Genomic DNA, 89073 nt, shown 5'->3' with positions numbered 1-89073 from the left:
CGAGCGCAGATCCCCTCGTGCCGTACGCATGACCAAAACCCACTACCCCATCAAGAAAAATGCCGCTCAGTCTTAACCGAGCGGCATTGCCGCTGATGCGGCCGTTTTTCATTGCCTTGCCAGTAGTGCATCGCATGCAGCGATGACGGCCTCAATGCTGATGGCTTCAATGCAGAGCGCTTGTGCGCAGCCCGAAGGTGGCAAACCGGGGCGCCTGGCGCACCGACGAACCCAGTCGGCTTCGCGCTTGAACAGCGTGCGCTGATTCCGGCATGCGATGTCGACGCTGAGCGCCGTGAACGGCGTGTGGGTGAAAAACGGGCTGCTGCCGAAGAGTTCGACCGCTCCCTGTCCGAATATGCCTGCCGTTGGCGTGCCCACGATGCGGCCCAGATGCATGACGCCGGTATCGGGGCAGATCAGCAGGCGGGCGCCACGCAAGGCGTGGGCGAGTTGCAGCAGATCGACCTTGCCTGCCAGGCTGGGCCAGCGCTGATGCGGATCTGCGGCCTCGACGAGCGCGGTTTCGCGTGCGCCGGCACTCCAGACAGGCGTCATGCCGCGCGCTTCAAGCGCTTCAGCCAGTGCATGCCAGCGTTCTGCGGGCCAGTTGCGGAGCGGGTTGCTGGCGCCCAGGTGCAGGATGGCATAAGAGGCGGCGGGCAGTGCTGCCGGTGCGGTGGGAGCAAGGGGCCATTGTTCCGGCTGATAGGCGGCGGGCGGTTTGCCGCCCGCAAGCAGCGCGAAGAGTTCGGGCAGCGCCGTGAGTTGCCGCGGAAACGGGACTTGTTCGGTGACAGGCCAGTACTTCCAGCCCGGCCGGTCTCCTGACAGTGCGCGGATGCGGCGTGCGCCCAGTGCGAGGGCCAGCCAGGAGAGTCTGGCATCGGCTGGCAGCACGGCGAGATCGAAGCCGCGACGTCGCCACCAGGCGATCAGGCTGCGGCTGTCACGCGGATCGTAGGCGAACGCCGACACGCCCCATGGGCGCGCAGCAAACAGCGGCAGGAAAGCCGGAGGGCAGGTCAGCAGGATTTCTGCATCCGGATGATTCTCGCGCAGCCTGGCAAAGAGTGCCGCCAGCATCAGGGTGTCGCCGAGCAGCAGATGGTGGGCAATCAGGATCCGGCGCGGGCTATCCGCCGGGCAGCGCCGGAACAAGCGGGTGACACAGCCTGCCAGGACCATGGGCCACAGCAGGAGTCGGGACGTGCTCCGGCTCAAGCCCGCTTATCCGGCAACGCGCTGGAAAGCGGCTTCCATGCGGGTGATCATGCGCTCGATACCGCAGTTGTCGAGCGCAAAGGCGCGGGCGCCTTCGCCGAGACGTGCTGCCTCCTGCGGGCTGTCGACGAGCTTGCGGATCGCCTGCGCCAGTGCCTTGCTGTCCTTCGGCGGCACCAGCATGCCGGTGAGGCCAGCCTTGATGACGTCTGCGGAGCTGCCGATCGGCGTCGTGATGACGGGCAGGCCGACCGCCATCGCCTGCATCACGGCCTGCGAGACGCCTTCATTGGCGTAGGAAGGCAGGGCGAACACGTCGAGGGCCTGCAGCCAGGGCACGACATCGCGCTGCTGACCGGCAAAGCGCACGGTGCGGGTGAGACCCAGTTCCACGGTCAGGCGATTGAGCTTGTCCCGCTGCGGGCCGTCACCGACGATGACCAGACGGATGCGCGGATCGTCCAGTTCGGCAATCGCCTTGAGCAGGTACTTGTGACCTTTCCAGGAGCGCAGCGTCGCGATGATGCCGATCCAGACGGCATTCACGTCGAGCCCCAGCTTCTGGCGGGCTTCGATCTTGCTGCCCGGCATGAAGCGTTTGGTATTGATGCCGGTGAAGATGGACTGGACCTTTTCAGGAGGCAGACCCAGGCCGTCGATGAGTTCGTGACGCAGCCCTTCACCGGTGGTGACGATACGCTGGGCGGCCGAGTTGTAGAGCCAGCGGTTGGCGAAGGTGTTCTTGACCGGCGCGGAAATGTGGCGCGTGCGCAGGACGGGCACGGCCTTCTTGCCCAGCGAGAGATTGGCCAGTGCAACCAGCCAGGAGTCGGTCGAGCTGTGCGTGTTGACGAGATCGATGTCTTCGCGGTTTTCGAGGATCCAGGCCCGCATGGCCTTGAAGTCGGGCCAGCGCTTTTCGCGGATCGGCAGCGCCACGGCCTTCACGCCCCAGTCGCGGGCTCGCGCGAAGAGGGTGGATTCAACCGGGCACAGGACGGTCACGCGATGGCCGCGTTCCATCATTCCGCGCGACTCCTCGAGGATGCGGATTTCCTGACCGCCCCAGCCACAGGACGATTCGGTGTGCACGATGTGCAGACAGCGCTGCGAGAGCAGGGTGTTGTATTGCGCCATGATGCGTGGAATTCCGTACAGATCGGTGGGGAATTATAGCGGTGATACCCGGGCCATCAGCTGCCGGTAGAGCGCCACAAGTTGCACGGCCATCGCTTCCTTGCTCATTTCTGCCACGCTTTTGCGCGCGGCGATCCGGATGGCGACGCTTTTTTCCGGATCCTGCATGGCGGCCAGCATTTTTGCCGCTTTTCCGACGATGGCGGCGATGTCCAGTGCGTCGACACATTCGCCGTTTACGCCCGGCGTAATCAGCTCTGCCGCCCCCGAGCTCGTCGAGCTCAGTACCGGCAGACCGCTAGCGAGCGCTTCCATCGCGGCATTGGGCATCGGGTCGTAGAGCGTGGGCAGCACGAAGGCGTCGGCTGCACCGAGCCAGGGCGTTACATCCTGTTGCGGCCCGCAGAAGCGGATCCGGCCAGCGACGCCCAGTCGCGCGGCGCGCGCGCGCAGGCGGCTTTCCTGGCGATCGCGGCCCACGATCCACAGCTCGGCCGCGGCCAGCTCGGGATGGGCCATGGCCTCGATCAGCGCCGGGACGCCCTTGCGCTCGAAGCCGGAGCCGACATGGAGCAGGACCGGCCGCGACTCGGGCACGCCAAGCGAGGCTCGCAGCGTGGCCCGGTGCTGTTCGCGCAAGCCGGGATGGAAGCGCTCGAGGTCCGTGCCGTTGTGGATCACATGCAGTCGATCCGCGAGGCGGGGATGGCGGCGTGCGATATCGTCGCGCACCATGCGTGAATTGCAGATGACCGCGCGCAGCGCCGGGTCTTCGAACATCTGTCGCTCCTGCGACAGGATGAAGCGGTGCCAGGGAGACAGGCGCTGGCCGAGCCGTGCGAGCGGCCCCAGCGTGCGGGCACGCAGATCCAGCCAGGTGGCATGGACACCGTCACCGGCGCGGAAGATGTCGCAGCCCGGGATGCGTTCATGGCTTTGCACCAGATCGAAGGCCTGCTCCTTCACGCAGGCCTGCACCGCGCGGGCAAAGCTCCAGTCCCGCAGCAGGCGGCCGGCCTTGACTGCGCGCAGCTGCAGCACATGGAGGCCCGGCTGTGCTTCGCCCTGCCACTTGCGTGTCAGCAGCGTGACTTCGAGTGCTTCCTTGCCCAGGGCGGCGAGCGCACGTTCGACGAATCGTTCGGCGCCGCCGAAGGGGTTGTAGGCCTGGCGCACGATGGCCAGCCGCAGCGGTCGGGCGTCCTGCGCCGTCACGATGCGAGCGTCCGCCGGATGGCATCCATGACCTGGTCGGCCTGGATGCTGACGAGACATTCCGAAAGCTTGCCGTTGCCACAGCCATCCATGCCGCAGGGGCGGCAGCTGTGCTGACTGGTCACGACTTCGCCGCGCACCATCCAGGGCCCCCACTCGCGGTCGCCCGAGGGGCCGAAGAGCGCTACGCAGGGCGTGTCGACCGCTGCGGCGATATGCATCGGCGCGGAGTCCACCCCGACGAAGAGCCGGGCGCGGGCGGTCAGGGCGGCGAGTTCGCGCAGCTTGAGCTGGCCGGCCAGATTCACCACCGGGACGTCTGCGTCACGGATGATCGCGTCAATCATGGCCTGCTCACGCGGGTCAGGGGCGGCCGTCATCACGACCTGCTCGCCAGCTTCGACGAGTTGGCGCAGCAGGGCTGCATTGCGTTCAACCGGCCAGCATTTGAAGAACCAGCGCGAGGCCGGATGGAACTGGACGAATCGGCCGGCTTCCACCCCATGGCTGGCCAGCAGCGCATCGACGCGTTCGCGGGCTTCGGGGCCGGGCTCCATGCGCAGACGCCGCGCCGTCTCCGGCACCGGCAGACCGAGGCGGCGCAGGGCATCGAGATGGGTTTCCACCGTGTGGCGACGTCCGCCCCCGACCGGCTTGTAGAGATGGGTGAAGCTCTTCTTCCACCATTTGCCGCCCTTGCTGCGCTGTGCCGCAACCGCCCAGCGCGGCCCGAGCAGGCGGCTCAGCCAGGCGCCGCGCGGGTGATCGGTCAGATGGATGACGAGATCATAGTTGCGTGCGCGCAGCGTGCGGATCAGCGCCCACTCATGGCCCAGCTGGGTCAGCGGGCCGAGTTTCTTCCAGTCGCGCCCGATCCGGTGCAGAACAGCGAGATCGGGGTGGCCTTCCAGCATGGGTGCGGTGTCCGCGAAGACCAGGGCGTCCACTTCGCAGTGCGGCGCGGCGGCCTTCAGGGCAGACAGGACCGGGCTGGTCAGCAGCACATCACCGTGGTGACGCAGCTTGATGACCAGCGCACGGCGCAACAGACCGGGATCGATGGCATCCGGGAGATAGCTTGAGGCGGCGGGATTCGGCATGGCGGCATTGTAGCGGAGCGGGCCTGCCGGGCAGGCATGTTGCGGAGCAGGACGACGCCCGGAACGGAAGCTGATACGCTGTGGTCACAGACAGGTAATCGCGATCAATACCTGCTATCGAGGAGACATGAATGACAACGATTGAATGGCAGCAGGGCCAGCACGCGCTGGCTGCCGGTCCGATGGACGAGGCCCATCAGGAGTTCGTGATGCTGACTAACCTGCTGGCCGCCGCAGATGATGACGACGAAGCGCGCTGCCTGCAGCAACTCATTGCTCACTGCGAAGCCCATTTCGCGCAGGAAGAGCTCTGGATGCGCGAGTTCCGCATGCCCATGGCCGAAAATCACACACGGGATCACGAAGGCGTGATCAGCCTCCTGCAGAGTGCGTTGAGTGACGTACGCCGCGGTCAGGCCGGTGCCGGGCGCGAACTGGTCGAGTCGCTCGGTGAATGGTTCCACCGCCATGGTGAAACCATGGATGCCGCGCTGGCCTTCCAGATGCAGATCCGGTCGCGCGGCACGCCTGCCAACGGGATCAGCTCGGTCGGTTGATGTCTGACGCCGGTCGCGGCAGGCTTTGCAGCTCGCCGTGACCGAACACGTGGCACATCCAGTCAGCATCGGGCCAGTTGCGCAGGTAGCCCACCATCGCCCGCAGCGGGCCGCCGTGGCTCACGATCACGAGCGGGCCGCTGCATCGCATCAGCCAAGCCTGCAAGGCCGCGCGGGTCCGCGCCGCCATGGCGGCCACGCTTTCGCCGCCGGGCGGGGTGAAGCCGAGCGGATCCAGCGCCCAGGCATCGATGGCTTCGCGCCCGATATCGTCAAAGCGCTGCAGCTCCCAGGTTCCGAAATCGATTTCCATGAAGTCCGGTTCCAGCAAGGGCTCGCCGAGGGTTCTTGCGAGCGCCAGGCAGCGCGAGAGCGGGCTCGAGATCAGCGTGAATCGTTCGGGCAAGCGGCTGCGCAGCGCCGCGCCCAGCGCCTCGGGCGCCTCGCTCAGGGCAACATCGCTGCGGCCATAGCAGGTGCCAGCCGGCACGCAGACCGGCGGGTGACGGATCAGGTGAATCATGCAGGGTCAGGTGATTGATGAGCAGAGGATCAGATAGGCCGTCAGCTCGCAGACCTGCTGCGCGGCGCCGAGCGCATCGCCGGTATAGCCTCCGATCCGCTGGCGAAAATAGCGCGCGCAGAGCAGACCGGCCAGGGCCAGCCCTGCAAGCAGGGCAAGACAGCACAGCGGCGTGAAGCCGCCCAGCGCGCAGCCGGCGAGCAGCGGCGCCAGCCCGAGCAGGCTGCCGGTGAGCCATTCGGCAATCCGCAAGCCTTCGGCGACCGGCTTGGCGCGGGTGTTGTCGTCCTCGCGCACATAAGTCATGAAGGCCATGATCAGGAGTGGCGGCACCCGCGAGGCCGCATGCACCACCGGCAAGGCGAGCAGGGCCGCCGAGCCGAGCGCCTGCAGCGCAGCGAACTTCAGCATCAGCGCGGTAAGCAGTGCGCTGGCGCCATAGGTGCCGATGCGCGAATCCTTCATGATCGCCAGCACTTTCGCCTTCTCCCAGCCACCGCCAAAGCCGTCGGCCGAATCGGCCAGCCCGTCTTCATGGAAGGCGCCGGTCAGCAGCAGGCTGACGAGCATGGAAAGCAGTACCGCGATGGCGGGTGACCAGAACTGCAGCGCGGCCCACAGCACCGCCGCGCTGACGCTGCCGACGACGAGGCCCACCAGCGGGAAATAGCGGGTGGCGCGGTTCAGCTCACTGGACGACCAGCCCACCCAGGCCGGAATCGGCAGGCGGGTGAAGTAGCCCAGAGCGATCAGGAAGCGGCGGAGTTCTTTCACGGGGAGTCGGGAGTCGTGAGTCGGGAGTGGGAATGCGGGCCGATGTTGCGACTCACGACTCCCCACTCACGACTCCCGCAGAAGCTTCGCTTACGCCCGCATCCTCAAACCCCGCCATTTCGTTCATGCAGGCCAGCGCGGCGCGGATCAGCGGGAAGGCGCTGGCCGCCCCCGTGCCTTCGCCCAGGCGCATGCCCAGTTGCAGCAGCGGCTCGGCGCCAAGGTGCCTGAGCTGGGCGACATGGCCCGGCTCGGCGCTGCCGTGGGCGAACACGCAGTAGTCCAGCACCGCCGGGTTGATCGCGTGGGCGACCAGCAATGCGCTGGTGACGATGAATCCGTCGACCACGATCAGCATGCGCGCTTCGGCCGCCGCCAGACAGGCGCCAACCATGGTGGCAACTTCGAAGCCGCCGAACTCGGCCAGCGCTTCCAGCGCATCGAGCTGGCGGCCGGCGACGCGCGCTGCGGCCCGGGCGAGCAAGCCGCGCTTGCGCGCGAGGCCGGCGTCGTCCAGCCCGGCGCCGCGGCCAATGACATCGTCAAGTGCTGCACCGGTGATGAAATGGGTCAGCAGGCTGGCCGTGGAGGTGTTGCCGATACCCATCTCGCCGAAGCCGATGGCATTGCAGCCCGCCGCCTGCCAGCCGCGTACCAGCTCAGCTCCGCGGGCGATCGCGGCGTCGCGTTGCGCCGGCGTCATGGCTGCCTGCTCCAGGTAGTTGGCCGTGCCGTAGCCCTGCTTGGCGATGACATATTCCACGCCCGGCCCGCTTGTGTCGGGAACATCGCTTGCGACGCCGCAGTCGATCACCGACACCGCCAGCTGTGCCTGGCGCGAGAGCACATTGATCGCAGCACCACCAGCGAGGAAGTTCATCACCATCTGCGCGGTCACCTCCTGCGGATAGGCACCGACGCCGGCCTTCGCGGCACCGTGGTCACCGGCGAACACGGCGATGCGTGCTGCGCTGATCTGCGGTGTCAGCGTCTGCTGGATCAGGCCGGCCTGCAGTGCGATGGCTTCGAGGCGGCCAAGGCTGCCGAGCGGCTTGGTGCGCGTGTCGAGGCGATGCTGCAGGGCGGGGGCGAGGTCGCGCGAGAGGGGCGCAATGTGGAATGAGAGCGTCATGGTCGTTCAGGCGGGGTTTGAATCGGGTGAAAGATCCGGCAGCTGATCGTGCAGCCGGAAGATGTCGGGTGCGGCGCGAAGGGCGGAGGTCACCACTGCCAGCGGGCGGGCGTGGATCTGCGGAAAATCCGTTTCCTGCGGATCCTGAAGTTTGAACGCAAGGCGTTCGCGAGGCGGGTCGAACTCGGCTTCGACGCCGGGCTTGTTGCCGCGCGCATCGATCCGGTACCAGCCGAAGCCGGGCAGCAGCACCGCGTTCAGGCCGTGCAGGCAGTAGGGCGCGCCGGTGTCGCCCACCGAGAGCCGCTGGTAGCACAGTCCGGCAGGAATGCCATTGGCACGCAGGAGCGCTGCGAGCAGATGGCTTTTGGCATAGCAGTAGCCATAGCCGGTTTCGAGGACTTCGGAGGCCCTCAGCGTCACCGGCCCCTGGCGAGCATCCCAGCTGTGGGCAATGCGGTCGCGCACGAATTCGAAGCTGGCCTGAATGAGCTCCAGGACATCAGCATGCGCAGCACGGAGTGCTGCGGCCTTGTGCTGAATGGCGGGATGCTCGAAGTCGATGACTTCGCAAGGCGCGAGATAGGCGTCGGGTGCGTCGGTCACCTGCAGTGCAAGCGGCGCCTTCCAGGCTGGATTGCACAGCCCATTGAGCACCACATCGGTCCATTCGCCGTCGAGCCGGATGTACTGGCGCGCAAAGCCTTCTCGCTCGAATCCCAATCGGGCAAGCACGCCGGCGCTGGCAGCATTGTCGGGGCGGTAGTTGGCCTCGATCCGGTGCAGGTTCAGATGCTCGAAGGCATGGCGAATCGCGGCTGAGGCGGCTTCAGTCATCAGCCCGCGACCGGTGTGATCCAGGTCGAGCCCGTAGCCCAGCATGCCGGCGTGACGTACCTCGCGCTGGATCGAGGTGATCGCGACATGGCCGATGATCTGCCCCGGCTCATCCTTCAGCCGGATGAGCCAGCGGTAGCCGGAGCCTGCCCGGGCCGCGCGCAGCTGGGCCTCGATCCTGCGGAAGCAGGCGTCCTCGGTGAAGTCGGCGTCCGCGCGCTGCGGCCCGTGCGCAGCATGAGTGATCCGGTTGCGCAGCTCATAGGCCAGCAGCTGTGCCATGTCCCCGATCTGGACGAGTGAGAGCCGCAGCCGTGCGGTATGCAGTTCCTGCTTCAAACGCCGCCTCCCTTGAGACGCAGCGGCAGGCCGGCCGCGACCAGCGTGACCTCGTCGCACAGCGCTGCGACGCGCTGATTCAGCCGCCCTTGCTCGTCGCGGAAAAGGCGGGCGAGCTTGTTCTCCGGCACGATGCTCCAGCCCACTTCGTTGGAGACGAGCAGTAACTGGCCTTGCGCTGCCTGGATGGCCGTGCCCAGCGCCTGCACACGCTGCTCCAGTGTGTCCGGCTGCGTGCACAGGATGTTGGAGAGCCACAGGGTCAGGCAGTCCACCAGCACGCAGGCGCCGGGTTGGGCGAGGCGGGCGACGGCTGCGGGCAGATCGAGCGGCGCCTCGGTGACGTGCCAGTGCGCCGGGCGTTCGGCCTGATGCTTGGCGACGCGTTCGCGCATTTCCTTGTCAAGAATTTCGGCCGTGACGATCAGCTCGATGTCACCGGCATGCGCTTCGGCGATGCCCTGCGCGAAGCGGCTCTTGCCGGAGCGGGCGCCGCCGAGGATCAGGTGGGCGCTCATGCGGGGAGCCTTTCGTAGGGTGGGTTAGCCGCAGGCGTAACCCGCCGGTTGTGGGTATGCGGCCGCTTTGCGGCCGGAAATTGATTGATCGGCGGGTTACGCGGCAAGCCGCTAACCCGCCCTACGCCTCCGGCCCTCATGGTTTCCTCCGCGCGTCGTCCAGCGCATGGCACGCCGCCTGCGCGCCATCGAGGATGCGCGGGCCGTGGCGGCTGATGAGGTCGCCGGGGATCAGCCACAGCTGGCGGTTCTTCACCGCGCTGAGCGAGCCGAACTTCAGCCAGTCCGCGAGGCTGGGCTCGTCCATCGCGCGCAGCGCGTCTTCGCCACCACCGCCCATCTTCGCGGTGAGGATGACATCCGGATTGGCGGCGACCACGCTTTCGGTGGAGAGATGCGGCACCAATGCCGGCTCCTTGCCGAACACGTTCACGCCACCGCAGAGGCGAATCACGTCCGAGATGATCTGCTGGTCGTTGATCGTGAGCAGCGGCTTCTGTGCGATCTGGTAGAACACGCGCAGCGGCGCGCGGCCGGCGTATTCGCGCTGCAAGGCCGTGTGGCGGGCGCGAAAGCGCGTGGCGGCGGCACTCGCGGTGGCGTCAGTGCCGAGCAGGCGACCAATGCGCTCCAGCGCGCCGGGGATGTCGGCGATGCCGTGCGGTTCCAGATAGAACATCGGGATTTTCAGGGCGCGCAGACGTTCCACTTCGCGCTGCGCGTTGCCGTGATACCACACCAGCACCAGATCGGGGCGGAGCTGCGCGATGCGCTCCAGATCCAGTTTCTGGTTGCTGCCGATGCGCGGCAGCTTCTGCGCAGCGGGCGGGAAATCACTGTATTCGACGGCACCCACCAGGCGCTCTCCACCACCGGCTTCATAGACCATCTCGGTGAGACTGGGGGCGAGCACGATCACGCGCTGCGCCGGGGCTTTCAAGGTGAGCGTCTGGCCGGCGTCGTCCTTCACCGTGATGGGAGCGGCGTGGGCGAGACTCGCACACAGCGTGAAAAGAATGACCGCAGGGTGGGTTAGGCCGAGGGCCGTAACCCGCCGATCCATCAGTTTCCGGCCGCGTTGCGGCCGCAAGCCTACAACCGGTGGGTTACGCAAAAAGCCGCTCACCCTCCCTGCGAAAACCATCACCCGCTTCAAGATATTCATACGGAATTCTCCAGGTCGACGCGGAACCATCTCGCGTCATGCTCTTCGCGCAGGCTCACCGGCACGCCGTAGGCCGCTGACAATGTGTCGGCCCGCAGCACCGCCTCACGCGGGCCGTGCACTGCACCGCCCTTGCCATCGAGCAGCAGTGCGTGGGTGGCGAGCGTCCAGGCGAGATTCAGGTCATGTACGGCGACCAGTACCGTACCGCCCTTTGCTGCCCAGGCCTTGAGCCGCGCCTGCAGCAGGGCCTGATGCGACCAGTCCAGATGTGAGCTGGGCTCATCCAGCAACAAGAGCGGCGCACCTTGCGCACAGGCGGTGGCCAGCGCCACGCGCTGACGCTCGCCACCGGAGAGCTGGCGCACATCGGTGTCTGCCAGATGGCCGACGTCGAAATCGGCCAGCGCTGTGCGTGCCTGGGCTTCGATCTCGGCCGCAGCCAATTCGGGGTGCAGCGCCAGCAGCGCGCAGGCCACTGTTTCCCAGGCACTGACGGGAAACGGATCAAGCCAGAACTGCGGGCACCAGGCGCGCTGGCGGGCGAGCGCCGCAGCGCTCCAGGCCGCGAGCGGCTTGTTGTCGAGCAGAATGCCGCCGGCATTGGGTGGCAGCAGTCCGGCGAGCGCAAGGATCAGGGTCGACTTGCCCGCGCCATTCGGCCCCAGCAGCACCCAGCGCTCGCCTGCCTGCATGTTCAGCGAGAGCTCGCCGATCAGCAGCCGTCCCCCGGGCTGGCCGCCGGCGTTCAGGCAGAGCTTGTTCAGGGTCAGCGTGGTCATGCCCGCCTCCGCAATAGCAGCATCAGGAACAGCGGCACGCCCACGGCCGCCGAGATCACGCCGACCGGCAGCTGGGCGGGGGCGATCGCGGTGCGCGCCACCGTGTCGGCCAGCACCAGAAACACGCCGCCGAATACGGCCGAGAAAGGCAATAGCACGCGTGCTGCGCGCAGGCCGGTGAGGCGCACGATGTGCGGCGCGACGAGGCCCACGAAACCGATGCTGCCGGCGGTGGCGACGGCCGCGCCGGTGGCGAGGCAGGCCGCGAAGATGGCGAGGCGGCGGCGCTTGGCGACCGGCACGCCCAGCGTCCACGCCCAGGCATCGCCACGCGCGATCCAGTCCAGCTCCTGCGCGCGTGGCCAGGCCAGCAGCAGGGCGAGACTCGTAGCAGCCCACACCGGCCACCAGAGTGCTGCGCCATTCAGGTCGCCAAGCAGCCAGAACACGATGTTGCGCAGCTGCTGATCATTGGCCATCGCCAGCATGAAAGACACCGCCGCGCCGCAGGCCGCACCGATCATCACCCCCACCAGCAGCACGATCACCGTGCCGGGCGAGGCGCTGGGGGCGAGGCCGCGACCCATGCTGCGCCAGGCCAGCGCGAAGACCAATGTCATGGCAGCCAGTGCGCCGAGAACGGCGCCCAGCTCGGGCGCGAGCAGCAGGCCGGCTGGCGCCAGCATCAGCATCAGCAGGGCGCCGACCGAGGCACCGCTGGTGACGCCCAGCACATGCGGGTCGCCGAGCGGGTTGCGGGTGACCAGCTGGATCAGCGCGCCGGCCAGGGCCAGCGCGGCACCGGTGCCGAAGGCCGCGAGCACGCGCGGCAGGCGGATCAGCCAGAAAATTTCCTCGCTCGGCCAGCCCCAGCCTGCCGAGCCCGAGAGCAGGCCCAGCGCGAACGCGGCCGGCACCGCGAGGGCGGTGAGCAGCAGGGCGAGGGTGAGGGGGGGCGGTTTGAGGGTCATGCGAGCGAGGCGTGAGGGGTGAGGAGTGGGGCGTAGGGCGCACTGAGCGAAGCGAACTGCGCCGGTCGTAAATCAGCATGCAGCCGCAGCGCGGCTGGAAACTCATGGACCGGCGGGTTACGCGGCAAGCCGCTAACCCACCCTACGAAAACCGTCGCTGCCATCACGCTCGGCCCTCCAGAATCGCCCTCAGCTTGTCTGTATCCATGAACGCTTCGACGGTGTCGGCCAGCCGTTCGATGCTCGCTTCACGCAGCGCGGTAATGTCCGGCGATTTCGCTTCCGCGAGGCCGGCCCAGGCGAGCAGCGCGTCGCAGGCGGCGGGTGAGTCGAAGAGGCCGTGCAGGTAGGTGCCGAGGATCTGGTTGTCCGCCGAGATCGCACCATCCGGAATGTAGCCCGGATGCAGCGTAGCGGAATCCGGGGGGGCTCCGGCGCCCGCTCCCGGATTCCGGCCCTCGGCCTCCATCCGGGCTACGCGGCAGGCTGGGTGTTCGAGGGCCGGGCCGGTCGTGATTCCCGCATGGATTTCGTAACCGCGTACCGGCGCATTACCCAGGCTCAACGAGCCCTGCACATTGCGCAATTGCTTCTGCGGCGCAAGCGTGGTCTGCATGTCCAGCCAGCCCAGCCCGTCTGCCACGCCCGGTGCGCCTTCAAGTCCTTCAGGGTCGGCGATGGCTTTGCCCAGCATCTGGAAGCCGCCGCAGATGCCGATCACTTTGCCGCCGTAGCGCAGGTGTTTGGCAATCGCGGCGTCCCAGCCTTGCTGGCGCAGAAAGGCGAGGTCGGCGCGCACGGCTTTGGAGCCGGGCAGGATGATCAGGTCGGCACTCGGGATATGTGAGCCCCCGGTGTGTCCGCAAGCGACCACCCCCCCCCCCGAGGGGGTAGCGTCAGGCTTGGGGCGGCCCGAAGCCTGACTTGCTTCGTCCGGCCCGATGAAACGGAAATCGACTTGCGGATGCATTCTCAATGCATCGAAATCTGTGTGGTTCGAAATGCGCGGCGTCACCGGCAGCACGACGCGCAATCGCTGGCCTTCGCTCGTGGGCGAAACGACATCGCGGGCATCCGGAAAAGTCGCCGGGCCGCCCCAAGACTTTTCCGGCCCCCTCGGGGGGCGCTCCGGCGTTTCTTGCCGGAGCGGGGGTGGTGAAATTGCGTCCTCCGCTTCCAGCTGCAGGCCGTGCAGATAGGGCAGCACGCCCAGCACCGGCTTGCCGGTGCGCGCTTCCAGCCAGTCCAGTCCGCTCTGCAGCAAGGCGATATCGCCACGGAAGCGGTTGATCACGAAGCCTTTCACACGTGCCTGCTCAGACTCAGAGAGCAGTTCAAGCGTGCCGACCAGATGCGCGAAAACACCGCCACGATCGATGTCGGCGACGAGGATCACCGGGCAATCCACGGCTTCGGCGAAGCCCATGTTGGCGATGTCATTCGCACGCAGATTGATCTCGGCCGGCGAGCCGGCGCCTTCCACGATTACGGCCTCGTACTGCTTGCACAGGCGGCTAAAGGAATCGAGCACGGCGGCTTTCGCGGTGGCCTTGTAGGCGTGGTAATCGAGCGCATCCATGTTGCCAATGGCATGGCCCTGGATGATCACCTGCGCGCCGACGTCGGTATTGGGTTTCAGCAGCACCGGGTTCATGTCGGTGGAAGGCTGAATGCGGCAGGCCATGGCCTGCGCGGCTTGCGCCCGGCCGATCTCGCCGCCGTCAGCCGTGACGGCGGAATTCAGCGCCATGTTCTGCGGCTTGAAGGGCGCGACGCGCACGCCCCGGCGCACCAGCCAGCGGCAGATCGCCGCAACCACGGTGCTCTTGCCGGCATCTGAAGTGCAGCCTTGAACCATGAGGGTGCGGGCGCTCATGCGCGGCCCCCCGTGGAGATTTGCGTAGGGTGGGTTAGCGGCTTGCCGCGTAACCCACCGGTTGTGAGCACGCGGCCGCTTTGCGACCGGAAATCTTTTGATCGGCGGGTTACGGCCTGCGGCCTGACCCACCCTACGAAAACCGTTCGGCTCATCGCATGACCTCTGCGAGCACAGCTTCGAATTTCGCCCATTCTTCCTCCGCGCCCGGCAGGCCGATGCGCAGGCCGCCGTCATGTTCGCGCGTGAGCACGGCGCGCTGGGCGAAGGCGGTGAAGAGTTCGTGGGCCAGCGGCGTGGGCACCCAGCGGAAGAGTGCGCAGCCTGAGGGCGAGGGCAGACCGTGGGTGGCGAGCAGGGCGGCGAGGCGTTCGCTTGCAGCCAGCAGGGCGGGCGCCGTGGTTTCGCGCCAGGCGCGGTCGGCCAGCGCGCGCTGCGCCACCCAGCGCGCCGGGCCGGACACGGTCCAGGGGCCGAGGCGTTCGGCGAGTTGATCGAGGATGGCATTCTCGGCGGCTACAAAGCCGCAGCGGATGCCGGCCAGCCCCCAGAACTTGCCCAGTGATCTCAATACGATCAGGCCCGGCTCGCTGGCCGCCCTGAGCACGCTTGCTTCCGGCGTGGCGTCGATGAAGGCTTCGTCTACGACCAGCAGACCGCCGCGTGCGGCCAGCCGCGCATGCCAGTCCAGCAGGGGGGCGGGCGGCAGAAGCCGGCCGGTGGGATTGTTCGGGTTGGCGAGCAGCAGCACATCGACGCGCTCCACGGCTTGCTCCGCGTCGGCATCGTCGATCAGCTCGACTTCATGCCCGGCGCCATGCCAGGCCTTGAAGTGCTCGGCGTAGCAGGGCGAGAGGATGCCTACCCGGCGCGGTGTGAAGAGCTGCGGCAGGATCTGGATCGCGGCCTGGCTGCCGGCCAATGGCAGCACGCGCTGGCCGCCGAAATAGGCAAGGCTGGCCATGGCGAGGCCGTCGTCGTCCTCGGGCAGGCGGCGCCATACTTCGGCGGGTAGTGCCGGTACTGGCCAGCCCTGCGGGTTGATGCCGGTGGAAAGATCCAGCCAATGCTGCAGCGGAATTCGGAATTCATGCGCGGCCGCGCGCAGGCGGCCGCCATGGGCGAGATCAGTAGAGGGTGACAAGTGCATCTCCGAAGCCTATCACCAGCAGCCAGAGCCACAGGCTGCGAGCGATCAGGCATAACGCGCGCGGAATGTCGGCACTGTTGGCCGGCCGACCGCTGCCCAGCGTCGGACGCGCTTCGCGCACGCCCTCATAGATCGCCGCACCGCCAAGCTGCAGGCCGAGGCTGCCGGCGCCGGCGGCCATCACCGGGCCGGCGTTGGGGCTGCTCCAGCTGCCGGCCTGCGCGCGCCAGCTGGCCAGCGCCGTGTGCGTGTGGCCGAGCAGCGCGTAGCTGAGTGCGCAGAGGCGGGCGGGGATCAGGTTGAGCAGATCGTCGATGCGTGCCGCGACTTTGCCGAAGCGCTCGAAACGCGCATTGCGGTAGCCCCACATCGCGTCCAGCGTGTTCGCGAGCCGGTACAGGATCACTCCCGGCGCGCCGGCCAGGGCACACCAGAAGAGCGCTCCGAAGATCGCGTCGTTGCCGTTTTCGAGCAGCGATTCCACCGTCGCGCGCGCGACTTGCTCCTCATCCATCTGGGTGGTTTCGCGACTGACCAGATAGCCCACGCGGCGGCGCGCTTCCTCCATGTCGCCATGCTGCAAGGCCATGCTCACATCCTGGCCGTGTTCGGAGAGCGCACGGGCGCCCAGCGCGAAGTACAGCGCGATGCCATCGACGATCCAGCCCGCAGGCAGGCGCGAGGCGAGCGCCGCCAGCAGGACGGGCGGCAGCACCAGCAGCGCCCAGCCCAGCGCGCCGCGCAGGATGCTGTCCGTGTTCAGGCGCTTTTCCAGCCAGCCGGCACAGCGCCCGAAGCCCACCAGCGGATGCCAGCGCGGCACTTCGCCGAAGAGGCGATCGAGCAGCACGCCGAGCAGGATGGAGAGCGTGAGGCTCATGCCCGGCGCTCCGCCCAGTTGCGGATGATTGCGGCGAGCTGGCGCAGGCCGTCGGTGAGTGCGGCGGGGCCGGGCTGCAGGATGTCGCAGGACTTGATCTCGTACAGCTCGCCGTCGCGCACGGCAGCTACGGTGGCCCAGCCCGCGCGGGCGAGCACCTGCTCGGGCTGGAATTTCTTGCCGCACCAGGAGGCGATCAGGATGTCTGGTGCGCGGCGCACCACTTCCAGCGGGTCGGCGATGATGCGTTGCTTCGCCGATTTATGCTGTTTGAGTTCCGGGAAGCTCTCTTCGCCGCCGGCCAGCACGATCAGCTCGGCGACCCAGCGGATGCCGGAGATCAGCGGCTCGTTCCATTCCTCGAAATACACGCGCGGGTGGCGCGGCAGGGTGGCGGCTTCGGCGGCGACGCGATCGATGCCGGCACGCAACTCGGCGACCAGTGCGGCGGCTTTCTCGGGTACGCCGGCCAGTGCGCCGATGGTGAACACCGTTTGCAGGATTTCCTCGACGCTGCGCTGATTGGTGATCAGCACATTGATGCCGCTGCGGATCAGTTGCGAGGCAATGTCGGCTTGCAGATCGGAGAAGCCGATCACCAGATCCGGTTCGAGTTCAAGGATCCGGTCGATCTTCGCACTGGTGAAGGCCGAGACCCTGGGCTTCTCCTTGCGGGCCCGCTCGGGTCGCACGGTGTAGCCGGAAATGCCGACGATGCGCGCCTCTTCGCCGAGCAGGTAGAGCGTCTCGGTGGTTTCTTCCGTCAGGCAGACGATGCGTTGCGCGCCGCTCATGCCGAGAACAGCGCGGCGACCGCGTCCGGGTTGGAGGGGAAGTAGAAGTGGATGTAGCTCGCGGTGATGCGGCCCGCGCGATAGACCGCTTCGGCCGCTCCGCCGCCATTGGGATTCGTGCCTCGGGCGATGGGCGAGAGCGGTGTTTCGGCGCGGGAGTAGTGAAAGCTGTGGCCGCGCAGCTCGCCTTCCGGCAGGGTGACAGCCTGCAGGCCGAGCGCGGCGAGCTTGCCTTGCATCAGCGCGCTGCCCTCGAGCAGGCCGAAGCCGTTGTGCATGGCGCCGTCTGCCGTCACCAGCGTCTCGAAGAGCGCCATCATGCCGCCGCATTCAGCGAGCAGCGGCTTGCCGGCCGAGGCATGAGCGAGCAATGCCAACTGCATGGATTCGTTTCCGGCGATGCGCGCGGCATGCAGTTCCGGATAGCCGCCCGGCAGCCAGAGGGCGTCACACTCCGGCAGGCCACCATCATGGAGCGGTGAGAAAAAACACAGCTCGGCGCCCAGTGCGCGCAGGGTGTCGAGGTTGGCGGGATAGGTGAAGCAGAAGGCGGCGTCCCGCGCGATGGCGATGCGTCGGCCTTTCAATGGGGAGTGGGGAGTGGGGAGTGGGGAATTGGAAACTCCTTCCCATTCCAGCAGCAGCGAGGGGTCGAAGCGCAACGCGCTGGCAGCCTTGTCCAGCTTGCTTTCCAGGTCGGCCAGCTCGGCGGCAGGCAGCAGGCCGAGATGGCGTTCCGGCAGAGTGATCGCGCCCTCGCGTGGCAGCCAGCCGAGGCCGGGAATGTGCGCCGGCAGGGATTCAAACAGCATATTGGCATGACGCTCGCTGCCGACGCGGTTGGCGATCACGCCGGCAAATTCCAGCCCCTGCTGGAAGCTTGCGAGGCCATGCGCCAGGGCTCCGAAGGTCTGGGCCATGGCGCTGCCATCGATGACGGCCAGCACCGGCAGTTCGAAGGCACGTGCCAGGTCCGCGCTGGACGGTTTGCCGTCGAAGAGCCCCATCACGCCTTCGACCAGGATCAGGTCCGCTTCCTGCGCCGCCTGCGCGAGCAGGGCGCGGCAGTGCTCCAGCCCGCCCATGAAGAGGTCCAGCTGGTAGCAGGGCGCGCCGCTGGCGGCCTCGTGAATCATGGGGTCAAGAAAGTCCGGCCCGGTCTTGAACACACGGACCCGTTCGCCGCGCGCACGCGCCTGGCGGGCCAGCGCGGCGGTGACGGTGGTCTTGCCCTGGCCCGAGGCCGGTGCGGCAATCAGAAAGGCGCGGCAACTCATCGGGCGCTCACCATTCGATGCCGGGCATGGCTTTCACTCCGGCGTGATAAGCGTGTTTCGTGAGTTCCATGCTCGTCACCGTATCGGCGATCTCGATCAGGCCTTCGGGCGCGGCGCGGCCGGTGATGATCACATGCTGCATGGCCGGGCGGCCGTCGAGTTCATGCGTCACCTCGTCCAGCGGCAGCCAGCGGTATTTGAGCGTGTAGGTGAATTCGTCGAGGATCAGCAGGTCGATCGCCGGATCCTTCAGATAGACCATCGCCTGCTCCCAGGCGACGCGCGCGGTGGCGGTGTCTTGGGCGTTGTCCTGGGTGTCCCAGGTAAAGCCGTCACCCATCACATGCCATTTCACGCGGGGATGGTCGCGGAAGAAGGCTTCCTCGCCGGTGTCCGAGCGATTCTTGATGAACTGCACGACGGCGCAGTTCAAGCCGTGGCCAAGTGCCCGGGCCAGCACGCCGAAGGCTGCGCTGCTCTTGCCCTTGCCGTTGCCGGTGTTGATCAGCAGCAGGCCGCGTTCTTCGTCGGCCGCGGCAATATGAGCGTCGATCACGGCTTTCTTGCGGGCCATGCGCGCCTTGTGGCGGGTTTCGCGTTCGCTGTCGCTCATCAGTCTCTCCGTATGCGGGGGCAGCCGGCAGGTGGCCGGCTGCGGTCGGTGCAGCTTACTTCGGCTGGTAGCGCAGGGTGACGAATGCGCCCACACCCGGCTGGTTATAGGTGCTGACCGTCTGGTAGCGCTTGTCGAAAACGTTCTCGACACGCGTCTGGATGCGCCACTCGGGGTTGAAGCGGTATTCCACGCGCAGGTCTGCGGTGGCGTAGCCGCCCATCTTCACCGTGTTGTTGGCGGCGTCATAGCGCTTGCCCGTGCCGTTGAGCGAGGCTCCGACGCTCCACTGGCCGATCAGCTGGTCGACGTCGATGCGGCCGCTCTGGCGCGAACGGCGCGCCAGAAGGTTGCCTTCGGTCGCGCCACCCGAGTGATCCTTGGGATTGAGCAGCGTGGCGCTGGCACCGACCGTCGTGTTGCCGAATTTCTGGCTCGCCGAGAGTTCCAGACCGGTGATGTGCGCGCGGGAGACATTCCCCGGCACGTAGTTGCCGGAAGCATCCGGCGCCCAGGCGATCAGGTTGTTGATGCGCGTCTTGAAGACACTGGCATCCCAGCTGAACTGCCCCAGCTTGCCACCGGCGCCTGCCTCGATCGTGCGCGAGGTTTCGGGCTGCAGGTTCGGGTTGCCCGACGAGGGGTAGTAGAGGTCATTGAAGCTGGGGGCCTTGAAGGCCGTGCCGTAACTGCTGCGGACGCGCAGGGCCTGCGAGAAGCTGTAGCCCGCAGCGATGCTGCCGGTGTTGTGGTGGCCGTACTGCTCGTTGCTGTCATGACGTGCGGAGAGCTGGAGGTCTGCCTGACCGAATTCGCCCAGATACTCCGCGAAGGCTGCGCGATTGCTGCGCTTGGTGCGGCTGAAGGCGCTGTTGCTCAGGACTTCGTCATAGACATAGTCCAGCCCGCCGACCAGCTGCTGGCCTTCCGCCAGCGAAAAATCGTTCTGCCAACTGGCCTGACTGCGACGGGTGTCGATGCGGGAGGAGAAGTTGTCCTCCTTCAGGTTGGTCGAGGCGTCAAGATTTTGCGCCAGCCGCAGGGAGGTGTTGTAGCGGGCGTTTGCCGTGTATTGCAGGTTGCCGGTGTAGAGATCCTGCTTCACATCGGTGACGTTCGGATTGCCGTCGTACTTGTTGCGCGCTTCGGTGTGCAGGGTCTGCAGATCCCAGTTCAGCGACTGGCCGATACGGCCGCCGCCGCGCACGTTCATGCTGCTGCGGGTGTAGCCATCCTTGTCCGGCTCGTTGGCGGTTTCGCGCACGTTGATGCCGTGTGTTGCAAAGCCCGAAGCGCCGACGTTGAGCCACAGGTCCTGCGAGCCGAAGCCGCCCGTTGCCGAGCCCTGATAGGTCTGACGCGAGCCGCCGCCCAGGCTGAATGCCGCCGGTTGCGGACCCTTGCGGGTGAAAATCTGGATCACGCCGCCGATGGCTTCCGAACCATACAGGCTGGCGCGCGGGCCGCGCACGAGCTCGATGCGTTCGATCTGCTCGACCGGCAGATCCTGCAGGCCGGCGCTGCCCAGCGTGGCCGATCCGACGCGGACGCCGTCGATCAGCACCAGCGTGTGACCGTCATTCGTGCCGCGCAGAAAGAGCGAGGTGTTCTTGCCGATGCCGCCGTTGTTGGTGAACTGGACACCGGGCAGGCCACTGAGCAGCTCGGGCACGGTGGCCGCCTGTTTCTGCTCGATGTCCTTGCGGGTGATGACGCTGACGGAGGTCAGTGTGTCTTCAGCGGTCCGGGCAACGCGGTTGGCAGTCACCACCACGTCGTCCAGAACGGTTTCCGTGTCTGCTGCCAGAACGGAATGGGAGAAAGCCAGCAGGATGGCTGCCGGCAGGGCTTTGCTGCGTGGGAAGTTCAAGATCGTGCTCCTTCCGTGCCGCCCGCACGGGATATACAAGAGGGGCGGGGCGCCGGAAAGGAAGTCGCGGAACGGGAGAGCAGGGTTCCGGTCATCGCCCTCCGCAATGCGCCTCGATGCGCTCCGGGCCGGTCTCCGGACTCGCGAGCGGAGGTGTCATCCTCCTGATGCAGCGCCTTCCCGTAACCGCGTTACAGTGGCCGTCTGCTGCATCGTGACTCGCTTACCGTTGCGGGGGCAGTGCCGGCATTGCAGGCGTCGCAAGACACCACTCACCGGCTTCCCGTTTAATCTGCACGAAGGGTTCCGTGCAGACACCTGAAGCTGGCGCGGATTCTATCGGAAAGCCGCCGGACGTGCGTTGACCGCCTTCGCTGCGCCGCACTACCATCGCCCGATGGATGCCGAACTCACCAGCCTCGAATCGCGCCTGAACGCACTGCTTGCCGAATACAAGGGCCTGCATCTCGAAAACCGCGAGCTGACCACGCGTGTTGCGACGCTTCAGGCCGACAACCGGCGCCTGACGGAAAAACTCGCCGTGGTGACCGAGCGCGTGGAAGGGCTGCTGGCCCGTTTGCCCCAGGGAGATGGCGCATGAGTGACACCATGCAGATTCAGATCATGGGGCGGGCTTACCAGGTGTCGGTGAAGCCGGGCGAGCGGGCGTCGCTGGAAGCTGCCGTTGAAATGGTGAACGACAAGTTGCAGCAGCTCATCGGCAAGCAATCGTCGGGCAGCGAGTCAACCGCAGTGATGTGCGCGCTGATGATTGCGCATGAAGCCGTGGTGGCGCAACGCACGGCAGGCTTGGACATGCCTGCGTACCAGCGTAGAATTGAAGCCATGGTCGAGCAGATCGACAAAGTGGCCGGCAAACAGGAAAACCTTTTCTGAGCCGTTCGTGAAGTCGGGAAATATCCTCACGGAAATTTTCGCTGCAAAGGTCCATAAAGAATTCAGGGCGACATCGCGATGCGGTGTTTCCCCGGCAGTTTTCCCCTGCGGTGTTGGTTGGAGCCACATACTCCTTGAACCAATGTCTTCGTGACATGGTTGCCGGCTCAGCACCCCGCTGTTGTGAGCGCCCCTTATGCCGGGCGCACCTGATGCGGTTGAGTGGCAACCCCCTGAACCCCAGGTTCAGGATGACGGCTCGACGGCACTTGCGGGGGATCCCTTCCAGAGCGTGAGGCAGGTTTGCCTCACGCTCTTTTCACATGAGGCCTCCATGCGCTACTGGCTCATGAAAAGCGAGCCCGCCGACTGCAGCATCGACGACCTGGCGGCCAGGCCTGACCAAAGCGTCCCGTGGTATGGCGTTCGCAACTACCAGGCACGCAACTTCATGCGCGACACCATGCGTCCGGGCGATCTGGCATTCTTCTATCACTCATCCTGTGCGCATCCCGGTATTGCAGGCATCGCCCGTATTGCCAGCCTCGCCTACCCCGACGCCACCCAGTTCGACCCGGCCAGTCCGTATCACGATCCGAAATCAACACCCGAGTCGCCTCGCTGGTTCAACGTGGACGTGCGTTTCGAACGCAAACTCTCATTGATCCCTTTGGCGCGTCTCAAAAGTGTCCCCGAACTCTCCGGCATGAGGGTCCTGCAGCCCGGCAACCGTCTTTCCATTACGCCGGTGACACCAGAAGAGTGGGCCTTCATCACCGGGAGGCTGGCGGGGCAGTGAGTTTTCAGAGTCTGTGAAGCGCGGAGTTCGACAGAACCGCACCCTCCAAGGCTCTGCGCGCAAGGTTTTCCGGGAAACACTTTGATTGCCCGCAAAAAAGACTAAGGGTTTTCCCTTATCTTGTTGATTTGAAAGGTGTTGCGCTCGCGACACGATAAAAAAGTTTTGGGGCAAAAAGTTCAATTGATGTATTCATAAGAGGCGGTGATGTGTAAGAATTCTTCTCACCACGGAGTCAGCTCCGCACCGCAAGGCGCCAGGGCACACCATGGGGAGTGAGGAGACTGGCGTTCCTTGAGAGAACGCTTACAACGGGGCGCACCACAGGTCGCAGCTCCATACGGCAACCGGGCCCGGGTTCAGGGCCCGGTTAGCCGGCAAGTTGAAGGCACGGAATTTTTGCAGGCAGCCAGTGCTGTCGGCGGCGGTGAAGCACCGCACGAAGGGGGAGGGAAATCCGGTTAGCGGATTTCCTCTATTTGGGACGGGAAGCCACAGTGTGACTTCCCGTTTTTTTGTGCCCGTTGAGTGACGACAGGCGTTCAGGCCGGAATTCGCTCTGATGACCACTGCAAGGGTGTTTCCGGTTGCGGAGAGTGCTTAACAGCAAACCCTGATCACAAAATCCGGCGGCAGGGCATAGGATGAATTCGAGGGTGCCGTGCCCGAGAATGCGTCAGGAGGTATGCCATGGGAAGCGTCGGATTTTCTCCAAAAAGTCTTGTTGTTCACGAGCCGTTTCATGCTGACTCGGAAAAGGAGGCAGAAGGCTTCGTTCAGGAGTTGGTTGCGGACCGGCTCCAGACACTGTCTCTCGACGAACGCTACATCAGCGATCACGATCGGGTCGAGGCTTACGGCATGAGAATGCTGCTACGCAGCCTGTGACCTCTCCAGCGGCCCGTGCCGCTGTCGCCTTGACGAAGCCAGGCTGCTTGCCTGGCTTCTTTCATTTTCGCTGCTGAATCAGTTCCCGGCTCGGGCAGAAGCGCGTTCCATGCACCTTGGCGAGTCGATTGGCAGGATGTTGCCTAGCGCCGAGCTGGTGACCTCCACGCCTAGTCGTCGAAGGTGCTTGGTGCAGCCGGGGTTGGCAGCAACGACAAATGGACCAGAAACGAAAAAGCCAAACCCGGTGGTTTGGCTTTTTTTCATGCTCAATCACTTGCGCGTGATTGATGTGGAGCGGGCGATGGGAATCGAACCCACGGCTCTAGCTTGGGAAGCTAGGGTATTACCATTATACGACGCCCGCTCTGCGCTTCCGGCAGGAAGAGGGGCGATTGTAGCCATCCGGCCGCGTCGCCTGCAAGTCATTGCTGCATGCCAGCCCGGGGCTGATCGCCCCTGCATGGTAAAATCGGGGCCGGATTTTTCCCGTAACAGCCGCCGTCCCATGCTCGCGCTCAAGATCAATGGCGAAACCCGCCAGGTGTCCGCCCCGTGTTCCGTTCTGTCTCTGCTCGAGGACATGTCGCTCGTAGGCAAGCGTGTCGCCGTCGAGCGCAACGGCGAGATCGTACCCAAGGGCCTGCATGCCACCACGCAGCTCGCCGAGGGTGACGTGCTCGAAATCGTTGTGGCCGTAGGCGGCGGCTGAACCAGACTCAGGAACCAGACATGACTGATGTGTTGAAGATCGGCGATCGCGAGTTTTCGTCCCGCCTGCTGGTCGGCACCGGCAAGTACAAGGATTTCACCGAAACGCGCGAGGCCATTGTTGCCTCCGGCGCGCAGATCGTTACCGTCGCCGTGCGGCGCGTGAACATCGGCCAGAACGCCAACGAGCCCAGCCTGCTCGACGCGCTGCCGATGAAGGAATTCACCTATCTGCCGAACACCGCCGGCTGCTATTCGGCCGACGACGCGGTGCGCACGCTCCGCCTGGCGCGCGAGCTGCTCGACGGGCACGACCTCGTCAAGCTCGAAGTGCTGGGTGACCAGACCTCACTCTTCCCGAACATGCCGGAAACGCTGAAGGCCGCGGCAACGCTGGTCAAGGACGGTTTCAAGGTGATGGTGTACTGCTCGGATGACCCCATCCAGGCGAAGATGCTGGAAGACATCGGCTGCGTGGCGGTGATGCCGCTGGCGTCCTTGATCGGCTCCGGCATGGGCATTCTCAATCCGTGGAACCTGCAGCTCATCATCGATCAGCTCAAGGTGCCGGTGATCGTCGATGCCGGCGTGGGCACCGCCTCGGATGCCGCCATTGCCATGGAGCTGGGCTGCGACGGCGTGCTGATGAACACCGCGATCGCCAAGGCGCAGAACCCGGTGCTGATGGCCGGCGCGATGAAGAAGGCCGTGGAAGCCGGGCGCGAAGCCTATCTGGCTGGCCGCATGCCGAAGAAGTTCTACTCGGCCAGCCCCAGCTCGCCCACCACGGGCCTGATCGGTAGCTGATCGGCGCGGGGCGGGGCGATGCGCTATCAGGGTCGCCTGAGCCAGTGGGACGACGCGCGCGGCTTCGGCTTCATCACCCCGAATGGCGGCGGCGAGCGCGTGTTCCTGCACATTCGCGCCCTGCCGCGCAGCAGCGCCCGGCCTGTTGAAGGCATGCTGTTCACCTATCAGCTGGGGCGTGACGCACAGGGCCGGCCGCGCGCCATCGAGGCGCGTCGCGTGGGCGAAGCGGCGGCTCCCGCTCCCGCGGGGGAAGGGCGTGTGGCGCCGGTGTTCGCCTGCCTGTTCTGCGTCGCCGTGTTCGCGCTCACGCTTGCGGGCCGCCTGCCCTGGCAGCTCGCGGCGGGCTATGCCGGGCTGAGTCTGGCAAGCTTCATCGCCTACGCGCTGGACAAGCAGTCCGCGCAGCGCGGCGGCTGGCGCACACGCGAATCCACCCTGCACCTGCTCGCCCTCGCCGGCGGCTGGCCCGGCGCCCTCGCTGCCCAGCGCCTGGTGCGTCACAAGAACGCCAAGCCCGAGTTCCAGGCCGTGTTCTGGCTCACCGTGCTGCTCAACTGCGCGGGGCTGCTATGGTTGTTGATGCCACCCGGGCAAGCTTTCCTGCGTTCGCTCGGGGTTTGAAACGGTTTCTGAAGAGTTCTGAAGAATGACTGACGAGAAAGACGAAAACAACGCGGCCCCCCAGGGCGAACCCACGGGCCGCTTCTCCCGCCAGCCCATCCGCAGCTTCGTGCTGCGCCAGGGGCGCATGTCCGACGCGCAGAAGCGCTACATGGACGAGCTCTTGCCGCGCGTCCAGATTCCCTACGCGGAAGGCTTCATCGACTACGCCGCGGTGTTCGGCCGCCAGGCGCCGGTGGTGCTGGAAATCGGCTGCGGCATGGGCGACACCACGGCGAAAATCGCCGCCACGCTGCCCGACACCAACTTCATCGGCATCGAAGTGCACGGCCCCGGCGTCGGCAATCTGGCCAAGCTGATCGACGAGCAGGGGCTGACCAATCTGCGCGTGATGCAGCACGACGCCACCGAAGTGGTGCGCGACATGCTCGCCCCCGATTCGCTTGCCGGCATCCACGTCTACTTCCCCGACCCCTGGCCGAAAAAGCGCCACCACAAGCGCCGCATCCTGCAGCCGGCCTTCGTCGCCCAGCTCGCCTCGCGCCTAGCGCCCGGCGGCTATCTGCACTGCGCGACGGACTGGGAGGAATACGCCCAGTTCATGCTCGAAACCCTCTCCGCCGAGCCGCTGCTGCAGAACACGGTGGCCGACTACGCCGAAAAACCCGCCTACCGCCCCCTCACCAAGTTCGAGGCGCGTGGTTTGCGCCTGGGGCACGGCGTGTGGGATCTGGTGTTCCGGCGCAAGCAGGATTGAGCTGCGGGGCCGCCGGAGGATTGCCTCTCGCCAAGGCTTTGTGCGGGGTTCGGTGGTTCGGCAGGGGAATGCGCGAGCTCTGATCGCTTGGCCCCAAGCCGTCCGCACTTCGATACCTCAGTGCGAACGGCTTTGGGTGGCGCCGGCGTGAAGCAAGCATGCTTGTGGCTGGGCTCTCGGCGCTAGCTGTTTTGGGAGGCTGATGGTTGCGGACCGTTAAGCCCGTCGCTGCGAGTTCTTCCCGAATGGCGTGTTGGCGCTACGTGGAGGCTGTCGTTCAATTCCGTTCGTGCTGAGGTATCGAAGCATGAACAGGCGCCGGGGGAATCGCATGGCCTTTTACGTCTACGTCCTGAAATGCGCGGACGGCAGCTACTACACCGGACATACGGACGATCTCGAAGTTCGTATGCAGCAGCACATGAGCGGCGCGATCTTGCTGCACGGCGCGTCGTTTGCCGCTCGAGCTGGTATTTCAGGAAGCGTTTGTGACGAGGGAAGAAGCGCTGGCGGCAGAGCTGCAGATAAAAGGCTGGAACCGAGCGAAGAAGGAAGCCATGGTCCGCGGCGACTGGAATGAGGTTTCGCGTTTGGCGCGGCGCTGAAATGCCTTCTGCTTCATCTTCTGGCCAGCGCTGATTTTCGCCAGCCAGGGCTCGGCAGAATCCTTAATGCACGGAGTTTGTTCGCCCGGCCCATGGCCGTTCACACTTCGATACCTCAGTGCGAACGGCTTTGTGCGTGGCCGGCGTGGAGTCGCGTTGTTGTGTTTCGGGGGGGGGGGGGGGGCGCCTGAATGCTTCCGCCAGTTCCATCCAAACCACAACCCCGCTCGTGCTGAGGTATCGAAGCATGAGCGGGCGCCGGGGCAAAATTTTTCCAAGTGCTTCGTGTGTGATTTCATGAAAATCGGGAGTTGGTTTCGCTGGATCTGATCGAACCCGTTGTAGGAGCCAGCGTGGCTGGCGATACTGCGGGTTCCCCATCCTGAGCGGGCCTGCCGCTGATTCCGAATTCATGACTTCGCTCCGCCTTCCTCCCACACGCATCCTCGGCATTGACCCCGGCCTGCGCATCACCGGTTTCGGGGTGATCGAGCGGATTGGCAGCGCGCTGCAGTATGTGGCCAGCGGCTGCATCAAGTCGCCCGATGGCTCGCTGCCCGAGCGCCTGAAGGTGATCCTTTCAGGCGTGCAGGAGGTGGTGGATACCTACCAGCCCGCCGAGGCCGCGGTGGAAATCGTGTTTGTGAACGTGAATCCGCAATCCACGCTGCTGCTGGGCCAGGCGCGCGGGGCGGCGATCTGCGGGCTGGTGAGCCGCAATCTGCCGGTGTCGGAATACACCGCGCTGCAGGTGAAGCAGGCGGTAGTGGGTTACGGCAAGGCGAACAAGGAGCAGGTGCAGCACATGGTCAAGCGCCTGCTGCAGCTGCCGGGGGACCCGCAGGCCGACGCGGCGGACGCGCTCGCGGTAGCGATTTCCCATGCCCACGGCGGCGCGGCGGCAGGCGGCCTGCTGGCCATGGCGAAGAGCACCCGCAAGCGCGGCGGGAGACTTGTGAGCCTGCCCGAGTCCAAGCGCTGAGAGACACTTCCGCAAGCGCTGCGGAACCAGGATTTTGCCCGACTCCCGACTCCCGACTCCCGACTCCCGACTCCCGACTCCCGTGTTCTCAGCGCCCCAGTTCTGCCGCGAGCTGGCTGGCCATGCGCTCCGCCTGACGCAGGTAGCCGCCACCGAAAAGATTCAGGTGGTTCAGCACGTGATAGAGGTTGTAGAGCATCTTGCGTTGCTCATAGCCCTCTGCCAGCGGCCAGGCTGAACGATAGGCAACATAGAAATCCATCGGCAGTCCGCCGAACAGCTCGGTCATCGCGAGATCGGTGTCGCGGTCGCCGTAATAGCAGGCGGGGTCGAACAACACGGGCGTGCCATCCGGCAGGGCGCCGAGGTTGCCGCTCCAGAGGTCGCCATGCAGCAGGCTGGGTTGCGGTGCGTACTCGAGGAACAGTGCCGGTGCGCGGTTGCACAGTCGTTCGCCGTCGCGCTGCAGGTCGCCGCCGAATCCCTTCCTGGCGGCCCGTTCGAGTTGCGGCAGCAGGCGCTGCTGGACGAAGAAGCGGGACCAGTTGTCGCTGGCGGGGTTGGTCTGTGGCGTGTTGCCGAGAAAATTGTCGTGATGCCAGCCGAAATGCTCGCCGGTGCAGCGGTGCAGTGTGCTCAGTGCCTCGCCCGCCCGGCGCGCAGTCTCAGGGCTGCGGATCGGCTGGATGTCCAGCCACTCAAGTAGCAGGAAGGTCTGGTCTTCGATGCTGCCGTGGGCCAGGACCTCGGGGGTACGGATTGCGCTGCAGGTGCGCAAGGCGGCCAGGCTCGCCGCTTCGGCGGCAAACATCGCTTCGCCATCCGCTCCGCGCAGTTTGACGAACGCCGCTGCGCCGGGGCCGATCAGCTTCAGTGCGGTGTTGATGTCTCCACCCCGGACAGGCTCGACGGACTGGATCCGGAAATCCGAACCGAGCGCTTCCCGGGCATGCTGTTCGAGTGCGGCGCGCAGGGCAGGTGAGACCATCGGCTCAGCCTTCCTGCTTGTAGGCGTAGGAGAAGTTGATCGGCGGTGAGGTGACCGAGAGGTAGACGAAGTCGGCTTCGCTGTCGTTGATGAAGCCGTGCACCTCGCCATCGGCGAAGCGTGCTACATCACCCGCTGTGATCGGCTGCGTCTGCTCATCGGCCAGCAGCAAGCTGCCGCAGCCTTCGAGGGCGATCCAGATCTGTTCGGAAGATGAATGCGTGTGGCGCTTCTGTACTGCGCCCGGGGCGACCACTACCCGCGTCAGGGTGACGCGCTCGGAGAGGGAGTTGTGCGGCGAGAGCAGCTGCGTGGACACCACGCCGGGGTTGCTCAGAACCTTGAACTGCTCGGCACTCAGGAACTCCATCTCGACCTCTCTGCGTGAAACAGGCGGGACGGGCCCGCCTTGTCGTGTGGCTCAGCTTGCCAGCCGCGCTCTCGCCCGGGCGATGGCTGCGCGCACCTGCTCCGGCGCAGTGCCGCCGATGTGGTTGCGCGAAGCCAGTGAGCCTTCGACGGTGAGCACGCCGAAGATGTCGTCAGCCAGTTTCTCCGGCGCGCCCGGCACATGGGCCATGCAGGCCTGCAGTTCGGCGAGCGACATGTCCGGCAGATCGCAGCCCTTGGTTTCGGCGGCACGCACGGCCAGCGCCACGGCTTCGTGGGCGTCGCGGAAGGGCAGGCCTTTCTTCACCAGATAGTCAGCCAGGTCGGTGGCGGTGGCAAAACCCAGCTTCAGGGCTTCGCGCATGTTGGCGGCCTTCACCTTGATGCCGGTGATCATGTCCGAGTAGATGCGCAGGGTGTCGATCATCGTGTCGGCGGCGTCAAACAAGGGTTCCTTGTCTTCCTGATTGTCCTTGTTGTAGGCCAGCGGCTGGCCCTTCATCAGCGTGAGCAGCGCGATCAGGTGGCCATTGACGCGACCGGTCTTGCCGCGCACGAGTTCGGGCACGTCCGGGTTCTTCTTCTGCGGCATGATCGAGGAGCCGGTGGTGAAGCGGTCGGCCAGATCAATGAAACCGAAGCGCGGGCTCATCCACAGGATCAGCTCTTCGGAGAGGCGCGACAGGTGCATCATGGCCATCGCCACGGCAGCACAGAATTCGATCGCGAAGTCGCGGTCCGACACGGCGTCCAGCGAGTTTTCGCAGACCTCGTCGAAGCCCAGTTCGCGCGCGACGAATTCGCGGTCGATCGGATAGGTGGTGCCGGCCAGGGCGGCCGAGCCCAGCGGCAGGCGATTGACGCGGCGGCGCACATCGGCAAAGCGCTCGGCATCGCGGCGCAGCATCTCGCTGTAGGCCATCAGGTGGTGGCCGAAGGTGACCGGCTGGGCAACCTGCAGGTGAGTGTGGCCTGGAAGCGGCGTTTCGGCATGCTTTTCAGCCAGATCCAGCAGGTTGCGCTGGAATTCGGCGATCAGGCCAAGGATGCTGTCGATCGTGTCGCGCAGCCAGAGGCGGATGTCGGTAGCGACCTGATCATTTCGCGAGCGTCCGGTATGAAGTCTTTTGCCCGCCATGCCGATAAGGAGGGTGAGGCGCTGTTCGATGTTCATGTGAACGTCTTCGGCGTCCAGACTCCACTGGAACTCGCCACGCTCGATCTCACCGGCAATCTGGGCCATGCCGCGTTCGATGTCGGCCAGATCCTGCGTGCTGATGATGCCCTGTTTGGCCAGCATCTTTGCGTGGGCGAGCGAACCCCGGATGTCCTGGGCAGCCATGCGGCAGTCGAAAAATACCGACGCCGTATAGCGCTTGACCAGATCGGAGACGGGTTCCGAGAAACGGCCGGACCAGGTGCCGGTAGATTTGTCTGTCATAATGATTTTCTTGATCTGCAGGATATCTGAAGCAAAAAGGAGCTGGTTGGCGCGTCATGGCAGACACACCGGAAACAGGGGGTACAAGTATAAAGCAAGCGTCCGATCGCTCCGCGATTCCGGAGCGGCTGCGCGTCATGGTGCCGGATTTCCGCAATCTGGGCGCCTTGCTGCGGGTGCTGGCGCTGGGCCACGCGCTGCTGCTGGCCACCGTCCTGATCCGTACCCCCACGCTGCACGACTCTCCCCAGATGCTGATCTACATGATCGGTCGCATCGAGCTGCCGCTGCTGCTCTTCGCCATCACGCTGTATGTGTTCGGCGACTGGCTTCATCACCTCTCCTGGCGGGATCTCACGCTGACCGTCGCCAGTATCGCGCTGGGGCTGACCATCGTCTGCCAGACCTGGATCCTGCCTTCGACCAGTTCGGATGGCTATCTGCGCGGCATGCTCTGGGCGCTTGTCTGTTCGCTTGTCACGGTGGCCTATTTCCGCTGGCGACAGATCGCTCAGATGCCTGCGCTTGGCGAGGCACGGATTCTGGCCCTGACCGCCCGGATCCGTCCGCATTTCTTCTTCAACAGCATCAACGGCGTGCTGGGCGTGATCCGCTCCGACCCGAAACGTGCCGAGCAGTCGCTCGAAGCGATGGCCGAACTTTTCCGCGAACTGATGCGGGACAGTCGGGAACTCGTGCCCTTGTGCGATGAAATCGAGCTCTGCAACCGCTACCTTGAGCTGGAGCGCTTGCGTCTCGGGGATCGCCTTTCGGTGAAGTGGGAACTCAAGCACGCACCGCTTAACGCACTGGTTCCGCCGTTCATGCTTCAGCCCCTTCTCGAGAATGCCGTATATCACGGTATAGAGCCTAATCCGGAGCCGGGGCACATCCTCCTGCGCATCGTCAGGCGCGGCAGCATGCTGGACATGCGGATCAGCAATCCTGCCTGCAAGGAGGAGCGGAAGTCCGCCGGCAACAAGATGGCCATGAACAACATACGTGAGCGCCTGGCGCTGTTTTTTGACCTGGAAGCAACGCTGACGACGGAAGAGACCGAAGGGGAATTCCGTGTCAGGGTGAGGCTGCCACTACGCAGGGAGGAAAAATGATGGATCCGGCACCTTTGGCCGTTCTGATTGTGGATGACGAAGCACCGGCAAGGGAGCGGCTGCGGGATCTTCTGGGTGACATCGCGGCAGACCAGCCCACGCGCGTGGTCGGCATGGCCGGCAACGGTCTCGAAGCATTGCGCATGCTCGAGAACACCAACGTCGATGTCATCCTGGTCGATATCCGCATGCCCGCAATGGGCGGCATCGAGTTTGCCCAGCATGCGAGCAAGCTGAAGGTGCCGCCCCGCATCATTTTCGTGACGGCTTACGACGAGCATGCTGTCCAGGCTTTCGAACTCAACGCGATTGACTACCTGCTCAAGCCGGTGCGCTCCGAACGCCTGGCCGCCGCGCTGGGCAAGGCCCGCACGGCCGCCCCGGTCACCCGCGAGGAGCTGGATCCGATCGCCGAACCGCGTCGCCACCTGACTTGCAGCGAGCGCGGCAAGATTCATCTGATTCCGATCGCGGATGTGCTCTACCTCAAGGCCGAGCTGAAATACGTGACGGCCCGCACGGTGGCTCGCGAGTTCCTGCTCGAGGAGTCCCTCGTGCAGCTGGAGCAGGAGTTTCCGGAGCGTTTCGTGCGGATTCACCGCAACTGTCTCGTGTCGCGCGAGGCGGTGGTCGGTTTCGAGCGCTCTGTCGGTGAGGATGGTGGCGAAGGCTACTGGAGCGTTCGCCTGAACACGCTGGGCGAGCTGCTGCCGATCAGTCGCCGGCAGTGGGCAAACGTCCGCGCTGTGCTCGGCGACTGAAAACCGCACATAAGCCTGCTGGGCGGGCCGATCTCGAAGCTCCGGTGCTCAGGCTGCTCACGTAGCCATTCGCTCCTTGCTTAGAGCCCCGCCCGCTCGCTACGGCTTCTGCGCGATTTTTGGAGCGTGTCTGCAATGCAAAGGCCGGCTGGATGCCGGCCTTTTTGCTTTCGGGGCTCAACTGTCGCCCCGCATGAAGGGCTGCGGAATCCGGGGCGTTTTTTCGTCAGGCCTTGCTGACTTCGACGAGGCAGTCGTAGAAGGTGGCGCCGCCGCCCATGTCGGTCAGCGCTTGCGAGGTGACGGCGTTGGCATTGTTGCCGTCGCCCGAGAGCTTCTGCCACCAGATCGATGGCGCAGACACCACGCCTTCGCGCACGCCGGGCTGTGCGGTATCGACGCGCAACCAGGCATGGAACGCGCCGCGCCGGTTGAAGATGCGCACGCGTTGCCCGTCCGAGAGGCCGCGCGCAGCGGCGTCAGCAGGGTGCATGTCCAGCCAGGGCTTGCCCTCTGCATCGCGGAAGCGGGGCAGATTGGCAAAGCTCGAGTTCAGGAAGTTGCGCGAGGGCGGGCTGACAAAGGCCAGCGGAAACTCGCGCGCCAGCTCCGGATTGCTGCGCGGCCCCTCGTGCGGCGGCACATAGTGCGGCAGGGGATCCATGCCGTTTCTTGCCAGCATGTCGGAGTAGAACTCGCATTTGCCTGACGGCGTGGGGAAGCCCCCTTCGGCAAAGGGCGCGTAGGGGGTCGGAACGTCGAGGCGTTGCCAGCCCTCCGCAGCCAGCGTGGCAGGGTCGATACGGGCGCTGCGCGCATGATCCTTGCGGAAGGCGCCTGCGCTGATCTCCTCGTCGCTTTCCTGGAAGCAGGCTTCGGTGAAACCCATGCGGCTGGCCAGTTCGCGGAATACCCAGGTGTTGGGCCGCGCTTCGCCGAGCGGGGCGATCGCCGGCGTGTTGAGCATCACGTTGAGGTGGCCGTAGGACTTGTGGATGTCGTGCTGCTCCAGCTGGCTGGTGGCGGGCAGCAGGATATCGGCGTAGTCGGCGGTGTCGGTCTGGAAGAGTTCGTGCACGACGACGAACAGATCTTCGCGGGCAAAGCCGGCGCGTACCCTGGCGGACTCCGGCGCCACAGCAACCGGGTTCGAGTTGTAGACCATGACCGCGCGGATGGGAGGATCGGTCTCCTCCAGCAGCGCGTTGCCGATGGCGCTCATGTTCACATGCCGCGGCGGAAAGCGAGGATCGGCCGGGTAGAGGTCCGGGCGTTCAAGCGCGGCGTCATTGACGCCATAGCTGCCGGAGGTCGAGAGCAGGATGCCGCCATGAGGCGAGCGCCAGTGCCCAGTCAGCGCGGGCAGGCAGGCAATGGCGCGCATGGCCGAGCCGCCGCCGGCACAGCGGTTGAGGCCGTAGTTGGCCCGGATCACCGCAGGTCGGCCTTCCTGGCCATATTCCCGTGCCAGTTGTTCGATGTCGGCGGCAGCGAGCCCGGTTTCCGCGGCAGCGCGCTCCGGCGTCCATTCGGCGACCCGCCGCTTCAGTGCGGCATAGCCGGTGGTGTAGCGGGCGATATAGTCTTCGTCGCAGAGCTCGTCACGGATCAGCACATGCATGAGCGCGAGTGCCAGGGCGCCGTCGGTGCCGGGCAGGGGAGCGAGGTGCCAGTCGGATTTCTCAGCCGTCAGGCTGCGGACCGGGTCGATGCAGACGACCCGTGCGCCCTTGCGGCGTGCCTCCACGATGCGCGACCAGAGATGCAGATTGGAGATGACCGGATTGGAGCCCCAGATGACGATGTACTGTGCGTCGGCAAAGGCTTCCGGGTCGGTGCCCAGGCTCGCGCCGATCGTGGCCTTGTAGCCCTGGGCGCCGGCTTCGGCGCAGATCGTCCGGTCAAGAAAGCTCGCGCCCAGGCGATGAAAGAAACGCCGGTCCATTGAGCTGCCCTGCACCAGCCCCATCGTGCCGGCGTAGCTGTAGGGCAGGATGGCGCGCGGATCGGTTGCCGCGATGTTGCGGAAGCGCTCTGCGATTTCGTTGAGCGCTTCGTCCCAGCTGATGCGCACGAAGCGGCCTTCGCCCTTCGCGCCCACGCGTTTCATCGGGTACTGCAGGCGCTGCTCCGAATAGGTGCGCTCAAGGTAGTGGGCGACCTTGCTGCACAGCGTGCCGCGCGTGAACGACGGGGATTCGGCGCCGCGCAGCTTGATTGCACGGCCGTTCTCGACCGTGACTTCCATCGCGCAGGTATCAGGGCAGTCGTGCGGGCACACGGCTTTCACCTTTGTGGCCTGCGAGGGGGGTGTCGACATGAAGCGCTCCGGTGTCGGTCAGTTGCCGGACTGGCCGCTCAGCTCGATGTAACGCTTGCGGTCAGTGTCGAAGCGATTGCGCATCTGGTCCATTTCACGTTGCTTGGCAGCAATCACGGAGCGGATCGATTCGAGCTCGGCCTGGGTGGTCGCGATGTTTTCGGCCAGCGCCTTCGGTACCCTGCCCTTGTCGGGAATCTGTTTTTCGAGCTTGAGGCCCTGGGCCATCAGGTCGGCCTCCCGCGCTCTGGATGCGCGGATTTCGCCTTCCAGGTTGCCCAGGTCCCGGTCTCGGCGTCGGTCGAGTTCGCTGACGGTGGCGTAGGATTCCAGCAGGACCTGGTCGCGCCGGCGGGCTTCGGCTTCCCGCGCGAGCTTGTCACGCTGGGCACGCAACTCGGCGTCCTTCTTCGCACGCTGTTCGGGCGTCATCGGGGCGTCGACGGTCCGCACGATGCGACCGCCAACGATCTCGAAGTAGGTCTTGTCGTAGCAGACCTGGGGCAGGGTGTCGCCGCAGGCACGGTGGCCGGCGGCATCATTGCAGCACAGCGAGCGCGACTGAGCCTGGGCCGGCACGGCCAGCGGCAGCAGGAACAGCGGCAGGATCAGGGCGCGCAGCAGCATCAGCTGACTCCGTAGGTCTTGCGGTAAGCCTGGACGGCAGGAAGAAACTCGGCGAGGCGGGCATCGCCCGAGATGAAGCTCATCAGGTCGTCGAGATTGGCAACCGCGATGACCGGCACGCCGAACGCATCACGCACTTCCTGGGCGGCGCTCTTCTCGCCGGTGCCGCGCTCCATGCGGTCGATCGCGATCAGTACGCCGGCCAGTTCGGCGCCAGACGCGCGGATGATCTCGACCGATTCGCGCACCGAGGTGCCGGCGGAGATCACGTCGTCGATGACGATGACGCGCCCCTTGAGCGGTGCGCCAACGATGATGCCGCCTTCGCCGTGATCCTTGGCTTCCTTGCGGTTGAAGCAGAATGGCGCGTTGCGGCCGCCTGCCGCAAGCTGCATGGCGGTGCCGGCGGCGAGCGGGATTCCCTTGTAGGCCGGGCCGAACAGCATGTCGAACGCGATGCCCGAAGCGCGGATCGCCTGCGCGTAGAAGTGGCAGAGCTGACCGAAGGACTCGCCGTCATCGAAGAGCGCCGTATTGAAGAAGTAGGGCGACAGGCGACCGGCCTTGGTCTTGAACTCTCCGAAGCGCAACACCCCCTTGCGTTCCGCGAGGGCCAGGAAATCACGGCTAAAATCCACGGTATTCATTCTTTTCGGGTAAATGCCGCCATGGTACGCATCATCACTGCCAACCTCAACGGGATCCGGTCCGCTGCCAGCAAGGGTTTCTTCGAGTGGCTGGCCACGCAGGATGCGGATGTTGTCTGCCTCCAGGAGCTGAAAGCGCAGGAAGCGGACCTGAGCGCTGAAATGCGGGCGCCAGGCGGCATGCACGGCTTCTTTCACTGCGCGGAAAAGCGTGGTTACAGCGGTGTCGGCATCTACAGCCGTCTGTCGCCGGCCAGTGTGACAAGCGGCATCGGCGTCGAGGAGTTCGATCTTGAGGGGCGCTACCTGCAGGCGGATTTCGATCTGCCGTCCGGCCCGCTTTCGGTGGTTTCGCTCTACCTGCCTTCGGGATCCAGCTCAGAAGAGCGCCAGCAGGCCAAGTTCCGCTTCATGGAAGCCTTTGCGCCAAAGATGAAGCGCCTGATCGAGAGTGGTCGCCATGTCGTGCTGTGCGCCGACTGGAACATCGCACAGCGCGAAATCGATCTGAAGAACTGGAAGAGCAACCAGAAGAACTCGGGCTTCTTGCCCGAAGAGCGCGCCTGGATCGCGGCCCGCCTGGCGGAAGGCTGGGGAGACGCCTACCGCCTGCTTCATCCGGATGCCACGGACGAGTGCTACACATGGTGGAGCAATCGGGGGCAGGCCTGGGCAAAGAACGTGGGCTGGCGACTGGATTACCAGCTGGTGACACCCTCGATGGTCACGTCGGTGCGCTCGGCCACCGTGTTCAAGGCCCAGCGTTTTTCCGACCATTCGCCACTGATTGTCGATTACGCACTCTGAATGCGGGCTGATCGCTATGTGGCAGGCCGTGACTGGATTAAAATCCCGGGATTAATGAAACGGGCTTCGCTATGGATACGCTCCAATTGCTGCACGAATTCCTCAAGCGGCGGGTAACCAATCCCCCCGAGACCCTCTCGGTCGAGATGCGGCTTGAAGAGATCGGTGTGGATTCGCTGACGCTGCTGGACCTGATGTTCGACATGGAAGACAAGTTCGGCGTGCGCATGCCCGACGACCTTCCGCGCCCCGAAACCGTGGGTGAGCTGATCGACATTTTCGAGAAACTCAAGCCCGCAGCGACCCCGAATGAGTAAATCCATGCGTCGCCGCGTGGCGGTGACGGGAGTCGGGCTGGTCAATCCCTTTGGTGGTCTGGACGCGCAGGACTTCTTCTCCCGCTTGATGCGGGGGGAGTCCGCCGTGCGCGCCTACACCCATCCCGCCTCGCCTTCTCCCCTGATTCAGCCTGCCGGCGTGTGCGCCGGTTTTGACCCCGAAACGATGCTGGGGCGCCCGCTCGCGGCCGTGACCGATCGCTACAGCCAGCTTGGCGTGGCCGCCGGTTTTGCGGCTTGGGACGACGCCGGCCTGCCCCGCGAGGGTGGGGGCTCCGACGAGGCAGGCGTGTCCTGGGCCACCGGCGTCGGCGGCACGCTGACCTTCGAGAAGGGCTACACCGACTTCTATGTGCACGGCAAGGACCGGGCACATCCGCTTTCGGTCGTGCTGGCCATGAACAATGCCGCCGCCTCGCACCTGGCCATCACGCTGGGTCTGGGCAGTGCCTGCCTGACCTATTCGGTGGCCTGTGCTTCCTCCGCGGTTTCGATCGGCGAAGGCATGCGCCGCATCCTGGCAGGCGAATCCGATCTGGTGCTGGCGGGCGGCTCCGAAGCGCCGCTGTCCTTCTCGGTCATGCGTGCCTGGGAAGCGATGCGCGTGGTGGCGCAGGGCGATGAAACAAGCGCCTACCGAGCCTGTCGTCCGTTCCAGAAAGGGCGTACCGGGCTGGTGCTGGGCGAAGGGGCTGCGGCGCTGGTGCTCGAAGACTGGGATCGTGCCGAGGCACGCGGCGCACGCATCTATTGCGAGCTCGCCGGTTACGGGCAGAGCTGCGACCATACCCATCTCGTCAAGCCGGACGCCTCCGGCCAGACACGTGCAATCCGGCTGGCGCTGCGCGAAGCCGGGCTGGCGCCGGACGAGATCGATTATGTCAATGCACATGGCACGGCCACCCGCGAAGGCGATCCGGCCGAGATCGAAGCCTTGCGCCAGGTTTTCGGCGAGCACGCGAGCCGGCTGATGGTCAGCGCCACCAAATCCATGCATGGACATCTGCTCGGCGCGACCGGCGCCATCGAGGCGCTGATTGCCGTGCTGGCCGTGCATCGCGGCGAGGTGCCTCCCACCGCGCATCTTGATGAGGTGGCGGACGATTGTCTGGGCGTGCGTCATGTGATGGGCGAAGGCCTGCGTGACGTGCCGGTGCGTGCCGCCCTGTCCAACTCCTTCGCTTTCGGCGGCAGTAATGCCGTGCTGGCATTCAGGGCCGTCGCATGAGTCGTTTGCTGGATCTGCGGAAGACGCCGGGCGCTGGCCGCTTGCCGGGCGCGCTGGGCTGTGTGGCTTACGGACACGGTGTGCAGCTTGCCGGAGCGGACGTCAGTGTCGGCCTGAAAGTGTTCGGCGCCGAGGCGGAGGCTCATGCATGGCTGGCCGAGGGGCCCTTCACCGAAGGGACGCTGGACGGCCTGCATTACCGCCACAACAAAGATTTCCTCTTCGGCTGGATCAGCCTCGGCGAGCAGGCCTGCCGGCCCGGAGCCGACATGAGTCCGCTCGAGACGGTCAGTCGTCAGGCCTATGACGCGGTTTTCGCGGTGCAGGCGCAGACCGGCTTTACCCATCTGCTGCGCTGCTGGAATTACCTGCCCGGCATCAACATCGACGGCGGCGGCCTGGAGCGCTACCGCCAGTTCAACATCGGTCGCCAGGACGCCTTCATCGCGGCGCGCCAGGCCTGGCTCGATGGCTCGCCCTCGGCCTGCGCGCTGGGTTCGGCCGAAGGCGAGCTGGTGGTCTACTTCCTCGCCGGCCGGCATTCGGCGCTGCCGATCGAGAATCCGCGCCAGACCAGCGCCTACCGCTATCCGGCGCAGTACGGCCCGCGTGCGCCGACCTTCTCGCGCGCCAGCCTGCTGCGGCTGGAGAGCGAGGAAGTTCTCTTCATTTCCGGCACGGCCAGCATCGTTGGCCATGAAAGCCTGCATCTGGGAAACGTGCGCGAGCAGACCCGCGAGACGCTGCGCAACCTGGATGCGGTGGTGGCCGAAGCCAACCGGCATGCCTTCTTTGGCCGCTTCGAGACGCGCAAGCTGTTTCTCAAGGTTTATCTGCGTCATGCCGAAGATCTGCCTGTGATTCGCGAGACCCTGCAGCACGCGCTGGGCGAGGGGCTGAACGTCTCCTTCCTGCTGGCGGATGTCTGCCGGGCCGAGCTGCTGGTCGAGATCGAAGCCTTCGGTTTTCTTGATGCGGAGCCCGCATGCTGAAACGCAGCCTGTTGTCCTGTGCCTTGCTGGCGACACTGCCTGCCCAGGCGACCGAAGTGCCGCGCTGGGAACTCGGAGCCGGCCTGGGCGGTGTGCGCCTGCCCGATTACCGGGGCTCGGATGAATCCCGCAACTATCTGCTGCCTTTCCCTTACTTCGCGTATCGCCTCGACTGGCTCAAGGCTGATCGCAACGGCGTCCGCGCCAGGCTCTTCGATCTGGATCGCACCGAGCTGAATTTCAGCGTCGGGGCCACGCCGCCGGTGCGCAGCAGCAAGAACCGCGCACGCGAGGGCATGCCGGATCTCAAGCCGATGCTGGAGTTCGGCCCTTCGCTGGATGTGAATCTCTGGCGCAGCGCCGGCGACAGCTACCGGCTCGACCTGCGCATGCCGCTGCGGGGCGCCATCGAGGCGCGCTCGAATCCGCGGGCAGCAGGCTGGACCTTCTCGCCGCGGGTGAATCTCGACATCGCCGGCCTCGGCCATGCTGACGGCTCGAAGGACGGCTGGCGCCTGGGCCTGCTGGCCGGCCCGCTGTTTGCCGACAGCCGTCAGAACCGCTATTTCTACAGCGTGAGCGAATCGCAGGCGCGCGCTGACCGGCCCGCCTACCGCGCCAGTGGCGGCTATTCCGGCATGCAGTTTCTGGCCTCGGTCTCGCGCCAGTTCGGCGATGTCTGGTTCGGCGCCTATGCGCGCTGGGATTCGCTGCACGGCGCCGTGTTCGAAGACAGTCCGCTGGTCCGGCGGACCAGTTACCTCACCGCCGGCTTCGGGCTGACCTGGACCTTCGCCCGTTCGAGCGAGATGGTCACGATCGATGATGATTGAGGCGCATGAATCCTTCGCACCTGCCTCGTTTCCTGCGTCATCTCTATGAACGCTTTGCACTGCTGCTCGGCCTCGGCGGCCTCGGTATCGGCTGCCTGATCTGGACGGCCTTCGCCTTGCCGCTCGGCTTCGTGCTGCGCGGGCGGCGCGGCGTGCTGATCGGCCGCGGCGTGGCCGAATACGGTTTCCGCTTCTACCTCTGGTGCCTGCACTGGATCGGCGTAGCCCGCTTCGATCTGAGCGCGCTTGATCGCCTGCGCGACGAAGGCGCGATGATCATTGCTCCCAACCATCCGGGGCTGCTGGACGCGCTGATGGTGATTTCGCGCCTGCCCGACGTGGCCTGCGTGCTCAAGGCCAGCCTGCTCGACAATCCGCTGTGGGGCGCGGGCTCGCGGCTGGCGGGTTATATCCGCAACGATTGGTTCGTCGGCTCGATCAACCTGGCGGTCGAGGAGCTGCGCAGCGGCGGCCAGCTGCTGCTCTTTCCCGAAGGCACCCGCACCGAGGCGCCACCGCGGCTCAACGCGTTTCGTGCCGGGGTGGCCTATGTCGCGCACCGTGCCGGCGTGCCGATCCAGACCGTGATCATCGAGGCCGACACGGCCTTTCTCGGCAAGGGCTGGCCCATCCTGCGCCGGCCGGACATGCCGATGCACTTCCGCATCCGGCTCGGGCAGCGCTTCGAGGCACCGGCCGATCCGGTCGCCGCCACGCGCGAGCTGGAAGCCTACTTCGCGACGCAGCTGCCGCATTCTCCGGGCAAGGCATGAACGCATCCCTGACTCATCTCGTCCTGATTCCGAGCTACAACGCCGGCGCGAAACTCGCTGAAACGGTGCGGGCAGCGCGTGCGCAGTGGAACCCGGTATGGGTCGTGATCGATGGCTCCACCGATGGCAGTGCGGCAGCGGTGGAGGCCATGGCGGATTCCGACGCCGGCCTGCGCGTGCTGGTGCTGCCGGAGAACCGCGGCAAGGGGGCCGCCGTGCTGCACGGGCTGGACGAAGCCGCGCGCGCGGGCTTCACCCATGTGCTGACCATGGATTCCGACGGTCAGCATCCGGCCGACCTGATCCCCGCCTTCATGCAGGCCTCGCGCCAGCGTCCGGCCGCGATGGTGCTGGGCGTGCCGGTGTTTGACGCGAGTGCGCCGGCGCTGCGCGTGAAGGGACGCCGCATCTCCAACTGGTGGGCGAATCTCGAAACGCTCTGGGCAGGCATCGGCGACTCGCTGTATGGTTTCCGCATCTATCCGGTCGAGCCGCTGCGCCGCGTGATGCACGGCCAGCGCTGGATGCGGCGCTTCGATTTCGACCCGGAAGCCGTCGTTCGTCTGGCCTGGGCGGGCGTACCCGCCCTCAATCTGCCGGCGCCGGTAAAGTATCTGAGTGCAGCCGAGGGCGGGGTCTCCCATTTCAATTACTGGCGTGACAACCGCCTGCTGAGCTGGATGCACTTCCGCCTGATGTGCGGCTTTTTCCTGCGCCTGCCGATGCTGCTGGCGCGCCGACTGTTTTCCTCCCGATAGCGAGGTCGAGATGTCCGCTCCGGCACGCGATACGGTTCATGCGCCGCATGCGCCGCTGACTGACTACTACGCCAGCGAAAGCGAGCGGGCCGGCTTCGTGCGCGGCATGTTCGACAGCACGGCGGTCGATTACGACCGCATGGAGCGCATCCTCGGGCTCGGCTCGGGCCCCTGGTATCGCGGCAAGGCGCTCGAGCGCGCCGGACTGCGCGCCGGCATGCGGATCTGCGACGTCGGCACCGGCACCGGGCTGGTGGCACGCGCGGCGGTACGCATCACCGGTGACGCGAAGCTGGTGGTCGGTGTCGATCCCAGTCCGGGCATGATGGCGCAGGCCCGTCTGCCGGAGGGTGTGCAGCTCGTTGAGGGCAGGGCCGAGGCGATTCCGTTTCCGGATGCGAGTTTCGATTTCCTCTCGATGGGCTACGCCTTGCGCCACATCGGTGACCTCTCGGTCGCTTTCCGCGAATTCCACCGTGTCATGAAGCCGGGGGCGAAGCTCTGCCTGCTGGAGATCACCAAGCCGGAAACCCGCTTCGCGAGCTTTCTGCTCAAGCTCTACATGAAACTCTGCGTGCCCTTGCTGGCCTTTGTCGTCGGTCGCGAGAAGCGGGGCACCAGCAGACTCTGGCGTTACTACTGGGACACCATCGAAGCCTGCGTGCCGCCGGCCGAGGTCGTCCGCACCCTCGAAGAAGCCGGCTTCGTGATGGCGCGTCGCCACATCGATGTCCGTGGCATGTCCATCCTGGCCGAGTACCAGGCGACCAGGCCCGCCTGAGGTCTTGCCACTGTCATGCAGATCGGGCAGATCCGGAATCATCTTGCAGAGCTGGGGGCCAAGCCCGAGCATGTGCGCCGCGTGCTGCGCGCCTGGCTGCATGCGCAGCCGCTGACCGCCGGACGCAAACGGGCCGAGGACGTATTGCCGCTCGCGGTGCGTCGGGCGCTGCCGGCACTGGAACTGGAGCTCGCCGCACTGGCGGCGCTGCGCTCCGAGCATCCGGGCGAGGACGGCTCCGCGCGCCTGCTGGTCGGCCTGGTGGATGGCCAGACGGTGGAAAGCGTGCTGCTGCCGCGTGACGGGCTCTGCGTCTCCACCCAGGTCGGCTGCGCGGTCGGCTGCGTGTTCTGCATGACCGGGCAGGACGGGCTTCTGCGTCAGGTCGGCAGTGCCGAGATCGCGGCCCAGGTGGTGCTGGCGCGCTCGCGGCGGCCGGTGAAGAAAGTGGTGTTCATGGGCATGGGCGAGCCCTCTCACAATCTTGACAATGTCATGGAGGCGATCGAGCTGCTCGGCACGGTCGGGGACATCGGTCACAAGAATCTCGTCTTCTCCACCGTGGGTGACGCACGCGTTTTCGAGCGTCTGCCACAAGGCCCGGTGAAGCCGGCGCTGGCGGTGTCGCTGCACACCACCGACGCGAAACTGCGCGAGGAGCTCTTGCCGCGTGCGCCGCGTCTCGATCCCGCCTGGCTCGTCGAGCAGGCCGAGGCCTATGCGCGGGCGACCGGTTACCCGATTCAGTATCAATGGACGCTGCTCGAAGGCATCAATGATTCCGAGGCCGAGCTGGACGGCATCGTGCGGCTGCTGGCGGGCAAGTATGGTCTCCTCAACATGATTCCCTACAACGCCAATGAAGGCCTGCCTTATCGCCGCCCGTCCTGGGACAAGGCGCGCGAGATCGCGCGGCGTCTCACGCAGGCCGGCGTGCTGACCAAGTTGCGTGACTCTGCCGGACAGGATGTGGATGGTGGCTGCGGGCAGTTGCGCGCCCGCGAGAAGGCCAGCTTCCAGGCCTCTGATGCGCGCGAGCAGCGCGTGCGCTGGCTGCGTCGCGAGGACTGAGCCCGCCACACGCACGGCGCGGCGGTGGCCTGCGCAAAAAACGGGCAAATCTGTGTCGGTGCGTCACATGCCGCGTGAATACTGCGGTCGGGCCTTGCGGCGGCACAGTCCGTGACAGTGTGCGGGCGCCCGTCTTCCTAGAATCCGTCTCGAAACACTTGCCCGCCTGCTTCCGCAGGCTCCCATCGAGACCGCATTCAAAGGAATGAACATGACCCGCAAGACGACACTCTCCCTCGTGGCTGCCGCACTGCTTTCCACGCTTCTGACCGCGTGTGGCGGTGGCGGAGGCAGCGGTGACAACAACTCGCTGGATGATATCGGCCACACGCTCGACAAGGCCGTGACGACCGTGAATATCGAGAAGGGATCGCTGAGCTGCGACGGCAATGGTGCCAAGGTCGATACCACGGATGGCTTCGGCATCTGTGTCGCACCGGCAGGAACCACCGATCTGACGCTGAAGACGATCGCAGTGGTCACGAATGTGGATGCCGATGATCTGAAGTGGGAGTGGAAGCCGCAGGACGCAAGCATTACGGCGCAGGCCCCCACCTTCGACAAACTTACTTCGTCCGTGCAGCTCAGCCTGCCGAAGAATCTTGCTGCGGGTGACTACAAGATTGACGTTCATGTGGAAGGCAAGAACGGCAAGTCGGGCGATACCACCTATACGATCAAGCTCAAGTAAGCGGATCCAGTTCGATCTGTTTGCTGAAGAAAAGAGCTTGCTTCGGCAACACATGCAGTTCAGCCTAGAAAAAACGCCGTTTGCCCTGAGCTTGCCGAAGGGTAAGACGGCGTTTTTTCCGAGCTGCGAAGCCGTTCATGGTTCGACAAGCTCACCACGAACGGCCCAAGTGAAATGCATTATCGCCGCGGCGAGGCCTTTTTCATGCAGCGCGGGCTTCAGCGGGCGCCCGGTCCGTAGTTGTTGTATTCCCACAGACGGTTGAGCGCGGGGTCGTCCAGATTGCGGTCCGGCGCGATGTTGCCCTTGTGCGGCCGGTTGGTGGTGGCGGCCTGGTCCCAGGGCGTGGCGGCCTTGATGCTGGAGTCGATGTAGCTGTCGCGGATCACGATCTGGCCGTTGGGCGACTGGCCGACGAGGTAGCCGGTGCCGCCCGCGCCCTGATCCCAGGAGCGGCCGAGATAGACCTTGCCGCTGCCCTCGAAGCCCTTGTCGCCGGTGATGCGGCTGTTGATCACCAGGAAGCCGAGCGAGGACGCCGGTACGGTGTCGGGCGCGAAGATCACCGCGCGATCATTCTTGCGGGTGGACACCGCGCGGAACTCGCAGCCGTCGAACACCGCGTTGGCCCGGCCGAACACGAAGTCGATGTCGCCTTCCACATAGCTGTTGCGCACATAGGCGCGGGCGATCCGGTCGGTCGGATAGGTGCCGAGCTTGTTGGCGGCCGTGGGCGCTTCGCCGACGTTGATCAGGAAAGTGTCCTGCCGGCTGATCAGACGCACGTTTTCGAGCTGGCTGCGGTCACCATCAATGCGCAGCGCCACCGCCTGGTGGGTTTCGGCGTCCACCGTATCGAGCAGGGTGTTGATGACCGACAGGTTGGCGAGCTGGAAGTCGACTGACTGCGACCACATCACCGCAGCGCAGGGCGTGTCGATCACCTTGTCGGCCGGCAGCGTGGCGCAGGTGTTGTACATCGTCCAGGCCGGGTCCCCCGCCTTGAACTGGCCAGCCGGATTCACCGCAGCGACATAGACCGCCGGCTTCGTGCGCGCGTCCAGGGTGAGCTGGATCTTCACCGCCTCGGCCTGGCCGCTGCCATAGAGCGTGATCGGCGGCGCGTCGATCGGCACATAGACCGCGCCGTTGTAGGTGCCGGGCGCCACATGGATGTACTGGCGCGTGGTCTTGCCGCTGGCGATGGCAGCATTCACCGCCTGCTGCACGCTGGCGAACTGCGCGCCGCTGCCTACGGTGAAGTCAGGCTTCACGCCGTCGAGCCGCAGCGGCTTGGGATTCCAGGGATCGCGCACCGGTGCGGAGAGGCTGCCGCGATGCGCGAAATAGGTTTCAGGGGTGAAGCGGGCGGCTTCTGCCGCACTGAGGACGGGGCGGCTGACCGTACCGGGGGCCATCTGCGGCGAGTCGGGTTTCTGGCGGGTCATGCTGCATCCGGAGAGCGCCAGCACCAGCAGGGATGCGGCAGTCAAAAGCGCGAGGGGTTTCATCATCAGGAGGGCGGTCGGCTTGCACCGCAAGGGTTGATAACGATAACACGGTAAGCGCGGACTGCCTGTGACCCTATCAGGGCGAACCCCGATCCGGCGGATTCGCCTGATTCAGATCATGCCGCCATTGATCGAGATGACCTGAGCGGTGATGTAGGCTGCCGCATCGGAGGCGAGAAAGCCGACCAACTCCGCGACTTCCTCCGGCGTGCCGGCGCGTTTCATCGGCACGATCTGCTTGATCGCGGCCTCGTCGAACACGTCCTTCGTCATGTCGGACTGGATGATGCCCGGCGCGACGGCGTTGACCGTGATGCCGCGGCTGGCGAGTTCCAGGGCGAGCGATTTGCTGGCCGAATGCAGTGCGCCCTTGGCGGCCGAGTAATTCACCTGACCACGGTTGCCGGTGAGACCTGCGACCGAGGAGATGTTGATGATGCGGCCCCAGCGCGTACGGATCATCGGCATCGTCAGCGGTTGCGTCACATTGAAGAAGCCATTGAGCGAGACATCGATCACGCGATGCCATTGCGTACTGCTCATGCCGGGGAAGACCGCGTCGTCATGAATGCCGGCGTTGTTCACCAGCACCTGGATCGGGCCGGCTTCGAGCAGACTGTCGAGCGCGGCGCGGGTGGCGGCTTCATCGGCCACGTCGAAGCGGCAGGCTTCGGCGGAAAAACCTTGGGCAAGCAGTTCGGCCGCCAGCGCTTCGGCGCCGGCCAGATTGCCATTGGCATGAATGATCACATGCAGGCCGCTGGCGGCAAGGCGACGGGCAATGGCGGCACCGATGGCGCCGCTGCCGCCGGTGATGAGGGCGCGTTTCATGCGGGATTCCTTTCAGGATCAGGCGGCGGGAGCGCCCGGCGCCTGCAGTTCGGAGTCTGCGTCAAGCATCACGCTGGCTCGCCCGGTGATCAGCGGCGTGCCGGCCGCTTCGACGCGGAAGGCATACATCAGGTGATTGCCGTCGCCGTTGAGGCATTCGGCATGCAGATCGAGATCGGCTTCGCCATCGAGCGAAGCAGCGAGGAATTCCACCTCACGCACGCTGGTCAGAAAACCCGCGCGGGGCGCGGCGTCCGAACCCGCACGCAAGGCGCCGTGCACGGCCATGGCCTGTGCCGCGTACTCGATGCCGTTCGCAATGCCGAGCCGGCCCGCCGCACGCAGCGGGTTGCCCGCTTCGCGATGGCTGCTGGCGCGGCAGTGGATCGCATCCTGCGACCAGCTCACCACACCGTCGAGCAGACACATGCTGCCGGCATGCGGGATGCGCGCGGCGATCCAGGCCCGATCGTGGATCACGCGCCTACCTCGATTGAAAGCGCCAAGCGCTCAAGGTAGTCGATCACGACGCGCCCCGGTTCGCCGCTCGCAATCCGCGCCAGCAGCGGCAGGGCGCGTGCAGTGGGCACCTGCTGGCGAAGCTGCTCGAGCGCCGGCTCGGTCATCGTGTCGGCCGCATCGGCGCAGAGCGAGAGCGAGAGGCTGGCGAGTGTCTTCTCGCCGGCGTGCGGGCTCAGCAGCAGGGCAATGCCGACGGCATGGGGGATGGGGCGCAGCGAATAGAGCGGCTCCGGGTAGGCGGTGTCGTAGGCGAGCAGCAGGCAGGGCTTGCCGGTCGTCACGACCTGGCTGGCTGCGTTGAGCAGGCCGGCCGAGAAGGTGGCGTCATAGGCGCAGAGGCTGGTCGAGGGCGCCATGCTCTGGGTCGCGATGCTCCAGTAGCCGGCCGGGGCGTTGTGCACCGAATTGTGGAAGCGGGTCGGCGATACCGAGCGGTCGTCAGAGGCCAGCACTTCGAGAATGGCGTGGCAGTTGTCGCAGTCGCCGCCGGTGGAGGAAAACACGCTGGCGAGCGCGCGGGCGTCAGCACCCGCATGGCGCACGGCCTCGAAGCCGATGGCCATCGAGAGTTTCACCGGCAGGCCGACCCGGCGGCGCTCGGCCGGCGGCAGGGCTTCGGCCGGGGGCAGCACCAGCGGGGTCAGATGGAAGGCTTCACGGCCGGCAAGCACCGCACGCGAGGTCTCCCAGCCGGGCAGCCCCGGGCCGAGCAGGCCGATGCCGTCGAGATGGACGCGCATGTTCATGATCAGCCCTCCGCTTTCGAGAGCACGAGGCTGGCATTGCTGCCGCCGAAGCCGAAGGAATTGCTCAGCACATGGCGCAACGGCAGGTTCAGGTTTTCAAGCAGGTAATTCACCGGAATGCTTTCATCGACATGCGTGGTGCCGGCGCCGGCGGGCGCGAAACCGTGTTCGAGCGCCAGCGCGCAGACGATGGCTTCCACACCGCCCGCCGCGCCGAGCGTGTGGCCAGTGTGGCCCTTGGTCGAGCTGCAGGGCGTCTGGCCGCCGAAGAGTCCGGCCACGCCCTTGCCTTCGGCCGCGTCATTGCTGGGCGTGGCCGTGCCGTGGAGGTTGATGTAGCCGATGTCGGCCGGCGTGAGGCCCGCCATGTCGAGCGCGGCCTGCATCGCGTTACGTGCGCCCAGCCCTTCCGGATGGGGGGAGGACATGTGGTGGGCGTCGCTCGATTCGCCGACGCCGGTCATGAGGATGTCGCCGGGCTGTGCCAGCTCACCGCGTTCGACCAGGATGAAGGCGCCGGCCTCGCCGATCGAGATGCCATCCCGCGCGGCGTCATAGGGCCGGCAGGCCTGGCCGGACACCAGCTGGAGCGAGTTGAAGCCATACAGCGTTGTCAGGCACAGGGTGTCGACCCCGCCGACGATGGCCGCATCGATCAGGCCGCAGGCCATCATGCGCTGCGCGTCGGCAAAGACCTTGGCCGAGGACGAGCAGGCAGTGGAGGCGACCCAGGCCGGCCCCTCCAGACCGAAGTAGCTGCGCACGAAGTCGCCCACCGAATAGGTGTTGTGGGTGCGCCGGTAGTCGTGGGTGGCCCAGACGCCGGTGTCGTGCGCGCGATGCGGTTCGCGGAAGGCGATTTCGCTCGACAGGATGCCCGAGGTGCTGGTACCGAGGAACACGCCCACGCGTGAGGCGCCATGGCGGGCGATGGCCGCGCGCACCGCCTCGGCAAAGCCGTCGGATTCGAGCGCCATCTGCGCGAGGCGGTTATTGCGGCAGTCGAAGGCGGCAAGGTCTTCGCGCAGCACGAAATCATCCAGCCCTTCGACTTCACCGATGCAGGTGTCGAGGGTGACGGTTTCCCAGGTCTTGCGGACCAGGCCGCTGCGGGTGTGGCGCAGCGCGTCCAGCGTGGCGGAGCAGCCGCGGCCAAGCGCGCTGACAACAGTGTAGGCAGAGAGTCTGAGGGCGAGCACTTCGTTCCCGGTGTCGAAGATTGAGCGGCGGGGAAGCCGCGGAGGCAACCGTGGATTCTAACCGAGGCAGGCCCTCAGGCCGGCACCCGGGCGACCAGCATCACGTTGGCGAAGAGTGTTCCGTGGCTCATCGGCGACGCACTGACGCAGAAACCGCGCTTGCCGAGCTGCGCCTGCCAGTCTTCCAGCGGGCGGCACCAGGTGGGCGGATGACGGTGCCCCTGCACGCCGGCCATGCAGCGATCCACCAGCTGACTGAAACGGAAGCGCCAGCCGGCCGCGGCATTGCCGACCCGGGTAATGAACACGCCACCGGGGGGCAGCGCAGCGCGGATGCGATCGAGCAGCGCTTCCTGCGCGGCGTAATCCACGTAATGCAGCACGTCCAGGATGGCGACCGCATCCACGTCTTCCAACGGGACCTGGCACATGTCGCCGCCCGCGAATTCGACGCGGCCGGGAAAGTGCGGCTGCAGCGCGCGGTTGCCGACCTCGGCTTCGCGCCCCATCAGCTCGAAACCCCGGAAGCGCAGCTTGCGCGGCGGCGGTGGCAGATGGCCGGGCCACTGTCCGGCCTCCGCCAGCTGCTCGGCGGCGAGCAGCCAGGCGGCCAGCAGGCCGCGGCCGCAGCCCAGATCCAGCACCCGGGCGTGATCGTGGAATACGCCATGCTCGATCAGCGCGGGGAAGATCGCGTCCTGCCCCAGCTTGCCGCGCGCCCAGCGGTAGTTGAAAGGGCCGGTCTGGCGGTAGGCGCGGGTGGCGTGGTCCCGCAGCGTGCGGCGGAAGTCAGGATTCATGGCAGGCGTCGCGCAGGGTGACCGGTCGGAGTCCGTGTCGGGCAAGGAGGGTCAGCAGTTCGGGCAGCACGGCGAGGATGACCGGCTCGCCGCCGGCATCGCGGGCCGCATGGCCGTCATGCAGCAGCAGGATGTTTCCGGCGGCGAGATCCCGGCTCAGCCGCGCCAGCACATCGCTCGCGCTGGCGTTGCGGGTGTCGAAGCCGCGCCGCGTCCAGCTGGCCAGGCGCAGGCCCAGCGACTGCAGCACCGGGTCGAGAAAGGGATTGCGAATGCCGGCAAGCGCCCGGTAGAAGCGTGGCGGTGAGCCTGCGAGCGCGGTGAGCGTGTGCTGGGCGTCGGCCAGCTCGCGCCGCCAGCCCGCGAAGCCCGAGAAGGCCAGCGCGTTGCGATGCCGCTGGCCGTGGTTTTCCACCGCGTGGCCGGCCGCGACGATGGCCTGCACGAGTTCGGGATGCGCGGCCGCCCGCTCGCCGATGCAGAAGAAGCTGGCCTTCGCGCCATGTGCTGCAAGGATCCTGAGCACTTGTGGCGTCACGACCGGATCGGGTCCGTCGTCGATGGTGATGGCGACTTCGCCCCGCGCCGCGGCGGCAGCGGGCAGGCGCACCAGGTTCTCGCCCAGCAGGCGGCTGCGCGGCCACAGGCCAGCCAGCGCGATCACCAGATGATCGAGCAGGAAGATCGCCAGCAGCAGCGGCCAGCTCGCCGGCTGCAGCAGCCAGGCGAGCAGGAGCGCCAGGTGCAGCGCGAGCGAGCATTTCAGGAAGGGCGTGGGTTGCCAGTTCTTCAAGCGAGTGTCCGCAGCCCGGCCAGCGGGCCATGATCCAGCCAGTGTTGCCAGAGTACCTGCCAGACCGGCCAGTCATGGCCACCCGGCGTCAGGTAGACCGCATCGGCCGGCAGGAGTTGCGCCAGCATCATCTGCTTGCGGATGAAGCGGTCCTCGCTGCCGCTGCCGAACCAGACCGGCAGCGCATTGTCGGGCGCGCGGGTGGCGAGCCAGCGCCAGAACACCCGCTCATGGCCGGCTTCCGACGCCGGCGTGGCGGCCCAGGCCATCGGCCCGCCGGCCGCGCTGATTTCGGCGAGGATGTCGCCGGTGCCGGGGTAGGGCGCCATCAGGCACAGGCCGGCAAGTTGAGCCTCGCGCGAGGCCGCGCAGAGCAGCGCGTTGAACGCACCCAGCGAGATGCCGGCCAGCCAGATTTCGCGGTAGCCCGCGACCTGCGCCGGGCCGAGCACATGGCGGTCGAGCTGCTCGACGACTTCGCCGGCCATCACATGGGAGTGATCCAGCGCCGGAATCCAGATGTCCGCAGCGATGCCGCGCTCGCGCACGGCGGCGACGAATCCCTGGTCGAGATAGTCCTGCGGCGTGGTCTGCGCGGGCGGCAGCAGCACCACGAGCCGCGAGGGGCGCGGTGCAAGGTGATCAGTGAGTGTCAGCATCGTGCTTGCGCGAGAGGATGGCGGCGGCGATGAAGGCCAGCAGGGCGCCGGGGCCGACTGTGCAGCCCAGATAGGCGAGCACCGGCACCTTCGAGAAGGCGAGCGCGCCGAAACTGCCGACCGCGGTGAGGTTGGCGACCACGATGGAAACCTGCACCTGCTCGCGCTGGCGGGCGGTGCCGGTGTGGCTGCCGGCATCGAAGAAGAGGGTGTAGTTGCGCCCGATCGCTACCACCAGCAGCAGGCCGATCAGATGCAGGATGGTCAGGCTGGTGCCGCTGGCGAGCAGGCCGGCGGTGACCAGCACCACCGCACAGGCCAGCGGGGCCACGGCGCGCAGGGCGCGGGGCAGCGAGCGCAGCGCCACGACCAGCAGCAGGAAGATCACCAGCATGCCGCCGCCCACCAGCAGGCGCGCCTCGTTGAGGTAGCCGGAAAAGAGCCGGGTGGATTCGTCCAGGATGTCCAGCACCGCCACATTTTTCAGGCCGGCAGCGGCGAGGCCGGCTTCCAGTGCGCGGGTGTCGAGTTCTTCCTGGCCGGCCGGCGCGCGCAGCGGCATCAGTACCAGCACGTCATGCGCGCGCTGCACCAGCAGCGAGTCGACCGCCAGCGCGCTGGCACTGCCGGTCAGATCGCTGCGCTTGAGCGCAGGCTGCTGACGGGCGCGGGCCACGTCGGCGATGAAGCCTTCCAGACGCTCGGGTCGCAAGGGCTGATCCGCCAGCGCCTCGGCCAGGCGCGCGCGCAGCGTGGCTTCGTCCGGCAGTGCGGCCTGGCGTGTCTGCTGGGTGCGCAGGCTGGGCAGGATGGCTGCCGGCGAGGTGAAGCTGCCGAGCCGGCCGGCGCGGACTTCCTGCTGCAACACCTTGCCCACCGCTTCGGCGGCCTGCAGGGCCTGCTCGCTGTCTGGCGCGGTCAGCGCGGCGATGTAGCGCATGTCGGGCGCGCCGAGGTCGCCGCGCATGCTCGCATCGAGCGCCTGCTCGGCCTGGGTGACGGTGCTGAGCGCATTGAGCTTGCGGTTCCACAGCGCGTCGCCATGCCAGGCCACCCAGGCAGCGGCTGCGATGACCAGCGCGATCAGCGCGGGCCGCAGCCGGCGCGCCGCGTCGATCAGCCGGTCGAGCCGCGTGGCGAGGCCGGAGAGGTCCGCCAGACGCAGCGTTTCGGGGGTCAGTGCCGGCAGCACATGGCGGCCGGTGAGCGCGGCGGCGACCAGCCCGGCCATCGAATACACGCCCAGCTGCGCCAGCCCGGGAAAGCCGGAGCAGAGCAGCACGGTGAAACCGGCCAGCGAGCTGGCGACGCCCAGCCACATCGTGCGCCAGAAGCTTCGGGCGTCGATGCCGGCGGCGCGCTGGATGAAGAAGTAGATTGCGTAATCCACCGCTTCGCCGATCAGCGTGCTGCCGAAGGCCAGGGTGAGGCCGTGGATGTTGCCGAAGACGAGGCTCACCGTCGCGATGCCGGCCACGATGCCCGAGAGCACCGGCAAGAGGCCGGTGAGGAGCAGGCGCAGCGAGCGATAGACCGAGAGCAGCAGCAGGACCACCAGCAGCGTGCTGATCGCCGCGAGGCGGTGGATGTCACCCTGGATGCGTTCGCGCGAGGCGACTGAGAACACCGCCGTGCCGCTCATCACGAGCCGGCTGTCCGCACTCTGGCCGGGCAGTGCGGCGAAGCGGCTGCGGATCGTGTCGAGCAGTGCTGCCTGGGCGTCGGTGTCGGAGCCGTCTGCCCGGGTCTGGACCAGCAGCAGGGCGCGGCTGCCGTCGCGCGAGGCCCACACGCCTTCCACCTCATGCGGCTGGCTGCTGCCGGCGAACTGCTCGATCAGCGCGAGACTTTCACCGGTCGGGTCGCGCGGCAGCACCTTGCGCAGCAGGATGCCGGCATTGCCGGAGAGATTCTCGATCGAGCGGCCGATGGCTTCGTGCAGGCCCTGGCTGCTGAAGTGCCCGGGCGTGACGGCCGGGCTCAGCAGGTAGCGGTTGTCGAAATACCAGGCGCGGTCGAGTGCTTCGATCTGCGCTTCACCGTTCTGCACGCCCAGGAAGGCCGGGTCCGCGCGCAGCTGTGCGGCGAGCCCGCGCGAGAGGGCCGCGCGGCTGGCCGCGTCGCCGCCCTCGATGCCGACCATCACCAGGCGGGCGATGATGCCGTCGCGCAGTTGCTCGATCAGCATCTGCTGGCGGGCGTCCGGCGTGCGCGGCATGAAGGCGGAGAGATCGGCGACGAAGCGGGTATGGACGATCACCAGCACGCAGCCGGCGAGCGCGGCAAGCCAGATCAGGAGCGGCCGCAGCCGGGCAAATCGCGGGCTCACGGCTTGCTGCGGCTGATGAGCATTTCGCTGCGGTCGCCGTCAGGCAGCTCGAAAGCCACCTTCTGCACCTCGGCCTGGCTGCCGCTGATCTCGACGCGGCTGATCACGTCGCTCATGCGCGAATAGCGTGGCGAGAGGATCAGCTTCCATTGCGCCGCGCTGCCGTTGAGGGCGAGGCGGAAGTTGTCTTCCAGTGCCTTGCGGTCCCCGGCGAGCGTGGCGCGGATGCTGTCGACGAAGGCGGCGACTTCGGGATAGCTGCCCAGCGCGATGCTCATCGGCGCCTTGCCGGCCTGCTCGATGTAGAGCTGGTTGCCGTCGAGCTTCATCAGTTCGGGCTTGGGCTTGAGTGTGCGTTTCTCCAGCTTGTCGGGCGCGGTGAAGGAGAGCGTGCCGGAGGATTCCGCCGGCTTGTCGAGCAGCGCGATGTATTTCTTCTCGACGAAGGTGCCCTGTGCGGATTTCTGCTTCGCAAGCTGCTCGAGCAGCACGGCGGGCGTCCATTCGGCCGCCTGCGCGAGCAGGCCGGCACTGCAGAGCAGGGCGCCGGCAACGAGGCGCAGCCCGTCACGAACGGGGCGAAGAGGACGGGTTTTCACGGGCAGACTCCCAGAAATCGAAGAAATTGAACCAGTTGTACGGATGCGCGCGGCACAGGCGCTCCAGCACGGCGGCATAGCGGGTGATGGCGTCACGCACGGCGGTGTCACGACGCGCCGGGCCGACCTCGCTGAAGTCGGCCAGCGGCTCGAACACGATGTCATAACGCCCGCCGCCGAGATAGAGACCGGCCATGAATTGCACTGGCTGGCGCAGCAGGGCGGCCATGCGGAAGGGGCCGGTCGGGAAGTCGGCCGGGCTGCCGAGGAAGTCGACGCGCTGCATGGTGTCGTCGCCGCTGGCGCGGTCGGCCAGCAAACCTACCGTGGCGCCATCCTGCAGGCGCTGGTGGGCGATCAGCATCGAATCGAGCCGGCCCAGCGGGATCATGTCGGCGAAGGCGTCCGGATTGAGCTTGAGCAGGGCGGCGTTGAGCTGCTGCGAGTTGTCCGGATACATCGCCATGCAGACCCGCATCGCCGGGAAGCGGTGCGATAGGCAACGGATCGCCTCAAAGCTGCCCAGATGCGCGCCGGCGAGGATCATGCCGCCCAGCCGGGCCTGCTCCGCATGCATGGCTTCCACGCCCTGGCTGCGGATGTCGAAGGCGCCGAAGCGGCCGGCGACGAGGAAGGTGCGGTCGTGAATGATGGTCGAGAAGCTCAGCACCTGTCGGTAGAGGTCCAGCCAGTTGGCGGGGCGCCCCAGCACGCGCGGCAGGTAGGCGCGCATCGCGCGGCGGGGCGCGCGGGCGGCAAGCAGGAAGTAGAGCGCGATGAACCAGACGATGGGCCGCGAGAGACGCCGCCCGATCAGCAGTGAGAGCTGCTGCATGAAGCGCAGCCAGAACAGGCTGCCGCGCTCCTCGCGCTGCATCCAGGCGGGCGCGCGGGGCTGGTCGCGCTCGTTCATGCGGCGATGCGGCCGAGCCGGAAGCGGCCGCTGGCGACCAGACGTTCGCCGGCGCGGATCTCGAAGCGCACGGTTTCGTCCGTCGGCGTGAAGTCGAGCGTCAGCGCGTCTGCCGGCGTGGCGGGGCTGCTGAACTTGGCCATCGCCAGGCCGCAGCAGGGCTGCCCGCAATGCGCTTCGATGAGCAGCTGGGCCTGGTCCAGCAGCAGCACGCCAGGCACGACCGGACGGCCGGGGAAATGTCCGGCCAGTGCAGGGTGGTTTGCCGCGATCGGGAGTTCAAGCCTTGGCATCGTGATCGCTGGCGGGAATGTGGCGGGCAATCAGCGCCTGCATGTCGGCCGCCATGATCTTGCCGGTGGCGTTGCGCGGCAGGCGGTCGAGGAAAACGATGGGGCGCGGCAGGAAGGCGGCGTCCACATGAGGGCGCAGGGCGGCGGTGATCTCCGCCGCGCGCAGGCCGGGCGCCACGACGAAGGCCGCCAGGCGTGCGGCTTCACCTTCGCGGGGCAGGCAGAAGGCGCCGTCGCGCACGCCCTCGATGGCCAGCAGGATGTGGTTCAGGAAGGCGATGGAGGAGCGCTTGCCGGCGATGTTGATCATGTCGGCATGGCGGCCGACCAGACGGAAGCGGCGCTCGTCGAGCTTCTCGACGATGTCGCCCAGTGTTTGCGGCTGCTCGACATGGCCGCCCTCGACCTGCGAGAGATCTTCCGCGCCCTGATGCAGGCGGATGCCTTCATGCAGGGTCCAGGCGTCACCCCCGGTGGGGCGGCGGGTGGCGATCTGGCCGGTTTCGGTCGAGCCGTAGATCTCCATCAGCGGCGCACCGAGGCTCGATTCTGCCTGCCGGGCGAGTTCGACCGCCAGCGGCGCGGTGGCCGACATCACGCAGGCCAGCGGGGCGACCGGCGTGCCGGATTCGAGCAGGTTGCGCAGGTGATACGGCGTTGTGACCAGCACGCGCGGCACCGGCAAGCGGGCCAGGGTGTCGGCGACATCGCCGGGGAAAAAGGGCTTGGCGGCGGCCAGCACGCCACCGCCGAAGAGCGGCAACAGTACGGTGGATTCGAGGCCGTACATGTGCTGGAAAGGCACCGTGCCCAGCACCGAGAAGCCGGGGCCGGTGAGGGCACGCAGGCAGTCGGCCTGCGAGTGCACGTTGCGCACGAGTTTGCCGAAGCGCTTGAGGTGGGCCTGCGGCTGGCCAGTGGAGCCGGAAGTGAAGACGCAGGCGACCAGACGGTCATCGGGAATCAGCGGCATTTCCGGCGTCGGTCCGCCCGGGTCACGCGCCGGCACATGCAGCCCCGGCAGGTCGAAGGGCATGCTGCCCTGGTCACTCAGGCAGAGCAGGTCGGGGTGACGCTCGCGCAGCGCAGCGATATTGCCTTCGGCCAGCGAGTTGGGCAGCAGGCTCAGGTTGCCCCGGCAGATCCCGGCCAGCAGGCCCAGGGCGAACTGGTAGCGGCTGCTGCAGAGGTTCAGCAAGGGGCGGCCTTCCGGCAGGCGTGCGGCGAGCGCAAGCACTTCACGCATCAGGCGTGCTCGGCTGACGGGCTCGTCACCGAGCATGGCGGCAAGGCTGTCGGCTGCCGCTTCGGGAAGCAGCGGAAGGCTGCGCTGGGCCGTTTCAGGGGCGACGCTGGGAGTACTCACGGTAGGCACGGATGGTCTGGGCGATGCTGGCATGCCGGTCTCGCGGCAGCACGCGCAGGCGGATCGCGAACTCGATGACGAAGATCGCACCGATGATGAAGGGGGTCAGCAGGTTGGCGTACACCGACCAGATCTCGAGCGGTGCCAGCCAGAACAGCAGGATCGACAGCAGGGTGGTGAGGGCGAAATAGACCGTCCAGGCCACGGTGACGCGCCAGGTGTAGAGGTAATAGGCCTCGTCGAGCTGCTCGCGCCCGAAGACCACTTGCGACACCTTCGAGCAGAGCGCGTCGGCATGTGCGCCACCCAGCGTGCGACCGAACATCAGCCCGAGCAGCGCATGCATGCCGGCATGCTGGACGAAATACACCCAGGGCGCATTGGCCCGCAGGAAGCCCAGATGCGTGAAGATCAGCGCCAGGCTGCCGACGCACAGCCCCAGCAGCCAGACCGAGCGGGCCTGCAGGGCGAGTACGAAGGCGCTGAAGGCCAGCGGTGCGAGCCCGATCAGCAGGGAGGCCAGGGAGGGATCACTGGAGGTAGACGCCTGATGGCCTAGCCACAGGTAGGCCAGCCCGAAGGGGGCCAGCAGGGCCAGGCGCAGGAACTGCTTGCCACTCATGGATTTACTTCGTGCGGTGGGCGGCGATGTGGGCGGCGAGACTGCGCAGCGAGGAGAAGATGCGGAAGTTGTCGTCGCTGTCGGCCTTCAGCTGGAAGCCGTAGCGCTTTGAAATCACCAGGGCGACTTCCAGGATGTCGATCGAGTCCAGCCCCAGGCCTTCATCCCCGAACAGTGGCGCTTCGGCTTCGATCGAGCTGGCGGCCACGTCCAGGTTGAGTGCTTCGACGATCATTGCCGCGACTTCCTGTTCGAGTGCGGGGTCAGCGGCGGCTGGTGACTGGGTCATGATGTAAAACCACGTGAAGTTCAATCGCGGGATTATAGCCAATAGCATCGGGCGCCCTGAGCCAGATCAGCAGCAAACCCGAACATCTGGCTAGAATCGCGGTTTTTGGGGGTTTCGGGATGGACAAGCGCAAGGAGAACCTGGCAGACGCCAGACAGGCCATGGCCGAGGCAGACTGCCTCGTGAACAACGATCAGGTGGAGGCCGCACTCGATACCATGGCTGCCGCGATCACCGCGAAGCTGGCCGAGAGCGATCCGCTGGTGTTCACGGTCATGAACGGCGGACTGGTGCTGGCTGGCCGCCTGCTGCCCAAGCTGAATTTCCCGCTCGAAGTGGCCTACCTCCATGCCTCGCGCTACGGTCACGCACTCAATGGCACGCTGCTCGACTGGCGGGTGCGCCCGACTCAGGACCTGCGCGGCCGCACGGTGCTGGTGCTCGACGACATCCTGGACGAGGGCTGGACGCTCCAGGCCATTCTCGAGCACATGAAGAACGAGGGCGCGACCGAAGTCTTTTCCGCCGTGCTGGTCCACAAGGATCACGAGCGCAAGGCTTTCCCCGGCATGCGGGCTGACTTCAGCGGGCTCGACGTGGCCGACCGCTTCCTCTTCGGTTGCGGCATGGACTACAAGGGCTACTGGCGCAATGCGCCCGGCATCTACGCCCTCAAGGGCCACTGAGCGCTGCCGTTACTGCTTTCTGACGCCGGCCTGCGCCGGCGTTTTTCATGGGGCTGCGGCGAAAGTCCGTCGTGCAGCATGCAGAAAGCATGATCGGCGTCAGCTTTACGGACAATGACGCATGGATAAACTGTCGGCCCGGACCGCCGGGAGCCGGTCCGCTCGCAGTTTCCCTCAACCAGACCAGAATAATTGGAGCACGCATGTCGTATTGTTCGGGAGCAGTCCTGTCCCTCGCCCTGCTCGGGCTTGCGGGCGGCGCGTTTGCCGCGGAAGGCGTCAAGGGCGCCAACAACCAGATCAGCCTGAGCGTCGGCAAGGAGAAAATCTCCTACACCGAAACCGCTGACGGCAACTGGTTCAATTCCGAGAACGGCCGGATCAACCAGGCCCGCATCGTCTACACCCTGCAGGGGGACTTTGCCGGCGTGCGTGAGGTCTACTTCCAGGGCGTCTTCGGCTACGGCAAGGGCCGCACGAATTATGACGGCGCGCTGATGTATGCCGATGGCAGCACCACTCCCTATCAGGCACGGACGCGTGTCACCAACAGCGATGTCGGCATTCGTCTGGGCAAGGCTTTCGGCCTCGGCAGCCGCGTGCAGCTGACGCCGTTTGCTGCCTACGACTATCACCAGTGGGAGCGCGATCTCGCCGGCGAAGACGATGCGGGCTACAAGGAGGTCTATGACCACCATGCCTTGTCCGTGGGGCTGCTGGGCCAGCTGGCGCTGACCGACCGTCTGGTGGCGTCCGCCTGGGCGAGCCGCGGCAAGATGATCCGCGCACGGATGGAGTACGAACATGACACGACCTTCAGGCTCAAGTCCAAGCCGGTCACTTCCTGGGGCATCGGGCTGGATTACCGGGTGAATGAGCAGTTCCGCGTCAATGCGGGCTATCAGGAAAACCGCTTCAGCTACGGACAGTCGCCGGTGGAAAGCGGCATGTACGAGCCGGATTCGGAAACCCGTCTCAAGTCCTGGTACATGGGCGCCGGCTACGCGTTCTGACGCAGGCCCGGGCACGATGCAGAAACGCCGGCTTCTGCCGGCGTTTCTGTTTGTCAGGGCGGGAGATGCACACCTATAGTCGGCGACAGTCGCGCAGCAGCACCCGCTCCTTCGCGGCGTCGTCCGCCGCCATGAAGGCCAGCCAGGCTTCCTTGCCCTTCGTGTAGAAACGCAGACCGCGCTGCTCGTCGACGTCCACATAGCGCACGCCCGAGCCCGACTTCGCGCGATACATCAGCACCGGCTCGCCCTGCCAGCTGATCGAAGCGAAGCTCTCCCCCGCGGTCTGATTCAGGAAGGCCGCCTCCAGTGTCCTGCCGTCTGCACAGGCATAGCTCGCCTTGCCGGATTCCCACTGAACGGTGTCGGGCGTGCGGGCCTGAACGGTCTGGAGGGCCAGCAGGCCGCCCAGCATCAGACCCGGGAAAAGCATGGGTTTCATCCGCATCTCCTTGTCGTCGCACAGCTTGCGGGTCGCGACTCGGACATGCGGCGCGCAGGCTCAGCGCCAGAGTCCCAGTGCGACCAGTTGTCTGGTGGCCGCTTCGGACCAGCCACGATTGGCTGCCGGGCTGGCCGGGCTTGGATGCAGCACGCGGCCGAATTTCAGCGGCATGCCGGCACAGGCTTCACGCGCGCGGACTTCCGACCAGGCGCCGATACCGATGACCCATTCTGCACCGGTCGTTTCCACCAGACTGCGAAGGTGTGTGTCGCAGGCCGCCAGCAGCGGAGCCTGTTCGGCGGCCGGCAGCTTGTCGGGCGTGACATTGCGCTTGCCCTCGAAAAAGGCCAGCGGGCAGTAGTTGGCGACCAGATGCTCGGCGAAAAACGCGTCAGCCGTGCCGAAGCGCTCGGCAAACAGGCCCCACAGCCGCCGTCCCGACACCTCAGAGCGCGCACAGTCCCAGCCCTCGATCGGCCGCGCAGCGGTTTCGCTGGCTGGCTTCTCTACCGGCGCGGACAGCCCCATCCAGTCCCGCGCGGCGGCGATCTCGCCGAAGGGCACGCCGATCTGCACCATGCCGAAAGGCCCGGGATTCATGCCGACGAAAATCACCTTTTTCCGGCCTTCTCCGAATCTGCGCAGGTATTCCTCATGCGGCGCCCAGGCGTAGTCCAGCGGGTTGTACACGTGAGTGATCGGTGCGCCAAAGCGCATCGGCGCCACCGCGGCAGAAAGCGCGCGGGCCGCGGTGATGAGGGCAGTGGAACTCATGAGGGATCCTTGATTGCAGAGGGTTCGTTCCACGGCGCCACCTTGAAGAGCAGCAGCATGCCCGGAATGGCGAGGAAGAAGCAGAGCCAGAAGAAGTTGAACCAGCCGAAGTAGCCCACCAGCCAGCCGGCCGAGGCATTGATGAAGGTGCGCGGAATGGCCATCAGGCTGGTGAAGAGGGCGAGCTGGGTGGCGGTGTAGGCCGGGTGGGTGGTGCGCGCCATCCAGGCGACGAACGCAGTGGTGCCCAGCCCCATGCCGAGCGCTTCAGCGCCGATCACGCCGGCGAGGACGGCCAGCCGGGTGGCGTCCGACTCGGCCGTGCCCAGCCAGGCGAGGCCCACGAATCCGAGAATGGTGACCCACTGCACGACACCGAAGGCCCACAGCGCGCGGTTGATGCCAAGCTTCACCATCCAGATGCCGCCGAGGATGCCGCCAATGACGCCCGGCCACAGGCCGGCGTTCTTGGCGATCACGCCGATCTCGCTCTTACTGAAGCCCATGTCGAGGTAGAAGGGCGTGGCCAGCGCGGTGCACAGCGAATCGCCCAGCTTGTAGGCGAGGATGAAGACGAGGATCAGCAGCGCGCCGCGTACGCCCTGACGCGTGAAAAACTCATGGAAGGGCTCGACAACCGCCTGGCGCAGGGTGCGCGGGGCAGCGCCGGAGGCTTTCGGCTCGCCCACCATCAGGCTCATCGCCGCGCCCGGCAGCATGAACATCGCGGTGATGAGGAAAACCTGCGTCCAGGGCAGGTGGTCGGCCAGGATCAGCGAGAGTGAGCCCGGGATCAGCCCGGCCACGCGGTAGGCATTCACATGGATCGCGTTGCCCAGGCCCAGCTCGATCTCGGGCAGCAGCTCGCGGCGGAAGGCGTCCAGCACGATGTCCTGGGTGGCCGACAGAAACGCGACGCCCGCGGTGAGTGCGACGATCAGCCCGACCTGCTCCCTGGGCGAGAGTTGCCCAAGCGCCGCGATGGCTGCCACCAGCAGCAACTGGGTGAGCAGCATCCAGCCGCGGCGGCGTCCCAGCAGCGGCAAGGCATAGCGGTCCAGCAGGGGCGACCAGAGGAATTTCCAGGTGTAGGGGAACTGGATCAGCGCAAAGGCGCCGATCAGTTTCAGGCTCAGACCCTCGGTCTTGAGCCAGGCCGGCAGCAGGTTCAGCAGCAGGTAGAGCGGCAGGCCCGAGGAAAAACCGGTCACGATGCAGATCAGCATCCTGCGGTTGAGCAGGACTTCGAGCCAGGCAGGGCGGGAAGAGGTCACGGGCGGTGTCCGGAAAGGCGTGGTGCGATTATCGCCCATGGCGGGCCGCTCATGCGCCGGCGAGGCCGCAGATCTCGCGTCGCAGCGTAAAGGCATCGCCGAACAGGCCCGCGCACTCCCGGATCAGGCTTGCCGGCGGCTCGGAGGCCGCAGCGAGCGCCGGGTTGTCGACGCCCTCACGGCGGAAGGTTTGCAGCACGAAGTGCCGGGCGCCGAGGTGGTGCGCAAAATGGGCGGCGAGACGGGCCGAGTCTTCGTTCAGGGCCTCGTGATGCCAGGTCAGGCGGAACTCGTGCGTCACGCCGCTGGCGACGACGAGCCGGGCGCTGCGGGTCGCGCGGGCGGCACTGCCCGGCGTGGCAGTCACCGCTTCGTAGCCCTCATAGTCGGCTTTCAGATCGAATCCGATCCAGTCGAGCAGGGGCAGGACGCGCTCAAGGCGCTCGGGATAGGCGCCCGAGGTGTGCAGTCCGACCGGAAAACCCATCGCCCGCACGGCTGCCAGTGCTTCCGGCAGCGCCGCGTCTGCGGTGGGCTCGCCGCCTGAAAACACCACGCCGCTGATTTCGCCGCGCAGGCTTTCCAGTTCGCGGCTGATCTGTCCCCAGTCCGGGCCGCCGCTCTGGCGACGACGTGTCTGCAGCCGCGGGTTGTGGCAATAAACGCAGCGCCAGGGGCAGCCGAGCAGATAGATCGTTGCACAGCGCCGGCCCGGCCAGTCGTGGCAGGCATCGGGATCGAAAGAGGCGGTGAGCAGGCGCGCCTGCCAGGCGGCATGCGCTTCGTCGTGAGTCGGCATGGGGCGCGATTGTAAGGTGCTGCGCGGCCGGAGGACTTGATCTGAAACGTGCCGGGGCTGCTGCACTGGGGCGCCAGACGAGGTGAACAAAAAAAGCCCGCCCTCCGTCAGGAGAGCGGGCTTGGCCTGTGAGCGCCTGGCGTGTTCGAGCTCAAGGGGTGGTGATGCTCACTCCGTTGAACACGCTGGTGTCGGTGATCCCCGTGTTGCCCGAGACGCCGACCAGGCCCACGTACACCGTCGAGCCCAGCTGGGTGGCGCCTGTTGCGGTGGAGAAGTCCTGTGTCTTCTCGGCGCTGAAAGTCACGCCGCTGTCGACGGAGTAGCTGACGTAGATAGCCTGGTTTACACGGCGCAGCTTCATCATGATGGGCGTGCTCAGCGGCAGCGTAATCGTGGTGTTGGTGACCGTGGAGGAGGACACGGCACCACCATCTGCAAGACGCTGCTCCCAGTAGACCTTGCCTGAACCGCGCATCAGCTCGCCGTAGAAGCGGCTGTTGTCGGTCAGGTCGTTGCGGACCATCACGCCTGCGCGAATCGTGGAAGTATTGGTCAGCGCAGCCGGCATTTCCAGCGAGGTCAGGCTGGCGATCAGGGTGAAGTCCCCGGTCACCTGCTTGTACGCGAACTGCATGCTGTCGCTCAGCACGACGTTGGTACCCATGAGACCCGCCGAAACGAGCGTATAGGTGCCATTGACGCTGTCATAGCTGGTGCTGACCGGAACGCTCAGCGCGCCGGATGCGTAGGCGGTGGTCAGTGTGCCGGAGCCGGCAATCGTCGTGTTGGTGCCGGGGGCAGACGATGCCGCGGCGGAGGACGAAGCGCCTGCCGACGAGCTGGCGGCGCTGCTGGATGCGGCGGCGCTGGAGCTGCTCGACGCTGCGGCAGAGGAGGCGGCAGCACTGCTGGCGGCGCTGCTGCTGGTGCTGGAGCTGGCCTTCGCGGCTTCGTCCCAGTTGCCGTATTCAGCCAGGTAGGCTTCGCTGCTCGTGCCATACACCGTGGCCGCACTGTTCACCGTGGTGGCGTTCCACGGGCCGCTGGTGGTGGCAATGTGCTTGCCGATGATCGAGTCGCGCACGATCATCTTGCCGACGGTGCTGCTGTCGGTATCCCACTGGCGGGCCAGGAAGACGCTGTTGTCGGTGGTGGCGGCATCTGCACTGAACACGCAGCGGCTGAAGATGAAGCCGTAGGCCTGTGCTGTCGGTGTGGAAGGTGCTGCGTTGTAGCCGCCGCTGGGCTTGCGGGTGCCGGTGTAGCGGATGTTTGCGCCTTCGAAGACGGCGGTGCCGGAGCCGAAGATGAAGTCTACGTCGCCGGTGATTTCGCCACCGGTGAAGTAGGTGCGCTTGCCGGTGTTGTTCAGGTACAGGGTGTCCTGATTGGAGATCAGGCGCACGCCGTCGAACACCACCTTGTCTGCCTTGTCGACCATCGCTGCCAGCGCCTGGTTGTTGCCCTTGGCATCCGTGTCGCCCCAGGTGTTCTGGAAGGTCAGGTTGACTGCGTTGAAGCCATCGTTGTGGATGCGGATCGCGGTCGAGCACTGCTTGCCCACCGCGGCGGCGCGGTAGCAGGCGTTGTAGTCGGTCTTGATCGTGCTGTTGGTGCTGGTGGCATATACCGAGGTGGCGAAGGTGGCCCCGTTCATGGCGGTGTAGTCCGCCGCGACGCTGTTCTGATACAGCGCGGTGCTGACCACGACTTTCGACGCGTCACTTTCCGTCGAGTACAGCGTGATCGGCGTGGTGGCGTGGGCCACGATCAGCTGCTCGTTGTAGGTGCCGGCCTTGACCTGGATGTACAGCCGCGCAGCGCCCGAGGTGTCGTTGGACGCCGCGTTCAGCGCAGCCTGGATCGTCGTGTAGCCGCCCGTGCCATCCTGGGCGACGACGTAGTTCGGCGTAACCCCGGTCAGGTTGATGCGGCCCACATTGGGCTGATCAGCGTTGGCCAGCTGCGGTGCCCAGGCGTCGGAGCCGGCGAGTGCCTTGGCGACGGTGTAGCTGGTGGCGGCGCTGTCGGTGAGCTGCGGGCGGATGGCCATTGCTGCCGGAGCGACGATCAGCTTGCCGGCGCCGGCATTGGCCAGGTTGTGTTCGCGCACCTGTGCTGCCGAACTGCCAAGGGTGTAGCCGTAGGTCGGGGTCCAGCCCAGTTCATTGGTGTAGGCGGCGAGCGTGAAACCGCCGGAGCTGCCTGCCTGTGCCGCAACCGCCGAGGTCCAGCGGGCTTCGAGTGCGGCCTTGGCGGCCGCTTCCAGAGCGGCGGAGGCGGGGGCGCCGTTGAACCAGGAACCGTTGTCCTTGAACTGGTAGCCATTCAGGTTGGAGATCACCTGGCTGACTGTGGCCTTGGAGCCCGTCAGGTCGAAGACGTTGGATTCAGACAGGATCTTCGATTCCGCGCCCATGCCGATGTAATAGCTGGTGGCGTAGCTGGCCTTGTCCGTGTCGCCCGTGTAGTAGTTGTTGTACACGTGCGCCTTGGCAAAGCGGACGCGCGGTGCGCGCTGCACGGAGTCCTGCCAGATGTTGTGGCTGAAGGTGAGGTGGTTGTAGTCGCGTTCCTTGGCGTAGTTCTGGTCGCCCGAACCGCCAACCATGTTGGTCTTGTCGTGGTTCTTGAAGATCGAGTAGGAGACGGTGATGTAGTCCGAGCTGTCTTCGATGTCGAGCAGACCGTCGTGGCGCATCACTTCCAGCGTGTAGCCGTTGATGGTCTTCACTTCAGCCGAGTCGGGGTGGGCGCCGTCGCTGAACGTGCAGTGATCGATCCACAGGTGCTTGCCGGTGACGACACCGAAGGCCTTGTAGGCCGCATTCCATTCCTGCTTCTTGGTGTCGTACTGGGTGGTCAGATCCTGCGGTGCCTGCAATTCCAGATTGCGCACAATGATGTTGCTGCCTTGGTCCTTGGAGGTACCTCCGTTGACCGAGAAATAGCCGTCGATCAGCTTGGCATCGCTGCCTACGCCCATGATCGTGGTATTCGACGGGATCTGGAACTGGATCTGAGCCTTCTGGATGCGAGCCAGGGTGCTGCGCGCGGAAGACAGCGCTTTGACCTTGGTATTGGTGGCGATCGCGTCGGCGTCACCCGCGGCGACCTTGGCAGCGAGATCGGCAGCCCAGGCTGTGTCGAGGCTTTGCAGGTAGAGGTTGAAGTCCCACTTCGCTGCGGTGGTGTTGGTGGACTTGTAATAGGCCTCGTCGGCGAACTTGCCGTTGCCGAGGTCGGTGCCCCAGACCGTGCCGACGATGTAGATGATCTTCGGCTCTTTTGCCGCAGGCGCTGCCAGGCCGAGGCTGCTTGCGCTGGCATCCGAATAATTCGGGCTGTTCTTGTTGGCCAGTGCGTTGAGCAACTCTGCGCGGTTATGAACGACATAGATGTTGCTCGCCGGGGCGCCGGCGCCGCCCGTGGTGCCGCCATCCATCGAGGCCCAGCCGGAGACCGCCGTCTGCACGCTCAGATTGCCTGTGGAGGACGTGGCGCTGCTCGCCGAGCTTGCGCTGCCTCCCGAGCCATCGCTGCTGGTGCTTGTGCTGGATCCGCTTGAAGCCGAGCCGCTGCTGCCGCTGGCGGACTCGTTGCTGCCGGTGCCGCCACCGCCGCAACCTGTCACCAGCGCGCTGATGACGAACGCGAGCGAGGCCATGTCGCGCAGGCGCGACGCCTTGTGTGATGCAAACATCTTGTCTCCTCATTTTTCCGGCAGGGCCGGAGTGCTGGCTTGTTTTTGTCATGCCCGGATGGCATGGCCGCACTTGAGGAGCTCTTATATCACCAGGCTGGCTGGTGAAAAATGACATGTTGTTACCGGGCGACAACAAGTTGTTGCGCCGACTGGTGAGTTTTTTCCTGCTTTTACGCGCGACCGAGCCGGTAGAGCGCGAGGCTGGCGTAGTTGTTGGGTTCCAGTTCCACTTCGCGGTCTTCATCGAATGCGGCGCGCTCCAGCACGCGGATGCCGCGCATTTCGCAGAGCTGCTCGAAGTCCGCCATCGTGAAGAAGCGCACGTTCGGCGTGTTGTACCACTGGTAGGGCAGGCTGTCGGACACCGGCATGCGGCCTTCGTTGATCGAGACCCGGTGCCGCCAGTAGCCGAAATTCGGGAAGCTCACCACCGCTTCACGGCCCACGCGCAGCATTTCGGCAAGGATGCCTTCGGTGTTGCGCACGGCCTGCAGCGAGAGGCTCATGATCACATAGTCGAATTCGCCGTCCTTGAAGCCTGACAGGCCCTGCTCGAGGTTCATCTGCAGTACGTTGATTCCGTTGGCGAGGCTGGCGACGACACGGTCGGTGTCGGACTCGATGCCATAGCCGCGGGTATGGCGGGTGCGTTCGAGATGCCGGATGAGGCTGCCGTCATCACAGCCGAGATCCAGCACGCGGCTGCCTTCGCTGACCCAGCGTGCGATGACCTCGAAGTCGAAACGCTGTCTGTTTTCGATAGTCGTCATCTCACACCTCGATGTTCTTGAAATAGGCACGCATGGCCGCGTGATACTGCGGGTTGTCGAGCAGGAAGGAGTCGTGGCCGGCTTCGCTGTCGATTTCCGCATAGCTCACCCGGCGGCCGTTGTGGAGCAGCGCGAACACCAGTTCCTGCGAGCGCTTGGGCGAGAAGCGCCAGTCGGTGCTGAAGGAGGCGACGAAGAAGTCCGCACTGGCGCGTGCCAGTGCCGCCTCCAGATCGCCTCCGTATTCCCAGGCAGGGTCGAAGTAGTCGAGCGCCTTGGTCGTGAGCAGATAGGTGTTGGCGTCGAAGAACCCGGCGAACTTGTCGCCCTGGTAGCGCAGGTAGGATTCGATCTCGAATTCCACGTCGAAGTGATACTGCGGCGTGTCATGACGCAACTTGCGGCCGAACTTGTCGTTCATCGCGTCATCCGACAGATAGGTGATGTGGCCGATCATCCGGGCCAGACGCAGGCCGCGGACGGGCACCACGCCCCGCTCGTAGAAGTTGCCGCCGTGGAATTCCGGATCGGTCAGGATGGCCTGGCGCGCCACTTCGTTGAAGGCGATGTTTTCGGTCGAGAGCTTGGGCGCTGCCGCGATCACCATGCCGTGCCTGACGCGCTCGGGATAGCGCAGCGTCCAGGCCAGTGCCTGCATGCCGCCGAGGCTGCCACCCAGTACCGCTGCGAGTTGCTGGATCCCAAGGCGATCCATCAGACGGGCATGGCTGTCGACCCAGTCTTCCACGGTTACAAAGGGAAAGGCCGCGCCCCAGGGCTTGCCAGTGGCGGGATTGAGGCTCATCGGCCCGGTGCTGCCAAAGCAGCCGCCGAGGTTGTTCACTCCGATGACGAAGAACTTGTCGGTGTCCAGCGGCTTGCCTGGGCCGACGAGGTTGTCCCACCAGCCGGCGCTCTTCGGCTTGCCTTCGTAAAGACCGGCCACGTGATGCGAGCCCGACAGTGCGTGGCAGACCAGCACCGCGTTGGATCGGTCCGCGTTCAGCGTGCCGTAGGTTTCATAGACGAGATCGTAGGCCGGCAGGCTGCCACCGGCGCGCAGCGGAAGCGGCTCGCTGAAATGCGCGGTCTGTGCGCTGACGATGCCGACACTGCCCTGGTTTTCTGTGCTCATGAATGCAAAAACCCGATCGGCTCAAGCGCGATCGGGTTTGCCCATCCGCTTTAGCCGTATTTGTTACGCGCCCGCAAGCTGAACTCAAATCGGCGCAATGCAGCAAAAGTACTCGTCGAGGCGGTGAAAGTCAAACCCGGGCTGCCGGCAGCAGGGCGCTGCCGGGCGGCTCAGAGCTTTGCCACCGCTTCGCGGATCTTGTCCGGCTCGTCCAGACGCAGGATCTTGCCGACCTTGACGCCCAGTTCGGTGGTGTCAGAAAGCAGGATGTCCTGCTTGATCTGCAGGATCTGGGCCGGATGCATCGAGAACTGGCGCAGGCCCATGCCCAGCAGCAGTTTGGTGAACTGCTTGTCGCCCGCCATTTCGCCGCAGACCGAGACCGGGATGCCGGCCTTGGCGCCTGCCTGGATGGTGACGGCGATCAGCCTGAGGATCGCGGGGTGCAGCGGATCGTAGAGATGGGCGACGGCTTCGTCCGTACGGTCGATGGCGAGGGTGTACTGGATGAGGTCGTTGGTCCCGATCGAGAGGAAGTCGAGCCGGCGGACGAAGAGTCCGAGTGCCAGCGCGGCCGCCGGAATCTCGATCATTCCGCCGATCTTGATGTCTTCGTCGAAGCGGATCTTTTCTGCCCGCAACTGGTTTTTCGCGTACTCGATCGCGTTGAGTGCCGCATCCACTTCATGCGCGTGCGCCAGCATCGGGATCAGGATCTTGATCTTGCCGTGAGCGGAAGCGCGCAGGAGCGCACGCAGCTGGGTCTGGAACATCTGTGGTTCGGCCAGACAGAAGCGGATGGCACGCAGGCCCAGCGCAGGATTGGTTTCGGCCCGCGGCCCGCCGGTGGCCAGCGTCTTGTCGGCGCCGATGTCGAGCGTCCGGATCGTGACCGGCTTGCCCGCCATCGCACGCGCAACCGTCTTGTAGGCTTCGAACTGCTCTTCCTCGTTCGGCAGGGTGTCCCGGTTCATGAACAGGAATTCGGTGCGGAACAGGCCGATGCCGTCGGCATATACGTCCTTGACGGCCGGAATGTCGCGGGGCAGTTCGATGTTGGCCTGCAATGCGATCTCGACGCCATCCATGGTGGCGGCGCGATTGGCCTTGAGGCGCTTGAGCTTGTTGCGCTCGAGCTCCAGGGCGCTGCGCTTGAGGCGGTACTCCTCCAGCACCCGTTCGTCCGGATCGATGATCACCACGCCGCGCGTGCCGTCGATGATGATGACATCGCCATCCCGGGTGATGTGCCGGATGTGGCGCAGACCGACGACGGCCGGAATGCCCAGGCTGCGAGCGACGATCGCGGTATGCGAAGTAGCGCCGCCGACATCGGTCACGAAGCCGGCGATCTGGCTGTCCTTGAAGTGGATCGTGTCGGCCGGCGAAAGATCGTGGGCCACGACGATGGTTTCGAGCCCGTCCTTGCCGCGCCGGGCGGTAACATGGCTCGGGTGGCCCAGCAGGGCCTTGAGCAGACGCTCGACCACCTGGATCACGTCCGCCTTGCGCTCGCGCAGGTAAGGGTCTTCGATGCTGTCGAAGTCGTCGACGATGGCTTCCATCTGCTGCACCAGGGCCCATTCCGCGTTGCAGCGACGCTCCCGGATCAGTCGGATGGCATTGGCCACCAGCATCGGGTCATCCAGCAGCAGGGTGTGCAGATCTACAAATGCCGACACCTCCGACTGGGCTGTCGTGGAGGTCTCTTTCAGCGCGCGCAGCTCGAAGCGGACCTTCGCGGCCGCGTCTTCAAGACGGGCGACTTCCGGCTCCACATGCCGGGGTGCGATCAGCAGGTGATCGACTTCAAGCAGTGCGTGCGAAATCAGGTGCGCAGTGCCGATGGCAATGCCTTGCGAAACCGGCAACCCGTGGATGATGAAAGGCATTGGCGGGCCTATTCGCGCTCGCCGAAACGGCTGTTGATGAGCTCGACGATGGCATCGAGCGCAGCTTCCGCGTCCTCACCTTCGGTTTCGATGGTCAGTTTCGTGCCGTGTGAAGCGGCCAGCATCATGACTCCCATGATGCTCTTGGCGTTAACGCGACGACCATCACGTTCGAGCCAGACTTCCGAACGGAACTGGGTCGCCAGCTGGGTCAGCTTGGCAGAGGGCCGTGCATGCAGGCCAAGACGGTTGGCGATTTCGGCAATCGCTGTCGGCATTTCAGATACTCCCTTTGATGTGGATGACTCCATCACAGGCGCCCGTGATGGCCTTCTGCACTACTGTGTCAATATCGTTCTTTTCCCGGTAGGTCAATACGCGAAGCAGCATGCTGACATTCACCCCGGCAACGACTTCCACCTTGCCCGGGTCGCGCAGCTTCATGGCGATATTGCTGGGGGTCGCTCCGAAGATATCGGTCAGGATCAGCACACCTTGACCGCTGTCGAGCACTTCGAGCTGGCGTCTGGCTTCGAGGAGGACGTCCTGCGGATCGTCCTGGGCGGCCACGCCGATCTGCACGATGCGCAAGGGACGCTTGTTCACCACATGGCATGCACACTGGATCAGTGATTCACCAAGGGTGCCGTGAGTGATGAGCAGGATGCCGATCATGGGGGCGGGCGAGGGGGCGTGGTCAGGCATTTTTACTCTACCACCGTGTCTGCCTGCATCCCGGAGACCCAGCGCAGCCGTGCCCGCATGGCCGTCGTGACGCTCACGCGCCCCGCCGAGTCCACCTTGAGAACATGGTCGACGCCGCATCGGCGGGCCATGTCGCGCCAGCGCTGGTCTGCCAGGAACACGGGTTTGCTGCAGACATCCGAGCGCATGCCGCTGGCCTCGCCCGGAGTGATCAGGATCGTGACGGCTTCGGTGTGCCGCGCCGGTTCGCCACTTTGCGGATCGAGCAGGTGGCTGTAGCGGCGGCCATCGAAATCGAAATAGCGCTGGTAGTCTCCGGAGGTGCCGATGGCTTCGCCATCGTAGAGTGCAAGGGTCGCCATGGGGCCTGGGGTCCGTGGATGCTGGATGCCTACGGACCAGGTCTGCTTGCCTTTGGTTCCGAGGGCCATCACGTTGCCGCCGATGTTGATCAGGGCGTTGCGGATGCCATGTTCATGCAGGATGGCCGCGGCCCTGTCCAGTGCGTAGCCCTTGGCGATGCCGCCGAGATCGAGCATCACGGCCGTTTTGCGGCTGCTTACGGTGTGGTCCCGGATCTCCAGGTCCAGGACGCTGGGGTGCGCGCGGACGGCCGCCGCAACGGCTGCAGGGTCAGGCAGTCGCGGCACGAAAGTGTCGCTGTGAAAGCCCCAGAGCTCGATCAGATGACCGATGGCCGGGTCGAAAAGTCCATCGCTGAGCGTTGCGTAACGACGCGATGCGTCGAGCAGATGGAGCATTTCATCGTCGACCTGTGCGGGCTTGCCCTGGGCGATCGCGTCGTTCAGTCGGGTGAGGTCGGAAGCCTGCCACGCATGGTAGCTGCGATGGAGGCGGTCGAATTCGCGCAGCACTGCCGCGAGCGCCGCACGCGCTTCGGGTTCCGGGCTGCCGAAGCTGACGACTTCGACTTTTGTGCCGAACACGTAGGATTCCTGGCGGACCAGTGGCCCGTCGCCGCATCCGCTCAGCAGGAGCGCGGCTGCCAGTGCCAGCAGGAAGCTGAGGCAGAGGCCACGTCTGCCTGTCTGATTGTGCATCCGCACATGATACGGCAGTCGGGCCTTTCAGTGCTCCGCGCGGAGTGCTTCGATGCGCTGCGCGAGATACTGGCGGTGCTGTGCGGCGGCGGGCTGGAACTGCGCGGGCGAGGTGTTGTCGGGTGCCTGATCCAGTGCCCGGATCAGCAGGTCGGGCGCGAAGTCATTGGCCAGGAGCATTTGTTCTGCATATCTGTCCGCGGCGAGGAGCTGCTCTGGCGTGTAGTCGGCCAGCGCCAGACCGGCGCCCAGCGCATTGATGCTGCCGGGCTCGTTGCCGAGCAGGGTCGCGGCGCTGAGCCGCAGCAGCTTGCGATCCACCGCATTGCGCAAGGCGTGTCGCAACTGGAGATGCCCCAGCTCTACGCAGAGCAGGGCGATCCTTGCGGACGGATCCGGCACGCTGGTGAGAAAACGTTCGTTGAGGATGATGTCTCCGCTCGGCAGGCTCATGAGGCGGGCGGTGGTGGAGGGCTCCCGGCTCAGCACCAGGCGATAGGGCGGCGCTCCGGCTTCCGGGGCGGAAAGCGCGCCGAAGCGGGCCTGCAACTGTTCGAAGTCGGCCTGCTGTGGCGAGGCGGAGGCGGCCTCTACCGGCAAACCGGCATGGGGGCGCGCGGCGCTGTCAGACATCTGTTGTGACGCATCGCGAATCCAGCTGGCCGGCAGGCTGTTTGCGATCGATTTGCCCAGCCGTGGCAGCGCGAGGTTCAGCACGCTGAGCAGCGCCGCAGTGAGGAGGCCGGCAAGCAGCGCTCTGGAAAAACGCACCGGGGCGCGGACAGGGGAGGTCGGGCGCGCCGGTGTGCAGCCCGGCTCGCCGGCCTCGGCTGCCCGCGCGTGCTGGGCACTCGTGGGGCTGAGCCTGAGCGAGTCGGGGACGAAGGACAATCTCATTGATTCCGCCGCATGAAGGTGGAAAGGATGAGTTGATTATGCGGGGCGTCAAATTCCGGACTGACGCCGCGCCCCTTCGTCGGTACGCAAATAAGGGTGCAGGACAAAACCTGACAGGGCTGCCCTTACTCAGCGTGGCAGGGTTTCGAGCTTCTCGATGAGTCGCTGGGCGATGTCGAAACCGGTCTGCTGGGCGATTTCCACCATGCAGGTCGGGCTGGTCACGTTGATTTCGGTCAGGTGCCCTCCGATCATGTCGAGCCCGACAAGCAGGAGTCCGCGCTCCCAGAGCACGGGTGCCAGGGCCGTCGCGATTTCCTGTTCGCGTGGCGTGATCGGCATGGCCACACCCTTGCCGCCTGCGGCAAGGTTGCCTCGTGTTTCGCCGGCCATCGGAATCCGTGCCAGGGTGTAGGGCATCACTTCGCCTCCGACCAGCAGCACCCGCTTGTCGCCCTCCGTGATCTGCGGCAGGTAGCGTTGGGCCATGATCGTGCGCTGGCCGTCAGCGGTCAGCGTTTCGATGATGGCATTGCGGTTCGGGTCTTCCTTGCGGACGCGGAAGATGCCGGTGCCGCCCATGCCGTCGAGCGGCTTCAGGATGGTGTCGCCGAGTTCGTCGATAAACGCGTTGAGGCTGGCGGCCTCGCGCGCGATCAGTGTGGTCGGCGTGAATTGCGGAAACTCGGCGATCGAGACCTTCTCGGAATGGTCACGAATGGCGCGCGGATTGTTGAACACCCGAGCGCCCTGGGCAACGGCCCGCTCCAGAATCCAGGTCGCGGCAACATACTCCGCGTCGAAGGGCGGGTCCTGACGCATCAGCACGGCATCGAAATGCGTCAGCGGAAGGAGCGCCTCGCCGCCGGGCTCATACCACTGATGATTGTCGGTGCTCACGCTGAGCTGCAGTGCGCGGGCGCTGACCAGACCGTCGCGCACCACCAGCGATTCCCGCTGGATGGTGAAGAGGGCGTGGCCGCGTGCCTGGGCGGCGCGCATCATGGCCACGCTCGAGTCCTTGTAGGGCTTGAGCGTGTCAAGCGGATCGATGATGAACGCGATCTTCATGCCGAGGCCAGTTCTGCCGGAGCGGTCTGTTCGATTTCGACGGCGGCCGCGAGCAGGGCGAGCCGGGCGATGACGCCGTAAGCGTAGAAGCGGTTCGGGGGCGCGTCGGTCGACTTCTTGCAGTCCGGCACGTTGCAGCAGGTTTCGAAAGCCAGCGGCTCGAAATGCATGCCCGGCGCGTTGAGATTCTCGTCGCGCCCGCGCTCACCGTGGACACGGTAGAAGCCGCCCACGACATAGTGATCCATCATGTACACCACCGGCTCGGCCACGCCGCCATTGACGGTTTCCAGCGTGTGCACGCCTTCCTGGATGATGACTTCGGAGACCTGCTGGCCTTCCTTGATGACGCTCATCTTGTTGCGTTGCTTGCGATTGAGTCCGACGACTTCGGACGCGTCACGCACCGTCATCACGCCCATGCCGTAGGTGCCGGCGTCTGCCTTAACGACCACGAAGGGCGTCTCCTTGATGCCGTATTCGGCGTACTTCTGGCGGATCATCGTGAGCAGTGCATCGACCTGGGTGGCGAGGCAATCTTCGCCGGTGCGGTCGTGGAAGTTCAGTTCGCCACAACGCCCGAAATAGGGATTGACCAGCCAGGGGTCGATATCGAGCAGGCGGGCAAAGCGCGCTGCGACCTGGTCATAGGCCGCAAAGTGATTGGATTTGCGGCGGGTGGCCCAGCCCGCATGGATCGGCGGTAGCAGCCACTGATCTTCAAGCCCCTGCAGGAGGGCCGGGGCACCAGCGGACAGATCATTGTTGAGCAGCACGGCGCAGGGGTCGAAGTCCTTGAGCCCGAGCCGGTTGCCATGGCGCACCAGCGGCTCCAGCAGCAGGGAGCTGCCGTCAGGCAGTTCGATCGGGGTCGGCTCGGTGACGTCCGGCAGCAGCGAGCCGATCCGCACTTCCAGACCGGTCAGCCCGAGGATGCTGGCGATGCGCGCTACGTTCTGCAGATAGAACAGGTTGCGGGTATGGTTTTCCGGGATGAGCAGCAGACGGCTGGCATCCGGACAAAGACGCTCCACCGCGGCGTGGGCTGCCTGCACGCACAAGGGCAGGAAGTCGTCCGACAGATTATTGAAGCCGCCGGGAAACAGGTTCATGTCGACGGGCGCCAGCTTGAAGCCGCTGTTGCGCAGATCAACCGAACCGTAGAAGGGGGGCGTGTGCTCGATCCACTCCGAACGGAACCATTGTTCGATGCGGGTGGCGTTGCCAAGCAGACGTTTTTCCAGCTCCTGGAGCGGGCCGGACAGGGCGGTGGTGAGATGCGGCACCATTTACAGCCTCTTTTCTCGGGGGAATGTTGGGCGGCTTGCCGGGCATGGGATGGTAACCCATCCGGCAGGAGCCGGTCTTAAAGCGGCGGGCATGCGGCGATTCGCGTAAAATCCGGTTCTTCCGTTTCCAGCCATGGTACTTCCCTTCATGTTTTCCGGAATCGTCGCAGCTGCAGGCCGCGCCGCAGCGTGCGATCCCTCGCGGGATGGCGCGCGCGCCGAGTCCGGTCGCCACGCCAGCAAGTGGGTGCAGGGATGCCATTTTTCAATCAACCCGCGGTCAATTTCGTCTGGCGCGTCCGCGCCAGTACCGTGCAGGGCCGGCCGGGCAGGCTTTTCCGGCGTCCGGCACGGCGCGTGCGGGCCTGAATGGAAAACCAGTCATGAGTAACGTACAGCTTTCCCCCATCCGCGACATCATCGAAGACATCCGCGCGGGCAAGATGGTGATCCTCATTGATGACGAGGATCGCGAGAACGAGGGCGATATCGTCATTGCCGCGCAGCATGTCACGCCCGAGGCCATCAACTTCATGGCCCGTCATGCGCGGGGTCTGATCTGCCTGACGCTGACCGAGGAGCGCTGCCGCCAGCTGGGCCTCAACCCGATGGCGCGTGACAACCGCAGCCAGTTCACCACCGCCTTCACCGTCTCCATCGAGGCGGCCGAAGGCGTGACGACCGGCATTTCCGCTGCAGACCGCGCGCGCACCGTGCAGGCAGCGGTGGCGCGCAATGCCCGACCGGCCGACATCGTGCAGCCGGGCCATGTCTTCCCGATCCAGGCTCGCCCGGGAGGCGTGCTGGTGCGCGCCGGGCATACCGAAGCCGGCTGCGATCTGGCAGGTCTCGCCGGGCTTGAACCCGCCTCGGTGATCTGCGAGATCATGAACGAAGACGGCAGCATGTCGCGCCTGCCCGACCTGATTCCCTTTGCGGAGCAGCATGGGCTGAAGATCGGCGCGATTCGCGACCTGATCCACTACCGGGCGGCAGTCGAGAAGCTCGTGGAGCGCGTGGCCGACAAGCCGGTGCAGACCGCTCACGGCGAGTTCCGTCTGGCAGCCTTCACTGATCGCGCGTCCGGCGAGCTGCACCTCGCACTCTACAAGGGCGAGCTCACGCCGGATGTCGAAACGCTCGTGCGCGTGCATGAGCCGGTTTCGGTGCTTGATTTTCTCGACCCTGCCGGCAGCCGCCACAGCTTTCCGATCGATGACGCACTGCGTCGCATTGCGGCCTTTGGCCACGGCGTGCTGATCATGCTGCGCCGCCCCGAAACCACCGATGAAATGCTGGCTGCGCTGGGCGTGAAGCAGGATGCGCCGAAGCCCGCCGCCAAATGGGATCCGCGCCTCTTCGGCATCGGCGCCCAGATCCTGCGCGATCTCGGTGTGGGCCGCATGCGCGTCATGGCCACCGCCCGCCGCATTCCCAGCATGACCGGCTTCGGACTCGAAGTGACCGGTTACGAAGAACCCGACGCCTGAACAGGTACGCTCAACATGCCCAGTCTTGAAAACATCTCCGTGCTCCAGCCCAACCTCGAAGGCAAGGGGCTGCGCATTGCCATCGTGACCGGCCGTTTCAACGCCAATATCGGCGAAGGTCTGCTTGGCAGCTGCCTCGATACGCTGCGTGCACACGGCGTCGCGGAAGCCGACATTCTGGTCACCAAGGTTCCCGGCGCGCTCGAAATGCCGCTGACATTGCAGGCGCTGGCCCAGACCAAGCGCTTCGATGCGATGGTGGCGCTTGGCGCCGTGATCCGTGGTGACACCTATCACTTCGAGGTCGTGTCCAACGAAATGGCCTCCGGCATTACCCAGGTCCAGCTTGACACCGGCATTCCGGTGGCCAACGGAGTGCTGACCACCAATACCGATGAACAGGCGGAAATCCGCATGGAAATCAAGGGGCGCGAATGCGCCGAGTGCGCCATCGAAATGGCCAATCTGCTGAGGACGATCCGCGCATGAGCGAAGAACAGAAGAAAACCCCGCGCCGCCTGGCGCGCGAAGTGGCCATGCAGGGCCTCTATGAATGGCGCATGAGCGGCAACTCCCTGCCGGTGATCGAAGACCACCTCGAGCAGGAGAGCGAAGAGTGGGCGCGGGCTGACAAGCCGCTGGCGCTCGTCCTGCTGCGCGGAGCGGCCAACAACGCCGATGCGCTGGAAGCCAGCATCGAAGCCTTCGTCGATCGCCCGCTGGCGGAGATTTCGCCGATCGAGCGGGCGATCCTGCTGCTCGGGGCGTATGAACTCACCCACCGTATCGAGACGCCCTACCGCGTCGTGATCAACGAAGCCATCGAGCTGGCCAAGGCCTTCGGTGGCACCGACGGGCACCGCTACATCAATGGCGTGCTCGACAAATTCGCCCCCACCGTGCGTGCCGCGGAAGTCGAACATGCCGCCAAGCAGAAGGGGAGAAAGGGCTGAGCGCCCCGGCTTGCACCGGCTGCCGGAACGGAAGACGCCGTGCTTCCGGTCATGCGGCCTTGTGCGCCTTGAGCCCTGCTGCCTGACACCATGCCTGGCGAGTTCGAACTGATTCAGCGGTTTTTCCACCAGCCGACCAGCCACACGGAGCTCGGGGCGGGGGACGACGCCGCGCTGATCCGGCCTCGCCCGGGCATGCAGCTCGCGATTTCGACCGACATGCTGGTCGAGGGACGCCATTTCTTTGCCGGTGCCGATCCTTTCCTGCTTGGCTGGAAAGCTGCTGCGGTCAATATTTCCGACATGGCCGCGATGGGGGCCGAGCCGCGCTGGATCACGCTGGCGATTGCCCTGCCCGCGGCCGATGAGGCCTGGATCGATCTGCTCGCCCGCGGCTTCCGTGATTGCTGCGAAGCCTATGTGGTGGATTGGGTCGGAGGCGACACCACCCGTGGTCCGCTCAACCTGTGCCCGACGATCTTCGGCGAGCTGCCTGCCGGCGAAGCCATCCGTCGGGATGGCGCCCGTCACGGCGATGACATCTGGATTTCCGGTTGGCCCGGCATGGCCGCCCTCGGACTGGCGCACCTCCGCGACGGGCTCGAGTTGGTCAGCGGCTGGCAGGAGTCCTGCGTCGAGCGCCTCCACCGCCCGATGCCCCGTGTCGCGCTGGGCATCAAGCTGCGCGGGCTGGCAAGTGCGATGCTGGATGTCTCCGACGGCATGCTGGGTGATCTCTCCCATATTCTCGAGCGCTCGGGTGTCGGCGCGGTGCTTGAGGAAACCAGTCTGCCGATTGCGCCACTCCTGGCCGCCTGCCGCCGGACCGAGCATGCGATGAGCGCCCTGCTCTCGGGCGGGGACGACTACGAATTGCTGTTTACCGTGCCGCGTGAGCAGCGCGGCCAGATCGAGGCACTGGCGCGCAAGCTCGAGCTGCCGCTGCACCGCATCGGCCGCATTCTCGACAAGCCGGGGCTGTGGCTGCAGCGCGGCAATGGTGTGGCGGAGAGCGTCGAGGCTCTGGGCTTCGATCACTTCGGCGCTTCCTGATTTTCCGTTTGCCGCGCCGATGAGCGTCGGCCGTTTCCGGTAATGCCATGAATACCGTTTCCAATCGTCCTGGTCTTGCGTTTCTTTTTTCCAAACCGCCGCACCTGGTGTCACTGGGCTTCGGGGCCGGGCTGGCGCCGGTGGCGCCGGGCACGGTGGGCAGTTTCGTGGCCTGGGGGCTGTACGCCCTGCTGCCGGCCGGGCTGCCGACCGGCTTGCTGCTGGCCGTGCTGGTCATCGCCTTTTTTACCGGTGCAGCCTGTATCGCGAAAACCGGCGCCGCGCTGGGCGAGGTGGATCACGGTTCGATCGTCTGGGACGAGTTCGTGGCGGTATGGCTGGTGCTGCTTTTCGTGCCGGCCACGCTGTGGTGGCAGCTGGCTGCCGTGGTGGTCTTCCGCTTCTTTGACATTCTCAAACCCTGGCCCATCCGCCAGGCTGACCGCCGCTTCAAGAACGGCCTCGGCGTGATGTTCGATGACCTGCTGGCGGCCGGCTACACGCTGCTGCTCATGGCGCTGGCCATCCGGGTGCTGGCGTGAGTACTGCCGCCCGGCTCGACTTCATCCTGAAGCTCGACGGCCTCAAGGCGGTGGAGCGGCGCACCCTGCCTTCCGGCATGAATCGTCCGGAAAACAGCGCGGAGCACAGCTGGCACTGCGCGCTCTGTGCGCTGTTCATGGAGGCGGAGTGCGCTTTCCCGGTGGATGCCCGTCACACGGCCTTATTGATGCTGATGCATGATGTGCCGGAGATCGGCTGCGGTGACACCTTCGCCTATGCGGCGGCGCGCGCCGGGGCGGAAGCGCGCGAGCGTCAGGCGTTGCTTGAGTTGCTCGGTTCCTTGCCGGGCGCGGAATCGGGCCGGCTGCGCGAGTTGTGGGAAGAGTTCGAAGCCTGCGAGACGCCGGAGGCCCGCTATGCCAATGCGCTCGATCGCCTGGTGCCGGTGCTGCACAACCTGAGTCATGACGGTCTGAGCTGGCGCCAGCATGGCGTGCGGCTCGAGCAGGTGCTGGCCCGGCTCCGTTGCGTGGCAGAGGTGTTGCCGGGCGTCTGGGCCTTGCTGCGACCGCGGCTGGAACAACATTTTGCGGAGGCAGGACATGAGCGATGAATTCGAGGACATGGCCCGTCAGCTCGGTGCGCTGCTCGCGCAGCGGCGCTGGCTGCTGACGACGGCGGAATCCTGCACCGGTGGCCTGGTGGCCGGCGCGGTGACGGCGATTGCCGGCTCCAGCGCCTGGTTCGATCGCGGTTTCGTGACCTATTCGAACGAGGCCAAGGTCGAGCTGCTGGCGGTTTCACCGCTCACGCTGCATGCGCATGGCGCCGTCAGCGAGGAAACCGTGCGCGAGATGCTGGCGGGCGCCCTGCTGAAGTCGGTGGCGCATGTCGCGCTTGCGGTGTCCGGCATTGCCGGGCCCGGCGGCGGAACGCCGGACAAACCGGTCGGTACGGTCTGCTTTGGCTGGCAGCGCCGGGGCTATCCGGCAACATGCGTGACCCGCCACTTTGACGGCGACCGGCAGGCTGTGCGTGCGGCGGCGGTTCGCGTCGCGCTTGAAGGCGTTTCAGGTCTGGCTGCTGCCTGAGCCGGTCTTCGCCCTGCGGCGGTCCCGGATGCACAGGCCGCGCCCTTTGCGCTGCTCCAGCTCGAAGAGATCGATGGCGCGGAAGATGTCGGCCAGCTTCTTGTAGCCGTAGTTGCGCGAGTCGAAAGAGGCCTGATTGCCGATCAGGCTGCCGACCCGGGCCAGCGGCGACCAGCCGTCATCGCTCTCGGCCGAGAGCACGGCGTTGCGCAGCAGGGTGATGAGCTTGGCATCGCCCTTGAGTTCCTTGGCGCCCCATTTCCGGACGCTGATGCTGGCGTCTTCGCTGCTGTCGCGCGGCGTTTCTTCCCGGTCAAGATAGAGGAACTTCGAGCAGGCATTGACGAAGGGTGAGGGCGTCTTGCGCTCGCCGAAGCCGACGACGGTCTTGCCGTCGGCCTGCAGGCGCGTGGCCAGTGGCGTGAAGTCCGAGTCGGAAGACACCAGCGCGAACACGTCGACCCGGCGCGAATAGAGGGCATCCATCGCATCGATGGCCAGCGCCATGTCGGTCGCGTTTTTCCCCTTGGTCAGGTCGAACTGCTGGATGGGCTGGATAGCATATTCATGCAGCAGCTTTTCCCAGGAGCTGAGCCGCTCGCCCTTCCAGTTGCCATAGGCGCGGCGGATGCTGACGGTACCGAAGCCCGCCAGTTCGTTGAGGATCACGTCGACATGGCTGGCGGGAGCGTTGTCGGCATCAATGAAAAGGGCGACGAAGCGATCGGAGCCGTTCATGGCAGTCCCTGGCCGTAAGATGGGTTTCCCATCTTACGCGGGAGTCTTCGCCCGGGCTGGTGCTTACGGACAATTTGACCGACTCCCGACTCCCGACTCCCGAGCTCAGTGCTGCCTGTGCTTGCCGGACAGCCCCAGCTTGTGCTGCAGCCAGTCGAAGGAGAGGAAGAGCGCCGGTGTGATGTAGAGCGTGATCAGCTGGGAGAAGATCAGCCCACCGACGATGGCGACCCCCATCGGCTGGCGCAGTTCGGCGCCGGCGCCGATGCCCAGCGCGATCGGCAGGGCGCCCATGATCGCGGCCAGCGTCGTCATCATGATCGGGCGGAAGCGCAGCCGGCTGGCTTCCGAAATCGCCTTCTCGGGCGACAGGTGTTCCGTGCGCTGCGCTTCGAGTGCGAAGTCGATCATCATGATCGCGTTCTTCTTCACGATCCCGATCAGGAGCAGGATGCCCACCATGGCAATGAAGGTGAGCTCCAGCCCGGCGAGCCGCAGCGAGAGCAGGGCGCCTACCGCTGCGGAAGGAATGCCGGCGAGGATGGTGACCGGGTGAATCCAGCTTTCATACAGCACGCCCAGCACCACATAGATGACCGCGATGGCGATGAGGATCAGCCACAGCTGGCTGTTCTGCGAATCCTGATACACCGCGGCGTCGCCCGCGAAGGAGCCGAACACGTTGGCCGGCATGGCCATTTCGTTCTTGATGCGGGTGACTTCCTCGATGGCCTGCGAAAGCGTGACGTCCTGCGCCAGATTGAAGGACAGCGTGACCGCCGCGATCTGCCCCTGGTGGTTGACGGTGTTGTTGACCGAGGCGCGCTCGATGCGCGAGAAGGCGGTGACCGGGACGAGCTGTCCGGTCTTGGAGCGCACGCGCAGAAACTCCAGCCCGCTCTCGTCCGCACGGTACTTTTCGTCCCATTGCAGCAGGACCGGGAAGTTGTCCTGCGGCGCATAGATCGTGGTGACCTGGCGCTCGCCGAAGGAGGCGTTGAGCACATTGCGCAGGCTCTGCATGTCGACGCCGAGCGCCAGGGCCTGGTCGCGGTCGATGACGAGCCGTGCCTGGATCGCGCGCCGCTCGGCATCCGAGTTGATGTCTTTCAGCAAGGGCGATTCGCGCAGCCGGCGCTGCATGCGTTCGGCCTGGTTGGCGACCAGGTCGTAGTCGACCGATTGCAGCGTATACTGGAAGCGGGCATTCGCGCTGCGGCCACCTAGGCGCAGGTTCTGGATGGCCGAGAACGAGACCTGGCCGCCTGCGATGCCGGCCGTGTCCTTGCGCAGCTGATCGAGCACTTCCTTCATCGCCGGCCGCTCGCCCTTGGGCTTGAGCGTGATGAAGAGGAAGCCGCGATTGCCGCTGCTGTTCATGTTCGAGACTACGTCGAGTACGGCAGGATTGGCGCGGATTTTCTCGTCATAGCGGAGCACCAGATCCCGGGTGGCTTCCCAGGACATGTCCTGGGCGGGCGTGACCGGCGCGCGAACCTGGCTGATGTCCTCGTCCGGGAAAAATCCCTTTGGCATGATCAGGTAGAGCCAGACGGTTCCCACGCAGGTGGCCAGTGCGAGCAGCAGCATGAGCCAGCGCTTGCCGAGCGTCCAGGCGAGGCTGCGGGTATAGGCGCCGAGCACGCCATCGAACATGCGCTCGAAGGCCCGGCTCCACCAGGGGGTCTTGACGTCGTCATGACCGTGGCGCACGAAGCGCGCCGCGAGCATCGGGATGATGGTCAGTGCTGCGAGGGCGGAGACCGCAATCGACAGTGTCACCACGATCGCGAACTCGTGGAACATCAGGCCGATGGTGCCCGGCATGAAGAAGATGGGGATGAACACGGCCACCAGCGACACCGAGATCGAGACCACCGTGAAGCCGACTTCCCGCACACCGCGCACGGCCGCGTGGAAGGGTTTCTCGCCGTTCTCGATGTGGCGCACGATGTTTTCCAGCACCACGATGGCGTCATCCACCACCAGACCGATGGCGATCGTCAGCCCCATCAGCGAAATGTTGTTGAGGCTGTAGCCGTACCAGAGCATCAGGCCGAAGGTGCCCAGAAGCGAGGCCGGCAGCGAAACAGACGGGATCAGTGTTGCCGAGAGCCGGCGCAGAAACATCAGGATGACCAGCATCACGAGCCCGATGGTCAGCAGCATCGTGAGGCTGACGTCGTGGATCGAATCGCGGATGGACGTGGAGCGGTCGTTGAGGATCTGGATGTCGACCGACTCGGGCAGCTGGGATTGCAGCTTGGGGATGGCCGCGCGAACCGCGTCGACCACGGCCACCGTGTTGGCACTGGGCTGACGCAGCACCTGCAGGTTGATGCCGCGCTTGCCATTGACCCAGCTGGCGCTCTTGATGTTCTCGACGCTGTCTTCCACCGTGGCCACATCCGTGAGGCGCACCGGCTGCCCGTTCTTCACCGCCACGATCATGCGCGAGAAATCTCTTGCATTCATGAGCTGGTCGTTGGCCGAGATGACCAGGGTCTGCCGCTTGCCCTCGAACGAGCCCATCGGCGTGTTGGAGTTCGCCGCGGCGAGTGCGGTCGACAGCTCGCCGATCGAGAGGTCGCGTGCCGCCAGCCGGGCGGGGTCGACGGTGATGCGCACGGCATAGCGCTTCTGGCCGTTGATCGACACCTGGGCCACGCCGTCCAGCGTGGAGAGCGTGGGCGAGATCAGGTTGTCGGCGTAGTCGTTGAGCTGGTCGAGCGAGATCGAGGGTGAGTCGAGGGTGATGAACAGGATGGGGTCATCTGCCGGATTGACCTTGCGGTAGCTCGGCGGATTGGTCATGTCTTTGGGCAGCTGACGGTTGGCCCGCATGATGGCGGCCTGCACGTCGACCGACGCGGCATCGATGTCGCGCGAGGGAATGAATTCCAGCGTGATCGAGGTGCTGCCAAGCTGGCTGCTCGACGTCATCATCTTGAGGCCGGAGATCGTCGAGAACTGGCGCTCCAGCACTGTGGCCACCGAGGACGCCATGGTTTCCGGGTTGGCGCCCGGCAGGCTCGCGCTGACCTGGATGATCGGCTGGTTGAAAGAAGGCAGCGCCGCGATGGGCAGCTGAAACCACGCGGCCAGACCGGCCAGCATGACCGACAGCCACAGCAGCGTGGTGGCTACCGGTCGGTGGATACTCTGTTCGGAGAGCCTCATTGCGCCCCCGATGCCTTGGCTGCCTGACGCTCGCGCCAGCGCGCGATGATTTCCCGCTTCTGATCGTCATTCGCGTTGGCCCAGCGCTCCGGGTCTCTCGGCTGGAAACCCGCCGGAATCTCGACACCGCCGGCCGCGCCGGCCTTGTCTGCGGCCGCCGGGGCCGAGGCTTCTCCGCGCGGCCCGCCATCCTTCCTGCGGCCACCGTCCTCGCGTTTGCCGTTGCCCGACTCCTGGATCTTTGCGCCCGGCCGCAGGTTCTGCGTGCCTTCCTGGACGATTTTCAGGCCGCCGGGAATCCCCGAGACAACGGCTTTCTGGTTGGCAATGCGGAGGACTTCAACCGGCTTCGGTTCGACGGTCTGGTCGTCGCCCACCGAATAGACAAAACGGTTGTTTGGCCCGTTCACGACGGCCTGGGCCGGCAGTACGACCACGTCGCGCAGCTCCCCTGCTTCAACCGAGACATTCACGAACTGGCCGGGCCAGACGAGGCGCTCGCGGTTATCGAGGCGACCTTTCACCAGCAGCGTGCCGGAAGCCTTGTCCACATTGCTGTCGACGAAAATCACTTCGCCCTTCAGCGTGGCCTGCGCATTGGTACGGGCGGAGAGTCGCACGCTGCCCTTGCGCAGGGCTTCGAGCAGCGGCGGCATGTCGCGTTCGCTGATGGAGAAGCTCACGCCGATCGGATTCATGCGGGTGAGCTTCACCATCGATGTCGCGGTGGAGTTCGACGTCACCAGACTGCCGGGGCGCACGTTGATCACGCCGGCGCGGCCGTCGAAGGGCGCGGTGATGCGTGTGTAGGACTGGCTGACACGCGCCTGCTCGAGCGCCGCCTTGGCCTGGCCCAGGTTTGCGAGCGCGGTGTCGAGACGGTTGCGCGAGGTGTCGAGCGCTGACGGCGCGATGTACTGCTTCTCGAAGAGTTCCTGAGAGCGGGCGAGATCCCGTCGGGCGATCGCGACGCCGGCGTCCGCGCTGGCCACGGCGGCTTCGGCCTTGCCGACGTTGGCGGCGTCGTCCCGCGCGTCCAGCGTGAAAAGCAGCTGCCCGGCCTTGAGCTCCTGACCTTCCCGGAAATGGATCCCGGTGATCATGCCGTTCTTCTGCGGACGGATGTCCACTTCATCCAGCGCCAGCACATTGCCCTGGGCTTCGATCATCAGCGGAACGGTTTCGACACGGCTTCGGGTCGTGGTGACGACCTGGATGCGGTTGCCGCGATCACTCTGCCCGCGGGACGAAGCGGAGGCGTTGCTGTCTTGCTGTTTTTCTGCAGCGGAATCATGTTTCTGACATGCCGCGAGCAATCCGGAAAGGACAAGCAGCAGGACAAGCGGGGTGCGGGGCATCGTTTTCATCCTGGCGTTTCCGCCATGGGCCTGAGTTGTGAGGACACTGCGATGCGTTGATCTTCGCTGAACTGGCTGCGTCACGCCAAGGCTCTTAACGCACCTTGACGTTGCATTCCGCACGGCTGTTGTCACAAGTCCTTCGTGGTGTATATTCATACAGCTTTCCGGCGAGACTGCGCGGCCCGGGCTTGATGGCCGGTCGCTCACGCAAGCTCTGTGCCATAATCAAATTCATCTTCAGGAGATCGGTTCAATGGACGACAACAAGGCCAAGGCGCTCGCCGCCGCGCTTTCCCAGATCGAGAAGCAGTTCGGCAAGGGTTCCATCATGCGGCTGGGCGATGGCAAGCTGGAGGAAAACATCCAGGCCGTCTCCACCGGTTCACTCGGCCTGGACATCGCGCTGGGGATTGGCGGCTTGCCGCGCGGCCGCGTCGTCGAAATCTACGGTCCGGAATCCTCGGGCAAGACGACGCTGACCCTGCAGGTCATTGCCGAGATGCAGAAGCTCGGTGGCACAGCTGCCTTCATCGATGCCGAGCACGCGCTGGATGTGCAATATGCCGCCAAGCTGGGCGTCCGGGTCGAGGACCTGCTGATTTCGCAACCCGATACCGGCGAACAGGCTCTTGAGATCGCCGATATGCTGGTGCGCTCCGGCAGCGTGGATATCGTGGTCATCGACTCGGTTGCCGCACTTACGCCCAAAGCCGAAATCGAAGGCGAAATGGGCGATCAGTTGCCCGGCCTGCAAGCCCGCCTGATGAGCCAGGCGCTGCGCAAGCTCACCGGCAACATCAAGCGCACCAACACCATGGTCATCTTCATCAACCAGATCCGCATGAAGATCGGTGTGATGTTCGGCAATCCGGAAACTACCACCGGTGGCAACGCGCTCAAGTTCTACGCGTCGGTCCGCCTCGACATTCGCCGCACCGGCACGATCAAGAAGGGTGACGAAGTCGTCGGTTCCGAGACCAAGGTCAAGGTCGTGAAAAACAAGGTTTCGCCGCCGTTCAAGGAGGCGCACTTCGATATCCTCTACGGGGAAGGCATCTCGCGCGAGGGCGAAGTCATCGACATGGGCGTGGAGCAGAAGATCGTCGACAAGTCGGGTGCGTGGTATGCCTACAACGGCGAAAAGATTGGCCAGGGCAAGGACAATGCGCGCGAGTTCCTGCGTGCCAATCCGGCGCTGGCGGTCGAGATCGAGAACAAGGTGCGTGCGGCGGTAGGCGTGGCCGCCGTTCCTACGGCAGAATCCGTGGAGTAAGGGATGAAGCCGCCCGGGTCTGGCTCGCTTGCCGCCAGGGCCTTGCGAATGCTTGCGAATCGCGAGCATTCGCGTGAGGAATTGCGACGGAAGCTGGCGTCGAAAGCACAGGAAGGCGATGATGTGGAAGCCGTGCTCGATCGCATGCAGGAGAGCGGTTTCCAGTCGGATCAGCGGTTTGCCGAAAGTTTTGTCAGGAGCCGGGGCGGGCGCTTCGGCGCGGGGCGGATCCGGCGCGAGCTCGAAGAGCGCGGTGTCGCCTCAGAGCTGGCAGCGGATGCGATGGGCGAGACACTGCCCGCGGACGAACTGGATCGCGCACGCGCCATCTGGGCCCGCAAGTTTGGTCAGATACCGCAGGATCGCAAGGAGTGGGCGCGCCAGGCGCGTTTCATGCAAGCAAGAGGATTTGCGGTCGATGTAATCCGGAAATTGTTGAAAGAGCCGTTTGATGAGTCTGCTGAGGGTCAGTAACCTGAAGAAGCGCTACAAGTCCCGCACGGTCGTGCAGGATGTTTCTTTCCAGGTGGGCAGTGGTGAGGTGGTGGGTCTGCTGGGCCCCAATGGTGCAGGCAAGACGACCTGTTTCTACATGATCGTTGGCCTCGTTCGAGCCGACGGCGGCAGCATCCATCTTGACGGCACGGAGCTCACGCACTGGCCGATGCACAAGCGTGCGCAGCAGGGGCTGTCCTATCTGCCGCAGGAGAACTCCGTTTTCCGCAAGCTCTCGGTTTCCGAAAACATCATGGCCGTGCTGGAGCTGCAGAAGCTGGGCAAGGCCGAAATGGACAAGCGACTCGACGAGTTGCTCGAAGAACTCAATATCGGTCACTTGCGCGAGGCTACGGCCATGTCGCTCTCCGGTGGTGAGCGACGGCGCGTCGAAATTGCCCGCGCGCTTGCCACACGACCGCGCCTGATCCTGCTTGACGAACCTTTTGCCGGTGTCGACCCGATCGCCGTGATCGACATCCAGAAAATCATCGGGTATCTCAAGGCACGCGGGATTGGCGTGCTGATCACTGATCACAATGTCCGCGAGACGCTTGGCATTTGTGACCATGCCTATATCATCAATACCGGCGAGGTGCTGGCCGGTGGGACGCCTGAGCACATCATCCAGAACGACCAGGTCCGACAGGTCTATCTCGGTGAGCACTTCAGACTCTGATTTCGCCCTTTCACCTCTTTTGCCTGGCGCATGAAACCTTCGCTTCAGCTCCGAATGTCCCAGCAGCTTGCGCTGACCCCGCAGCTGCAACAGTCCATCAAGCTGCTTCAGCTTTCCACGCTGGAACTGAATCAGGAGATCGAGCGCATCCTGCTTGAAAACCCGATGCTCGAGCGCGAGGGGGGCGAGGAAGAAGGGGAAGTCGCGCCTGTCGTGGATCGCAGCGAAGGCAGCCTCGCGACGGCGGGTGAGGAGTTCAGCAGCGATCGCGGGCAGTCTTCCGGCGGAGATGACGAGGCTCCCGATACGCCCGGTGTCACCGAGATGCCAGACAGTATCGGCGAAGCCTATGACAGCGTTTCGGATGACGACATCGGCGAGGCCGCCGAGTGGCGCAGCGAGGGTTCGTCGCGCAACAACAATGACGACGACGAAAGCGATTTCCAGGAGTTTCAGGCCGCGGCCACATCGCTTCGCGAGCATCTGCTCGGACAGGTGGCGCTCATGCCGCTGTCGGACCGGGATCGCGTACTCGTCCAGTTCATCATCGAAGCGCTCGATGAGGATGGTCTGCTCATGCAGGATCTCGAGGAGCTGCTGCCGCTGATTCCGGCCGAGTGGGAGGTTGAGCTCGATGAGTTGAATATCGCCTTGCGGCAGGTTCAGAACCTCGAGCCTTCCGGGATTGGCGCGCGCAACCTGCAGGAGTGCCTGACGCTGCAGCTCAAGGCCTTGCCCGAGAGCGAAAGCCGTCGCCATGCCTTGCAGATTACGGATGGCAATCTTGAACTCCTGGCTGCGCGGGATTTCGCCCGCCTCAAGCGCAAGCTGGGTTGCAGTGATGATGCGCTGCGCAGCGCCCAGGATCTGATCTGCAGCCTGAATCCGCGTCCTGGAGCCCA

Annotated in this window: 93 protein-coding genes, 1 tRNA gene, 1 other RNA gene and 1 riboswitch (1 of these 96 only partly in view); of the genes, 37 read left to right on the top strand and 58 right to left on the bottom strand. The window is 65.5% G+C overall.

What is annotated here, in order from left to right:
* Positions 1-108 precede the first annotated feature (108 nt).
* Genes ABDB87_RS05040 through rfaQ form a run of 4 tightly spaced genes read right to left on the bottom strand, consistent with a single transcriptional unit; the run spans position 109 to position 4676 of the window.
* Positions 109-1224 carry a glycosyltransferase family 9 protein gene (locus ABDB87_RS05040; protein WP_345924639.1) on the bottom strand — a complete coding sequence of 372 codons (1116 nt, stop codon included), beginning with the start codon at positions 1222-1224 and terminating at the stop codon, positions 109-111.
* A gap of 6 nt (positions 1225-1230) precedes the next feature.
* Positions 1231-2361, bottom strand: coding sequence for a glycosyltransferase family 4 protein (locus ABDB87_RS05035; protein ID WP_345924637.1), 1131 nt, complete (start codon positions 2359-2361; stop codon positions 1231-1233).
* Between the two features lie 33 nt (positions 2362-2394).
* Positions 2395-3576, bottom strand: a complete 1182-nt coding sequence (locus ABDB87_RS05030) for a glycosyltransferase family 4 protein (protein ID WP_345924635.1) — start codon at positions 3574-3576, stop codon at positions 2395-2397.
* The gene (gene rfaQ, locus ABDB87_RS05025; protein WP_345924633.1) at positions 3573-4676 is read right to left on the bottom strand and encodes a putative lipopolysaccharide heptosyltransferase III; all 1104 of its coding nucleotides are present in this window, start codon (positions 4674-4676) and stop codon (positions 3573-3575) included. Before rfaQ ends, ABDB87_RS05030 begins: the two co-directional genes overlap by 4 nt.
* A gap of 131 nt (positions 4677-4807) precedes the next feature.
* Between rfaQ and ABDB87_RS05020 the strand changes: the two genes are divergently transcribed.
* Positions 4808-5233 carry a bacteriohemerythrin gene (locus tag ABDB87_RS05020; protein WP_345924631.1) on the top strand — a complete coding sequence of 142 codons (426 nt, stop codon included), beginning with the start codon at positions 4808-4810 and terminating at the stop codon, positions 5231-5233.
* Here ABDB87_RS05020 and ABDB87_RS05015 read toward each other — a convergent pair.
* The 15 genes from ABDB87_RS05015 to btuB form a co-directional block, all read right to left on the bottom strand.
* Positions 5217-5756, bottom strand: a complete 540-nt coding sequence (locus ABDB87_RS05015; RefSeq protein WP_345924629.1) for a histidine phosphatase family protein — start codon at positions 5754-5756, stop codon at positions 5217-5219. The two genes, ABDB87_RS05020 and ABDB87_RS05015, sit on opposite strands and share 17 nt — an antisense overlap.
* 6 nt (positions 5757-5762) lie before the next feature.
* Entirely contained in the window at positions 5763-6530 is a 768-nt protein-coding gene (locus tag ABDB87_RS05010) for an adenosylcobinamide-GDP ribazoletransferase (RefSeq protein ID WP_345924627.1), read from the bottom strand.
* A 52-nt stretch (positions 6531-6582) separates the two neighbouring features.
* Positions 6583-7662, bottom strand: a complete 1080-nt coding sequence (gene cobT / locus ABDB87_RS05005; protein WP_345924625.1) for a nicotinate-nucleotide--dimethylbenzimidazole phosphoribosyltransferase — start codon at positions 7660-7662, stop codon at positions 6583-6585.
* A 6-nt stretch (positions 7663-7668) separates the two neighbouring features.
* Entirely contained in the window at positions 7669-8838 is a 1170-nt protein-coding gene (locus ABDB87_RS05000; protein ID WP_345924623.1) for a GNAT family N-acetyltransferase, read from the bottom strand.
* The gene (gene cobU, locus ABDB87_RS04995) at positions 8835-9356 is read right to left on the bottom strand and encodes a bifunctional adenosylcobinamide kinase/adenosylcobinamide-phosphate guanylyltransferase (protein WP_345924621.1); all 522 of its coding nucleotides are present in this window, start codon (positions 9354-9356) and stop codon (positions 8835-8837) included. The genes ABDB87_RS05000 and cobU overlap by 4 nt, the downstream gene beginning before the upstream one ends.
* A gap of 136 nt (positions 9357-9492) precedes the next feature.
* On the bottom strand, positions 9493-10419 hold the full coding sequence (locus tag ABDB87_RS04990) for a cobalamin-binding protein (protein WP_345924619.1): 927 nt from the start codon (positions 10417-10419) through the stop codon (positions 9493-9495).
* A 98-nt stretch (positions 10420-10517) separates the two neighbouring features.
* Positions 10518-11303: an ABC transporter ATP-binding protein gene (locus ABDB87_RS04985; RefSeq protein WP_345924617.1), complete on the bottom strand. Its 786-nt coding sequence runs from the start codon at positions 11301-11303 to the stop codon at positions 10518-10520.
* On the bottom strand, positions 11300-12274 hold the full coding sequence (locus tag ABDB87_RS04980) for a FecCD family ABC transporter permease (RefSeq protein ID WP_345924615.1): 975 nt from the start codon (positions 12272-12274) through the stop codon (positions 11300-11302). The genes ABDB87_RS04985 and ABDB87_RS04980 overlap by 4 nt, the downstream gene beginning before the upstream one ends.
* Positions 12275-12437: 163 nt before the next feature.
* Complete coding sequence (locus ABDB87_RS04975; protein WP_345924613.1) at positions 12438-14150, bottom strand: cobyric acid synthase; 1713 nt, start codon at positions 14148-14150, stop codon at positions 12438-12440.
* 151 nt (positions 14151-14301) lie between these two features.
* Positions 14302-15294, bottom strand: coding sequence for a threonine-phosphate decarboxylase CobD (cobD, locus tag ABDB87_RS04970; RefSeq protein ID WP_345924612.1), 993 nt, complete (start codon positions 15292-15294; stop codon positions 14302-14304).
* Positions 15278-16180 carry an adenosylcobinamide-phosphate synthase CbiB gene (gene cbiB, locus ABDB87_RS04965; RefSeq protein WP_345924611.1) on the bottom strand — a complete coding sequence of 301 codons (903 nt, stop codon included), beginning with the start codon at positions 16178-16180 and terminating at the stop codon, positions 15278-15280. Before cbiB ends, cobD begins: the two co-directional genes overlap by 17 nt.
* Positions 16177-16974, bottom strand: coding sequence for a cobalamin-binding protein (locus ABDB87_RS04960; RefSeq protein WP_345924609.1), 798 nt, complete (start codon positions 16972-16974; stop codon positions 16177-16179). Before ABDB87_RS04960 ends, cbiB begins: the two co-directional genes overlap by 4 nt.
* Positions 16971-18251, bottom strand: coding sequence for a cobyrinic acid a,c-diamide synthase CobB (locus tag ABDB87_RS04955; RefSeq protein ID WP_345924607.1), 1281 nt, complete (start codon positions 18249-18251; stop codon positions 16971-16973). The genes ABDB87_RS04960 and ABDB87_RS04955 overlap by 4 nt, the downstream gene beginning before the upstream one ends.
* A gap of 7 nt (positions 18252-18258) precedes the next feature.
* Positions 18259-18864, bottom strand: coding sequence for a cob(I)yrinic acid a,c-diamide adenosyltransferase (gene cobO / locus ABDB87_RS04950; RefSeq protein ID WP_345924605.1), 606 nt, complete (start codon positions 18862-18864; stop codon positions 18259-18261).
* Positions 18865-18919: 55 nt separating this feature from the next.
* A complete protein-coding gene (gene btuB, locus ABDB87_RS04945; RefSeq protein WP_345924603.1) occupies positions 18920-20734 on the bottom strand; it encodes a TonB-dependent vitamin B12 receptor in 1815 nt (604 codons plus the stop codon).
* Between the two features lie 109 nt (positions 20735-20843).
* Positions 20844-21071, bottom strand: a riboswitch (cobalamin riboswitch).
* A gap of 24 nt (positions 21072-21095) precedes the next feature.
* On the opposite strand from btuB, the gene ABDB87_RS04940 reads away from it, so the two are divergent.
* The 5 genes from ABDB87_RS04940 (at position 21096) to ABDB87_RS04920 (ending at position 23318) form a co-directional block, all read left to right on the top strand.
* Positions 21096-21335, top strand: coding sequence for a cell division protein ZapB (locus tag ABDB87_RS04940; RefSeq protein ID WP_345924601.1), 240 nt, complete (start codon positions 21096-21098; stop codon positions 21333-21335).
* Positions 21332-21631 (top strand): cell division protein ZapA, encoded by a 300-nt coding sequence (locus tag ABDB87_RS04935; RefSeq protein WP_345924599.1) that lies wholly within the window; start codon positions 21332-21334, stop codon positions 21629-21631. The genes ABDB87_RS04940 and ABDB87_RS04935 overlap by 4 nt, the downstream gene beginning before the upstream one ends.
* Positions 21632-21730: 99 nt before the next feature.
* A non-coding RNA gene (gene ssrS / locus ABDB87_RS04930) (6S RNA) lies at positions 21731-21913 on the top strand.
* Positions 21914-21965: 52 nt separating this feature from the next.
* Entirely contained in the window at positions 21966-22430 is a 465-nt protein-coding gene (locus tag ABDB87_RS04925) for an EVE domain-containing protein (RefSeq protein ID WP_345924597.1), read from the top strand.
* 690 nt (positions 22431-23120) lie between these two features.
* Positions 23121-23318 carry a hypothetical protein gene (locus tag ABDB87_RS04920; RefSeq protein WP_345924595.1) on the top strand — a complete coding sequence of 66 codons (198 nt, stop codon included), beginning with the start codon at positions 23121-23123 and terminating at the stop codon, positions 23316-23318.
* Between the two features lie 293 nt (positions 23319-23611).
* On the opposite strand, the gene ABDB87_RS04915 is transcribed toward ABDB87_RS04920, so the two are convergent.
* Positions 23612-23685: transfer RNA gene (locus ABDB87_RS04915), tRNA-Gly, on the bottom strand.
* A 141-nt stretch (positions 23686-23826) separates the two neighbouring features.
* On the opposite strand from ABDB87_RS04915, the gene thiS reads away from it, so the two are divergent.
* From thiS to ruvC, 6 genes are all read left to right on the top strand, one after another.
* On the top strand, positions 23827-24030 hold the full coding sequence (gene thiS / locus ABDB87_RS04910; RefSeq protein WP_345924593.1) for a sulfur carrier protein ThiS: 204 nt from the start codon (positions 23827-23829) through the stop codon (positions 24028-24030).
* Between the two features lie 20 nt (positions 24031-24050).
* Entirely contained in the window at positions 24051-24836 is a 786-nt protein-coding gene (locus ABDB87_RS04905; protein WP_345924591.1) for a thiazole synthase, read from the top strand.
* Positions 24837-24854: 18 nt separating this feature from the next.
* On the top strand, positions 24855-25460 hold the full coding sequence (locus ABDB87_RS04900; protein ID WP_345924589.1) for a DUF1294 domain-containing protein: 606 nt from the start codon (positions 24855-24857) through the stop codon (positions 25458-25460).
* Positions 25461-25485: 25 nt separating this feature from the next.
* Positions 25486-26217, top strand: a complete 732-nt coding sequence (trmB, locus tag ABDB87_RS04895) for a tRNA (guanosine(46)-N7)-methyltransferase TrmB (protein WP_345924587.1) — start codon at positions 25486-25488, stop codon at positions 26215-26217.
* Positions 26218-26548: 331 nt separating this feature from the next.
* Positions 26549-26797 (top strand): GIY-YIG nuclease family protein, encoded by a 249-nt coding sequence (locus tag ABDB87_RS04890; RefSeq protein ID WP_345924585.1) that lies wholly within the window; start codon positions 26549-26551, stop codon positions 26795-26797.
* A 437-nt stretch (positions 26798-27234) separates the two neighbouring features.
* Positions 27235-27804 (top strand): crossover junction endodeoxyribonuclease RuvC, encoded by a 570-nt coding sequence (ruvC, locus tag ABDB87_RS04885; protein ID WP_345924583.1) that lies wholly within the window; start codon positions 27235-27237, stop codon positions 27802-27804.
* Between the two features lie 88 nt (positions 27805-27892).
* Here the strand turns inward: ruvC and ABDB87_RS04880 are convergent, their stop codons facing one another.
* Genes ABDB87_RS04880 through argH form a run of 3 tightly spaced genes read right to left on the bottom strand, consistent with a single transcriptional unit; the run spans position 27893 to position 30623 of the window.
* Positions 27893-28792: a fructosamine kinase family protein gene (locus tag ABDB87_RS04880; protein WP_345924581.1), complete on the bottom strand. Its 900-nt coding sequence runs from the start codon at positions 28790-28792 to the stop codon at positions 27893-27895.
* Positions 28793-28796: 4 nt separating this feature from the next.
* The gene (locus ABDB87_RS04875; RefSeq protein WP_345924579.1) at positions 28797-29162 is read right to left on the bottom strand and encodes a cupin domain-containing protein; all 366 of its coding nucleotides are present in this window, start codon (positions 29160-29162) and stop codon (positions 28797-28799) included.
* A 51-nt stretch (positions 29163-29213) separates the two neighbouring features.
* Positions 29214-30623 (bottom strand): argininosuccinate lyase, encoded by a 1410-nt coding sequence (gene argH / locus ABDB87_RS04870; protein WP_345924578.1) that lies wholly within the window; start codon positions 30621-30623, stop codon positions 29214-29216.
* A 137-nt stretch (positions 30624-30760) separates the two neighbouring features.
* Between argH and ABDB87_RS04865 the strand changes: the two genes are divergently transcribed.
* Positions 30761-31735: a sensor histidine kinase gene (locus ABDB87_RS04865; RefSeq protein ID WP_345924577.1), complete on the top strand. Its 975-nt coding sequence runs from the start codon at positions 30761-30763 to the stop codon at positions 31733-31735.
* Positions 31735-32496, top strand: a complete 762-nt coding sequence (locus ABDB87_RS04860) for a LytR/AlgR family response regulator transcription factor (RefSeq protein ID WP_345924694.1) — start codon at positions 31735-31737, stop codon at positions 32494-32496. The genes ABDB87_RS04865 and ABDB87_RS04860 overlap by 1 nt, the downstream gene beginning before the upstream one ends.
* Positions 32497-32722: 226 nt before the next feature.
* On the opposite strand, the gene ABDB87_RS04855 is transcribed toward ABDB87_RS04860, so the two are convergent.
* The 3 genes from ABDB87_RS04855 to pyrE are packed head-to-tail and all read right to left on the bottom strand — an operon-like array spanning position 32723 to position 36081.
* Positions 32723-34816: a molybdopterin-containing oxidoreductase family protein gene (locus ABDB87_RS04855; RefSeq protein WP_345924575.1), complete on the bottom strand. Its 2094-nt coding sequence runs from the start codon at positions 34814-34816 to the stop codon at positions 32723-32725.
* Positions 34817-34834: 18 nt separating this feature from the next.
* Positions 34835-35443, bottom strand: coding sequence for a hypothetical protein (locus ABDB87_RS04850; RefSeq protein ID WP_345924573.1), 609 nt, complete (start codon positions 35441-35443; stop codon positions 34835-34837).
* Complete coding sequence (gene pyrE, locus ABDB87_RS04845) at positions 35443-36081, bottom strand: orotate phosphoribosyltransferase (protein WP_428715116.1); 639 nt, start codon at positions 36079-36081, stop codon at positions 35443-35445. The genes ABDB87_RS04850 and pyrE overlap by 1 nt, the downstream gene beginning before the upstream one ends.
* A 30-nt stretch (positions 36082-36111) precedes the next feature.
* Here pyrE and ABDB87_RS04840 point away from each other — a divergent pair, with 30 nt between their 5' ends.
* From ABDB87_RS04840 to ABDB87_RS04795, 10 genes are all read left to right on the top strand, one after another.
* Complete coding sequence (locus ABDB87_RS04840) at positions 36112-36897, top strand: exodeoxyribonuclease III (RefSeq protein ID WP_345924569.1); 786 nt, start codon at positions 36112-36114, stop codon at positions 36895-36897.
* 71 nt (positions 36898-36968) lie between these two features.
* Positions 36969-37214, top strand: a complete 246-nt coding sequence (locus ABDB87_RS04835) for an acyl carrier protein (protein ID WP_345924567.1) — start codon at positions 36969-36971, stop codon at positions 37212-37214.
* Positions 37207-38463: a beta-ketoacyl-[acyl-carrier-protein] synthase family protein gene (locus ABDB87_RS04830; protein WP_345924566.1), complete on the top strand. Its 1257-nt coding sequence runs from the start codon at positions 37207-37209 to the stop codon at positions 38461-38463. Before ABDB87_RS04835 ends, ABDB87_RS04830 begins: the two co-directional genes overlap by 8 nt.
* A complete protein-coding gene (locus ABDB87_RS04825) occupies positions 38460-39455 on the top strand; it encodes a chorismate transformation FkbO/Hyg5 family protein (protein ID WP_345924564.1) in 996 nt (331 codons plus the stop codon). The genes ABDB87_RS04830 and ABDB87_RS04825 overlap by 4 nt, the downstream gene beginning before the upstream one ends.
* Complete coding sequence (locus ABDB87_RS04820; protein ID WP_345924562.1) at positions 39449-40288, top strand: MipA/OmpV family protein; 840 nt, start codon at positions 39449-39451, stop codon at positions 40286-40288. The genes ABDB87_RS04825 and ABDB87_RS04820 overlap by 7 nt, the downstream gene beginning before the upstream one ends.
* A gap of 5 nt (positions 40289-40293) precedes the next feature.
* Entirely contained in the window at positions 40294-41061 is a 768-nt protein-coding gene (locus ABDB87_RS04815; RefSeq protein WP_345924561.1) for a lysophospholipid acyltransferase family protein, read from the top strand.
* Complete coding sequence (locus tag ABDB87_RS04810; protein ID WP_345924560.1) at positions 41058-41819, top strand: glycosyltransferase family 2 protein; 762 nt, start codon at positions 41058-41060, stop codon at positions 41817-41819. Before ABDB87_RS04815 ends, ABDB87_RS04810 begins: the two co-directional genes overlap by 4 nt.
* A gap of 10 nt (positions 41820-41829) precedes the next feature.
* Positions 41830-42600, top strand: coding sequence for a class I SAM-dependent methyltransferase (locus tag ABDB87_RS04805; protein ID WP_345924559.1), 771 nt, complete (start codon positions 41830-41832; stop codon positions 42598-42600).
* Between the two features lie 15 nt (positions 42601-42615).
* Complete coding sequence (locus tag ABDB87_RS04800) at positions 42616-43671, top strand: RNA methyltransferase (RefSeq protein ID WP_345924557.1); 1056 nt, start codon at positions 42616-42618, stop codon at positions 43669-43671.
* Between the two features lie 211 nt (positions 43672-43882).
* Positions 43883-44362, top strand: coding sequence for a hypothetical protein (locus ABDB87_RS04795; RefSeq protein ID WP_345924555.1), 480 nt, complete (start codon positions 43883-43885; stop codon positions 44360-44362).
* Positions 44363-44580: 218 nt separating this feature from the next.
* On the opposite strand, the gene ABDB87_RS04790 is transcribed toward ABDB87_RS04795, so the two are convergent.
* The 15 genes from ABDB87_RS04790 to ABDB87_RS04720 all read right to left on the bottom strand — a co-directional run bounded on the left by ABDB87_RS04790 (position 44581) and on the right by ABDB87_RS04720 (position 57834).
* On the bottom strand, positions 44581-45876 hold the full coding sequence (locus tag ABDB87_RS04790) for a putative acyl-CoA thioester hydrolase (protein WP_345924553.1): 1296 nt from the start codon (positions 45874-45876) through the stop codon (positions 44581-44583).
* 108 nt (positions 45877-45984) lie between these two features.
* Positions 45985-46704 carry a 3-oxoacyl-ACP reductase FabG gene (gene fabG / locus ABDB87_RS04785; RefSeq protein WP_345924552.1) on the bottom strand — a complete coding sequence of 240 codons (720 nt, stop codon included), beginning with the start codon at positions 46702-46704 and terminating at the stop codon, positions 45985-45987.
* A gap of 18 nt (positions 46705-46722) precedes the next feature.
* On the bottom strand, positions 46723-47184 hold the full coding sequence (locus ABDB87_RS04780) for a hotdog family protein (protein ID WP_345924550.1): 462 nt from the start codon (positions 47182-47184) through the stop codon (positions 46723-46725).
* A complete protein-coding gene (locus tag ABDB87_RS04775) occupies positions 47181-47972 on the bottom strand; it encodes a beta-ketoacyl synthase chain length factor (RefSeq protein ID WP_345924548.1) in 792 nt (263 codons plus the stop codon). The genes ABDB87_RS04780 and ABDB87_RS04775 overlap by 4 nt, the downstream gene beginning before the upstream one ends.
* A gap of 2 nt (positions 47973-47974) precedes the next feature.
* Positions 47975-49171 carry a beta-ketoacyl-[acyl-carrier-protein] synthase family protein gene (locus ABDB87_RS04770; RefSeq protein WP_345924546.1) on the bottom strand — a complete coding sequence of 399 codons (1197 nt, stop codon included), beginning with the start codon at positions 49169-49171 and terminating at the stop codon, positions 47975-47977.
* A 74-nt stretch (positions 49172-49245) separates the two neighbouring features.
* A complete protein-coding gene (locus ABDB87_RS04765) occupies positions 49246-49971 on the bottom strand; it encodes a class I SAM-dependent methyltransferase (protein ID WP_345924544.1) in 726 nt (241 codons plus the stop codon).
* Positions 49961-50764 (bottom strand): polysaccharide deacetylase family protein, encoded by an 804-nt coding sequence (locus tag ABDB87_RS04760; protein WP_345924542.1) that lies wholly within the window; start codon positions 50762-50764, stop codon positions 49961-49963. The genes ABDB87_RS04765 and ABDB87_RS04760 overlap by 11 nt, the downstream gene beginning before the upstream one ends.
* Positions 50761-51423: an alpha/beta hydrolase gene (locus ABDB87_RS04755; RefSeq protein ID WP_345924540.1), complete on the bottom strand. Its 663-nt coding sequence runs from the start codon at positions 51421-51423 to the stop codon at positions 50761-50763. The genes ABDB87_RS04760 and ABDB87_RS04755 overlap by 4 nt, the downstream gene beginning before the upstream one ends.
* Complete coding sequence (locus tag ABDB87_RS04750; RefSeq protein ID WP_345924538.1) at positions 51407-53752, bottom strand: MMPL family transporter; 2346 nt, start codon at positions 53750-53752, stop codon at positions 51407-51409. Before ABDB87_RS04750 ends, ABDB87_RS04755 begins: the two co-directional genes overlap by 17 nt.
* A complete protein-coding gene (locus ABDB87_RS04745; protein WP_345924536.1) occupies positions 53749-54351 on the bottom strand; it encodes a LolA-related protein in 603 nt (200 codons plus the stop codon). Before ABDB87_RS04745 ends, ABDB87_RS04750 begins: the two co-directional genes overlap by 4 nt.
* Positions 54320-55264, bottom strand: coding sequence for a lysophospholipid acyltransferase family protein (locus ABDB87_RS04740; RefSeq protein ID WP_345924534.1), 945 nt, complete (start codon positions 55262-55264; stop codon positions 54320-54322). The genes ABDB87_RS04745 and ABDB87_RS04740 overlap by 32 nt, the downstream gene beginning before the upstream one ends.
* Positions 55261-55557: an ApeI family dehydratase gene (locus ABDB87_RS04735; RefSeq protein ID WP_345924531.1), complete on the bottom strand. Its 297-nt coding sequence runs from the start codon at positions 55555-55557 to the stop codon at positions 55261-55263. The genes ABDB87_RS04740 and ABDB87_RS04735 overlap by 4 nt, the downstream gene beginning before the upstream one ends.
* Positions 55544-56923 (bottom strand): AMP-binding protein, encoded by a 1380-nt coding sequence (locus tag ABDB87_RS04730; RefSeq protein ID WP_345924529.1) that lies wholly within the window; start codon positions 56921-56923, stop codon positions 55544-55546. Before ABDB87_RS04730 ends, ABDB87_RS04735 begins: the two co-directional genes overlap by 14 nt.
* Entirely contained in the window at positions 56898-57545 is a 648-nt protein-coding gene (locus ABDB87_RS04725) for a COG4648 family protein (protein WP_345924527.1), read from the bottom strand. Before ABDB87_RS04725 ends, ABDB87_RS04730 begins: the two co-directional genes overlap by 26 nt.
* A 4-nt stretch (positions 57546-57549) precedes the next feature.
* Entirely contained in the window at positions 57550-57834 is a 285-nt protein-coding gene (locus ABDB87_RS04720) for a phosphopantetheine-binding protein (RefSeq protein WP_345924525.1), read from the bottom strand.
* Positions 57835-57953: 119 nt separating this feature from the next.
* Between ABDB87_RS04720 and ABDB87_RS04715 the strand changes: the two genes are divergently transcribed.
* Together ABDB87_RS04715 and ABDB87_RS04710 are read left to right on the top strand one after the other, a co-directional pair.
* A complete protein-coding gene (locus tag ABDB87_RS04715) occupies positions 57954-58520 on the top strand; it encodes a hypoxanthine-guanine phosphoribosyltransferase (RefSeq protein WP_345924523.1) in 567 nt (188 codons plus the stop codon).
* 203 nt (positions 58521-58723) lie between these two features.
* Positions 58724-59533, top strand: a complete 810-nt coding sequence (locus ABDB87_RS04710) for a hypothetical protein (RefSeq protein ID WP_345924521.1) — start codon at positions 58724-58726, stop codon at positions 59531-59533.
* 73 nt (positions 59534-59606) lie between these two features.
* Here ABDB87_RS04710 and ABDB87_RS04705 read toward each other — a convergent pair whose 3' ends face one another.
* The 14 genes from ABDB87_RS04705 to gshA all read right to left on the bottom strand — a co-directional run bounded on the left by ABDB87_RS04705 (position 59607) and on the right by gshA (position 75354).
* Positions 59607-59975, bottom strand: a complete 369-nt coding sequence (locus tag ABDB87_RS04705) for an MliC family protein (protein WP_345924519.1) — start codon at positions 59973-59975, stop codon at positions 59607-59609.
* A 60-nt stretch (positions 59976-60035) separates the two neighbouring features.
* On the bottom strand, positions 60036-60752 hold the full coding sequence (locus ABDB87_RS04700) for a uracil-DNA glycosylase family protein (RefSeq protein ID WP_345924518.1): 717 nt from the start codon (positions 60750-60752) through the stop codon (positions 60036-60038).
* Positions 60749-62065: an AmpG family muropeptide MFS transporter gene (locus ABDB87_RS04695; RefSeq protein WP_345924516.1), complete on the bottom strand. Its 1317-nt coding sequence runs from the start codon at positions 62063-62065 to the stop codon at positions 60749-60751. Before ABDB87_RS04695 ends, ABDB87_RS04700 begins: the two co-directional genes overlap by 4 nt.
* A 10-nt stretch (positions 62066-62075) precedes the next feature.
* Positions 62076-62825 (bottom strand): anaerobic ribonucleoside-triphosphate reductase activating protein, encoded by a 750-nt coding sequence (locus ABDB87_RS04690; RefSeq protein WP_345924514.1) that lies wholly within the window; start codon positions 62823-62825, stop codon positions 62076-62078.
* Between the two features lie 151 nt (positions 62826-62976).
* A complete protein-coding gene (locus tag ABDB87_RS04685) occupies positions 62977-66531 on the bottom strand; it encodes a pectinesterase family protein (RefSeq protein ID WP_345924512.1) in 3555 nt (1184 codons plus the stop codon).
* A gap of 173 nt (positions 66532-66704) precedes the next feature.
* On the bottom strand, positions 66705-67304 hold the full coding sequence (gene metW / locus ABDB87_RS04680) for a methionine biosynthesis protein MetW (protein WP_345924510.1): 600 nt from the start codon (positions 67302-67304) through the stop codon (positions 66705-66707).
* Position 67305: 1 nt separating this feature from the next.
* Complete coding sequence (gene metX, locus ABDB87_RS04675) at positions 67306-68439, bottom strand: homoserine O-succinyltransferase MetX (RefSeq protein WP_345924508.1); 1134 nt, start codon at positions 68437-68439, stop codon at positions 67306-67308.
* Between the two features lie 170 nt (positions 68440-68609).
* Entirely contained in the window at positions 68610-70331 is a 1722-nt protein-coding gene (gene ptsP, locus ABDB87_RS04670; RefSeq protein ID WP_345924506.1) for a phosphoenolpyruvate--protein phosphotransferase, read from the bottom strand.
* A gap of 8 nt (positions 70332-70339) precedes the next feature.
* Positions 70340-70609, bottom strand: coding sequence for an HPr family phosphocarrier protein (locus ABDB87_RS04665; protein WP_345924504.1), 270 nt, complete (start codon positions 70607-70609; stop codon positions 70340-70342).
* A gap of 1 nt (position 70610) precedes the next feature.
* A complete protein-coding gene (locus tag ABDB87_RS04660; protein ID WP_345924502.1) occupies positions 70611-71006 on the bottom strand; it encodes a PTS sugar transporter subunit IIA in 396 nt (131 codons plus the stop codon).
* 32 nt (positions 71007-71038) lie between these two features.
* Complete coding sequence (locus tag ABDB87_RS04655; protein WP_385918109.1) at positions 71039-72097, bottom strand: FAD:protein FMN transferase; 1059 nt, start codon at positions 72095-72097, stop codon at positions 71039-71041.
* A 27-nt stretch (positions 72098-72124) separates the two neighbouring features.
* Positions 72125-72994: a M48 family metalloprotease gene (locus ABDB87_RS04650; RefSeq protein ID WP_345924500.1), complete on the bottom strand. Its 870-nt coding sequence runs from the start codon at positions 72992-72994 to the stop codon at positions 72125-72127.
* A gap of 129 nt (positions 72995-73123) precedes the next feature.
* The gene (gene gshB / locus ABDB87_RS04645; RefSeq protein ID WP_345924498.1) at positions 73124-74065 is read right to left on the bottom strand and encodes a glutathione synthase; all 942 of its coding nucleotides are present in this window, start codon (positions 74063-74065) and stop codon (positions 73124-73126) included.
* Entirely contained in the window at positions 74062-75354 is a 1293-nt protein-coding gene (gshA, locus tag ABDB87_RS04640; RefSeq protein ID WP_345924496.1) for a glutamate--cysteine ligase, read from the bottom strand. The genes gshB and gshA overlap by 4 nt, the downstream gene beginning before the upstream one ends.
* Before the next feature lie 383 nt (positions 75355-75737).
* Here gshA and ribBA point away from each other — a divergent pair, with 383 nt between their 5' ends.
* The 7 genes from ribBA (at position 75738) to ABDB87_RS04605 (ending at position 80445) form a co-directional block, all read left to right on the top strand.
* The gene (ribBA, locus tag ABDB87_RS04635; protein ID WP_345924494.1) at positions 75738-76844 is read left to right on the top strand and encodes a bifunctional 3,4-dihydroxy-2-butanone-4-phosphate synthase/GTP cyclohydrolase II; all 1107 of its coding nucleotides are present in this window, start codon (positions 75738-75740) and stop codon (positions 76842-76844) included.
* 15 nt (positions 76845-76859) lie between these two features.
* Positions 76860-77333 (top strand): 6,7-dimethyl-8-ribityllumazine synthase, encoded by a 474-nt coding sequence (gene ribH / locus ABDB87_RS04630; protein WP_345924492.1) that lies wholly within the window; start codon positions 76860-76862, stop codon positions 77331-77333.
* A complete protein-coding gene (nusB, locus tag ABDB87_RS04625) occupies positions 77330-77797 on the top strand; it encodes a transcription antitermination factor NusB (protein WP_345924490.1) in 468 nt (155 codons plus the stop codon). The genes ribH and nusB overlap by 4 nt, the downstream gene beginning before the upstream one ends.
* Before the next feature lie 90 nt (positions 77798-77887).
* Positions 77888-78850 (top strand): thiamine-phosphate kinase, encoded by a 963-nt coding sequence (gene thiL, locus ABDB87_RS04620; RefSeq protein ID WP_345924489.1) that lies wholly within the window; start codon positions 77888-77890, stop codon positions 78848-78850.
* Between the two features lie 47 nt (positions 78851-78897).
* Positions 78898-79392, top strand: a complete 495-nt coding sequence (locus ABDB87_RS04615) for a phosphatidylglycerophosphatase A family protein (RefSeq protein WP_345924487.1) — start codon at positions 78898-78900, stop codon at positions 79390-79392.
* Positions 79389-79967: an HD domain-containing protein gene (locus tag ABDB87_RS04610; RefSeq protein ID WP_345924485.1), complete on the top strand. Its 579-nt coding sequence runs from the start codon at positions 79389-79391 to the stop codon at positions 79965-79967. Before ABDB87_RS04615 ends, ABDB87_RS04610 begins: the two co-directional genes overlap by 4 nt.
* The gene (locus ABDB87_RS04605; RefSeq protein WP_345924483.1) at positions 79957-80445 is read left to right on the top strand and encodes a CinA family protein; all 489 of its coding nucleotides are present in this window, start codon (positions 79957-79959) and stop codon (positions 80443-80445) included. The genes ABDB87_RS04610 and ABDB87_RS04605 overlap by 11 nt, the downstream gene beginning before the upstream one ends.
* On the opposite strand, the gene ABDB87_RS04600 is transcribed toward ABDB87_RS04605, so the two are convergent.
* From ABDB87_RS04600 to ABDB87_RS04590, 3 genes are all read right to left on the bottom strand, one after another.
* A complete protein-coding gene (locus ABDB87_RS04600) occupies positions 80425-81183 on the bottom strand; it encodes an NYN domain-containing protein (protein WP_345924481.1) in 759 nt (252 codons plus the stop codon). The two genes, ABDB87_RS04605 and ABDB87_RS04600, sit on opposite strands and share 21 nt — an antisense overlap.
* Positions 81184-81288: 105 nt before the next feature.
* Entirely contained in the window at positions 81289-84363 is a 3075-nt protein-coding gene (locus tag ABDB87_RS04595) for an efflux RND transporter permease subunit (protein WP_345924479.1), read from the bottom strand.
* Positions 84360-85721 (bottom strand): efflux RND transporter periplasmic adaptor subunit, encoded by a 1362-nt coding sequence (locus ABDB87_RS04590; protein WP_345924477.1) that lies wholly within the window; start codon positions 85719-85721, stop codon positions 84360-84362. Before ABDB87_RS04590 ends, ABDB87_RS04595 begins: the two co-directional genes overlap by 4 nt.
* Before the next feature lie 256 nt (positions 85722-85977).
* On the opposite strand from ABDB87_RS04590, the gene recA reads away from it, so the two are divergent.
* The 4 genes in view from recA to ABDB87_RS04570 are tightly spaced (at most 30 nt apart) and all read left to right on the top strand, a layout consistent with a single transcriptional unit that may run on beyond the window.
* A complete protein-coding gene (gene recA, locus ABDB87_RS04585) occupies positions 85978-86997 on the top strand; it encodes a recombinase RecA (RefSeq protein ID WP_345924475.1) in 1020 nt (339 codons plus the stop codon).
* Between the two features lie 3 nt (positions 86998-87000).
* Complete coding sequence (gene recX, locus ABDB87_RS04580; protein WP_345924474.1) at positions 87001-87471, top strand: recombination regulator RecX; 471 nt, start codon at positions 87001-87003, stop codon at positions 87469-87471.
* The gene (gene lptB / locus ABDB87_RS04575; protein WP_345924473.1) at positions 87449-88171 is read left to right on the top strand and encodes an LPS export ABC transporter ATP-binding protein; all 723 of its coding nucleotides are present in this window, start codon (positions 87449-87451) and stop codon (positions 88169-88171) included. Before recX ends, lptB begins: the two co-directional genes overlap by 23 nt.
* A gap of 30 nt (positions 88172-88201) precedes the next feature.
* Positions 88202-89073, top strand: the 5' portion of a protein-coding gene (locus ABDB87_RS04570; RefSeq protein ID WP_345924472.1) for an RNA polymerase factor sigma-54. Its footprint extends 637 nt past the window's final position; 872 of the gene's 1509 nt are visible here — the first part of the coding sequence; it begins with the start codon at positions 88202-88204; its stop codon lies off the right edge, out of view.

Origin of the sequence: Uliginosibacterium paludis, from assembly GCF_039631355.1 — a bacterium.
Classification (GTDB): Bacteria; Pseudomonadota; Gammaproteobacteria; order Burkholderiales; family Rhodocyclaceae; genus Uliginosibacterium; species Uliginosibacterium paludis.
Note: the sequence above shows the minus strand (reverse complement) of the source record. Positions and strands in the feature narration are given on the sequence as shown.

What these genes read in the sequence shown, in the direction of transcription:
- ABDB87_RS05035 (WP_345924637.1), bottom strand. Translation starts at nt 2,361, where the DNA reads ATGGCGCAATACAACACCCTGCTCTCGCAGCGCTGTCTGCACATCGTG.
- rfaQ (WP_345924633.1), bottom strand. Translation starts at nt 4,676, where the DNA reads ATGCCGAATCCCGCCGCCTCAAGCTATCTCCCGGATGCCATCGATCCC.
- ABDB87_RS05020 (WP_345924631.1), top strand. Translation starts at nt 4,808, where the DNA reads ATGACAACGATTGAATGGCAGCAGGGCCAGCACGCGCTGGCTGCCGGT.
- ABDB87_RS05015 (WP_345924629.1), bottom strand. Translation starts at nt 5,756, where the DNA reads ATGATTCACCTGATCCGTCACCCGCCGGTCTGCGTGCCGGCTGGCACC.
- cobT (WP_345924625.1), bottom strand. Translation starts at nt 7,662, where the DNA reads ATGACGCTCTCATTCCACATTGCGCCCCTCTCGCGCGACCTCGCCCCC.
- cobU (WP_345924621.1), bottom strand. Translation starts at nt 9,356, where the DNA reads ATGAGCGCCCACCTGATCCTCGGCGGCGCCCGCTCCGGCAAGAGCCGC.
- ABDB87_RS04990 (WP_345924619.1), bottom strand. Translation starts at nt 10,419, where the DNA reads ATGGATCGGCGGGTTACGGCCCTCGGCCTAACCCACCCTGCGGTCATT.
- ABDB87_RS04985 (WP_345924617.1), bottom strand. Translation starts at nt 11,303, where the DNA reads ATGACCACGCTGACCCTGAACAAGCTCTGCCTGAACGCCGGCGGCCAG.
- ABDB87_RS04980 (WP_345924615.1), bottom strand. Translation starts at nt 12,274, where the DNA reads ATGACCCTCAAACCGCCCCCCCTCACCCTCGCCCTGCTGCTCACCGCC.
- ABDB87_RS04975 (WP_345924613.1), bottom strand. Translation starts at nt 14,150, where the DNA reads ATGAGCGCCCGCACCCTCATGGTTCAAGGCTGCACTTCAGATGCCGGC.
- cbiB (WP_345924611.1), bottom strand. Translation starts at nt 16,180, where the DNA reads ATGAGCCTCACGCTCTCCATCCTGCTCGGCGTGCTGCTCGATCGCCTC.
- ABDB87_RS04960 (WP_345924609.1), bottom strand. Translation starts at nt 16,974, where the DNA reads ATGAGCGGCGCGCAACGCATCGTCTGCCTGACGGAAGAAACCACCGAG.
- ABDB87_RS04955 (WP_345924607.1), bottom strand. Translation starts at nt 18,251, where the DNA reads ATGAGTTGCCGCGCCTTTCTGATTGCCGCACCGGCCTCGGGCCAGGGC.
- cobO (WP_345924605.1), bottom strand. Translation starts at nt 18,864, where the DNA reads ATGAGCGACAGCGAACGCGAAACCCGCCACAAGGCGCGCATGGCCCGC.
- ABDB87_RS04935 (WP_345924599.1), top strand. Translation starts at nt 21,332, where the DNA reads ATGAGTGACACCATGCAGATTCAGATCATGGGGCGGGCTTACCAGGTG.
- ABDB87_RS04925 (WP_345924597.1), top strand. Translation starts at nt 21,966, where the DNA reads ATGCGCTACTGGCTCATGAAAAGCGAGCCCGCCGACTGCAGCATCGAC.
- ABDB87_RS04920 (WP_345924595.1), top strand. Translation starts at nt 23,121, where the DNA reads ATGGGAAGCGTCGGATTTTCTCCAAAAAGTCTTGTTGTTCACGAGCCG.
- thiS (WP_345924593.1), top strand. Translation starts at nt 23,827, where the DNA reads ATGCTCGCGCTCAAGATCAATGGCGAAACCCGCCAGGTGTCCGCCCCG.
- ABDB87_RS04905 (WP_345924591.1), top strand. Translation starts at nt 24,051, where the DNA reads ATGACTGATGTGTTGAAGATCGGCGATCGCGAGTTTTCGTCCCGCCTG.
- ABDB87_RS04900 (WP_345924589.1), top strand. Translation starts at nt 24,855, where the DNA reads ATGCGCTATCAGGGTCGCCTGAGCCAGTGGGACGACGCGCGCGGCTTC.
- trmB (WP_345924587.1), top strand. Translation starts at nt 25,486, where the DNA reads ATGACTGACGAGAAAGACGAAAACAACGCGGCCCCCCAGGGCGAACCC.
- ABDB87_RS04890 (WP_345924585.1), top strand. Translation starts at nt 26,549, where the DNA reads ATGGCCTTTTACGTCTACGTCCTGAAATGCGCGGACGGCAGCTACTAC.
- ruvC (WP_345924583.1), top strand. Translation starts at nt 27,235, where the DNA reads ATGACTTCGCTCCGCCTTCCTCCCACACGCATCCTCGGCATTGACCCC.
- ABDB87_RS04880 (WP_345924581.1), bottom strand. Translation starts at nt 28,792, where the DNA reads ATGGTCTCACCTGCCCTGCGCGCCGCACTCGAACAGCATGCCCGGGAA.
- ABDB87_RS04875 (WP_345924579.1), bottom strand. Translation starts at nt 29,162, where the DNA reads ATGGAGTTCCTGAGTGCCGAGCAGTTCAAGGTTCTGAGCAACCCCGGC.
- argH (WP_345924578.1), bottom strand. Translation starts at nt 30,623, where the DNA reads ATGACAGACAAATCTACCGGCACCTGGTCCGGCCGTTTCTCGGAACCC.
- ABDB87_RS04865 (WP_345924577.1), top strand. Translation starts at nt 30,761, where the DNA reads ATGGTGCCGGATTTCCGCAATCTGGGCGCCTTGCTGCGGGTGCTGGCG.
- ABDB87_RS04860 (WP_345924694.1), top strand. Translation starts at nt 31,735, where the DNA reads ATGGATCCGGCACCTTTGGCCGTTCTGATTGTGGATGACGAAGCACCG.
- ABDB87_RS04855 (WP_345924575.1), bottom strand. Translation starts at nt 34,816, where the DNA reads ATGTCGACACCCCCCTCGCAGGCCACAAAGGTGAAAGCCGTGTGCCCG.
- ABDB87_RS04850 (WP_345924573.1), bottom strand. Translation starts at nt 35,443, where the DNA reads ATGCTGCTGCGCGCCCTGATCCTGCCGCTGTTCCTGCTGCCGCTGGCC.
- ABDB87_RS04840 (WP_345924569.1), top strand. Translation starts at nt 36,112, where the DNA reads ATGGTACGCATCATCACTGCCAACCTCAACGGGATCCGGTCCGCTGCC.
- ABDB87_RS04835 (WP_345924567.1), top strand. Translation starts at nt 36,969, where the DNA reads ATGGATACGCTCCAATTGCTGCACGAATTCCTCAAGCGGCGGGTAACC.
- ABDB87_RS04830 (WP_345924566.1), top strand. Translation starts at nt 37,207, where the DNA reads ATGAGTAAATCCATGCGTCGCCGCGTGGCGGTGACGGGAGTCGGGCTG.
- ABDB87_RS04825 (WP_345924564.1), top strand. Translation starts at nt 38,460, where the DNA reads ATGAGTCGTTTGCTGGATCTGCGGAAGACGCCGGGCGCTGGCCGCTTG.
- ABDB87_RS04820 (WP_345924562.1), top strand. Translation starts at nt 39,449, where the DNA reads ATGCTGAAACGCAGCCTGTTGTCCTGTGCCTTGCTGGCGACACTGCCT.
- ABDB87_RS04815 (WP_345924561.1), top strand. Translation starts at nt 40,294, where the DNA reads ATGAATCCTTCGCACCTGCCTCGTTTCCTGCGTCATCTCTATGAACGC.
- ABDB87_RS04810 (WP_345924560.1), top strand. Translation starts at nt 41,058, where the DNA reads ATGAACGCATCCCTGACTCATCTCGTCCTGATTCCGAGCTACAACGCC.
- ABDB87_RS04805 (WP_345924559.1), top strand. Translation starts at nt 41,830, where the DNA reads ATGTCCGCTCCGGCACGCGATACGGTTCATGCGCCGCATGCGCCGCTG.
- ABDB87_RS04800 (WP_345924557.1), top strand. Translation starts at nt 42,616, where the DNA reads ATGCAGATCGGGCAGATCCGGAATCATCTTGCAGAGCTGGGGGCCAAG.
- ABDB87_RS04795 (WP_345924555.1), top strand. Translation starts at nt 43,883, where the DNA reads ATGACCCGCAAGACGACACTCTCCCTCGTGGCTGCCGCACTGCTTTCC.
- ABDB87_RS04790 (WP_345924553.1), bottom strand. Translation starts at nt 45,876, where the DNA reads ATGATGAAACCCCTCGCGCTTTTGACTGCCGCATCCCTGCTGGTGCTG.
- fabG (WP_345924552.1), bottom strand. Translation starts at nt 46,704, where the DNA reads ATGAAACGCGCCCTCATCACCGGCGGCAGCGGCGCCATCGGTGCCGCC.
- ABDB87_RS04775 (WP_345924548.1), bottom strand. Translation starts at nt 47,972, where the DNA reads ATGAACATGCGCGTCCATCTCGACGGCATCGGCCTGCTCGGCCCGGGG.
- ABDB87_RS04765 (WP_345924544.1), bottom strand. Translation starts at nt 49,971, where the DNA reads ATGAATCCTGACTTCCGCCGCACGCTGCGGGACCACGCCACCCGCGCC.
- ABDB87_RS04755 (WP_345924540.1), bottom strand. Translation starts at nt 51,423, where the DNA reads ATGCTGACACTCACTGATCACCTTGCACCGCGCCCCTCGCGGCTCGTG.
- ABDB87_RS04740 (WP_345924534.1), bottom strand. Translation starts at nt 55,264, where the DNA reads ATGAACGAGCGCGACCAGCCCCGCGCGCCCGCCTGGATGCAGCGCGAG.
- ABDB87_RS04735 (WP_345924531.1), bottom strand. Translation starts at nt 55,557, where the DNA reads ATGCCAAGGCTTGAACTCCCGATCGCGGCAAACCACCCTGCACTGGCC.
- ABDB87_RS04725 (WP_345924527.1), bottom strand. Translation starts at nt 57,545, where the DNA reads ATGAGTGGCAAGCAGTTCCTGCGCCTGGCCCTGCTGGCCCCCTTCGGG.
- ABDB87_RS04720 (WP_345924525.1), bottom strand. Translation starts at nt 57,834, where the DNA reads ATGACCCAGTCACCAGCCGCCGCTGACCCCGCACTCGAACAGGAAGTC.
- ABDB87_RS04715 (WP_345924523.1), top strand. Translation starts at nt 57,954, where the DNA reads ATGGACAAGCGCAAGGAGAACCTGGCAGACGCCAGACAGGCCATGGCC.
- ABDB87_RS04710 (WP_345924521.1), top strand. Translation starts at nt 58,724, where the DNA reads ATGTCGTATTGTTCGGGAGCAGTCCTGTCCCTCGCCCTGCTCGGGCTT.
- ABDB87_RS04705 (WP_345924519.1), bottom strand. Translation starts at nt 59,975, where the DNA reads ATGAAACCCATGCTTTTCCCGGGTCTGATGCTGGGCGGCCTGCTGGCC.
- ABDB87_RS04700 (WP_345924518.1), bottom strand. Translation starts at nt 60,752, where the DNA reads ATGAGTTCCACTGCCCTCATCACCGCGGCCCGCGCGCTTTCTGCCGCG.
- ABDB87_RS04695 (WP_345924516.1), bottom strand. Translation starts at nt 62,065, where the DNA reads ATGGGCGATAATCGCACCACGCCTTTCCGGACACCGCCCGTGACCTCT.
- ABDB87_RS04690 (WP_345924514.1), bottom strand. Translation starts at nt 62,825, where the DNA reads ATGCCGACTCACGACGAAGCGCATGCCGCCTGGCAGGCGCGCCTGCTC.
- ABDB87_RS04685 (WP_345924512.1), bottom strand. Translation starts at nt 66,531, where the DNA reads ATGTTTGCATCACACAAGGCGTCGCGCCTGCGCGACATGGCCTCGCTC.
- metW (WP_345924510.1), bottom strand. Translation starts at nt 67,304, where the DNA reads ATGACGACTATCGAAAACAGACAGCGTTTCGACTTCGAGGTCATCGCA.
- metX (WP_345924508.1), bottom strand. Translation starts at nt 68,439, where the DNA reads ATGAGCACAGAAAACCAGGGCAGTGTCGGCATCGTCAGCGCACAGACC.
- ptsP (WP_345924506.1), bottom strand. Translation starts at nt 70,331, where the DNA reads ATGCCTTTCATCATCCACGGGTTGCCGGTTTCGCAAGGCATTGCCATC.
- ABDB87_RS04665 (WP_345924504.1), bottom strand. Translation starts at nt 70,609, where the DNA reads ATGCCGACAGCGATTGCCGAAATCGCCAACCGTCTTGGCCTGCATGCA.
- ABDB87_RS04660 (WP_345924502.1), bottom strand. Translation starts at nt 71,006, where the DNA reads ATGATCGGCATCCTGCTCATCACTCACGGCACCCTTGGTGAATCACTG.
- ABDB87_RS04655 (WP_385918109.1), bottom strand. Translation starts at nt 72,097, where the DNA reads ATGCACAATCAGACAGGCAGACGTGGCCTCTGCCTCAGCTTCCTGCTG.
- ABDB87_RS04650 (WP_345924500.1), bottom strand. Translation starts at nt 72,994, where the DNA reads ATGAGATTGTCCTTCGTCCCCGACTCGCTCAGGCTCAGCCCCACGAGT.
- gshB (WP_345924498.1), bottom strand. Translation starts at nt 74,065, where the DNA reads ATGAAGATCGCGTTCATCATCGATCCGCTTGACACGCTCAAGCCCTAC.
- gshA (WP_345924496.1), bottom strand. Translation starts at nt 75,354, where the DNA reads ATGGTGCCGCATCTCACCACCGCCCTGTCCGGCCCGCTCCAGGAGCTG.
- ribBA (WP_345924494.1), top strand. Translation starts at nt 75,738, where the DNA reads ATGAGTAACGTACAGCTTTCCCCCATCCGCGACATCATCGAAGACATC.
- ribH (WP_345924492.1), top strand. Translation starts at nt 76,860, where the DNA reads ATGCCCAGTCTTGAAAACATCTCCGTGCTCCAGCCCAACCTCGAAGGC.
- nusB (WP_345924490.1), top strand. Translation starts at nt 77,330, where the DNA reads ATGAGCGAAGAACAGAAGAAAACCCCGCGCCGCCTGGCGCGCGAAGTG.
- thiL (WP_345924489.1), top strand. Translation starts at nt 77,888, where the DNA reads ATGCCTGGCGAGTTCGAACTGATTCAGCGGTTTTTCCACCAGCCGACC.
- ABDB87_RS04615 (WP_345924487.1), top strand. Translation starts at nt 78,898, where the DNA reads ATGAATACCGTTTCCAATCGTCCTGGTCTTGCGTTTCTTTTTTCCAAA.
- ABDB87_RS04605 (WP_345924483.1), top strand. Translation starts at nt 79,957, where the DNA reads ATGAGCGATGAATTCGAGGACATGGCCCGTCAGCTCGGTGCGCTGCTC.
- ABDB87_RS04600 (WP_345924481.1), bottom strand. Translation starts at nt 81,183, where the DNA reads ATGAACGGCTCCGATCGCTTCGTCGCCCTTTTCATTGATGCCGACAAC.
- ABDB87_RS04595 (WP_345924479.1), bottom strand. Translation starts at nt 84,363, where the DNA reads ATGAGGCTCTCCGAACAGAGTATCCACCGACCGGTAGCCACCACGCTG.
- ABDB87_RS04590 (WP_345924477.1), bottom strand. Translation starts at nt 85,721, where the DNA reads ATGCCCCGCACCCCGCTTGTCCTGCTGCTTGTCCTTTCCGGATTGCTC.
- recA (WP_345924475.1), top strand. Translation starts at nt 85,978, where the DNA reads ATGGACGACAACAAGGCCAAGGCGCTCGCCGCCGCGCTTTCCCAGATC.
- recX (WP_345924474.1), top strand. Translation starts at nt 87,001, where the DNA reads ATGAAGCCGCCCGGGTCTGGCTCGCTTGCCGCCAGGGCCTTGCGAATG.
- lptB (WP_345924473.1), top strand. Translation starts at nt 87,449, where the DNA reads ATGAGTCTGCTGAGGGTCAGTAACCTGAAGAAGCGCTACAAGTCCCGC.